The sequence below is a fragment of the Streptomyces sp. NPDC052236 genome, from assembly GCF_044548015.1.
In the GTDB taxonomy this organism is placed as follows: Bacteria; Actinomycetota; Actinomycetes; order Streptomycetales; family Streptomycetaceae; genus Streptomyces.
The window spans coordinates 1-111,121 of the sequence record NZ_JBIUBL010000032.1 but is presented as its reverse complement, the minus strand read 5'-3'; the positions used below and the strand labels follow the sequence as shown (position 1 = coordinate 111,121).

The 111,121-nt window shown below is 70.4% G+C and carries 85 protein-coding genes, 3 tRNA genes and 6 pseudogenes; 60 read left to right on the top strand and 34 right to left on the bottom strand.

What is annotated here, in order from left to right; translation table 11 throughout:
• The 3 genes from ACIHCQ_RS37585 to soxR form a co-directional block, all read right to left on the bottom strand.
• The coding region (locus ACIHCQ_RS37585) for an IS200/IS605 family accessory protein TnpB-related protein (protein ID WP_399672829.1) at window positions 1–1,309 on the bottom strand (1,309 nt) is incomplete at its 3' end.
• A 187-nt stretch (window positions 1,310–1,496) separates the two neighbouring features.
• Complete coding sequence (locus tag ACIHCQ_RS37580; protein WP_399672827.1) at window positions 1,497–1,730, bottom strand: hypothetical protein; 234 nt, start codon at window positions 1,728–1,730, stop codon at window positions 1,497–1,499.
• A gap of 84 nt (window positions 1,731–1,814) precedes the next feature.
• The gene (gene soxR / locus ACIHCQ_RS37575; protein WP_399672825.1) at window positions 1,815–2,270 is read right to left on the bottom strand and encodes a redox-sensitive transcriptional activator SoxR; all 456 of its coding nucleotides are present in this window, start codon (window positions 2,268–2,270) and stop codon (window positions 1,815–1,817) included.
• A gap of 53 nt (window positions 2,271–2,323) precedes the next feature.
• Between soxR and ACIHCQ_RS37570 the strand changes: the two genes are divergently transcribed.
• From ACIHCQ_RS37570 to ACIHCQ_RS37550, 5 genes and pseudogenes are all read left to right on the top strand, one after another.
• On the top strand, window positions 2,324–2,929 hold the full coding sequence (locus tag ACIHCQ_RS37570; protein WP_399672823.1) for an NADPH-dependent FMN reductase: 606 nt from the start codon (window positions 2,324–2,326) through the stop codon (window positions 2,927–2,929).
• Window positions 2,930–2,946: 17 nt separating this feature from the next.
• Entirely contained in the window at window positions 2,947–4,725 is a 1,779-nt protein-coding gene (locus tag ACIHCQ_RS37565) for an ABC transporter ATP-binding protein (protein WP_399672821.1), read from the top strand.
• Window positions 4,722–6,626, top strand: coding sequence for an ABC transporter ATP-binding protein (locus ACIHCQ_RS37560; protein WP_399672819.1), 1,905 nt, complete (start codon window positions 4,722–4,724; stop codon window positions 6,624–6,626). Before ACIHCQ_RS37565 ends, ACIHCQ_RS37560 begins: the two co-directional genes overlap by 4 nt.
• Before the next feature lie 25 nt (window positions 6,627–6,651).
• Window positions 6,652–7,074, top strand: a pseudogene (locus tag ACIHCQ_RS37555) (gamma-glutamylcyclotransferase family protein); the annotation flags it as partial.
• Window positions 7,075–7,220: 146 nt separating this feature from the next.
• Window positions 7,221–8,057, top strand: a complete 837-nt coding sequence (locus ACIHCQ_RS37550; RefSeq protein WP_399672817.1) for a triphosphoribosyl-dephospho-CoA synthase — start codon at window positions 7,221–7,223, stop codon at window positions 8,055–8,057.
• 38 nt (window positions 8,058–8,095) lie between these two features.
• Here the strand turns inward: ACIHCQ_RS37550 and ACIHCQ_RS37545 are convergent, their stop codons facing one another.
• The 10 genes from ACIHCQ_RS37545 to ACIHCQ_RS37500 form a co-directional block, all read right to left on the bottom strand.
• Window positions 8,096–8,329: a hypothetical protein gene (locus ACIHCQ_RS37545; RefSeq protein WP_399672815.1), complete on the bottom strand. Its 234-nt coding sequence runs from the start codon at window positions 8,327–8,329 to the stop codon at window positions 8,096–8,098.
• A 1-nt stretch (window position 8,330) separates the two neighbouring features.
• A complete protein-coding gene (locus tag ACIHCQ_RS37540; RefSeq protein ID WP_399672813.1) occupies window positions 8,331–8,726 on the bottom strand; it encodes a carboxymuconolactone decarboxylase family protein in 396 nt (131 codons plus the stop codon).
• A gap of 117 nt (window positions 8,727–8,843) precedes the next feature.
• Window positions 8,844–11,132, bottom strand: coding sequence for a molybdopterin oxidoreductase family protein (locus ACIHCQ_RS37535; protein ID WP_399672811.1), 2,289 nt, complete (start codon window positions 11,130–11,132; stop codon window positions 8,844–8,846).
• A gap of 108 nt (window positions 11,133–11,240) precedes the next feature.
• A complete protein-coding gene (locus tag ACIHCQ_RS37530; protein ID WP_399672809.1) occupies window positions 11,241–11,822 on the bottom strand; it encodes a TIGR03086 family metal-binding protein in 582 nt (193 codons plus the stop codon).
• A gap of 115 nt (window positions 11,823–11,937) precedes the next feature.
• Window positions 11,938–12,558: a vancomycin high temperature exclusion protein gene (locus tag ACIHCQ_RS37525; protein ID WP_399672844.1), complete on the bottom strand. Its 621-nt coding sequence runs from the start codon at window positions 12,556–12,558 to the stop codon at window positions 11,938–11,940.
• A gap of 161 nt (window positions 12,559–12,719) precedes the next feature.
• On the bottom strand, window positions 12,720–14,609 hold the full coding sequence (locus tag ACIHCQ_RS37520; RefSeq protein WP_399672807.1) for a hypothetical protein: 1,890 nt from the start codon (window positions 14,607–14,609) through the stop codon (window positions 12,720–12,722).
• On the bottom strand, window positions 14,606–18,751 hold the full coding sequence (locus ACIHCQ_RS37515; RefSeq protein ID WP_399672805.1) for a DUF5682 family protein: 4,146 nt from the start codon (window positions 18,749–18,751) through the stop codon (window positions 14,606–14,608). The genes ACIHCQ_RS37520 and ACIHCQ_RS37515 overlap by 4 nt, the downstream gene beginning before the upstream one ends.
• Window positions 18,738–19,967 carry an AAA family ATPase gene (locus tag ACIHCQ_RS37510; protein ID WP_399672842.1) on the bottom strand — a complete coding sequence of 410 codons (1,230 nt, stop codon included), beginning with the start codon at window positions 19,965–19,967 and terminating at the stop codon, window positions 18,738–18,740. Before ACIHCQ_RS37510 ends, ACIHCQ_RS37515 begins: the two co-directional genes overlap by 14 nt.
• A gap of 26 nt (window positions 19,968–19,993) precedes the next feature.
• Window positions 19,994–25,195: a hypothetical protein gene (locus ACIHCQ_RS37505; RefSeq protein ID WP_399672803.1), complete on the bottom strand. Its 5,202-nt coding sequence runs from the start codon at window positions 25,193–25,195 to the stop codon at window positions 19,994–19,996.
• Window positions 25,192–26,067: a DUF4132 domain-containing protein gene (locus tag ACIHCQ_RS37500; RefSeq protein WP_399672801.1), complete on the bottom strand. Its 876-nt coding sequence runs from the start codon at window positions 26,065–26,067 to the stop codon at window positions 25,192–25,194. Before ACIHCQ_RS37500 ends, ACIHCQ_RS37505 begins: the two co-directional genes overlap by 4 nt.
• A gap of 150 nt (window positions 26,068–26,217) precedes the next feature.
• On the opposite strand from ACIHCQ_RS37500, the gene ACIHCQ_RS37495 reads away from it, so the two are divergent.
• The 5 genes from ACIHCQ_RS37495 (at window position 26,218) to ACIHCQ_RS37475 (ending at window position 33,260) form a co-directional block, all read left to right on the top strand.
• Window positions 26,218–27,183 carry a sirohydrochlorin chelatase gene (locus ACIHCQ_RS37495; RefSeq protein WP_399672799.1) on the top strand — a complete coding sequence of 322 codons (966 nt, stop codon included), beginning with the start codon at window positions 26,218–26,220 and terminating at the stop codon, window positions 27,181–27,183.
• Between the two features lie 45 nt (window positions 27,184–27,228).
• Window positions 27,229–28,581, top strand: a complete 1,353-nt coding sequence (locus tag ACIHCQ_RS37490; protein WP_399672797.1) for a deoxyguanosinetriphosphate triphosphohydrolase — start codon at window positions 27,229–27,231, stop codon at window positions 28,579–28,581.
• A 135-nt stretch (window positions 28,582–28,716) separates the two neighbouring features.
• A complete protein-coding gene (locus ACIHCQ_RS37485; RefSeq protein ID WP_399672795.1) occupies window positions 28,717–29,988 on the top strand; it encodes an NAD(P)/FAD-dependent oxidoreductase in 1,272 nt (423 codons plus the stop codon).
• A gap of 44 nt (window positions 29,989–30,032) precedes the next feature.
• Entirely contained in the window at window positions 30,033–31,949 is a 1,917-nt protein-coding gene (gene dnaG / locus ACIHCQ_RS37480; RefSeq protein WP_399672793.1) for a DNA primase, read from the top strand.
• 327 nt (window positions 31,950–32,276) lie between these two features.
• Window positions 32,277–33,260 carry an RNA polymerase sigma factor gene (locus tag ACIHCQ_RS37475; RefSeq protein WP_399672840.1) on the top strand — a complete coding sequence of 328 codons (984 nt, stop codon included), beginning with the start codon at window positions 32,277–32,279 and terminating at the stop codon, window positions 33,258–33,260.
• 44 nt (window positions 33,261–33,304) lie between these two features.
• Here ACIHCQ_RS37475 and ACIHCQ_RS37470 read toward each other — a convergent pair whose 3' ends face one another.
• From ACIHCQ_RS37470 to ACIHCQ_RS37455, 4 genes are all read right to left on the bottom strand, one after another.
• Window positions 33,305–35,266: an ABC transporter ATP-binding protein gene (locus ACIHCQ_RS37470; RefSeq protein ID WP_399672791.1), complete on the bottom strand. Its 1,962-nt coding sequence runs from the start codon at window positions 35,264–35,266 to the stop codon at window positions 33,305–33,307.
• Window positions 35,263–36,996, bottom strand: coding sequence for an ABC transporter ATP-binding protein (locus ACIHCQ_RS37465; protein WP_399672837.1), 1,734 nt, complete (start codon window positions 36,994–36,996; stop codon window positions 35,263–35,265). Before ACIHCQ_RS37465 ends, ACIHCQ_RS37470 begins: the two co-directional genes overlap by 4 nt.
• Window positions 36,997–37,137: 141 nt before the next feature.
• A complete protein-coding gene (locus ACIHCQ_RS37460) occupies window positions 37,138–38,583 on the bottom strand; it encodes an FGGY family carbohydrate kinase (protein WP_399672789.1) in 1,446 nt (481 codons plus the stop codon).
• Between the two features lie 51 nt (window positions 38,584–38,634).
• The gene (locus tag ACIHCQ_RS37455) at window positions 38,635–38,934 is read right to left on the bottom strand and encodes a YtxH domain-containing protein (RefSeq protein ID WP_399672787.1); all 300 of its coding nucleotides are present in this window, start codon (window positions 38,932–38,934) and stop codon (window positions 38,635–38,637) included.
• A gap of 210 nt (window positions 38,935–39,144) precedes the next feature.
• On the opposite strand from ACIHCQ_RS37455, the gene ACIHCQ_RS37450 reads away from it, so the two are divergent.
• The 3 genes from ACIHCQ_RS37450 to ACIHCQ_RS37440 all read left to right on the top strand — a co-directional run bounded on the left by ACIHCQ_RS37450 (window position 39,145) and on the right by ACIHCQ_RS37440 (window position 39,585).
• Window positions 39,145–39,217, top strand: a tRNA-Asn gene (locus tag ACIHCQ_RS37450).
• Between the two features lie 5 nt (window positions 39,218–39,222).
• Window positions 39,223–39,295 (top strand) — tRNA-Asn (locus ACIHCQ_RS37445).
• Between the two features lie 213 nt (window positions 39,296–39,508).
• Window positions 39,509–39,585, top strand: a tRNA-Ile gene (locus tag ACIHCQ_RS37440).
• 896 nt (window positions 39,586–40,481) lie between these two features.
• Here the strand turns inward: ACIHCQ_RS37440 and ACIHCQ_RS37435 are convergent.
• The 4 genes from ACIHCQ_RS37435 to ACIHCQ_RS37420 form a co-directional block, all read right to left on the bottom strand.
• Window positions 40,482–44,561 (bottom strand): AAA family ATPase, encoded by a 4,080-nt coding sequence (locus tag ACIHCQ_RS37435; protein WP_399672785.1) that lies wholly within the window; start codon window positions 44,559–44,561, stop codon window positions 40,482–40,484.
• Window positions 44,558–44,884, bottom strand: a complete 327-nt coding sequence (locus ACIHCQ_RS37430) for a CU044_2847 family protein (RefSeq protein ID WP_399672783.1) — start codon at window positions 44,882–44,884, stop codon at window positions 44,558–44,560. Before ACIHCQ_RS37430 ends, ACIHCQ_RS37435 begins: the two co-directional genes overlap by 4 nt.
• A gap of 959 nt (window positions 44,885–45,843) precedes the next feature.
• Complete coding sequence (locus tag ACIHCQ_RS37425) at window positions 45,844–50,541, bottom strand: caspase family protein (protein ID WP_399672835.1); 4,698 nt, start codon at window positions 50,539–50,541, stop codon at window positions 45,844–45,846.
• Window positions 50,541–51,446, bottom strand: a complete 906-nt coding sequence (locus ACIHCQ_RS37420; protein ID WP_399672781.1) for a hypothetical protein — start codon at window positions 51,444–51,446, stop codon at window positions 50,541–50,543. Before ACIHCQ_RS37420 ends, ACIHCQ_RS37425 begins: the two co-directional genes overlap by 1 nt.
• Window positions 51,447–53,335: 1,889 nt before the next feature.
• On the opposite strand from ACIHCQ_RS37420, the gene ACIHCQ_RS37415 reads away from it, so the two are divergent.
• From ACIHCQ_RS37415 to ACIHCQ_RS37400, 4 genes are read left to right on the top strand one after another with little or no spacing between them, the layout of a single operon-like run.
• On the top strand, window positions 53,336–53,869 hold the full coding sequence (locus ACIHCQ_RS37415) for a hypothetical protein (RefSeq protein WP_399672779.1): 534 nt from the start codon (window positions 53,336–53,338) through the stop codon (window positions 53,867–53,869).
• A 49-nt stretch (window positions 53,870–53,918) separates the two neighbouring features.
• Complete coding sequence (locus tag ACIHCQ_RS37410) at window positions 53,919–54,932, top strand: hypothetical protein (protein WP_399672777.1); 1,014 nt, start codon at window positions 53,919–53,921, stop codon at window positions 54,930–54,932.
• A gap of 19 nt (window positions 54,933–54,951) precedes the next feature.
• Complete coding sequence (locus tag ACIHCQ_RS37405; RefSeq protein ID WP_399672775.1) at window positions 54,952–56,286, top strand: Dyp-type peroxidase; 1,335 nt, start codon at window positions 54,952–54,954, stop codon at window positions 56,284–56,286.
• Window positions 56,287–56,342: 56 nt separating this feature from the next.
• Window positions 56,343–57,227: a hypothetical protein gene (locus tag ACIHCQ_RS37400; protein ID WP_399672773.1), complete on the top strand. Its 885-nt coding sequence runs from the start codon at window positions 56,343–56,345 to the stop codon at window positions 57,225–57,227.
• A gap of 17 nt (window positions 57,228–57,244) precedes the next feature.
• Here ACIHCQ_RS37400 and ACIHCQ_RS37395 read toward each other — a convergent pair.
• A pseudogene (locus tag ACIHCQ_RS37395) lies at window positions 57,245–57,387 on the bottom strand (IS256 family transposase); the annotation flags it as partial.
• A 228-nt stretch (window positions 57,388–57,615) separates the two neighbouring features.
• Between ACIHCQ_RS37395 and ACIHCQ_RS37390 the strand changes: the two are divergent.
• Both ACIHCQ_RS37390 and ACIHCQ_RS37385 read left to right on the top strand, forming a co-directional pair.
• A pseudogene (locus ACIHCQ_RS37390) lies at window positions 57,616–57,789 on the top strand (IS6 family transposase); the annotation flags it as partial.
• Window positions 57,763–58,103, top strand: a pseudogene (locus ACIHCQ_RS37385) (Tn3 family transposase); the annotation flags it as partial. The pseudogenes ACIHCQ_RS37390 and ACIHCQ_RS37385, both read left to right, overlap by 27 nt.
• Window positions 58,104–58,156: 53 nt before the next feature.
• Here ACIHCQ_RS37385 and ACIHCQ_RS37380 read toward each other — a convergent pair.
• Entirely contained in the window at window positions 58,157–59,131 is a 975-nt protein-coding gene (locus tag ACIHCQ_RS37380; RefSeq protein WP_399672771.1) for a hypothetical protein, read from the bottom strand.
• Window positions 59,132–59,331: 200 nt separating this feature from the next.
• Complete coding sequence (locus ACIHCQ_RS37375; RefSeq protein WP_399672769.1) at window positions 59,332–59,490, bottom strand: hypothetical protein; 159 nt, start codon at window positions 59,488–59,490, stop codon at window positions 59,332–59,334.
• A gap of 230 nt (window positions 59,491–59,720) precedes the next feature.
• Between ACIHCQ_RS37375 and ACIHCQ_RS37370 the strand changes: the two genes are divergently transcribed.
• The 4 genes from ACIHCQ_RS37370 (at window position 59,721) to ACIHCQ_RS37355 (ending at window position 65,133) form a co-directional block, all read left to right on the top strand.
• A complete protein-coding gene (locus ACIHCQ_RS37370; RefSeq protein WP_399672767.1) occupies window positions 59,721–62,423 on the top strand; it encodes a LuxR C-terminal-related transcriptional regulator in 2,703 nt (900 codons plus the stop codon).
• Between the two features lie 194 nt (window positions 62,424–62,617).
• Window positions 62,618–64,246 (top strand): MFS transporter, encoded by a 1,629-nt coding sequence (locus ACIHCQ_RS37365; RefSeq protein WP_399672765.1) that lies wholly within the window; start codon window positions 62,618–62,620, stop codon window positions 64,244–64,246.
• An 18-nt stretch (window positions 64,247–64,264) separates the two neighbouring features.
• Window positions 64,265–64,798: a hypothetical protein gene (locus tag ACIHCQ_RS37360; RefSeq protein ID WP_399672763.1), complete on the top strand. Its 534-nt coding sequence runs from the start codon at window positions 64,265–64,267 to the stop codon at window positions 64,796–64,798.
• A 137-nt stretch (window positions 64,799–64,935) separates the two neighbouring features.
• Window positions 64,936–65,133 (top strand): hypothetical protein, encoded by a 198-nt coding sequence (locus tag ACIHCQ_RS37355; RefSeq protein WP_399672833.1) that lies wholly within the window; start codon window positions 64,936–64,938, stop codon window positions 65,131–65,133.
• 211 nt (window positions 65,134–65,344) lie between these two features.
• On the opposite strand, the pseudogene ACIHCQ_RS37350 reads toward ACIHCQ_RS37355, so the two are convergent.
• A pseudogene (locus ACIHCQ_RS37350) lies at window positions 65,345–66,534 on the bottom strand (DUF2252 family protein); the annotation flags it as partial.
• Complete coding sequence (locus ACIHCQ_RS37345) at window positions 66,531–67,172, bottom strand: potassium channel family protein (RefSeq protein ID WP_399672761.1); 642 nt, start codon at window positions 67,170–67,172, stop codon at window positions 66,531–66,533. The pseudogene ACIHCQ_RS37350 and the gene ACIHCQ_RS37345, both read right to left, overlap by 4 nt.
• Window positions 67,173–67,391: 219 nt before the next feature.
• Here ACIHCQ_RS37345 and ACIHCQ_RS37340 point away from each other — a divergent pair, with 219 nt between their 5' ends.
• From ACIHCQ_RS37340 to ACIHCQ_RS37290, 11 genes are all read left to right on the top strand, one after another.
• Window positions 67,392–68,051 carry an HdeD family acid-resistance protein gene (locus ACIHCQ_RS37340; protein ID WP_399672759.1) on the top strand — a complete coding sequence of 220 codons (660 nt, stop codon included), beginning with the start codon at window positions 67,392–67,394 and terminating at the stop codon, window positions 68,049–68,051.
• Between the two features lie 126 nt (window positions 68,052–68,177).
• Entirely contained in the window at window positions 68,178–69,524 is a 1,347-nt protein-coding gene (locus ACIHCQ_RS37335) for a hypothetical protein (RefSeq protein WP_399672757.1), read from the top strand.
• The gene (locus tag ACIHCQ_RS37330) at window positions 69,521–69,865 is read left to right on the top strand and encodes a hypothetical protein (protein ID WP_399672755.1); all 345 of its coding nucleotides are present in this window, start codon (window positions 69,521–69,523) and stop codon (window positions 69,863–69,865) included. The genes ACIHCQ_RS37335 and ACIHCQ_RS37330 overlap by 4 nt, the downstream gene beginning before the upstream one ends.
• A 180-nt stretch (window positions 69,866–70,045) precedes the next feature.
• Window positions 70,046–70,393, top strand: coding sequence for a hypothetical protein (locus ACIHCQ_RS37325; RefSeq protein ID WP_399672753.1), 348 nt, complete (start codon window positions 70,046–70,048; stop codon window positions 70,391–70,393).
• A gap of 142 nt (window positions 70,394–70,535) precedes the next feature.
• Window positions 70,536–71,000: an SHOCT domain-containing protein gene (locus ACIHCQ_RS37320; RefSeq protein WP_399672751.1), complete on the top strand. Its 465-nt coding sequence runs from the start codon at window positions 70,536–70,538 to the stop codon at window positions 70,998–71,000.
• A 30-nt stretch (window positions 71,001–71,030) separates the two neighbouring features.
• Window positions 71,031–71,480: a hypothetical protein gene (locus ACIHCQ_RS37315; protein ID WP_399672749.1), complete on the top strand. Its 450-nt coding sequence runs from the start codon at window positions 71,031–71,033 to the stop codon at window positions 71,478–71,480.
• Between the two features lie 191 nt (window positions 71,481–71,671).
• Window positions 71,672–72,949, top strand: coding sequence for a diacylglycerol/lipid kinase family protein (locus tag ACIHCQ_RS37310; RefSeq protein WP_399672747.1), 1,278 nt, complete (start codon window positions 71,672–71,674; stop codon window positions 72,947–72,949).
• A gap of 142 nt (window positions 72,950–73,091) precedes the next feature.
• Window positions 73,092–73,481 (top strand): hypothetical protein, encoded by a 390-nt coding sequence (locus tag ACIHCQ_RS37305; RefSeq protein WP_399672745.1) that lies wholly within the window; start codon window positions 73,092–73,094, stop codon window positions 73,479–73,481.
• Window positions 73,478–74,047 carry a winged helix-turn-helix domain-containing protein gene (locus ACIHCQ_RS37300; RefSeq protein WP_399672743.1) on the top strand — a complete coding sequence of 190 codons (570 nt, stop codon included), beginning with the start codon at window positions 73,478–73,480 and terminating at the stop codon, window positions 74,045–74,047. Before ACIHCQ_RS37305 ends, ACIHCQ_RS37300 begins: the two co-directional genes overlap by 4 nt.
• Before the next feature lie 946 nt (window positions 74,048–74,993).
• The gene (locus ACIHCQ_RS37295; RefSeq protein ID WP_030606313.1) at window positions 74,994–75,227 is read left to right on the top strand and encodes a type II toxin-antitoxin system VapB family antitoxin; all 234 of its coding nucleotides are present in this window, start codon (window positions 74,994–74,996) and stop codon (window positions 75,225–75,227) included.
• Window positions 75,224–75,631, top strand: coding sequence for a PIN domain nuclease (locus tag ACIHCQ_RS37290; RefSeq protein ID WP_399672741.1), 408 nt, complete (start codon window positions 75,224–75,226; stop codon window positions 75,629–75,631). Before ACIHCQ_RS37295 ends, ACIHCQ_RS37290 begins: the two co-directional genes overlap by 4 nt.
• 58 nt (window positions 75,632–75,689) lie before the next feature.
• Here the strand turns inward: ACIHCQ_RS37290 and ACIHCQ_RS37285 are convergent, their stop codons facing one another.
• Window positions 75,690–77,303 carry a helicase-related protein gene (locus ACIHCQ_RS37285; RefSeq protein ID WP_399672739.1) on the bottom strand — a complete coding sequence of 538 codons (1,614 nt, stop codon included), beginning with the start codon at window positions 77,301–77,303 and terminating at the stop codon, window positions 75,690–75,692.
• 354 nt (window positions 77,304–77,657) lie between these two features.
• Between ACIHCQ_RS37285 and ACIHCQ_RS37280 the strand changes: the two genes are divergently transcribed.
• The 6 genes from ACIHCQ_RS37280 to ACIHCQ_RS37255 all read left to right on the top strand — a co-directional run bounded on the left by ACIHCQ_RS37280 (window position 77,658) and on the right by ACIHCQ_RS37255 (window position 85,423).
• Entirely contained in the window at window positions 77,658–78,341 is a 684-nt protein-coding gene (locus ACIHCQ_RS37280) for a TetR/AcrR family transcriptional regulator (RefSeq protein ID WP_399672737.1), read from the top strand.
• A gap of 265 nt (window positions 78,342–78,606) precedes the next feature.
• Complete coding sequence (locus ACIHCQ_RS37275) at window positions 78,607–80,187, top strand: ABC transporter substrate-binding protein (RefSeq protein ID WP_399672735.1); 1,581 nt, start codon at window positions 78,607–78,609, stop codon at window positions 80,185–80,187.
• Window positions 80,188–80,312: 125 nt separating this feature from the next.
• Window positions 80,313–81,740 carry an amidase gene (locus ACIHCQ_RS37270; protein ID WP_399672733.1) on the top strand — a complete coding sequence of 476 codons (1,428 nt, stop codon included), beginning with the start codon at window positions 80,313–80,315 and terminating at the stop codon, window positions 81,738–81,740.
• Complete coding sequence (locus ACIHCQ_RS37265; protein WP_399672731.1) at window positions 81,737–82,768, top strand: ABC transporter permease; 1,032 nt, start codon at window positions 81,737–81,739, stop codon at window positions 82,766–82,768. The genes ACIHCQ_RS37270 and ACIHCQ_RS37265 overlap by 4 nt, the downstream gene beginning before the upstream one ends.
• Window positions 82,758–84,599 (top strand): dipeptide/oligopeptide/nickel ABC transporter permease/ATP-binding protein, encoded by a 1,842-nt coding sequence (locus tag ACIHCQ_RS37260; protein ID WP_399672729.1) that lies wholly within the window; start codon window positions 82,758–82,760, stop codon window positions 84,597–84,599. The genes ACIHCQ_RS37265 and ACIHCQ_RS37260 overlap by 11 nt, the downstream gene beginning before the upstream one ends.
• Window positions 84,599–85,423, top strand: a complete 825-nt coding sequence (locus ACIHCQ_RS37255) for an ABC transporter ATP-binding protein (RefSeq protein WP_399672727.1) — start codon at window positions 84,599–84,601, stop codon at window positions 85,421–85,423. The genes ACIHCQ_RS37260 and ACIHCQ_RS37255 overlap by 1 nt, the downstream gene beginning before the upstream one ends.
• A 63-nt stretch (window positions 85,424–85,486) precedes the next feature.
• On the opposite strand, the pseudogene ACIHCQ_RS37250 reads toward ACIHCQ_RS37255, so the two are convergent.
• Window positions 85,487–85,744: pseudogene (locus tag ACIHCQ_RS37250) on the bottom strand (transposase); the annotation flags it as partial.
• Window positions 85,745–85,891: 147 nt separating this feature from the next.
• Here ACIHCQ_RS37250 and ureA point away from each other — a divergent pair.
• The 9 genes from ureA to ACIHCQ_RS37205 all read left to right on the top strand — a co-directional run bounded on the left by ureA (window position 85,892) and on the right by ACIHCQ_RS37205 (window position 96,253).
• A complete protein-coding gene (gene ureA, locus ACIHCQ_RS37245; RefSeq protein WP_399672725.1) occupies window positions 85,892–86,596 on the top strand; it encodes an urease subunit gamma in 705 nt (234 codons plus the stop codon).
• Complete coding sequence (locus ACIHCQ_RS37240; protein WP_399672723.1) at window positions 86,593–88,302, top strand: urease subunit alpha; 1,710 nt, start codon at window positions 86,593–86,595, stop codon at window positions 88,300–88,302. The genes ureA and ACIHCQ_RS37240 overlap by 4 nt, the downstream gene beginning before the upstream one ends.
• A 25-nt stretch (window positions 88,303–88,327) precedes the next feature.
• A complete protein-coding gene (locus tag ACIHCQ_RS37235) occupies window positions 88,328–89,377 on the top strand; it encodes an agmatine/peptidylarginine deiminase (protein ID WP_399672721.1) in 1,050 nt (349 codons plus the stop codon).
• A gap of 9 nt (window positions 89,378–89,386) precedes the next feature.
• Window positions 89,387–89,656 (top strand): hypothetical protein, encoded by a 270-nt coding sequence (locus tag ACIHCQ_RS37230; RefSeq protein WP_399672719.1) that lies wholly within the window; start codon window positions 89,387–89,389, stop codon window positions 89,654–89,656.
• Window positions 89,653–90,264 (top strand): TetR/AcrR family transcriptional regulator, encoded by a 612-nt coding sequence (locus ACIHCQ_RS37225; protein ID WP_399672718.1) that lies wholly within the window; start codon window positions 89,653–89,655, stop codon window positions 90,262–90,264. Before ACIHCQ_RS37230 ends, ACIHCQ_RS37225 begins: the two co-directional genes overlap by 4 nt.
• 865 nt (window positions 90,265–91,129) lie before the next feature.
• A complete protein-coding gene (locus ACIHCQ_RS37220; RefSeq protein ID WP_399672715.1) occupies window positions 91,130–91,570 on the top strand; it encodes an Lrp/AsnC family transcriptional regulator in 441 nt (146 codons plus the stop codon).
• Between the two features lie 50 nt (window positions 91,571–91,620).
• Complete coding sequence (locus ACIHCQ_RS37215; protein WP_399672713.1) at window positions 91,621–94,590, top strand: aminotransferase; 2,970 nt, start codon at window positions 91,621–91,623, stop codon at window positions 94,588–94,590.
• A 1,025-nt stretch (window positions 94,591–95,615) separates the two neighbouring features.
• A complete protein-coding gene (locus ACIHCQ_RS37210; protein WP_399672711.1) occupies window positions 95,616–95,849 on the top strand; it encodes a type II toxin-antitoxin system VapB family antitoxin in 234 nt (77 codons plus the stop codon).
• Window positions 95,846–96,253: a PIN domain nuclease gene (locus ACIHCQ_RS37205; RefSeq protein ID WP_399672709.1), complete on the top strand. Its 408-nt coding sequence runs from the start codon at window positions 95,846–95,848 to the stop codon at window positions 96,251–96,253. The genes ACIHCQ_RS37210 and ACIHCQ_RS37205 overlap by 4 nt, the downstream gene beginning before the upstream one ends.
• A 58-nt stretch (window positions 96,254–96,311) precedes the next feature.
• Here ACIHCQ_RS37205 and ACIHCQ_RS37200 read toward each other — a convergent pair whose 3' ends face one another.
• Both ACIHCQ_RS37200 and ACIHCQ_RS37195 read right to left on the bottom strand, forming a co-directional pair.
• Window positions 96,312–96,644 (bottom strand): hypothetical protein, encoded by a 333-nt coding sequence (locus ACIHCQ_RS37200; protein WP_399672707.1) that lies wholly within the window; start codon window positions 96,642–96,644, stop codon window positions 96,312–96,314.
• A gap of 2 nt (window positions 96,645–96,646) precedes the next feature.
• The gene (locus ACIHCQ_RS37195; RefSeq protein ID WP_399672705.1) at window positions 96,647–97,546 is read right to left on the bottom strand and encodes a hypothetical protein; all 900 of its coding nucleotides are present in this window, start codon (window positions 97,544–97,546) and stop codon (window positions 96,647–96,649) included.
• A 567-nt stretch (window positions 97,547–98,113) separates the two neighbouring features.
• On the opposite strand from ACIHCQ_RS37195, the gene ACIHCQ_RS37190 reads away from it, so the two are divergent.
• From ACIHCQ_RS37190 to ACIHCQ_RS37165, 6 genes are all read left to right on the top strand, one after another.
• A complete protein-coding gene (locus ACIHCQ_RS37190) occupies window positions 98,114–98,437 on the top strand; it encodes a hypothetical protein (RefSeq protein ID WP_399672703.1) in 324 nt (107 codons plus the stop codon).
• 196 nt (window positions 98,438–98,633) lie between these two features.
• Window positions 98,634–98,825, top strand: coding sequence for a hypothetical protein (locus ACIHCQ_RS37185; RefSeq protein ID WP_399672701.1), 192 nt, complete (start codon window positions 98,634–98,636; stop codon window positions 98,823–98,825).
• A 340-nt stretch (window positions 98,826–99,165) separates the two neighbouring features.
• Window positions 99,166–99,576, top strand: a complete 411-nt coding sequence (locus tag ACIHCQ_RS37180) for a hypothetical protein (protein WP_399672700.1) — start codon at window positions 99,166–99,168, stop codon at window positions 99,574–99,576.
• Window positions 99,573–100,337, top strand: a complete 765-nt coding sequence (locus ACIHCQ_RS37175) for a transcriptional regulator (protein ID WP_399672698.1) — start codon at window positions 99,573–99,575, stop codon at window positions 100,335–100,337. The genes ACIHCQ_RS37180 and ACIHCQ_RS37175 overlap by 4 nt, the downstream gene beginning before the upstream one ends.
• Before the next feature lie 79 nt (window positions 100,338–100,416).
• Window positions 100,417–100,803 (top strand): roadblock/LC7 domain-containing protein, encoded by a 387-nt coding sequence (locus tag ACIHCQ_RS37170; RefSeq protein ID WP_399672696.1) that lies wholly within the window; start codon window positions 100,417–100,419, stop codon window positions 100,801–100,803.
• Between the two features lie 57 nt (window positions 100,804–100,860).
• The gene (locus ACIHCQ_RS37165) at window positions 100,861–101,235 is read left to right on the top strand and encodes a hypothetical protein (protein ID WP_399672694.1); all 375 of its coding nucleotides are present in this window, start codon (window positions 100,861–100,863) and stop codon (window positions 101,233–101,235) included.
• A 579-nt stretch (window positions 101,236–101,814) separates the two neighbouring features.
• Here the strand turns inward: ACIHCQ_RS37165 and ACIHCQ_RS37160 are convergent.
• A complete protein-coding gene (locus ACIHCQ_RS37160) occupies window positions 101,815–102,339 on the bottom strand; it encodes a MarR family winged helix-turn-helix transcriptional regulator (protein WP_399672692.1) in 525 nt (174 codons plus the stop codon).
• An 88-nt stretch (window positions 102,340–102,427) separates the two neighbouring features.
• Between ACIHCQ_RS37160 and ACIHCQ_RS37155 the strand changes: the two genes are divergently transcribed.
• The 3 genes from ACIHCQ_RS37155 to ACIHCQ_RS37145 are packed head-to-tail and all read left to right on the top strand — an operon-like array spanning window position 102,428 to window position 105,547.
• Window positions 102,428–103,540: an amidohydrolase family protein gene (locus tag ACIHCQ_RS37155; protein WP_399672690.1), complete on the top strand. Its 1,113-nt coding sequence runs from the start codon at window positions 102,428–102,430 to the stop codon at window positions 103,538–103,540.
• Between the two features lie 49 nt (window positions 103,541–103,589).
• A complete protein-coding gene (locus ACIHCQ_RS37150; RefSeq protein ID WP_399672688.1) occupies window positions 103,590–103,988 on the top strand; it encodes a hypothetical protein in 399 nt (132 codons plus the stop codon).
• Between the two features lie 44 nt (window positions 103,989–104,032).
• On the top strand, window positions 104,033–105,547 hold the full coding sequence (locus ACIHCQ_RS37145) for a multicopper oxidase family protein (protein ID WP_399672686.1): 1,515 nt from the start codon (window positions 104,033–104,035) through the stop codon (window positions 105,545–105,547).
• On the opposite strand, the gene ACIHCQ_RS37140 is transcribed toward ACIHCQ_RS37145, so the two are convergent.
• Entirely contained in the window at window positions 105,516–105,938 is a 423-nt protein-coding gene (locus tag ACIHCQ_RS37140; protein ID WP_399672684.1) for an ATP-binding protein, read from the bottom strand. The two genes, ACIHCQ_RS37145 and ACIHCQ_RS37140, sit on opposite strands and share 32 nt — an antisense overlap.
• Before the next feature lie 133 nt (window positions 105,939–106,071).
• Here ACIHCQ_RS37140 and ACIHCQ_RS37135 point away from each other — a divergent pair, with 133 nt between their 5' ends.
• Together ACIHCQ_RS37135 and glpK are read left to right on the top strand one after the other, a co-directional pair.
• Window positions 106,072–106,839, top strand: coding sequence for an IclR family transcriptional regulator (locus ACIHCQ_RS37135; protein ID WP_399672682.1), 768 nt, complete (start codon window positions 106,072–106,074; stop codon window positions 106,837–106,839).
• Window positions 106,840–106,875: 36 nt separating this feature from the next.
• On the top strand, window positions 106,876–108,390 hold the full coding sequence (glpK, locus tag ACIHCQ_RS37130; RefSeq protein ID WP_399672831.1) for a glycerol kinase GlpK: 1,515 nt from the start codon (window positions 106,876–106,878) through the stop codon (window positions 108,388–108,390).
• A 10-nt stretch (window positions 108,391–108,400) separates the two neighbouring features.
• On the opposite strand, the gene ACIHCQ_RS37125 is transcribed toward glpK, so the two are convergent.
• Both ACIHCQ_RS37125 and ACIHCQ_RS37120 read right to left on the bottom strand, forming a co-directional pair.
• A complete protein-coding gene (locus ACIHCQ_RS37125; protein ID WP_399672679.1) occupies window positions 108,401–109,669 on the bottom strand; it encodes an alpha-L-fucosidase in 1,269 nt (422 codons plus the stop codon).
• 3 nt (window positions 109,670–109,672) lie between these two features.
• On the bottom strand, window positions 109,673–111,121 hold a 1,449-nt coding region (locus tag ACIHCQ_RS37120; protein WP_399672677.1), incomplete at its 5' end, for an alpha-mannosidase.

Sequence of the window (111,121 nt, the reverse complement as noted above, 5' to 3'; positions counted from 1 at the left end):
TCTGCCAGTGCTGGGCACCCCACTTGCTGGTGTAGGCGGGGTCGACCGCGACGATGGCGATGTCCTGTTCGGCGGCCATCGACACCAGCCGGGCCTTGAGCTTGGCGGTGGGGAAGCGGGAGAGCAGGCGACGGAAGCGTTTTCTGCGGCCATGCTTCTCCCGGCCCTTCTCCGCCGCGAAGTCGAGGTCCTCGATGGCGATCGCAGCGGCCCCGCTACGGCGGGTGTAGTGCAGCAGCCGGCTCAGCGCGTGCCGCAGCTGCGCGTCCCGGTGGACCGTGCTGCCGGTCAGGTCGTAGAAGAAGCGCTGCGGCTCGCCGACCGGGTTGCCGTGCACGTCCAGGCGCCAGGCGGCAAGGTGGTCGTCGTTCATGTCCACCCCCACCACCCCCCGGGCCAGCGCCGCGTGCAACGGCAGGACGGGGGCGGCGGCACGCTGCCAGGACGCGGTCACATACCAGCGGCCGCGTGCTGTGTCGTGGTGGATGCGGTAGGCCACCGCCCGGTTCGCGGTGATCCGGTCGGCCCACTCCTGCCCACGGTGCTGGAACGCCACGGTCGCGTCCAGCACATACCGGCCATGCGGCGCGTTGGCCAAGTGGCTCAGCGTGGCCGGGAGCTTGACCGAAACCTGTCCGGTGTCGGTGATGCGGATGGTCTCGTTGCCGAAGCGCTTGCCTGACTCCCCGTCGGCGGCCAGGAACATCCGCTCCGCCTGCCACCGCTCCCGCCACGCCCGCTCGCTCAGCACGGCCGCCGCCAGGTGGTGGCGGGTGTTCGCGAGCCGTTTGCCGCCGCGCACCACGCATACCCGGCCCGACTTCCAGTCCGCCTCCAGCACCGCCAACCGGTCCTTCATGGTGTGCAGGCGGCGGGACTTGGCATGCCACTCGGCGCGCGAGGCATAGCCGCGCACCAGCCCCTCCCGCTTGTCCGCCCCAGCACCCAGCGGCCGGGCCAGCCGCGCCTCGATCTGCGTGATCTGCCCCCGCAGCCAGCCCAGATGTGCGCTCTGCCCGCGTCGCGCCAGCGCCCACTGGTCATGCGTGGCCTTGGTAATGCTGCCCGCCCAGCGCGCAGAGGACCGTCCGGTCAGCTCCCGCTTGCGCACCGCCCACCCGGCCGCATCGTGCCCCAGGCCCTGCCGGGGCCGCTCCGCGAGATCCCCCGCGGCCAGCGAACCCAAGAAGACACCGACCTCGGCCAGCACCGCCGCATCCGCCTCCGACACCCGCAGCCGGTCCCGGACCGCCACCCCAGCAGGACCGGGCACCACGAAAGATGCCGCCAATTCCCGCAGCCCGCCCACCGTTCACCCCACCCGGCCGAAGACCCCGTCACAGCAGTCAACGAGCACCATCCGCAAAGGTCACCTCTTCGACACAAGAACTCACGTTCCCCACCCGGAGAGAGGAGGGCCCAGAACGCACCCCATAACGGGAGACCCTCCCGGCGCACAGCGCACAACGGCATCCAGCCCCGGCACTCACTCACGCTCACCAAAAGTCACCGCCGCTCAGTACACCCGCAGCAGTTTCCAACCCTTCAGGCGCATGGGCTTTGAGCTGCTGACGGAGCGATCTGAGGGGGCGCGAGGAGCCAGCCACGGGCCACGGTGACACGACGATCTTCCCTCTGATGAGCTCGGCCTTGTAGCCGTCAGGTGTGTCCAGTTCCTCCACGATCCGGAGCAGACTCTCGAACTCTCCAGAAGGCGTCATGGTCGCCACCGCAGTCTCCGTACGTCTTCCGCGTTCTTGATCGCAGGCTGTACCCGTACGGTAGCGGCGCACCGCCCGACGCGACCGCCGCCCTCAGTCCTCGATCAGCCGCCGCGGCCCCGGCCCCCGCGCCGCCAGTTCGTCCCCCGGGTTCGACAGCGCGCACCGGTCCAGCGACAGGCAGCCGCAGCCGATGCAGTCGGTCAGGTTGTCGCGCAGCCGCTGCAGCGTCCGGATGCGTTTGTCGAGGTCCTCGCGCCAGCACTCCGAGATCCGCGCCCAGTCCTCCCGCGTCGGCGTACGGTCCTCCGGCAGCAGCGCCAGGACCTCGCGGATCGTCGCCAGTGGGATGCCCAGCCGCTGTGACGTGCGGATGAAGGCCACCCGGCGCAGCGTGTCCCGGTGGTAGCGGCGCTGGTTGCCCGTCGTGCGGCGGGAGGTGATCAGCCCCTCCCGTTCGTAGAAGCGCAGTGCCGAAGGGGCCACGCCGCTGCGTTCGGCCAGCTCGCCGACCGTGGCTTCCTTGGCGTTCCAGGCGAGATGCGTCATGTCGTCAAGCGTAGCTTGACCTCAACCATGGTTTAGGTACGAGGCTCCTCTCCATGGACATCACAACGCCCCACACGACTACGTCGCCCCTCAAGCTCGCCGTCATCCTCGCCAGCAACCGCGAAGGCCGCTTCGGCCCCGTCGTCGCCGACTGGTTCCTCTCCCGCGCCGCCCAGCGTGAGGACTTCATCCTTGAATCCATCGACCTCGGCGACGTGGAGCTGCCCACCGCCCTGTCCTACAACCCCCGCCCCGCCGTCCTGGCCGAGCTCGCCAAGGTCTCGCCCAGGCTGGCCGACGCCGATGCCTTTGTTGTCCTCACCCCCGAGTACAACCACTCCTTCCCCGCCAGCCTCAAGAGCCTCATCGACTGGCACTTCCACGAATGGCAGGCCAAGCCCATCGGCTTCATCTCCTACGGCGGCATCTCCGGCGGTCTGCGCGCCGTCGAGCAGCTGCGCCAGGTCTTCGCCGAGCTGCACGCCGTCACCGTCCGCGACACCGTTTCCTTCCACAACGCGGGCGGCCTCTTCGACGACAAGGGGCAGCACAAGGACCCCGCCGCCCCCGACGCCGCTGCCAAGGCGATGCTCGACCAGCTCGGCTGGTGGGGGAACGCCCTGCGCGCCGCCAAGTCCCGTACCCCGTACGCCGGCTGAGGGCAGCAGTCGAAACAATGCTGATCACACTTCTGCGCGAGAGGCTGCGGCCCTACGCCCGGACCATCGCGCTGATCGTCCTCCTCCAGCTGATCCAGACCCTGTCCACCCTCTACCTCCCCACCCTCAACGCCGACATCATCAACAACGGCGTACTCACCGGTGACAGCAGCCATGTCCTGTCCACCGGCGGCCTGATGCTCGCCGTCACCCTCCTCCAGATCCTCTGCGCCGCTGTCGCCGTCTACTTCAGCGCCCGCGTCGCGATGGGCGTCGGCCGTGATCTGCGGTCCGCCGTCTTCACCCACGTTCAGGACTTCTCCCTACGCGACATGAGCCGCTTCGGCACCGCCTCGCTGATCACGCGCACCACCAACGACGTACAGCAGGTGCAGGCACTCGCCGTACTCGGCCTGACCATGCTCGTCGCCGCCCCGCTGACCTGCGTCGGCGGCATCGTGATGGCCGTCAACCAGGACGTGCCCCTCTCCCTGCTGCTCCTGATCTTCGTGCCGCTGCTCGGCGGCGCCGTCGGGCTGATCATGGGGCGGATGGCGCCCCTCTTCCGCTCCATGCAGAAGCGCGTCGACAACGTCAACCGGATGATGCGGGAACAGATCACCGGTATCCGCGTCGTACGGGCCTTCGTCCGCGACGAGCACGAGCAGCAGCGCTACGCCGTCGCCAACGAGGACCTGATGCAGGTCTCCGTCCGCGCCGGACGGCTCATGGCGCTGCTGTACCCGGCCATCCTGGTCATCTGGGAGCTCGCCATCGTCACGATCGTCTGGTTCGGCAGCCACCGCATCAACTCCGGCGACCTTCAGGCCGGTTCGCTGATCGCCTTCCTCAGCTACCTGATGCAGATCCTGATGGCCGTCGGCATGACGGCGTTCCTGCTGATGCAGGTCCCGCGCGCCGCGGTCAGCGCCGAGCGCATCCAGGAGGTCCTCGACACCGAACCGTCCGTCGCCCCGCCCGCCTCCGGCGGCGTACGCGAACTGCGCGGCCCCGGCCTGTTGGAGATCCGCGACGCCTACTTCAGCTACCCGGGCGCCGAGGAGCCCGTGCTGCGCGGTGTAGGTCTGACGGCCCGCCCTGGCCGTACGACCGCGATCATCGGCTCCACCGGCAGCGGCAAGACGACCCTGCTCAACCTGGTGCCGCGGCTCTTCGACCCGACCGGCGGCAGCGGTGTGCGCGGCAGCGGCGAGGCGCGGGTGGGCAGTGTGCGGGTGGGCGGCGTGGACGTACGGGACATGGAGCCGGCGCTGCTGGCCCGCACCGTCGGACTCGTACCGCAGAAGCCGTACCTCTTCTCCGGCACCGTCGCCTCCAACCTCCGCTACGGAAATCCCGACGCGAGCGACGAGGAGCTGTGGCGGGCCCTGGAGACCGCACAGGCCGCCGACTTCGTACGGGCGCTGGAACTCGGCCTCGCCGCGCCGGTCGCGCAGGGCGGTTCGAACCTCTCCGGCGGCCAGCGCCAGCGCCTCGCCATCGCCCGGGTGCTGGTCACCCGCCCCGCTGTCTATCTGTTCGACGACTCCTTCTCCGCCCTCGACTACCAGACCGATGCCCGGCTGCGAGCGGCGCTGGAGCGGGAGACGGCGGGCTCGGAGGCGACGGTCGTCATCGTCGCGCAGCGGGTCTCCACCATCCGGGGCGCCGACCGGATCGTCGTCCTGGACGAGGGCCGGGTCGTCGGCACGGGCACCCACGAGGAACTCATGCGGGGCAACCCCACCTACCGGGAGATCGTTCTCTCCCAGCTCACCGAGGAGGAAGCCGCATGACCGCCGTTCCCGAGCGCAGAGGTCCCGAGCGCAGAAGCCCCGAGCGCAGAGGCCCCGCGCCGCAGCGGAGCCCAGGGCCGGGAAGCCCCGCCGCCCCCGCCCTCGAACGTTCCCTGGACTTCCGCGGCTCCAGCCTGCGGCTGCTGCGGATGATGGCCCCCGAGCGGGCCCGGCTGGCCGCCGTGCTGGCGGCCGGCACGGCCGGGGTCTTCCTCACCGTACTCAGCCCGAAGATCCTCGGGCACGCCACCGACCTGGTCGTCTCCGGCGCGAAGAGCTCGGCCGGCGTCGACTTCGGGGAGGTGGGCGTGGTGCTGGGGTTCGTCCTCGGCATGGTCGTCGTGTCCGCCGGGCTCACCTGGGGGCAGCAGCGGCTGGCGATGGTGATGGTGCAGCGCGTCGGCTACCGGCTGCGCGAGCAGTCCGAGACCAAGCTGGCGCGGCTGCCGCTGTCGTACTTCGACAAGCAGCCGCGCGGCGAGATCCTCTCCCGCACCACCAACGACATCGACAACCTCACCCAGACCATGCAGCAGGCCTTCAGCCAGATGGTGCGGGCGCTGCTCACCATCGTCGGCGTGCTGGCGATGATGTTCTGGATCTCACCGCTGCTGGCGCTGGTGGTCGTGGCGACCGTGCCGCTGTCGGTGATACTCGCGGTGAAGATCGGCAAGCGCGCGCAGCCGCAGTTCGTACGGCAGTGGTCGGTCACCGGCAAACTCAACGGCCATGTCGAGGAGATGTACACCGGCCACGCCGAGGTCCTCGTCTTCGGCCGGAAGAAGCAGGCCGTGCGGACCTTCGACGAGCTGGGCGACCGGCTGTACGAGGCGAGCTTCCGGGCGCAGTTCATCTCGGGCGTCATCCAGCCCGCGATGTCGTTCGTCGGCAACCTCAACTATGTGCTGGTCGCGGTGATCGGCGGGTTGCGGGTCGCGTCCGGGGCGCTGACGATCGGCGATGTGCAGGCCTTCATCCAGTACTCGTACGAGTTCAACGGGCCGATCACGCAGGTCGCCGCGATGGCGAATCTCCTCCAGTCGGGGGTGGCATCGGCGGAGCGCGTGTTCGACCTGCTGGACGCGGAGGAGGAGTCCCCGGCGCCCGCCGACGCGCAGCGCCCGGAGCGCGTCACCGGCAGGGTCTCGTTCGAGAAGGTCGCCTTCCGGTACGAGCCGGGTGTGCCGCTGATCGAGGATCTGTCGCTGAGCGTCGAGCCGGGCCAGACGGTCGCGATCGTCGGGCCGACCGGCGCCGGGAAGACGACGCTGGTCAATCTGCTGATGCGGTTCTACGAGATGACAGGCGGCCGGATCAGGGTGGACGGGGTGGACATCGCGAAGATGTCCCGCGGAGAGCTGCGGTCGGGGATCGGGATGGTGCTCCAGGACACCTGGCTGTTCGGCGGGACGATCGCGGACAACATCGCGTACGGGGTGGACGGGGTGGACGGGGTGGACGGTGTGGACGGTGTGACGCGCGAGCGCGTCGTGGAGGCGGCCATGGCCACGCACGCCGACCGGTTCATCCGTACGCTCCCCGACGGCTACGACACCGTCGTGGACGAGGAGGGCGCGGGCCTGAGTGCGGGCGAGAAGCAACTCCTCACCATCGCGCGGGCGTTTCTGACCGAGCCCTCGATCCTGGTACTGGACGAGGCGACAAGCTCGGTGGACACCCGTACCGAGGTGCTCATCCAGCGCGCGATGTCCTCGCTGCGCCAGGGCCGTACCAGCTTCGTCATCGCGCACCGGCTCTCCACGATCCGGGACGCGGACGTGATCCTGGTGATGGAGGCGGGCAGCATCGTGGAGCAGGGCACGCACGACAAACTGCTGGCGGCGGGCGGGGCGTACGCGAGGCTGTACGAGGCGCAGTTCGCGGCGGCGGTGACGCCGTAGACACAGAAGGAGGAGGAGGTTGCCAGTGGCCGTCGTACTGCCGTTCTTCGTCTACGGGACGTTGCGGCCGGGCGAGCGCAACCACGACCTGTTCCTGCACGGCCGCACGGCCACGGAGGAACCCGCACGGCTGGCGGGCGCGGTGCTCTACGAGGGGCCTGGTTATCCGTACGCGGTCGAGGACTCGGGCGGCGACGGCACGGTCGAGGGCGAGGTGGTGACGGCGGCGCCGGGGGAGTACGGGGAGCTGCTCGCCGTACTGGACCACCTGGAGGAGTACGTCGGGCCCGCCCACCCGCGCAACCTGTACGAGCGGGTGGCCCGCGACGTCGTCAAGCCGGACGGCACGGTGGTACGGGCCTGGGTCTACTTCGCCGCGGCGGGGGTGGCGAGGGACCTGCGCGCGTACGGCAGGACGGTCCCGGGTGGCAACTGGCGGCGGGCCCGGCCAGGACCCGGGCCAGGACCAGGACCAGGACCAGGACCAGGACCAGGACCAGGGCTAGGGCTAGGGCCAGGGCCAGGGCCAGGTTCACAGGCCGCGCACAGAAGGAACCAAGGCGGCACAGAGCCGGGCTTCATACCGTCATGACCATGGCGACCATGGCAGGCAATCAGAGCGATACGGACGAGGCGCTGGCGCGGGCGGCCGTGGCGGCGCTGCTCTCCGAGACGGACCTGACCCCCAAACCAGGTCTCGCCGACGCCCGCCAACTGGAGGCCCTGGTCACCGGGCTGGACCTCTCGGTGCTCCGCTGGTCGGCCAAGTCACTGGCGCCGGGCCTCGCGGCCATGGCGTCGGCGGCCCGCCGCAATGGTGAACCGAGTCAGTCTCTCCGTGAGGAGCTGGGCTCGATCGGTCGCTCGACGGAGTGGCCCATGCTCCGGGCGGCCGGTGGCCTCGGTACCCACCACGGCGCGATCTGGGTGCTGGGCCTGCTGGTGGCGGCTGCCGCGCTGGAACCCGCCGCCCGCGGCGAGGAGCTGACGGCGGCGGCCAAGCGCATCGCCGCTTTCCCGGACCGCCGCGCCCCGCGCCGCCCCTCGCCCGGCTCCACGGTCTCGGCGCGCTACGGCGCGGCGGGGGCCCGCGGGGAGGCCCGTGCGGGATTCCCGCATGTACGAAGGGGGCTGAAGGCGTTGCGTACGGCCCGGTCGGCCGGCACCGACGAGGACCGGGCCAGGCTCGACGCCCTGCTCACGGTGATGAGCACCCTCCAGGACACCGCGCTGCTCCACCGGGCGGGTCCCCACGAGCTCCGCCTGACCCAGGCGGGTGCGCGGACAGTCCTCGACGCGGGCGGCACGGCGACGCCCGAAGGCGCCGAGGCGCTTCGGGTGTTCGACGCCGACCTGCGCGCGCGGAAGCTGCGGCCCCGGGGCAGTTCGCGTCTGCTGGCGGGAGCGCTGTTCGTGGACGGACTCCGGTAGAGGTCCGGTTGAGGGAGGTCCGGTTGAGGACACCCTGACTAATCCGCTGTTGGTGGTTGTGGTGCCGGGGCGTGCGGCGCCGACAGGTTCGACAGGTTACGGACCTGCCGGTCGTAGTCATCCAGCAGCCGGCGCAGCTGTTCGAGCGATTCGGCGGGCACCTCCGGGGGCGCGGCCTGCGTGACGTAGCGGGCCGCTGCGACCAGGGCCGCCAGTTCGTACACGTGGAACGTGCCCCGGAGGACCGTCGAGCGCACTCGCTCCAGTTCCATCTCAGGCCTGGGACCGTACGTAGTCGACGACCTGCGCCAGCTCGGCGGCGAACTGGTCGTAGTCCTCCTGCATGCCGTTGATGTACGCGCTCCAGCCCAGGCTGGCCTTGGCGTAGTGGACGGCCTCCTGGATTTCTTCGTCTGTCGCACCGAAGAGCTTGGCGGCCTCGGCGTGGAACAGACTGCAGTAGCGGCACTTCGTCTCGGCGTGCAGGCCGACACCGATGAGTTCCTTGTACTTGTTCGGAATCAGCGTTTCACCGAGTTCGATCCTCTTGAAGATCTCCCACTCGGGTGCGAGCAGCTCGGTCGGGATGGTCTGGAAGAAATGCGGGACGAGGCCCAGAGTCTGCTTGATGTCGGCCTCGACCTCGCCGCGACTCACGGTGGCAGCCATGATCAGCTTCCTCCTCGCAGAGGCACCGCGCGCCCGGCCCGGGCCCGTTCGAGCTGGTCACGAACTGGGAAGGCACCAGGAGTCACGATGGCACTCGCGGGCCTCACCTCAACTCAATCACCGCAAGGCCATGCTGTCACCCGGGGTCGTCCCACCCGCGCGCTCCAGACGTACCGCGCACGCCTTGAACTCGGGCATGCGCGAGGTCGGGTCCAGGGCCGGATTGGTCAGCGAATTGGCGCGGCCCTCGCCCGGCCAGTGGAACGGCATGAAGACCGTGTCGGGCCGGATCGTCACGGTGATCCGCGCGGGCGCGACGGCCCGCCCGCGGCGGGAGACCACCGCGAGCGGCTCCCCCTCCGCCACCCCCAAACGGTTCGCGAGCTGCGGATGAAGCTCCACGAACGGCCCCGGCGCGGCGGCGTTGAGCTCGTCGATCCGCCGGGTCTGCGCGCCGGACTGGTACTGGGAGACCACCCGGCCGGTCGTCAGCAGCACCGGGTACTCGGCGTCGGGTTCCTCGGCGGCCGGGCGGTGGGCGACGGGGATGAAGCGGGCCCGGCCGTCGGCCGTCGCGAACCGGTCGAGGAAGAGGCGCGGGGTGCCGGGATGGACGGTTGCAGGACGCCGTGCCAGGTCGGCGTTGGCGTTGGCGTTGGCGTCGAGGTCGGCGTCGGCGTCGGCGTCGGGGGCGGCGTCGGCGTCGTTCGTCGGGTCGTCCGGGAGTACGTCGAGGGCCTCGTCCTCGCCGCCGGTCGGGACGACTGCCGTGTCCGGGCAGGGCCAGAACACCCCGTCCTCTTCCGCGATCCGCCGGTACGTGATGCCCGAGTAGTCCGCAGGACCCCCCGCCGACGCCCTGCGCAGCTCCTCGAAGACCTCCTCCGGATCCGCCGGGAAGCCCTTCTCGTGGCCCATCAGTTCCGCCAGCCCGCCGAGCACCTCAAGGTCACTCCGTACCTCCGGCGGCGCCTGCACCGCCTTGCGCCGCAGCAGGACCCGGCCCTCCAGGTTCGTCGTCGTGCCCGTTTCCTCGGCCCACTGCGTGACCGGCAGCACCACGTCCGCGAGCGCCGCCGTCTCCGAGAGCACCACGTCCGCCACCGCCAGGAAGTCCAGCGAACGCAGCCGCTTCTCAATGTGCGAGGCGTGCGGCGCGGACACCACCGGGTTCGAGCCCATCAGCAGCAGCGACTTCACGTCCCCGCCGAGCGCGTCCAGCAGCTCGTACGCGCTGCGCCCCGGCCCCGGCAGCGAGTCGGGGTCCACGCCCCACACCCCGGCGACATGAGCCCGCGCAGCCGGGTCGTCCAGCTTGCGGTAACCCGGCAGCTGGTCCGCCTTCTGGCCGTGCTCGCGACCGCCCTGGCCGTTGCCCTGGCCGGTCAGGCAGCCGTAGCCGGACAGCGGGCGGCCCGCCCGGCCCGTCGCCAGGCAGAGGTTGATCCAGGCGCTGACGGTGTCCGTGCCCTTGGCGTGCTGCTCGGGTCCGCGCGCGGTGAGCACCATGCCCGACTCGGCGTCGCAGAACATCCGTACCGCTTCGCGCAGCTCGGGCACGCCGACGCCGGTGATCCGTTCGACCAGCTCGGGCCAGTGCGCCATCGCCGCGGCCCTGGCCTCGCCCCAGCCGTTCGTACGCTCCTGGATGAAGGCCTCGTCCGTACGCCCCTCCGCCACCACCACATGCAGTAGCCCGAGCGCGAGCGCCAGGTCCGTACCCGGCCGGGGGGCCAGATGCAGATCGGCGTGCTCGGCGGTCCGCGTACGGCGCGGATCGATGACGATCAGCTTGCCGCCGTTCTCACGCAGCTCGGTAAGGTAGCGCAGGGCGGGCGGCATCGTCTCGGCGAGGTTCGAGCCGACGAGGATGACGCAGCCGGTGCGCGGAATGTCCTCCAGCGGGAACGGCAGCCCGCGGTCGAGACCGAACGCCTTGTTGTGCGCGGCTGCCGCGGAGGACATGCAGAAGCGTCCGTTGTAGTCGATCTGCGAGGTGCCGAGCACGACCCTGGCGAATTTGCCGAGCGTGTACGCCTTCTCGTTGGTGAGGCCACCGCCGCCGAAGACGCCGACCGCGTCGGGGCCGTACGCCGTCCTCGTGCGCTGCAGTCCCGTGACGATCGTCTGCAGGGCCTCCTCCCAGGTGGCCGGTTCGAGCTGGCCTGTGGCAGGGCGTCGGACCAGGGGCTCGGTCAGGCGCACCCGGGAGGAGAGCAGCGCGGGCGCGGTGCGGCCCTTGCCGCACAGCGCGCCCCGGTTCACGGGAAAGTCCGGCCGCTCCACGACCTCCACGACGGATTCGGTACTGGGGCGCAGGTTCATGCCGCACTGGAGGGCGCAGTACGGACAGTGCGTCGCGGTCGCGGTCGCGGTGGCGGTGGTCGAGGCAGTGGCGTCGGGCATAGCGTCAGCGTGCGTCGCCCGTGTTACGTGGGCGGGCCCGCCGGATTACGGGAGCGGTACCTTGCGCTCCGCCCGCGCCCATCCGGCCGGTGAGGTTCGAGGGTGGCTTCAGGCCCGGCGGCCCAGCAGGGCGAGCAGCCTGGTCTGGTGGCCGTCGCCCGGCGGCGGCTCGATGGGCGGCCCGAACAGACCGGACTTCGACAGCTCAGCGGCGTACGGAGTGACCTCGTCGAGCGCGAAGCTCACCAGCGCGTCCGGCAGCCGCTCCTGCGCGCCGATCGCTCGGGACAAGTCCCAGGCGTGCACAACGGCGTCCGTGATCATCTGTGCGCAGTACGCCACGGCCGGGGTCTCGCCGTAGGACAGTTCCACGGTCTGCTCCAGCGCGCCCGGGGCCGCGAAGGCCTTGCGCGCGGCGCGCGCGGCGGCGTCCCAGGTCGTCTTCGGCCGCTTGCCGAGGACGTCGCCGTCGTAGGCGTCGCCGACGTCATCGATGCTCGCGCCGTCGGTCACCAGGTGGGGTACCCACAGCTGTTCCGTGGTGACGTGGTTGACGAGATCGTGTACGGACCAATCGGTGCAGGGCGTCGGATCGTCCCACTGCCCGGCGCGTACGGCGTGCACGCGATCGGTGAAGAGGGCGAGCGCTTCTGAGTGCCGGGCGAGGAGGGTGGCCACATCGTTTCCCATACGGCCAACTGTTGCGCGGAGCGAGTGCTGACGCGAGTGCTGACGCGAGTGCTGACGCGAGTGCTGGCGTGAGTGCGTGAGTGCTGGCGTGCTGGCGTGCACGAGTGCGCCGGCGCTAGCGGGCGGCTGCTGTTGCGGCGAGTGCCTGCCGTACGCCCGGTTCCTCCGCGCCCAGGAACCGCGGGTCCGGCGTGAGCGCGGCGTCCAGCGCGGCCTTCCCGGCGGCGAACAGCTCCCGCGTCCCGCCGTAGTACCAGGTCGCGTCATGGGGTTCGGCGATCCCGACCCCGTACGACTCGACCCCCGCCGCCCGGCAGAGCGCGACGGCCCGCCGGATGTGGAAGCCCTGGGTGACCAGAACGGCCCGGTCCACCCCGAAGATCTTCTTGGCGCGTACGCACGAGTCCCAGGTGTCGAACCCTGCGTAGTCGCTGACAATCCGCGCGTCCGGGACCCCGCGCGCGGTGAGATACGTCCGCATGGCGTCCGGCTCGTCGTACTCCACGCGGCTGTTGTCCCCGGTGACCAGGACGACCTTGACCTTGCCCGTCCGGTACAGCTCGGCGGCGGCGTCCAGCCGGTGCGCGAGGTAGGGCGTGGGTCTGCCCTTCCAGAGCCCGGCGCCGAAGACGACGGCGACCTCGCGTGAGGGCACATCGGCGACGGTGCGGACGCGGCTGTCGGCGACGGCGTACATCCAGGTCGCGGGCGCGAGCGCGAACACGCAGGCGAGCATGACTGCCTGCACGACCCGCCGCTGGGCGCGACGGGTGCGCGGCAGCCTGAGGAGACGGCGCCTCAGCCCGGATGCGCCGGATGCGCCGGATGCGCCGGATGCGGCCGATGTGTCCGATGCGTCCGATGTGCTCGATGGTGCCTTCGATGCCTTCGATGCCTTCACGGCAGGTCAGACGCGGACTGAGCCCGGATGGTTCGTCCCTCCTCCGGGCCGGGCGCCGACCAGGCAGCCAGCAGCAGTGATCTGGCCGCCGCCGAGGAGTAGACCGCGGCTGCCAGCCAGGCCGACGCGAAGGCGTCCGGGTCCGCTGGGAACAGACGGCCGAGGGCGTCGTGGCGGCGGTCCGCGGCTGCCTCGGACAGGGAGCGGGCGCAGTCCGCGCCCGTCGTGAGGCCCACCGAGCGCAGTCGGCGCGGGAGCTCCCCGTCGGCCGCCGCGGCGGTGACGGCGCGGCCACCCGCGACCGTACGGTCCACCGCGCGGCGCAGCAGATCCAGCTCCACGGGGAGGGCGAACCCCGTCATGGGCGGTTCCTGCGCCGCGGAGGCGGTGAGCGCCGGCGTGGGTATGTGGGTGCGGTTCAGCCGCCGCAGACCCAGGTCCGCGCGTACTCTCTCGCCGTCGTGTCCCGCCCAGGCCGCGGCGAGGGCATGGACGCCGCCCGGCCGGTCGGGAACGGCGCGGGCGATCAGCCGCAGTGCGAGTCCGGGGCGCGAGGCGAGCAGGCGCAGATTCTCCGCGTACGGCAGCTCCGGCCGCTCGTCCGGCGCGAGCAGCCGCAGCGCCGGTCCGCCGGTGACCCGGAAGCCGCCGCCGGACATCGTCCCGGTGAGGAAGAGCAGGTCGCCGCCTGCGGGGCGGGCGTCAGCGGGCTGGGCCAGCCAGTCGAGCGCGGCGGCGAGTTGAGTCGCGGGCGGTCGCTGCCAGAGCGCGTCGAGCGGCGGCTCGTGCCACTGGACGCCCGCCGCCCGTACGGAACGCAGCCGGGCGCCGCCGCCGATCCGGCCGTCCGGTGAGACGGTCGGGCTGGTCAGGATCACCCCGCCGCCGTCGCCCCACTCGCGCAGTGCCAGCGCGCAACCGCCCGGCACGGGCGAACCCGCCGCCTGAACCGCCCGCTCCGGGCCGCCCGGGGCCACGTCCGAGACCGTACGGAGGGTGCCGTCGGGCGCGATGGCGTACGTGGTCGCGCCCGCGTAGCCGGAGGCAGTGACGACCGGCTCCGTGAACAGGCCGTACAGCCGCAGGGGTTTGGCCGGTTGATACGCGCGGTGCGCGGGGGTGACCGCGTCCGCCGGTCTCCGTACGAGGTCGAGCAGCTCCGCGAGCTCGGCGGAGAGCTCGGGCAGCCGGAACGCCGGGTCCTCCGAGCGCGCCTCGCCCAGTCGCCGCGCGATCCGCACAGCGGCGGCGGAGGGCAGATGCAGCCCGGCCAGGCGTGCGGAGTGCGCGGCGTGCAGCAGCTCGGCGCGGTGGACGGCGCCGGCGGCGGTGACACCTGCGACCAGGACGGCGGTCGCGGCGGTACGGAGGGTGCGCAGGGCGGTCGCCTGGGTGGCGCTGAGGCCGGTGTGCGGGGGCAGTGATGTGGTGGGCGTGGGTGTGGCGGGTCCGGTTTCTTCGGGCGGGCTGTCCGGCTCCTCTGTTGCGTCCGCCGTGTCCGCGGGGTCTGCCGTGTCCGCGGGTTCCTCAGCGAGTGGCGCGTGCGACAGGACAGCCGCGCGGTGCAGGCAGGCCGGTGCCAGCAGGCAGCCGCACACCGCGTCGTCCGCGTGCGCCACGATTCCGGCGGTGATCTTCAGGGTCACCGACGTGTCCTCGTCCACCCGGACGCGGACCCCGTCAGGTGTGGACTCCACCGGCCAGCCGGGGACCTTCGCGAGCGCGCCGTCCACGCGCTTGCGCAGCCGGGCCGGAAGCAGGTCGAGGGCCCCGGCCGCCACTTCGGCGGTCACCGGAGGCAGTACCGCGACCTGTCCCGGTGCCTGTCCCGGTGCCTGTCCCGGTGCCGGTCCTGGAGCCGTCTCCAGGGAAGATGTGGTCGTCACCTGTGCGTACCTCCTACGCGCTCGCCGACCCAACGGGCCAGCTCCAGAGGGCTGAGTGCCGCGACAGGCATCCCCGCCGCCACCAAACGCCCCGCCACGCCCGCCGAGTAGCGCGGCCTGCCCTCGTCGTCCAGCGAGGCGCAGCCCAGGACATGACAGCCCGCGTCGACCAGTGTCCGTACCTCCGTCAGCAGCGGACCGATCGGGCCGCCCTCCTCGAAGTCGCTGATCAGGACGACCAGGGTCCGGGACGGCACGGTCACAAGCTCGCGGGCGTGGCGCAGCCCCCGCGCGATGCTTGTGCCGCCGCCGACACGGACCTCCAGCAGCAGGCTCAGCGGATCGTCCACATGGTCCGTGAGGTCGAGGACCTCGGTGGAGAAGGCGACGAAGTGCGTGCTGAGGGTGGGGACTCCGGCCAGTACGGACGCGGTGAGCGCGGACCAGATCGTCGAGGCCTCCATCGAACCCGAGACGTCGACAACGAGGATCAGCCGCCAGTCCGCCGAGCGGCGGGCCCGGGTGCGGAAGACCGGCCGCTCCGGGAGGACCGTCACCGTGCCGGTGTCCGGGTCCCGGCGGGCGGTCGCCAGGTTCGCGCGCAGGGTGCGAGCGAGGTCCAGCGGGCCGCCGGGGCGACGGGTGGGGCGCGGGTGGGCGAGGCCGGTGAGCGCGGGGCGCAGCCGGTTGGCGAGGGCGTCGGTCAACTCCCGTACCAGCCGGGCCACCAGGGGTCTCAAGCGGGCGAGCTGCTGTTCGGGCAGGCCGCCCGCGTAGGAGAGGACGGTGCGCAGCAGCTCCACGGAGGGGCGGGCGGAGGCGGGGTCCAGCTCAAGCGCGGCGTCGAGCCGCCCGGCGTCGGCGGCAGCGGCCAGCACCTCTTCGCGCACGCCGGGCCCGAAGAGCGCGGCCAGCTCCTGCGACCAGGCCCGTACATCCGGGTACGAGGCTTCGCTGCCGCCCCCGGCACCGAGGCCATCGCGGTCCTCGCCCCGGGAGCCTTCGCCCCGCCCGTGCCCGTACAACTCGTCCAGCGCGGCGGCGACCCGAGCGGCGCCGCCGGTCAGCTCCCGCCCGCGCCCAAGAAGCAACCGCCACCGCTCCCCACCGGTGAGTACGAGCCCGGGGTCCGGGTTCGCGCCATCCGCGGGGGTCGAGGGGGCCGAGGGGACCCATGGGGCCCATGGGGTCGATCCTCGGCTGCCCTGCGTGGCGGGGCTGCTGCCGCCGAGCGCCGGGACCACGCCCGCGGCGGTCGCGCTGACGAAGCCGCCCGGGTCCGGGCCGGGTGCCTGAGCCGTCGGCGGCCAGTCAGCCGATCCCGGCTTCCCCTGCGTGGCCGGGCCGCTGCCGCCGTCCGTGCGCGCTCGGCCCAGGCCCGCCGATACGTCCGCGGTGCTCACCTCTACGACGCCGCGCCGGTCTGGGTCGGGTGCCGGACATACCGGTCCCGAGGCGCTCGGGCGCTGGTCGGGTGGCGGAGCCACGGGGTCCGAGTTGCTCAGGTCCTGGCTGGGTGCCGGAAGCCCCGGGCCGGAGTCGCCCGGGTCCTCGCCAGGCACCGGAGCCGCTGGATCCGCCGGGCCCGGAGCGCTCACGCCCTTGCCGGATGCCGGCGCCACCAGATCCGAGCCGCCCCCGCCCGAGGGCGACGGGAGCCGGAACGCCCGACCGTTCGGCCCGGCCCGGGACGGGGTGTTCCCGGAGCGCCCTCCATCGGCCTCCGCCCGTACCGCCAGCGCCTCCCTCCCCGCCAGGTCCGCCGAAGCCAGCAGGGCCAGCGTCGCGGGGTCGGTCACCGGCCCCAGCAGCGTGCCCGCCGACGTGCCCGTGCGGTCATCCACCACCGCCAGCAGACGCGAACGCGCCGCGGGCGCGAGAGTGTCGAAGCCCGCCCGCAGCGCGGGCAGCCGGTCCAGGAACGCCCGGTCCGGCAGCGACTCCACCCGCTCCAGCAGCGGGTCCAGCGCCCTGCCCGTCTCCAGCAGCGGACCCGCGGCCACCAGCGCGCCGCGCAGGAACTCCGTCAGGTTCGCCCGCAGTTCCGGCGAGGTCGCGCCGTCCGCGCGGGAGGCCAGGCGCTCTCCGAACTCGCCCGGCTCCCGCTGCCCCAGCAGCACCCGCGCCGCGCCCGCCGCGCCCCGCATCAGCGGTGTCGCCCCCGCGTCCAGCCGGGCCAGGGCGTCGGCGAGGCGCAGGCCCCCGCCCACCTCGGCGGCCCGGCCCGCGAGCGCGACGAGGGCGCGGGCGTCGTCCGGCGCGGTGGAGCCCGCGAGGCCGTCGAGGGCACGCACCCCCGCGGCGGCCAGCTCCTCGTGCGCCGCGCCCACCGCGGCCCGCTCCCACTCCGCGTCGACCCCCGGCACATGACCGGACCTGATCCGGTCCAGCAGGGCCATTCCGGCGAGCAGTTCGGGCAGGGTTCCGGTGGCGGGGAGCAGCTCCGCGGTCTCCGTAAGCCGCTCCTCCGCGAGGCCGGGCAGGCCGCACCGCGTGGCGTCCGCCAGCCCGTCGAGGACCTCGGCGGCGGTCGGGCCGCCCTGCGCCTGCTCGTGGGAGCGCCGCTGCCGCAGCACTCCGGCGGCGGCCTGTTCGAGGGTCACCCCGTGCAGACCCGCCACATCCAGCATCGCCGCCGTCGACGGGGACCAGGCCACGGCCCACCGTGTGGTCAGCGCGGCGGCGTCGCCAACACCCGCGACCGCGGACTCCTCCCCGTACGGAACGCGGCAGACCGCGAGCCGCCGCAGACAGATCTCGCGGCGGCGGTCGAGGTCGGCCCTGAGCGTGTCCAGGCGCAGTTCGCGGCGGTCGGGCGCGTCCGGCACGGGCAGCTTCAACTCGCCCAGCAGCGCCTCGACGGCGGGCCCGAGCCCGGAACGCGGCGTCCCCGGCGCCAGCCGCCCCTGCCGCCGGCCCACCAGTACCCGTTCCATCGCGGCGGCCACGACGCGGCCCCGCCCCAGCAGCCGCCCCTGCGTGAGCACGGTCTGCGCGGCCTCCGCCAGCTCGCCCCGCCCGGCGGCGGGCAGCCCGCGCAGCGTCGCCAAGTCGCGGGCGACCCGGACCACTTCGCGGGCATCGACGGGACCGCTGGGGTGCCCGGCGTCACGTACGGCCGCACAGATCCGTACGGCCGTGGAGATCAGCAGCTCGTCCAGCCGCCCGGGATCGCCCGCCGCGTGGAACACACCCCGCTGCCACTCCGGGTCCCGGATGCCCGCGGGATAGCCGGAACGTTCGTCGAGCAGCGGGTACGAGTACGGCACCAGGGAGGTAATCACCCCGTCCCCCTTCCCGTACATCCGCGGCAGCGGGGTGTCCGTCATGTCCGCGCGATCGGACATCAGCGCGGGCGCGTGGAACGCCCCGACCACCGCCGCCGCGCGTTGCCCCGCGCACTCCGCGAGACGGCGTCGCATATTCGCCTCGCGTCGCAGGTCGTACGGGTCCACCGCGCCGCCCGCGTCCCGCCGCAGCGCCCAGCCGACCAGCAACGCGGCACGGCGCACCGCCTCGGGCCCCGAGCCGGGGGCGGTCGCCTCGACCAGCCGGTCCCACAGGTCGTCGCCGGGACGACCGCCCGCCCTGGCGCGGAGCGCGGCGGCGAGAGAGCCCGGAGTGTCGCCGGGGCCCGCGCCCAGGCGGGGTTCGGGTGCCGGGCCCCGAACGGGGCCCGAGGCCGCGTTCGCACCCGCGTCCGGGGTCGCGCCGCGATCGAGGCCAGGTTCCGTGCCCAGTGCCGCGCCCGAGGCCGGGTCCAGAAGGTCGTCCGAAGCCCGCGCCGCCAGCGGCAGATCGAACGGGACCACCTCCACGCCCGCCTCCCTCGCCCAGCGGATCGCCGCCAGCTCCGGCGAGAACTCCGCGAACGGCAGAAACACCAGCCCGCCGCCCCCGCCCCTGCTGCCCGCCAGCGCGACCGGCGGCACCGTCGCCGGATCCCCCAGGTGGTCCAGCCACGGCGCGAACTCCTCCGGCAGCTCCACGAACAGCACCTCCGGCGCCGCCTCCGCCAGCAGCGCGGGCACTGCCGCGGCGAGCGCGGGGGAGTGGTGCCGCACCCCGATCAGATACGGCTTGCTCCACCCCGCCAGCGAGGCCAGTGCCCTCCCGACGTCCGGCTGGTCAGGCGAGTTCATCGCGCAGCTCCCACAGCGTCCGCCACAGCGGGGCGCCGCCCTCGGCCCGCCGCCGCACCGGCCCGTCCCAGTACCCCAACAGCCGTGCGTGGTCGGCCGGATCGTCCTTGCGTACCGTGCCGAGCAGATGGCCCGGCAGCGTACGTACGACATCCCGGCCACGGCTCAGATACGCCGCGCCCAGCCCCATCGCCGTGGCGACATGGACCGCCTCGGCCGTCGACATGACTGTCGAGGGACGCTCGATCTCCCAGCCCTCGGCGCTGCGGCCGGTCCGCAGATCCCGGAACGCCGTCACCAGCGCCTCCAGTACCGCTTCGTCCACACCGAACGGCGTGCCGGTACGTGCCAGAGCCGCCGTGGCCTGCCCGCGCACCAGCTCCGTCTCGGCGTCGAGGTCGCCGATCGGGCCGACCTCCTCGAAGTTGAAGCGGCGCTTGAGGGCGGCGGACATCTCGGAGACGCCCTTGTCACGGAGATTGGCCGTGGCGATGAGGGTGAAGCCGGGCACGGCGTGCACCGTGCCGTCCGCGCCCTCCGCACCCGCCGCGCCCTCCGCCCCCGCCGTGCCGTCCGCCGCGCCGCCGCCCACGACACCCGCCAGCTCCGGCACGGACATCCGGCGCTCGGAGAGCAGCGAGACCAGAGCGTCCTGCACTTCGGGCAGACAGCGGGTGACCTCCTCGATCCGGGCCACCGCGCCCCGCGTCATCGCCGTCAGCACCGGCGAGGGCACCAGGGCCGCCCGGCTCGGGCCCTTGGCGAGGAGCATCGCGTAGTTCCAGCCGTACCGCAGCTGGTCCTCGGTCGTGCCTGCCGTGCCCTGCACGGTGAGGGTGCTGCTGCCGCACACGGCGGCGGCCAGCAGCTCGGACAGCATCGACTTGGCCGTGCCGGGCTCGCCGACGAGCAGCAGGCCCCGCTCGCCCGCCAGCGTCACCACACACCGCTCGACCAGAGCCCTGTCGCCCACGAACTTCCGGCAGACGACCAACTGCTCCCCGTCCGCCGTACGCAGTGGCTCTCCGTCGGAGCCGCAGACGAACAGCACGGCGGCGCGCGGTGTCATCCGCCATCCCGGGGGCCTCGGCCCGCCGTCGTACGCGGCGAGGAACGCCAGCTCCTCGCGGTACCGGTCCTCCGGCAGCTCCACCTGCCGCGCCCCGCTCCCGGGAACCGCGTGCCCCGCGGCCCTCCCCCCGGCAACCCCGTTCATTCCGGCCCCGTTCTTTCCGGCCCCGCTCATCGCGAGCCTCCCCTGCCACTACGGCCCTTGAACTCCTCGAACCCCGGCGCGTCGCCCTCCACGACCCGCCGCCACGCCGCCGCGTACAGCACCGCCACCGGACTGTCCGGCACCACGAAGCCGGACAGCCCCCACGGCACCATCGACGCCTTCCAGCTCTCCGCGGGCAGCCGCGGCGACTTCTGCTCCAGCCAGCCGCCGGGCAGGAAGAGCGAACGCCCCGCACGCGCCCGCTTGGCCTCCACCACCAGTTCGGTCGCGGCCAGTTCAGCTCGCGCCTTCTTCAGCCGGGCGGGCTTCCAGCCGGTCCACTCCGCCTGGTTGCGGTCGGTCGGATCGGGCAGGGCCAGCAGCATCAGATAGAGCGCCGCCGCGTCCTCGGACAGCCCGAACCGCTCCGCCGCCTCCGTCACCAGCTCCGGCACGCTGTGCGGCGGATACTGTGCCGCCCCCGCCGGTCCGTCGGCCTCTATCAGCGCCGTGAACTCCTCGCTCACCACCGTACGCAGCGCCTCCAGCGCCGGAGCCTCGCGCGCGATCCCCGCCAGCAGCTTCAGCGCCGGGTGATCGGGACCACCACCTTCCGCACCGCTGCTGTCGGCCCCCGGCAGCACCGCACCCGGCAGCACCGCCGCGGGCCGCACCCACACCGAGTCCGACTCCCTTCCGTACGGCATCGGCGTGAGCACCAACGCGTCCGTCAGCTCGACCAGGCCGCTCTTCTGGCCGCCCCTCCCGCCGTCGCGCTTCAGCGGCAGTCCGTACGCCTCGCGCAGCCGCACCGCCGTCGCGGCGCCCTCGGTGTCCCAGTCCACGCCGAGATCGAGCAGCAGCCCGGGGTCGGCCAGCCGCTCCCGCACCATCCGCAGCGTGACGGGCAGGACCTCGCGCAGCGGATCGCCGTACGGCAGCCGGTACGCGAGCCAGCGCAGCACCGTGACATACGCGGTCAGCGTGGACGCCACGAGCAGCTGCTCCGGCTGCTCCGGACGCAACACGCCGTTGCTGCCGTGGCCGCCGTTGTGGCCCCCGGCACCCCCGGCCCCCTCGTCGCCGTATCGCTGTTCGGTACGGCCGGTGAGGTGGCTCTGCGCCTCGGGATTGAGCGCCCAGTCGAGGATCGGACCGGGCCCGAACTCGGCCACCGCGCGGGTGACCAGCCACGCGGGCGCGACGCGCCGCTTGCCGCGCGCCGCCAGCCAGGAGTGGGTCAGCGGCTCCAGATCGAAGCCCTTCGTCCACAGCTCCGCCACCCGCTCCGGCTCGGTCGGCACCAGCAGCGCGGCGTACTTCTGCCGCTGCGCCGCCGAGAGCGCGCCCAGCATGCTGCGTCCGGCCTGCGCCTCGGCGCTCTTGGCCCCGAGGGGCGCGAGATACTCCGCGGTCAGCAGCTCGTCCCTGCCGTACCCGGTGACGCCCGGCAGCCCGAGCTGCAACAGCGCGCCCGCCACCGCGCCGACCCCGACCTGTTCCGCGAAGTCCTGTGCCTGCTCCGGCCGGTACGGCAGCGGCCCGCGCTCCCGCGTCAGCTCCACCATCCGCCGCACCGCGGCCGCCCGCGGCGGATCGTCCGCCGCGCCGGCGACCTGGGAGTCGGTGAGCGTGAACCCGTCCCAGGCGCCGAACGCCCCGGCGGGGTCGTACTCGATGCCGTCCCAGTACGCGTGGTCGCCGTAGTAGCGCCCACAGGCGACGATCAGCAGTCGGCGCGCACCCGAGTGGTGAACCTCGCCGAGCCGTTGCCGAGCCTGCGGGACCTGCTCCGCGCGCAGCTGCACGGTCCGCAGCCGTCCGCGCGGATCGACCAGCACCGCATCGCCGTCCGCCGCCCGCACAGCCAGCATCGCGTCGAGGAACTCCAGCAGCGCCGCGCGGTGTGTTTCGTCGGTGACCGGAGACGCGGCCCGCAGCGCGAGCGCCGCCGCACCGGGCCCGGTGAGCGTCTGCCAGGCCACGCCCGTACCGGCCGACTCCTCCTCCCCCTTCTCGGTGTTCGCCTCCGAGGCCGGCACGTCTTCTGCCAGCCCCCCTTGCAGCAGGCGGAGTTGGGTGAGCGCAGCGGTGGTGTCCGAACCGGAGCGGAAATAGCCGTACGAACCTCCGCCGGCCAGTCCCTTCACGGCCTCGATCACCACCCCGTCGTAGGCGTGCCGCACCACCGGCTCGGCCCGCTCGCCGGTAGTCTCCCGCTGCCTCTTCGCCGCATGCTTGGCCAGCACGCCGATGCGCTTGCCGTGCCGCGCGGCCTCCTCGACCAGTCCGGCCACGCCCGCCACCAGCCCGGGGTGAGTGACCTCGGGCAGCAACTGCCGTACGGCCGCGTCCGGCTCGGCTCCTTCCGCCACGGCCGCCAGCAGCGCCACGGCGTCCGCGTCCGTCACCGCCCGCAGCGCCGTCGAACCGCGCTCGTCGCGTGGCCGCAGCGCATGCCAGTAGCCGAGGGGCGGGACCAAGGGGGTGCCCGCGGCGTGCGCCCCGCCCCGGTCGCCCTCCTGGAACCTGGCCAGGCAGATGCCTTCGGTGTCGTACAGCGCGAGCTCTCCAGCGAAGCCGCGGGACTCGCGCGGATGGAGCACTGCCCCGCCCGGCAGCCGCAGCGGCGGCAGCGGAATGCCCTGCCTCAGGTGCTCGATCCGGCTGCCGCGCGGCAACTCCACCGCGGGGCTGCGGCTGCCGTCCACCGAGCAGGCGGTGAGCGTCCGTGCCTGCGCGTCGTACCGCACCCACCAGCCAAGCAGCCCGTCCTTGCTGCCGAACGGAGAGGACTCCAGACCCGGTTGTACGGGCAGCAGGCGGCAGGACCGCTCCATCAGTCTGCCCACGCCCACGCCCACGCCCACGCCTGCGCCCGCAGACCTGCCCACGCCCGCGCCCGCAGACCCGCCCGCGTCCTCTGCCAGTGCCGAGTCGAAGAAGGCGGGCGGCGAGGCCCGTCCCCTGCGGGCCGACTCCGGGTCGTACTCCCACCAGTGGCCCTCGTGCAGCACCCACACCGAGATGCCGTCCGACGCGACCGGCCGCTGCTCCGCCGCGAACGAGGTGTCACCCGCGTGGACCGGCCGTCCGCCGAAGGTGCGGCTGCCGTCCGGCAGCGCCAGCGTCGGCGTCTGGAACGAGGACCAGTTGTCGTCGATGTCGTCGCCGTCCGGCTTGAACACCTCCGCGGGCCGCCCCGACCAGCGCGCCCGCCGGTCCGCGCCATGGCCATGGGCGATCAGCCACTGGCCGCCCACATAACGGACCGTCGGCACCGCCCAGGAGGACGACGACCGCACCGGCAGCGTCAGCGTCTGCCGGTCCAGCACGCCGTCCGGGCCCACCGCCACGACCCGCATGCCGACTCGCACCACCAGCGCGGGCCAGGCGTCCGCCAGGCGGTACCACTCGTCGGCCAGATAGCCGTGCCGTTGCCCGGCGGCCTTGGCATTGACCTTGCCCAGCTCCGGCAGGGCCTCCTCCAGCGCGGGCCAGCCCAGCTCGTCCAGGATGCCCGCGCGCAGCGTGCGCGCCAGCGCCCCGGCCGGGGAGACGGCGGTGATACGGGCCACGGCCTCGGGCGCCGCCGCCAGCACGGACGGCACGGCGAACTTCGCCAGCCGCCCGAGCAGTTCGTCCAGCCTCGGCAGCCCGAGGGGTCGCGACAGGTCATCGGCCCGGTCGGCCAGCCACCCGGCGAGCACCGTGCGCAGCGCCGGATGGTCAGCGATCCGGCGCAGCTGGGCCGACGCCTCATGGGTGCCCGCCGCCCGCTCGACGCCGCCGCGCAGCAGCCGCGCGAACCGGGGATCGGCGGCCACGGCCGCCAGATCCCTGCGCCCCTCCCGGCCGTCCCCCAGCCACGGCTCAAGCTCCAGGGTCTCCATCTCGTCCGAGGGGGACACGACCGGCACCCCCAGTGCCAGGCAGGCGTCGAGGAGATCCAGGTCCACGGTGGTGCGCCAGCCGCTGCCGCGCAGCAGCCGCACCGGCGCACCGTCCGCGATCAGCCGGTCCGCGAGCCGCTCCACCAGGGACAGTTCGGCCGCGAGCCGCTTCATGCCCCGCCAGCCGCGCTGCCGGTGTTTACTCCAGGACGACAGCCACTCCGCCGCCGAGACCGCCCCCTCAGCCTCGCTGGTCCTGTCCGCCGCATCCGTCAGCAGCGCGAGCGCGCCGCACTTGTCCAGCAGCGCCAGCCAGGCCTCGTCGAACTCCTCCGGGCTGTCGCCGCCCGTCACCGGCAGCAGCGCGAGCAGCCGCTGCCGTACGGCCATGTCCTGGGCGGCCAGGTGCGCCAGCGCGGGCAGGGCCGACTTCCAGAAGCCGCCCGCCGCACGGTTCATCGCTCCCGTATGGATGATCTCGGCGATCAGCGAGCGCTCCTCGGCGGCGGCGTCCAGACCCGCGCCCTTCGCGAGCCGCCGCAGATCCTCCAGCATGCCCGCGTACGGGGTGAGCCCGGCCGCGCACCGCTCCAGGGAAACCGCCCTGAACTGCGCGTACGCCGTGGGCGGCGACAGCCTGGCCGCCAACCCCTTCGCGTACTCCCGCAGTGCCTTGCCGCTCAGCGCGCCCGCCCCCGCGAACTCAAGGAAGATCTCCCGCAGCCGCTCCTCGTCCACCTCCAGCGCATGCCGCTGTTCCGCCGCCCGCGCCTTGCCGAAGAACACCGAGGCGTGCTGCTGCGACTCGGCGGCCAGGAACAGCCGCGCCGCCTGCTCGTAGAAGGTCGGCAGGAAATGCGGTACGGAACGGTCCAGCCGTTCACCGATCTCGTCGAAGCCTTCCTTGGCGAGCCCCGGCTTGGTCGCGACGAGCCGCGTGAGCCGCTCCATCTCCTTGACGACGGCCAGCGCGTGATGACCGTTCGCCGGGTCGTGGACCAGCGCCCAGGCGGGGAAGCCGAGCGACTGCCGCCGCACGCGGCCCACCGGCGCCGAGCCGGAACCGGTGAAGCCCAGATACTCCAGGGCCAGATCCTCGGCGGGGGCGATCGCCTCCGGCACCAGCCGCACCACCGTGCGGCCGTCCAGCACCGGATGCTCGTACGCCCGCGCCGACAGTTGGTCGCCCTGCCCCCGCGCCGTACTCCGCTTCCTGCTCCGCCCCTTATGGCTCCCGAGCGGCAGCACCGCCCCGGCCTCCAGCAACCCGTCCACCGTTCCCCCTGTCGTACCTCGTACCGCCGCGCCGTCCCCTGCCGCTACCGCCGTGCTCACAGCAGCCCCTCCTGGTCGTCCGCGACCACCCGGCCCGCGTACACCAGCGCGGCCATCCGCTCGCCCTCGGACCAGGCGACCGGCCCCACCTCGGCGAGCGGCAGCCGCCGCCCCGCTTTGTCCCGCCACTCCAGCGACCCGGTCACGGACTCCGCATCCGGGTAGTCGTCCCCCAGCCAGTACGCCGCCTCCAGCGCCCGGCCGTCCTCCACCAGCGGGCACACGGCCTGGCCGCCGCGCACCCGGTAGCCGAGCGAGACAGCCCGCGCGGTCGCATGGCGCAGCTGCTCGAACTTTCCGTTGGCGTACGCCTGCCAGTCCTGGCCGGGCGCGTCCCCGGGCCGCCGCCACACCTCGCGGAACAGCTGCTCGACCCCCTGCGCGACCTCCAGCTCCACCGCGAACTCCCGCAGCTCGTCGAGGTCTTCGAGGAGCACGGGATGCGGGATCAGGACGGTCTCGCACTCCAGGCGCACCGAGTCGCCGTCCAGGTCCACGATCCCCGCGCCCTTGTCCGGATCCGCGTCCCGCAGCAGCCCGGCGCGCTCCATGTCGGCCGTCCCGTCCGCCGCCACCGGGGCCACCACCAGGTCGCGCAGCGCCGCCTGCCAGGCCGAGTCCGGCCACACCCGCCCCAGCAGCGCCACCGGAACCGGCAGCGAGCGCACCAGCCAGGCGTCCACCTGCTCCCGGCACTCCCGCTCATGCCGCTCCAGCCACTGGGCCAGCTGCCTCAGCCGTACGACCTCGGCGTCGTCCCGCAGCTTGCCCGGGACCTGCTTCAGCGCACGCCCCGCCGCATTCCTGCAGAGCACTTTTGTGCCGTCCAGCGTGACGGCGTAGCCGCCGCTTTCCGTCTCGATCCAGCCCATGACAGGACCGCCTCCCCGACGTTCCGGTTCCAATGCCGATGACAGTAGGTGACGGGTCTGACAACGCCGACCGGCGGCCGGTGAGGCTGTGGAAAACACCCGTGACCCTTACGCAACGGCCCGGCAACCTGCGCCCGGCACCATCGGTTCATGACGGAGACGGAGACGGAGACGGAGACGGCACACCTTCGTGAGTCCTTGCCCCTCGACAGCACAGCGCAGCTGCTCTCGCACATCTCCACGCAGCTCGGCACTCAGCTGAGACACGTCACACTGAACGGAACCCGCAGGCGTATGCCCCACACCGACCGGCACATCGAACGGCACACGGACCGGTCCACGGACCGGCCCACCCTCGTCGCCGTCGCCCACGGCAGCCGCGATCCGCGCGCCCTGTCCACCGTCACCGCGCTCCTCGACCGGGTCCGCGAACTGCGCCCCGGTCTCGATGTCCGCCTCGGCCACATCGAACTGAACGCGCCACTCCTGCCCGAAACGCTCGGCGCTCTCGGACACAAGAGCGGGGCCGTTCTCGTACCCCTGATGCTGAGCCGCGGCTACCACGTCAAACAGGACCTGCCGCAGGCCGCCGCCGCCTTCCCCGGCGCGCACATCCGCATCGCCGCCCCGCTCGGCCCGCACCCCCTCCTCGTGGAGGCCCTCCGCTCCCGGCTCGTCGAGGCGGGCTGGCGCCCCGAGGACGGCGCAAGCCGCCGCACCGGCGTCGTCCTGGCCGCCGCCGGCTCGCGCGACCCCGAATCGGCCGCCGACACCCGCCACACCGCCGACCTGCTGAGCGAGCGCCTCGGCGGGGTGCCCGTCGTCCCCGCGTACGCCTCCGCCGCCGCGCCCACCGTCCCCGAGGCCGTCCGCGCCCTCACCGCCCGGGGCCGCGACCGGATCGCCGTCGCCTCCTACTTCGCGTTCCCCGGCCTCTTCGCGACCGGCAGCGCCGACCTCGCGCCCTGGATCGCCGCGGCGCCGATCGGCGCGCATCCGGCGCTGGCGCGACTGCTGCTTCTGCGCTACGACAACGCCGTAACGGCACAGCACGCCCCGACCACTGCCGCTGCCGCTGCCACTGCCACTGAACGGCGGGAACTCGCCGCGGCGTAGGAGGCCGACCTCCCGGCTGTCACTGTCGCCGGTTACCTTCTGTACATGGAAGGCACCACCGGCACACCCGAACACGTCTCTGACACCGTCTCTGGCACAGTCCCTGACACCTACGACGAGGCGGCCACCGCGCGCTGGGCGGCCGAGCCCGACAAACGTCCAGGCCGTACCGCCTTCCAGCGCGACCGCGCGCGCGTGCTGCACTCCTCCGCGCTGCGCCGCCTCGCGGGCAAGACCCAAGTGGTCACCCCCGGGACCCGTAACGAAGCCTGGGACGCCAGCCCGCGCACCCGCCTCACCCACTCCCTGGAATGCGCCCAGGTCGGCCGGGAGCTGGGCGCGGCCCTCGGCTGCGACCCCGATCTGGTCGAGACCGCGTGCCTCGCCCATGACCTGGGCCACCCGCCCTTCGGGCACAACGGCGAGCAGGCGCTCAACGACTTCGCCAAGGACTGCGGCGGCTTCGAGGGCAACGCCCAGTCGCTGAGGCTACTGACCCGTATCGAGCCCAAGCGGTTCGTCCACGACGACACGCGAAGCGCCCCGGGTGAGCAGAACGGCGAGCTGGTCAGCGTCGGCCTCAACCTCACCCGCGCGGCCCTGGACGCCGCCACCAAGTACCCCTGGCCGCGCGGCGCGCACCCCACCGACCCCGACTCGGTGAAATTCGGCGTGTACGAGGACGACCTGCCCGTCTTCGAATGGGCCCGCCAGGGCGCACCGCCGTACCGCACCTGCTTCGAGGCCCAGGTCATGGACTGGTCCGACGACGTGGCGTACTCCGTGCACGACTTCGAGGACAGCCTGCACGCCGGTCACCTCGACCCCGCCCTTCTCCTCTCCGAGCCCGAGCGGAACGACATCTGGGCGGTCGCCATCGGCCGGTACGTACCGAAGGACACCGATCCGCAGGAGCTGGCCGACGCCCTCGACCGCCTCCTCGGCCAGGAGTGGTGGCCGCACCACTACGACGGCTCGGCCGTCGCCCAGGGCAGGCTGAAGGACGCGACGAGCCAGCTCATCGGCCGGTTCTGCCTCGCCGCCGAGGGAGCGACGCGCCAGGCGTACGGCTCCGGGCGGCTCAGCAGGTACGGCGCCGAGCTCGTCGTCCCGCGCGCCGCCCGCAACGAATGCGCAGTCCTCAAGGCCGTCGCCGACCGTTACGTCATGCAGCGCGCCGAGCAGGAGGCCCTCCGCGCCGACCAGCGCATCGTCCTGACCGAACTGGCCGAGGCGCTCACGGCCCGCGCCCCTGAAGGCCTCGATCCACAGTTCCGCGCCCTGTTCGACACCGCGCCGGACGACCGGGCGCGCAAGCGGGTGATCGTGGACCATCTGGCCTCCCTCACGGACGCCTCCGCGCGCACCCTGCACACCCACCTCACCGCCCCGCGATGACACACCTGCGCTCACTCCCTCTTCCGCCACCACGCTCCTTGCGGGACGCTCGCTGCAGACCGGCGGGCAGCGTAGAAGCGATGAGCAGCGCAGCGGCAGCGTAGAAGCAGCGCAGAAGCAAAGAGGAGGCATCAAGTGGTCGACGCACATCGGACATTCGTCATCGTCGGCGGTGGACTGGCCGGAGCCAAAGCGGCGGAGACCCTCCGCGCCGAGGGATTCACCGGGCGAGTGATCCTCATCGGTGACGAACGCGACCACCCTTATGAACGCCCGCCGCTGTCCAAGGGCTACCTGTCGGGCAAGGAGGAGCGCGACAGCGTCTTCGTCCACGAACCGGCCTGGTACGCCAGGGCCGACGTCGAACTGCACCTCGGCCAGACCGTCGTCGCCATCGACCGCGAGGCCAGGACCGTACGGCTCGGCGAGGGCGGCACCGTACTGCACTACGACAAGCTGCTCCTGGCCACCGGCGCCGAACCGCGCCGCCTCGATATCCCCGGCACCAGCCTCGCCGGCGTCCACCACCTGCGCCGCCTCGCCCACGCCGACCGGCTGCGCCGCGTACTCACCACCCTCGGCCGCGACAACGGCCACCTGGTCATCGCGGGCGCGGGCTGGATCGGCCTGGAGGTCGCGGCTGCGGCCCGCGGCTACGGCGCCGAGGTCACCGTCGTCGAACCGGAGTCCACCCCCCTCTACCAGGTCATCGGCCCCGAGCTGGGCCAGGTTTTCACCGAACTGCACCGCGCGCACGGCGTCCGGTTCCACTTCGGCGCCCGCCTCACCGAGATCACCGGCCAGGACGGCGTGGTGCTCGCGGCCCGTACGGACGACGGCGAGGAGCACCCGGCGCACGACGTGCTCGCCGCGATCGGCGCGGCCCCGCGCACCGCGCTGGCCGAGGCCGCCGGGCTCGACCTCGCCGACCGGGCGCACGGCGGCGGCATCGCCGTCGACGCGGGCCTGCGCACCTCCGACCCCGACATCTACGCGGCGGGCGACGTCGCCTCCGCCCACCACCCGCTGCTCGGCTCCCGGCTGCGCGTGGAGCACTGGGCGAACGCCCTCAACGGCGGCCCGGCCGCCGCGCGCGCGATGCTCGGCCTGGAGGTCAGCTACGACCGGGTCCCGTACTTCTTCTCCGACCAGTACGACCTGGGCCTGGAGTACTCGGGCTGGGCGCCGCCCGGCTCGTACGACCAGGTTGTGCTGCGCGGCGATGTCGGCAAGCGCGAATTCATCGCCTTCTGGCTGAAGGACGGCAAGGTGCTCGCCGGGATGAATGTGAATGTGTGGGACGTCACGGAGCACATCCAGCAGCTGATCCGCGCCGATTCACCGGTGGACGTCGACGCGCTGGGCGACCCGTCCGTACCGCTTGCCTCGCTCCACGTCACCGGATGAGCAAGAGCGACGGGAGTGTCACCGCGCCACCGTAGACTTCACGCGTGGCAGGCAGGATCAACGACGACGACGTGAAGGCGGTACGGGACGCGGTCCCGATCGACGCCGTTGTTTCGGAGTACCTCCAGCTGCGCAGCGCAGGCGGCGGAAACCTCAAAGGCCTCTGCCCCTTCCACGACGAGAAGTCCCCCTCCTTCCAGGTCAGCCCCAGCAAGGGTCTCTTCCACTGCTTCGGCTGCCAGGAGGGCGGCGACACGATCGCCTTCGTGATGAAGATCGACCACCTCACCTTCTCGGAGACGGTCGAGCGCCTCGCCGCGACGGCGGGCATCACCCTGCGCTACGAGGAGGGCGGGTACAACCCCACCCACCAGCGCGGCGAACGCATCCGCCTGGTCGAGGCGCACAAAATCGCCGCGCAGTTCTACATCGAGCAGCTGGAGACCGGCCCCGAGGCCGAAACCGGCCGCAAATTCCTCGCCGAGCGCGGCTTCGACCACGCCGCCGCCCAGCATTTCAGCGTCGGCTACAGCCCGCAGGGCTGGGACCATCTCACCCGCTATCTGCGCGGCAAGGGCTTCAGCGACAAGGAACTGATCCTCTCCGGCCTCTCCCAGGACGGCCGCCGCGGCCCCATCGACCGCTTCCGCGGGCGCCTGATGTGGCCGATCCGCGACATCTCGGGCGATGTCGTCGGCTTCGGAGCGCGCAAGCTGTACGAGAGCGACAACGGCCCGAAGTACCTCAACACCCCCGAAACCGGCATCTACAAGAAGTCGCAGATGCTGTACGGCATCGATCTCGCCAAGAAGGAGATCGCCAAGACCAGCACGGCCGTGGTGGTCGAGGGCTACACCGACGTGATGGCCTGCCACCTCGCGGGCGTCACCACCGCCATCGCCACCTGCGGCACCTCCTTCGGCGGCGACCACATCAAGATCCTGCGCCGGCTGCTGATGGACAACGCCACCGCCGAGGTGATCTTCACCTTCGACGGTGACGCGGCCGGCCAGAAGGCCGCGCTGCGCGCCTTCGAGGACGACCAGAAGTTCGCCGCCGAAACGTCGATCGCGATCACCCCGGGCGGCATGGACCCGTGTGAGTTGCGCCTCGCGGAGGGCGACAAAGGTGTGCGCAAGCTGGTCGACACGCGTACGCCGCTGTTCGAGTTCGCGATCCGCCATGTGGTGTCCCGGCACAACCTGGAGACCCCCGCGGGGCGGGCCACCGCGCTGGACGAGGCCGCACCGATCGTCGCGGGCATCAAGAACATCGCCATCCAGCACGAATCGGCCGTGCAGCTCGCGGGCATCCTCGGCATCCTCGACACGCAGTTCGTGGTCAAGCGGGTCGCCCAGCTCGCCCGCTGGGCCCGCGACCGCGGCGGACGCGGCCCGGCCACCGCGCCCGGTCGTGGCGCTGCCGCCGCCCCCCAGCAGGCCCCGGCGCAGGCGTACGGGGGACCGTCCGGCCCAGCCCTCAATCTGCGCAGCCCCGCCCACCGCACCGAGCGCGAGCTGCTCAAGCTCGCCCTCCAGTACCCGGGCCTGGTCTCCCCGGCCTTCGACGCGTACGGCGTCGACGAGTTCACCGCCCCGCCGTACGCCGCGGTGCGCCAGACCATCGCGGAGGCGGGCGGCGCCGAACAGGGCATCCAGGACAGCCCCGAATACCTGGCCCAGGTCCGCGACACCGCACCGAACGACACCGTGCGCGCCATGGTGACCGAGCTCGCCGTCGAAGCCATCCTTGCGAGGACGGTCGACGAGTCCTACGCGGCCAACCAACTGGTCCAGGTCCGCCGGCGCGCGGTCGACCGCCGCATCCGCGAACTCCAGGGCACGCACGCCCGCCTCGGCCCGAACGACGATCCGGAGCACATCGCGGCCGTGACGAATGAACTGTGGGTGCTCCAGCAGTACGCCCGGGCCCTGGACAATCAGGGCGCGGACGCCCTCTAACCCGCCCTAGAGGTACCAGATCGCGCTTCGGTAACCGCCCGGTCACGCACGGGACGCAAAAAGTCCCCGCACGCCCCTCGTGGCAGCGATGTGTCGTACCCCACACTGGGGTGCGGTGCCTGAGTCCCCGGAGCGCGGCCGGTCCACCCACAGTGGACCTCTCACCCGCGGATCCGTTCATCGTGTACGGGACGGAAAGCGGCCCGGCCGCCCACGTCCCGCTGCCGCACACCCCGAACCGGCAGCGATCACCTGGAGGTCGCCCCCGTGCAGACCCAGACCCTCACCGAGACCGACGGTGTCGCCGTCGCGACCGTTCCCGCGCAGGTGGTTGTCGAGGATCCAGTAGAAGTGCCAGAGCCTCCCGAACCGCGTACCGGCCGTGTGGACCACGGCGGGCCCTCGTCCGACCTCTTCCGCCAGTATCTGCGGGAGATCGGCAGAATCCCGCTGCTCACGGCCGCCGAGGAGGTGGAGCTGGCGCGCCGCGTCGAAGCAGGCCTGTTCGCCGAGGAGCGGCTCGGCAACACCCCCGACCTCGATGACTCCCGACTCGCCGTCGACCTCGACAAACTGGTCGTCATGGGCCGGATGGCCAAGCGCCGCCTGATCGAGGCCAACCTCCGGCTCGTCGTGTCCGTCGCCAAACGCTACGTCGGCCGCGGACTGACCATGCTCGACCTCGTCCAGGAAGGAAACCTGGGCCTGATCAGGGCAGTCGAGAAATTCGACTACGCCCGCGGCTACAAGTTCTCGACGTACGCGACCTGGTGGATCCGCCAGGCCATGTCCCGGGCGCTGGCGGACCAGGCGCGCACCATACGGGTGCCGGTCCATGTGGTCGAGCTCATCAACCGGGTCGTACGGGTGCAGCGCCGGATGCTCCAGGAGCGCGGCTACGAACCCACTCCCGACGAGGTCGCCGTCCAGCTGGACCTGACCTCCGAGCGGGTCAGCGAGGTGCTCCGCCTCGCCCAGGAACCGGTGTCGCTGCACGCGCCCGTGGGCGAGGAGGACGACGTCGCCCTCGGGGACCTCATCGAGGACGGCGACGCCACCTCGCCCGTCGAGTCCGCGGCCTTCCTCCTGCTGCGCGAGCATCTGGAGGCGGTGCTCTCGACCCTCGGCGAACGCGAACGCAAGGTTGTCCAGTTGCGGTACGGACTGGACGACGGCCGGCCGCGCACGCTCGAAGAGATAGGCCGGATCTTCGGCGTGACGCGCGAACGCATCCGCCAGATCGAATCCAAGACCCTCAACAAGCTGCGCGACCACGCGTTCGCCGACCAGCTCCGCGGCTATCTGGACTAACCGGCTATCTGGACTGACCGACTTACCGACTGTCCGGCTGACCGTCACTCAACTTCCACGGCCGCCTCGGCGAACTGGGCCCGGTACAGCCGGGCGTACGCACCATCCGCCTCCAGCAGGGCTTCGTGCGTGCCCTGTTCGACAATCGACCCGCTCTCCATCACCAGAATCACATCGGCGTCCCGGATCGTGGACAGCCGGTGCGCGATGACGAAGCTCGTACGCCCATGGGCCAGGCGGGCCATCGCCTTCTGGATGAGCACCTCGGTACGGGTGTCCACCGAGCTGGTCGCCTCGTCCAGTACCAGGATCACCGGGTCGGAGAGGAACGCCCGCGCGATGGTGATCAGCTGCTTCTCGCCCGCGCTCACGCCCGAGCCCTCATCGTCGATCACCGTGTCGTAGCCGTCCGGCAGCGTCCGTACGAACCGGTCGGCGTGAGCGGCTCGTGCCGCCTCCTCGATCTCCTCGCGCGTGACCTCGCGTGAGGCGCCGTACGCGATGTTGTCCGCGATCGTGCCGCCGAACAGCCAGGTGTCCTGGAGGACCATCCCTATCCGGGACCGCAGCTCCTCGCGGGAGATCTTCGCGATGTCCACGCCGTCCAGGGTGATTCGGCCGCCCGTCACCTCGTAGAACCGCATCAGCAGATTGACAAGCGTGGTCTTCCCCGCGCCGGTCGGGCCGACGATCGCGACCGTATGACCGGGCTCGACGCTCAGCGAGAGGTTCTCGATGAGCGGCTTCTCCGGGTCGTACCGGAAGGCGACCTTCTCCATCGAGACCTGCCCCAGCGGCCGGCCGTTCTGCTGCCCGGCGGAAAGCCCAACCTGCTCCTGCTCCTGCCCCGGCTCCTGCTCGGCGTCCGGCTCCTGCTCTTCCGCGTCCAGCAGCTCGAAGATCCGCTCCGCCGACGCGACACCCGACTGCACCAGATTCGCCATCGAAGCGACCTGCGTCAGCGGCATGGAGAACTGCCGCGAGTACTGGATGAACGCCTGCACATCACCGATGGACAGCGTCCCGGACGCGACCCGCAGCCCGCCGACGACCGCCACCAGCACATAGTTGAGGTTGGAGACGAAGAACATCAGCGGCTGCATCACCCCGCTGTTGAACTGCGCCCGGAAACCGGCCTCGTACAGCGCCTCGTTCTGCTCGGCGAACGCCTGCGCCGACTCGTCCTGCCGCCCGAAGACCTTCACCAGCGCGTGCCCGGTGTACATCTCCTCGATATGGGCGTTCAGCTTGCCCGTGGACTTCCACTGCTGCACGAACTGCGGCTGCGAACGCTTGCCGACCTTCGTCGCGACGTAGACCGACACCGGCACCGTCACCAGCGCGACCAGCGCCAGCAGCGGCGAGATCCAGAACATCATCGCCAGCACGCCCACGATGGTCAGCAGCGAGTTGATCAGCTGCCCCATGGACTGCTGCATGGTCTGCGAGACGTTGTCGATGTCGTTGGTCGCCCGGCTGAGCACCTCGCCGCGCTTGGACCGGTCGAAGTACGACAGCGGCAGCCGTGACAGCTTCGCCTGGACGTCCTCGCGCATCCGGTACACGGTCCGGTTGATCACCCGGGTCGACAGCCGCGTACCCACCAGCATCAGCAGCCCGGCGGCCAGGTACACCACGAGCGCCACCAGCAGCACATCGCGCACCGCGTCGAAGTCGATGCCCTGGCCGGGGGTGAAGTCCACCCCGGAGAGCATGTCGGCCAGCCCGCCGTCGCCCTTGTCCCGCAGGCTGTCGATGGCCTCGGCCTTGCTGGTCCCGTCCTCCATCCCGCGGCCGACGACGCCCGCGAAGACCACGTCCGTGGCCTGCCCCAGGATCAGCGGCCCGACCACCGAGAACGCCACGCTCAGCACACCCGCGGCGAGCATCAGCCACAGCGTCGCTCGCTCCGGAGCGAGCCGCCGCAGCAGCCGCCTGCCCGAGCCCTTGAAGTCCATGGACCGCTCGACAGGGCCCATCATCATGCGTCCGCCCGGCCCGCTCATGCGGCCTCAGCCTCCGTCAGCTGCGAGAGCACGATCTCGCGGTAGGTCTCATTGCTCTCCATCAGGTCGTGATGGCTTCCCGTCCCCACGACCTGCCCCTCGTCCAGTACCACGATCCGGTCGGCGTCCCGGATGGTGGACACCCGCTGGGCGACGATCACCACCGTCGCCTCCGCGGTCTCGCGCGCCAGCGCCCGGCGCAGCGCCGCGTCCGTGGCGTAGTCCAGCGCCGAGAAGGAGTCGTCGAAGAGATAGATCTCGGGCCGTTGCACCAGCGTCCTGGCGATCGCGAGACGCTGCCGCTGCCCGCCCGAGACATTGGTCCCGCCCTGTGCGACGGGCGCGTCGAGCCCGCCCTCCAGCTCTCGTACGAAGTCGGCCGCCTGCGCCACTTCCAGCGCCTGCCACAGCTCCTCGTCGCTCGCGCCCGGCTTGCCGTACCGCAGATTGGTGGCGACGGTCCCGGAGAAGAGATACGGCTTCTGCGGTACGAGCCCCACCGTTCTGGCCATCAGGGCGGGATCGAGCTCGCGCACATCCACACCGTTGACGAGCACTTCGCCGCCCGTCACATCGAAGAGCCGCGGCACGAGCCCGACCAGCGTCGACTTGCCGCTGCCCGTCGACCCGATGATCGCGGTGGTCTCGCCGGGCCGCGCCACCAGACCGACGCTCCGCAGCACCGGCTCCTCGGCTCCCGGGTAGCGGAACTCCACGTTCCGTACCTCCAGATGGCCGTGGCGGAGCAGCTTGTGTACGGGTTCGGCGGGCGGGACCACGCTCGAGTCCGTACCGAGAACCTCCTCTATCCGCTCCGCGCACACCTCTGCGCGCGGCACCTGCATAAACATGAACGTGGCCATCATCACGGCCATCACGATCTGCATCAGATAGGCGAGGAACGCGGTCAGCGCGCCGATCTGTATGGCCCCGCTGTCGATGCGGTGAGCACCGAACCAGACGACGGCGATGGACGACACGTTCACCACTGTCATCACGGTGGGGAACATCAGCGCCATCAGCCGGCCGGTGGACATCGACACATCCGTGAGCTCGGTGTTGGCCCCACGGAACCGGTCCCTTTCGTACTCGTCCCGTACGAACGCGCGGATGACGCGGTTACCGGTGATCTGCTCGCGCAGCACGCGGTTCACGGTGTCCAGACGCTCCTGCATGGTGCGGAACAGGGGCCGCATCCGCCTGACGATCAGCGATACGGCGATGCCCAGAACGGGCACGACAGCCAGCAGCACCGCCGACAGCGGCACGTCCTGGCCGAGCGCCATGATGATGCCGCCGACGCACATGATCGGCGCGGAGACCATCAGGGTGAAGGCCATCAGGACCAGCATCTGGACCTGCTGGACGTCGTTCGTCGTACGGGTGATCAGCGACGGCGCCCCGAAGTGCCCGACCTCGCGTGCGGAGAAACTCTGGACCCGGTCGAAGACGGCCGCCCGGACGTCCCGCCCGAGCGCCGACGCGGTGCGCGCGCCGTAGAAGATGGCCCAGATGTTGCCGACGACCTGGACGAGGCTGACGGCGATCATGATGCCGCCGAGCTGCAGGATGTAGCCCGAGTCCCCCTTCACGACACCGTTGTCAATGATGTCGGCGTTGAGGGTCGGGAGGTAGAGCGAGGCGCTGGTCTGGAGCAGTTGGAGCGCGACGAGCAGGACGATGGCTTTTTTGTACGGACGGAGATACGTCCGCAGCAGTTGGATCAGCACACGCAGGCTTTCCGGGTCGGCAAGATCGGGGGCCACCCCATCTTCCGACACTCGACCCCGGTACCCCCAAGGGTTTTCCCCAAGGCGGAGTCAAAAAGATGGCAATCGGACAAGGTGGATTTACGGCGGTCTACGGCGGATCTACGACTGGGGGCCGAACGCTCCCGGGTGGATATGGTCCCGCGTCGCGCCGTACTGCTGGCGCACCGCCTGCCCCACCGCCGTGTCCTCGCCGGGCTCGAAGACCTGCGCCGCCGCGCCCTGCCACGCGGGCGGGGCGGCGGGGGAGAGGGTCCCCTGCCTGGCACCCAGCGCCCACGCGGCCTGCCTGGCCGCGCCCAGCGCCGCGTAATCGGCGGGCTCCGGTACGACGACCTGCGCCCCGAAGATCCCTGGCGCCGCTGCCTGCACGGCGGGCAGCTCGGCCGTCGCACCCAGCAGAAAGACCCTGCGTACCTCGACGCCGCGCCCGCGCAGCACGTCCATCGCGTCCGCGAGCGAGCAGAGCATGCCCTCGAAGGCCGCCCGCGCCAGATGCTCGGCCTTCATGGACTCGCGCCGCAGCCCGCTCAGCGTTCCCGCGGTGTGGGGGAGCTGCGGGGTCCGCTCGCCCTCCAGATACGGCAGGAGCACCAGGCCGGAGGCCCCGGGGGTCGACTTCATCGCCAGCGCGGAGAGCGCGCCGAGGTCCTCCAGACCCAGCAGCTCGGCGGTGCCGCGCAGCGCCCGTACGGCGTTGAGGGTGTGCACGACCGGCAGATGCATGCCGGTGGCGTCGGCGAACGACGTAATCATCCCGGTCGGATCGGCCAGCACCTCATGGTGCACGGTCATCACCGAGCCGGAGGCCCCCAGCGACACGACGGCGTCGCCGACGCCGACGCCGAGCCCGAACGCCGCGGCCATGGTCTCGCCGGTCCCGGCGGAGATCAGCAGCCCCTCGGGCGTCGTCCCCGCCGCCTCGGACGGGCCGAGCACCTCGGGCAGCGCGCACTGGTGCCCCAGCGCCAGCTCCACCAGATCGGGCCGGTAAGAGCCGCTGCCCGCCGACCAGTAGCCGGTGCCGGAGGCGCCGCCGCGGTCGGTGGTCCGGCGGGCGGGGCGGCCGAGCAGCTGCCACACCAGCCAGTCGTGCGGCTGCATCAGCAGGGCGACGCGCTGCGCGAGCTCGGGCTCGGCCCGTGCCATCCAGCGGAGCTTCGCCACCGGCTGGGCTGACTGCGGCACCGACCCGACGGCCTCGGCCCAGGCCTGCCGCCCGCCGAGCCCGTCGATCAGATCGGCGGCGGCGGCCTGCGCCCGCTTGTCATTGCCGAGCAGAGCGGGCCGTACGAGATTGCCCTGCCCGTCCATCGCCACGAGCCCGTGCTGCTGCGCGGACACCCCGATGGCCTGTACGCCTTCGAGCAGCCCTCCGGTCGCGGCCTCACCGAGCGAGAGCAGCCAGGCCTGCGGGTCGATCTCGGTGGCTTTCGGGTCGACGGGGTGCGGCGCGTACCCCTGGCGCAGCACAGCGCCCGTATCCGCGTCACAGACCACGATGCGTGTGAACGCGGACGAACTGTCCAAGCCGGCCACTATCCCCATGCCTGTATCCCCATGCCTGAAGATTCTGCCGCACCCGCGGGACCGCTGCGGTCACGTGTTGCTCGTGCCCCAGTCGTCCTCGCCGCCGGAGCTGCGCTCCCGCAGGGACCGCACCCGCTCGGCGACGGAGTCGGGCATCCGGTCCCCGACCTTGTCGCTGACGGCATGGAAGGCCTTGCCCGCGACTTCCCGCCCGCTCTGGGCGGCGGACTCGGCGGCGTTGCGGACGGCGGGATTCTGGGAGATCTGGCGCGCGGACTTCCTGAGCTGTTCGTAGCGCTCACGGCCGGCGCGTGTGCCGATCACGTAGCCGATGGCCAGTCCGACGATGAACGTCAGCTTGTACCGCATGGCTGCCACCCTTCTCCCTTACGTCCCTTACGTCGGTGTTCCTGCGCCGTGCCGCTGCCCGTGTGAGCCGCCTACCCGGAGCGGGCCGAGATCACCCCGGCCATACCGATTGGCCGAGCACCCCCCTGCTTGCGCTAATGTATGTGTCGCAGCGGGCGCACGCCCCCCGGGACGCCCCCGGGTCAGGCAGGTCCGGTGCACACGCAGCAATCCCCTGTAGCTCAATTGGCAGAGCAGCCGGCTGTTAACCGGCAGGTTACTGGTTCGAGTCCAGTCGGGGGAGCGCGGTCCCCTGTAGCTCAATTGGCAGAGCATTCGGCTGTTAACCGGAGGGTTACTGGTTCGAGTCCAGTCGGGGGAGCAGAAGCCGGAGAAGGACCCTTAGGGGTCCTTTTTCGTATGCCCTGGGCGGTGCCCTGGACGGTGTCCTGGGCGAGTTCTGGATCACATCCGGGATCTGGGCAGGGGGCAGTACGGCCTTGAGGCTGTGCCTTGCGGACAGCCGAGGCAGGAGATCGTATGAGCGGCTATGCTGCGGCAGACGGCGCGCACATATGTGCGCGACGCGCCGTTAGGGGCGGTAGCTCAGCCGGTTAGAGCAGCGGACTCATAATCCGTCGGCCGTGGGTTCGAGTCCCACCCGCCCCACCAGAAACATGCCCTGACCTGCGGAAACGTTTCTCTGGAGTTGCTGGAGCCGCAACTTCGGCTCAGCGGAGTGAATCCGCTGCTCGTGGGTTCAGCAGCGTTGCCGTCGGCAACAGTTCGAGCTGGCCTGACCTGCAGAGATGCGTTGGCGTCACGGTCCGGGAAGTCACCGAATATGACCAGTGTGAGGGGCTGGACGTCGAATTCGGGACGCTCGCAGGACGCAGGGAAACGGAAGCAGTTGCTCCGCTGCCATGTCGTCGACGCCGGCCAGGGGCAGGGGGGAATCGGAGCGGTGGGGTGGCAGGAGGCTGGCCCTGGGCTCCCCTGATCACGGAGCCGCTGCTGAGGTAGGTCGGAGCGACGGTTTAACGGCCCGTACTGAAAACGGCCCGGAGGCTTCTCAATGAGTTGCGTCACGGGGCTTCGGACCCGCAGGCCGTCTCCTGGGAGGCCCTGAGCGAGGAGTTCGCCTTCACCGAGAAGGACCGGATCATGCAGGGCGCACAGGTGATGATCACCACCTCTCGGGTGCACCGACTGGCTGAGCCGCGTAAGCGGCAGCACACCACCCAGGTGGTCGCCAAAGCCATGGGGTCGCTCAAGCTCGGGTTTCGCGGATCGAGAGGGGGCGGTTGGAACGCAGCGAGGTCGACACCCTTGGTGCCTACGTGAAGGCCCTCGGTGGCAAATTGAAGATCGTTGCTGCCTTTGGTGATGAGACCTACGTTTGAGTAGCTGGAGCGGCGATTCCCGAGAGCCAGGGCCCTGCCGCTCTGGCGGTGCGCTGTCAAAGTCAGGGATCGGCGCTTTGGTACGTGTCCTGTCCCTTGATCCTCCGGGCCGCGACCTTTTGGTTTCCAGAAGACTCAGCCGAGTGATCGGGAACCCCGCCCGGGTCAAGACGGCAGTTTGAAGCTGAGGGCCTGCAGCCCTCGGTCGAGTCCTACGGCAAGTAGTCCCTCGAACCAGGCCACCGCCAGGGCCACGTGGCGGACGGGGGTCTCCATGATCCGCGTTGCGGTAGCCGGGTCCCACAGGCACACCGTCCTGTCGCTGCTCGCAGTGACCAGGAGCGTACGACCAGCGTGTTCGACGGCACAGAGGGCGTTGATCGCGCTGGTATGGCGCAGGCCGGGCTCCTCAGGGTCGTGGACACACTGCCCAGTGGCGGCATCCCAGAGCCATGTCTCGCCGTCAATTGTCGCGGCGGCGATGACCGATTGCTTGCCGATGCGCAAGGAGCACATGGCGAGAACCGCCGTCGAGGCGCGCCACTGGTGTCCGATGCGTTCGCCAGTTGTGGGATCCCACAGGTAAACCCGGCCGTCCGGCCCACCGCTGGCAGAAGCCAGCAGTTGCACTCCGTCGACATCGACGGCGCACACCGCGTACACGCCGTAGGGATGCCACAGGGTGTGGACGGTCTCTGCCGTTTCGGGATCCCACACGCGCACGGTGCAGTCGGCGCTGGCGCTGGCTAGGAGCGTGCGTCCGTCTACCGTCAGAGAGCAGATGGCGTGAACAGCAGCCGCGTGTCCCCGGTACTCTCCGAACACATCCGCTGATCCCAGGTCCCACAGAACGACGGAGTGGTCATCGTCGGCAGCGGCCACGAGGACGCGGCCGTCGACGACCAGTGGACACAAGGCGCGCACGCAGTCGCTAGGGCCCACCAGAGACCGCTCGGTTTGGCCTGTGGCAATGTCTCGCACTTGCACTCCGTCATCGCCACCAGTCACCAGGACCGTGTGTCCGTCCACGGAGACCGCGCACACCGCGTGAACGGCATGGGCTTCCTTGACCTGCACCCTTGCCGGGTCCCAGAGACGCACGGTGTGGTCGAGGCCACCGCTCGCGAGGAACGTACGTTCGTGAACGGGGAGCGTGCACAGCGCCCCGATATCGTCGCTGTGCCCACGCAGGGTGACGACGGTGTCGTCAGAAGCGGCATCCCACAGCTGTATGGCATCGCCTGTCGTCCATGCGAGCAGTGACTGGCCTTCCACCTCCAGCGGGCACAGCCTGAGCACCGGCTCCGCACGGCGACTGAGGGTCCGCACGGCTTCCCCTGTCACGGGGTCCCATAGCCGTACGGTTGCATCCGAGCCGCCGGTGGCCAGCAGCACGTGACCGCCGACCTCGATCGCGCACATGGCGTTGATCGCGTCTTTGTGCCCGGTCAGCACACGCAGCGGCGTCTCACTCGAGAGCGGATTCCAGAGGTACACGGTTGCGTCGAGGCCTGCCGAGGCGAGTAGGTCACCGTGGGGCGACGGGATGCTGCACACGGCGTTGACCCAGTCGGTGTGTCCCGTGATCACCCGCACGCAATCTCCAGTGGTGGGATCCCAGAGACGTACGGTCTTGTCTGCACTGGCGGTGGCCAGATAATCCCTGCCCCCGGCCTGAAGTTGGCAGAGGTCGTACACAGTGCTGCCATGTCCCTTCAGAGCAAGGAGTTGCCCGGTACTGGTCTCTGTCGCCGGATCCCATAAGCGCACTACGTCTCCGGTGCCGAGGGCCAGGTGCGGGTGATCGTCGATCGTGCAGTTCCACAGCGCCCTGATCCGGCCGAATCGGGGCTGCAGGACTCGTGTCACCCGGGCCAGAAGCGGATCCCACAGACGAAGAGTGCCGTCCTCGGCTGCGCTGGCGAGCACGGAACGTCCCTTGACGACGAGGCCGCACACGGCACGGACCTCTTCCGTGTGCCCCTCGAGGACCGCTTCCTCGGCCTGCCGAGTGACCAGCGCCCACGCGGCCCGGTAGGGGCTGTCGGCCGCGTACTCCCGGTAGGTACGGCCGATCCCTTCCTGGGCTTCGGTGACGCTGAACAGCGCCGCACGCTCCGCAGGCCCCGCGTCGATCGCCAGGGGCGTCTGACGCAGAATCAGCGCATGCTCTCGCGCCTCGGGTGTTCGCGCCGGCCCCACGACGGGGATCAGCCGGCGCAGGTCGGCGTGGAGGGGGTACGTCATGTCGGCGAGCAGGTCGTCCACGGCCCGGCCACCTGGCGCGTGCCGCGGCAGCGAACGCAGGAGGTACGCAGGTGCGTTGTCCCAGCCGCAGGTCTGTCCGTGGGCGATGAAGGCGCGAGTGAGGGCCCGCTCGTCGTCCTCCGTGGCTCCGTCTTCGACGCGGGACTGCTGGAGGGCGTCGTCGAGTGCCTGGTGGAAGAGGCGGAAGACCCCGGCGTTCTGGTCGTTGACACCAGTCTCGATCAGGAAGTTGGCCGCCGCGGAACGCGCGAACGCGCGCAGATGGTTCTCCGTCGGGCAGGTGCCGTGCAGCGCCGTGATGGCAACGCCCCAGAGGGAGAGCGGTAGTCCCGGGGCTTCGGCGTAGGCGAGCGCAGTGAGCACCGTTTCCGCAGCAATGCCGTCGATCGAGGGCAGCCGTGCCAGGTATTCGTGCAGCGCCGCGGCGACCGTGGGGTTGAACGAGATGTCCGCCGGGGCCACCGCGACCGTGTCACGCAATCCGCGGGTACGTGAGGTCAGTCCTGCCACCAGGAAGTTGCCATCGGCCAACCGGGCGATACGGGCGGCGACGGGGCGGGCCACGCGGTCGTCGGTGTAGGGGTTGCCTGTTCTCTCATCGCCAAGCAGTTGCAGTGTTGCCTGCGCGTAGGCCGCGAGATCGGCTTCCTCGAAGTACGCGGGGTTGTCCAGGTCGATCACGCGTGCGGCATCACCGAAGGCGGCGAGCAGGTCTCCTTCATCGTCTCGGCGCCTGCTGCCGACCATGACGCGTACGTGCAGGTCCGCGCATGTTTCGGCGAGGGGAACGGCGATCTGGCGGGCGATAATCCGAGCCTGCTTGGCGCTGGTGGCCTCGTCGAGCGCGTCGATGACGATGGTGAAGGGTGCCCCTGAGGCATCGGTGAGCGCCGCACGCAGGCTGGGAGCGAGATCGCTCACAGCTTGCGGAATCGCCGCAGATGCGGCGCGGGCAATCTCATGGGCGACTTCGAGCGCGATCTTGCCCTTGGCATGGACGGCGCAGGACACCGAGCCGAGAGGGGCGCGTACGGCGTCGTCCGCCTGGGGCAGAGTCGCAGCGATGGCGGTGTCGGCGGACGTCACGACCCGCCCGAGCACGGCCGACTTTCCCACCCCGGGGGATCCTGTGACAACCAGTACATGCCTGGGCGCCTCATCGACGGTGATCCACTCGACGATCTTGGTCAGGGCCGCGGTGCGACCGCGAAACCGGAAACCCCGCTCCGCGTCAGTGCTGACGCCCCGCGCCCGCGGCTTCCAGTGCCGCCCGGCCTCGGGGTCGTCCTTCAGAGTCCAGCCCCAGGCGGCGAGTGCGCTTTCACCTGCGTCTTGAGCCGACCACTCCGCCAGAGTGGACAACTTCTCGTCAGGAAGGCACTTGTCGGCCCGGAACAGCGTCAGCGCAAGGGCGTCGCCGCGGCTGTTCGCCTGGCCCACCATTCCGACCACCGCCTGATAGGTGGGCGACCACAGGGCGGCGCCGCTGTAGCCGGGGCGCACCAAATACCGCGAGGCGGTGTCCAGCCGGATCCAGCCGTGAGCCAGCTTCTCTCCCACCTCCCCGTCGGAGGAACTGCCGAAGACGTCGTCGGGGAAACCGAAGGACCACCAGGGCTCGCCCACGAGGTCTCCAGCGGTGGGACGGCGCAAAGGTGCCGCCGACTCGCCGGGAACGCTGTCTGCGAGCACCAGGATCGCGACGTCCTGTGTGTGCCGCCTGCTTTCCGGGCTCGGGGCGATCACCTCGCTTACCGGCAGCCGCCGGTCCATGAGTTGGTCGGACTTGGGAAAGGCCACCCACAGAGCGGTGCCCTTGTCCCATGAGGGACAGGCGACATGGGCACAGGTCATTACGCGTCGGCTGTCGATGAGGAACCCGGATCCCAAGGGACGGTTGTCATACTCGTCGGCGTGCACCGCCGCGACCCAAGGGTCGTTGCCCGGGCGCGGACCGATGACCAGGGACGCGTTCACGGGCTGCCGGGGGCCGCGTTCGAAGTCTCGCCCGGTCGCCAGACCAGGGTGATCTCGAAGTTAGCCTCGGTGGCGGCTTTGGCCACCAACCACTGCGCTGTTCCGGTCGCCTTCACACCGAACTTGACCTCCACCTCGGCGGGGCGCATCTCCCGCACTTGGTCCAGGACAGCGCGTGCGGCCTCCACTGCAGGCCGCACGGCTTCGCGGACCCTGCCCACCACCTCCTCCGCCCCCACCGGTCGGAAGGTGTCCGTTTCCTCGATCTCGAATCGCACAACGGTCTCATCGTCAAGTGCGTACGAGACCTGCCGCGTTGACATGCTGACTCCCCCTGTTTGCCGCTTGGTTGACTGACATTGTGCCCTTCGGGCTGACGCTGGGCGAATCGTGGGAGGCGGTCAGCCCGCCGTCGAGCTTGGGCTCCTGATCAGGCGCACTTCAACGTTGAGGAGGAAACGGCCCCAACAGAAAACGGCCCTCAGGGGGTATCCCTGTCGTACGCCGCCGTGCTCTGCGACGTCGCCGGCGTATTGGCGGCACTGGCCCGCTGGCCACGAGATCGAGCGCGCCCACGGACTGTCCGCCGGTGCGCTGGCAGCCGCGGCCTTCGCGCTGGCTCGCGTTCACCCCGCCTTCACCGGGGAGATCACCGACGAACAGTGGCGGTCCGCAGTGGCGGCCGACCTCGCCGATGCCTGCGGGTTGGAGCAGCGGGGCCGCGCCGCCATGGCCGCATTCATTCCTGGCCGAACAGCGGACCTGCCCAAAAGCCGCTGCCGGGAGGCTTTGTTAGGTGGATGGTCAGAGCCCTGTCCCGCGGCCCTTCGGGCGACAGCGGCCCCTATGAAGGGCTGCATGGTTGATGCGCGTCGTCTTGGATGGTCGAACCCGTTCAGGCTCGACGTAGTGCGACGACGTTGCCGGGGAGTGATGACGGAGCGGTCCTGGCGTGCTCCTGGACGACCGCTGGGGCTTCCCGCTGGCCGGAGACGATCTATAAGACCGTGCCTGGCCCTTCATCGTCACCCATCCCTGCCCTTCTGCGTCAACTGCCTCCCCGCTGCGGGCCCCTGTCCGAGCGGGAAGCTGGTGAACTGCGCTGTTGCCTGGATCAAGTGTCTGATCCGCGCGGCGTACGAGGACGGCGGTATTCGGCCCTCGCGGGAAGGTGTCTTCGAGAGCTCTGGCGGTGTCAGGCCTTACCGAGCTGGCGATGCCAGGGGACGTCAGGAAACGGCCCGAACCTGAAGACTGCTCCTGCGGGATCTCGACGCCCCGGTCAGCCGACTCCGAGGCGTTCGCGCCAGACAGTGGACAACTGGGGGCGCAGGAACACGACTCCCTGCTGGGTGCCGACCGCGAGGTCGAGGTATGGGCTCTCGGGAAGGGCGGTGATTGAGGTGACAAGGGCGGGTAACGGAGTGGACCATACCTTCTCGCAGCTGGGCAGATGACACAAGGCCACGCCGTGCTCGTCGCTCACCGCCACTAGCGCCTCACCGCTGGGCGCAGATCCCGTCCACAGGATGTGGGAGGCCAGCAAGGGCAGACGGCGTGGGCTGTCCGGGGCCGTGGCGTCCCAGACGGCAACGGGAGCGAGATGTGAAGCGTCGTACGTGTCGGGGGCGAGGCAGAGCAGGACGGGCGTACCGTCCCGCAGCTTGGCCCACCGGGGGACATAGGCACGCCCTGCGACGAGGGAGTCGTAGGTCCCACCGCGTCGGTTCATGGAACGACACGCGGGGCTGACCGCGTACTGGCGGTATGTCAAGAGGTCGATCGCTGAGGTCGCGCCGTCGCGTCCTCGCTGCGCCACCCAATGGGTTCCGGTGTCGCCGTGGTGGGGGACCAGAAGCCAGAGGTCGTGGGCGAGCTCTAATCCGTCGCTCGGATGTGGGGCTCCCGTGGAGACGTCCCACACTCGGCCGATCGTTGCGGCTTCGTCGCGGGGTGTCGGCATGTCCCATGAGGGAGAAGTGCGCCCGCCGACGCTGCTTTCCCATCCTCGGATCGGTCTGGCACCCGTCATCAGCACCGTGTCTCCGGAGAGAGTGGTGAAAGCCGTTGCGCAGACGAAGTCATCGCTGGGGTCAACGGTCCAGGGAAGGTCCACCCAGTCGCCGGTGTCCTCGGGAGAGTTCAGCAGCCTGACGCGGCCGCACACCGCATCGAATCCGGCGAAACGGGTCCAGGGGTGCGAGCGGGTCGGTGGCAGGAGCTGCCCGCGCATCCGGTCGCTGTCACCGTGGAGCCAGGTGAGGGAGGAGTTCTCGTGGCTGACGTCCGGTCGCAGGCGGTGCCAGATGCAGAAGGACACCGGTACGGAAGACGGCCATCTCGCGCGGTCCGAGAGGACTTTGGGTTCAACATGTCCCGTGTACTCCCAGGAAAGCACGTTGAGCGTACCGTCGAGATCCTCGACCAAGTGCTCTTCTTCGTCTTCCATGGGGGAGCCCCCGAGGAGCACCCCGTGGACGAGGCAGTTGCCCATGCCGTTCGCCGCGGTGTCGGAGAGATCCGGTTCCACACGTCGGATGAGGCCACCGGACACGGCCATGACCGCAGCCGGATCCCGGGACCACGGGATCAACAGCTCGATTTCCGGTGCGGAAAACTCAAGGTCGCTGCCGGAGTGCCGAATGCCTGCCAGTTGCTCTTCGTGGACGCCCCACGGCCAGAGTCTGGCGGTTCCGTCGTTGCCGATGGCCATGATGTCTGGACCGTCGGCTCCCGCCGCGGAGAGCGCATGCACGGCGCATACGGCGCCTTCATGCCCGAGGAGCGGTGAGCCGACAGCGTCCCCGGTGGTGCAGTCCACTACCGCCAGATCCATACCGAAGCCGACAGCAACCGCGTAGAGCTGCTCACCGTGCAGTAACGGCACCATCAGGTCGGCATATCCGATCTTCTTGCCATTGGCGGTGATACGCCGTGGCGGGGCGTCGAAGCGTACGACGAGCAGGTCGTCCTTGTCCTGAGCCACGAGCACGGGATCTGCGGCGCTGCCGTGCGCGAAGCCCCTTCTCTGCCAGGAAAATCCGTTGAACGGCACGGCCACGGTCTTCATCGAACCCGTATCGAGCAGGGTCATCCTGGTGCGCGGCTCGCAGATCGCGGCGAGGGTTCCGCGCGCTCCACGGATGTGGTCCGCCAGTGCGGGTTTGGTCAGGCCGTCCAGCACAACGACCACACCGTCCTGCCCTTCGAGGGGGTGCAGCGTGACTCGCCCCCGCACGCCGTCACAGACGAGCAGGTGGACGTGTCCGGCCTCGTCATGGCTAAGACAGGAGGAGGCTCCTGCGTCGTCGCTCCAGCGGTGCTCCCGGAGCGTAGGGCAGTCCACCTCGACCAGTGGCTCCAGAGTGAGTAGCGACAAGGCAGCCACGCGCTCTGAGTTGCCGCACACGAGCACGGGAGTTCCGTCGGAGAGGAGACCGGCGCCGAAGAGAAAAGTGTAACCGGTGCCGGGGACGGTCCGGGAGAGTGTCTGGTCCGCCACGTCCCACATCCGCAGCGTACCCTCGGCGTCGAGGGTGATGGCCTCCGTGCGGCCCGTCCGGTCGGCCATCAGTGCGAGTCCCACGACGTCTGCCGGGTGCGGCAGGAGGGTGGACTGGGACGGGTTGTCGAGCAGCCAGACATGCACATGGGATGTCCAGGGTGGGGCCGCCAGCACGGCTCGGCTGCCGTCAGGGAGGCGTACGTCTTCGATCAGCCAGTTCGGATTCCTCGATCTGACCGCGTACGCGTCGCCGTCGTGCCGTCCGACCACCCGGTGCGGGGTGATCCCACGCGTCTCCACGCATATCCGCTCCAGGGAACTCGACATCCGCTCGGCTCGGCGGGCGAATCCGTGCTCCCCGTACGTCTCCGCCACGAAGGCCAACAGGGCGGCCCGGTCGACAGCAGCGGGATCCAGGTCCAGGAGGAGGTAGGTGTAGCGTTCGACGGCCATGGACAGCGGGGGGTGGCGCAGTGCATGCCGCACCGCCGGGAGCAGCGTCGAAGGCTCGGCGCTGATGATGAACGAAGCATCCTCGATGAGATCGTCCAGGGCGCCTGATCCAGCTGCGTGGGTCGCCAGGTGGATTCGTACGTAGGGATGGGCACGAGACCAATCTTGATCCGGGACAAGGCCCAGCAACGTGTCGACGAAACACTCCTGGACGTCTGAGAGATCCCGGTATTTGAGCACCCGGTTCTTGATGTGGTCCGTCAGTTCCTGGTGGTAAAGACGGAAGTACTTCGTCCCGTCCACCGAGGCTTGGGACAGGTAGGAACCATCCTCCTTCAGCAGCACATCGATGTGCGCTTCCGTAAGGGCGATACCGGACAGGCGGGTGGCAGCCTGGATCCAGATCTTGCGCGGGAGACCGTTGCCTTCTCCAAAGGCGAGGGCAGTGAGCAGGGCCGTCGTCGAGGCGTACCGCTCAGGCGACAGTCGCTGGAGATACGCCTCAAAGGCTCCGCCGACGTCGGAGGGAAGCTGCTCCGTCCAGCCCGGCACGCTCGTGTCGATGGCTGGGCCGCGCAGCAGTGCGCTCGCGGTCATCCGGGCGACCAGGAAGCAACGTCTAGCCCGGCGGGCGACCTCAGCCGCGACCCGATGGGCGATGTCGGAGCTGTGCTCGTACGGAGCACCCGTATCGGAGATGATCTTCACGACGTACTCGGCCGTGTCCGTGTCGTCGGCGTACGCGCTGTCGTCGAGGTCGATGACCGGAACACGGTCTCCGGTATGGGGCAGCAGCTCCCGACGTGAACCGACCACGAGCCGAACACACATCACCCCGGCGAGTGGCCTCAGCAGTTCCCAGGCGATGCGCCGGGCCTCCGCCTTGTCACCGCCCGCGCCCGCCTCGTCGAGCGAGTCAACGACGACACGGAACGGCCGCTGACGGTCGGCCAGCGCCGAGAAGAGTGCCCCCGGAGCGGCAGCCCGCACGTCCGCCGCAGCCGCGAGCCGCCCGACCAGCGCCTCCAGTGTCTGATGGCGTGCGTTGACGGAGGCGTCGGCGCAACCCTCCAGGACCAGCCGCCCCAACACGGCGGACTTCCCCGAGCCCGGGTCGGCGGTCACGACAAGGATGCCCCCGTTGCCTTCCTTGGCGAGATGGGCGCGAGCCTCAAGAAGGGCGCGCTCCCGGCCGGTGAAGTACGAACCGGGGTCATGCACGTGTTCGACGCCGCGCCCTCGTGGTTCGAAGTGCGAGGACAGGTCCGAGGCGTCGGCACAGATGCGTCCGTCCACCGCGATCTCGGCGTGCGGATCGAACGAGGGGTTCATGAAGAAGGGCGGAGGTTCGGACTGGTCGATGAAGGAACAGGCCGCCCGCTGTCTGAGCCCAGACGCTACGAAGGACCGGTTGACGCGGTCGGCAACCGTGCTGGGTGCAAGGTATCGCTGTGACGGACCGTCACCTTTCTGGCACGCCCTCGCCAATTCGGTGACAAAGGCCCCGTCGACCGCCGTGTCGCGATGGCGGGCGGAGGCCAGCAACCCGGTACCGGCACCGAACGCGTCGCTGCGTCCCCGGCTCGCCACGATGGTGTCGGTCACCGTGCTGATCTCGGTGCCGGCGGCAGCCGCATGGCAGGAATCGACTATGAAAAGCACATTGCGCACGGAGGAAGTGGCGAGGACCTCGGCGAGGTTGGGCAGGGACAGCCACGAGCGGGGCCGAGAGGACCTGGTGTCCGCGCAGGCGAGCCGGTACTGACTTGACGGCGACCGACTCCCGTGACCGGCGTAGTACACGACGACCACATCGTCGGCGGCGAGCTCGGGAGACCGGCACCAGTCGGACAGGGCATTCTCAAAGTCGGCGCATTCGGGGTCGTGGGAAACAGAGGCTAGGACCCTCTCATAGCCCATGGACTCGAACAGTGCCACCACCCCCTTGACGTCGTCGTGCACCCGGGGAAGTTCCGGATCCTCAAGGTAATAGCGTGTGCCCGCCGCGATGAGATAGCGCATCACCGGGCCTCGGTTTCGCGTGCCAGCCCCGCCGCGATGGCTCGGCCCGTCTCTACGGCCGTCAGATAGCGTGTGGCGTCGTGCATGTGGCTACCGTTGTGCACGGCTATGTCCGTCACTCCTTCTCCGTAGAAGGGGCGCAGTTCGCGGGCGACGGAGACGATGTCGGTGTCATCGGCGATGTTGGTCCAGGCCCGCAGGCGTTTCGGCCACACCGCCCGCCGCCCCTCGGGCTTGGGATCGAGGCGGTCTAGAACGAGTGCGCGCATGCCCAGGGGAGAGCCGAGGGTAACCAGCATACGGATGTCCCAACTGCCGTGATGCATATCGTCGCAGAGCGTTTCGTAAGCGACCACCGAACCGAGCGAGTGCGCCACGACGACCCTCGTTTGAGGAGTGATGCGTGCAGCGAGCCTGGCCCGCGCTTCGCGCCGGACGCCGTCGTCCGAGAAGTAGCCGGTCATCTGCTTAAGGTTTCCGATCAGCGCGCGGTCGAGAACTCCCCGCAGGAACGCTGCGCCGGTGAGGGCGTCGAGAGCCGCCCGCACTGCGTTCAACCGCAGGGCCTGCGAGGCCATCCAGCCTCCCGCCCCACGGGTGCCGGTCTCCGCCGGGTCCGGGACGGCCGAATCCGTCCGGGCCGCTTCGGCCCACCAGGCCATGAGGAGCCGGAACTCGTCCTCGGTCTCGACATCGCTCGCGTCGTACGGCGGCTCATGGCCGTGGCGCGTGCCGCGAGGACGGAAGAGGTCGCCGTAGAAGGCAACGCCGACGTCGTCGAGAGCTGGGACCAGGCCGCCGGCCAGGCGCACGCCGCCCAGCAGTTCCGGCACGACGTCCCGGGCCAGTGAGTCCTCGCTCAGATACTGCTTGCCCACTCCATGCACGAAGACGACCTCGCTCAAATCCCCTCCCAAGTGTGGAGGACAAGCCTACGTGCGTGTCTTCTCCAGGGTGCTGTGAACGTTCTCCTGGAGTCTTGCCGCAGACAGACCACTTCGTATCACTGGAGGCCGCAACGCCACGGAGACCGTGACTGTTAGCGCACGACTGACAGCTAGGGCTGTTCGCGAGTGCCGCTTGCGCCTTGGACCTCACCGTCCTCTGCGGTGACGACCAGGCCGAAGAGGAGAGCGGCCAGCCGGCCAGAACGTCCGTGAACTCGTCCGCGTCGCGATCCGATCCCGGTCGGTAGGTGCCGAAGCCGAGTTCGGCGTGGACGCGCAGTCCACTGGTTGGTGGTCGCGGCGATGGTCTGCACGATGACCTTGCGGCTGGTCAGCGGCGCTCGCGTCGTTCGGGCAAGCTGTTCTGGCAATTTCCCCCCGATCGTGGTCTGCAAACGATGATTGTCAGTGGTGCGGCGTACCGTGGCATCGACCTGCGGCCGTGAGGGGCGTGGTGAGTCCACAGGGACCTGCACATACGGCTATGGCCGACAGATTTCCGGGGTGGGGTAGACGCGATGATCCTCCCGCACGGCCGTCGACGCCTGACAGCGGAAAAGCGTCGAGCCTGCAACTGCTCCCTGCACCCGTGGGGATGGTCCTTGCATCGAGCAAGGCCACGCACCTCGTCCTGGTGTAGTAGGTCACCGTTCCGGAGCCTTTTCGCAAGCGTCCGACCTGCGACAACGGCCGCAGAGGCTCCGCCCCGAGTACCGGGGTCGGAGCCTCTGCGGGTTGGAAGGGGAATCCGCTGCGGGTGGGTTCGAGACCCTTTCCTGAGCTGGCGCGATCGGCCCAGCGCCCCCTGGGGCCGTCCATTCTGGGCGCGTTCGGGACGCAGTCGGGACACAAGGATAGGAACAGACTGACAAGGGCCGAGAAGCACCGACACGGCTTACCCCATCTGACCTGCTAAAACGTCATGGATGGGCATTGATCGGCAAGGGCAGCCAAGATCCTCAAAGGACTCATAATCCGTCGGCCGTGGGTTCGAGTCCCACCCGCCCCACCACGGCAGGTCAGGAGAAACGTTCTGACCTGCGGAAATGTTCCTCGTGAGGTGCTGGAGCGTCAGCTTTCGCTCAACGGACTGAATCCGCTGCTCGCAAGTCCGTGGTCGGGGCTGCACGCATGTGTTGATGAGCGTCTGACCTGCGATGATGCGTCGGGGGCATACGTGGTGCAAGCCGTGGCAGGTCGATACTGCCCTGGTGTGGGGACAACGTGAGGACATTGGTATTCGGAAGGCGTGGGTGAGGGACTGCGTGCCGGTCTTTTGTCTGCCTGCCGATTGAGGAATCCGATGCGACGGGCATCCAGGGTCGTGCCCGCAGGCCGCGGGATAAGACGCGAGCGGATGACTTCCCGCGGTGCCAAGAAGAATGGCCCCAAGAGAAAACGGCCCAGCCGATGTGCTCGTCCCTGGTGCAGGGAACCGGGCGGTGAGGTCAGCACCGCATCGGCCGATTCTCCGCGCGAGTGGAGGTGAACCGAAGACCCGGCGCCGACGGTGGCGGAGCAGGTGCGGGGAGAGGCCGGTGGCGTGCCGTGGGCCCGTCCGGCCCTGCGGTCCGAGCGGTCGACCTCCACGACCGTGATCCCGCTGGCGGTCAGGAACCGGGCGAGTTCGGTGCCATAGGCCCCAGTCCCCTCTATCCCGACCGCGATGACGTCCCCCTTGGGCGCGCAGCCCGGCCAGCAGCTGCTCGTAGCCGGCCGGCGTCGTCTCGAACGACTGCGTGTCCAGGTGGCGGCCCACCGAATCGATCACTGCGGCTTTCGGATGGATGTGCTGCGTGGGACAATGAGGCAGTGTTCCCGGCCAGTAAGTGGCGGGAGGAGCGGACATGGAGATAAAGCCGCAGGCAGCCGTCATCCCCAAGGACACCGACCATTTCGAGCAGGGGAAGTACGGCCCCGTTTTTCCAAAGACACCAGCGTGTTATGGGTTCACCATCGTCGCGAAGGTCAAGCCTGGCCGCGCCGACGCGATGCGCGAGTACGGCTACACGCTGGCCAAGGCATTGGAGGAAGACCCCCATGTTCTCGCGCCACTGAAGTTGCACTACCTGCGCTGGGTGCTCTTCGACGATGACACGCGCTTCATGTATCAGGGGATCTTCGACACCGATTTCGACAAGTACACCGAGGACGCCATCGCGCTTTTCGGCAAGGCGGGTGTCAACACGGCCTTCGAGAACCTCGAAGGGTTCCCCGAGGACTGGCGGACCAACCCCGAGGCGTTCGTCAGGTTCGTGCGCGAACACCACTGCCCGAGCTTCATCGAGTACGGGGAGTACCCGTACGTCTCCGCCGATGAGATCAAGAAGGCTCTGCGGATCAAGGGTGCCCTGTCGGAGATGCTCGACCAGCTGCAGTGAGAGCGGGCTGTGGCGCGCTTGTCCCACTGCGGATCGGAGACGAGATGAGATGAGCGAGGTCAGGACCGCGCGCACCTACAACCAGAACCACATCCCGCGCCAGTACACCCCCGGTCGGCGCCGGGTGAGCATCTACGTTTCGTGGAGCTATCCGGCCGAGGCGGGCAGGAATCCGGCTGAGCTGGACAACCGGTTCTCCACGATGACGGAGGTCAGGCGGGTGGCCTGGCCCGCCTACGAGGACCCGAAGTGGTCCGACCCGTTGCGGTTCCAGCAGGGCATCGCCGGATCGCTGGAATTGTTCTTCTGGGCCTGGGTGCCGTTCCAGCAGTTCGTCGAGGAGGTCACCGGGCACCCCGTCCCGGTGTATCAGCGCATCGACCAGGCCGGTTTCCCAACCCCGCTCGACGAACGCGTACTGGCCGACACCGACACCCTCTTCGTGTTCGGCCTCGACCACATGGTCACCGGGCAGGAGGCCCGGCCCGAGGAGGTCGAGGCACTGCGGGCCTTTCTCGGCCGGGAGGACGCCTGTGCGGTCCTGGGGCCTCACCATGACGTCGGGGCATCGGACGATCTGGCCGTGCGGGACGTGGAGTACCGCCATCACGGCGATCCCCTGGTCCCCCGCCGGCAGCGGTTCGCCACGCACGTCCGGGGCCTTATGCACGGCCTCGGGGTGCCGGTCGAGAACCGCTACGGACTGCGGCCCGCAACGCGGGAGAAGAACCAGATCGCCCCGTTGTCCATGGTCAGGGACCTGGACGCGAAAGGGTGGCTGGAAGGGGTGACGAACTTCAACTTCCACCAGCATCTTCCGCACTACGCCGTGACCACCGACGAGCCGGATGTCATCCATGTGCTGGCCAGGCAGCCGATCGACACCTCCAGGCCGCATCCGTTCACCGAGGCCGGCAACACCGAGTTCAACATGTTCCTGTGGATGCCGCCGAGCGGTGAGCGGGCCGGCGATGTGCTGCTGGCGGACTCCACGATCTTCAGTTCGCTGTTCGGCGGCGACGAGAGCCTCAGGACCTTCTGGCGGAACCTCGTCTCGAAGTAGCACCCCAGGGAGGAGAGCCGTGGGCAGCCCTACACACGTGGCGTTGGAACTCCACGACATTCAACGCGGGGTTCTCAGTCCACGGCCGACTCCCTACGCGGCGACGTACGTGGTGTTCCGCATCGATGACCGGACAGACGGGCGGGAACTGATGCGACGCGCGAGCGCCGCGGTGACCTCGGCCGCCGACTCGGTCAGCCCCCTGGGGGACACCTGGGTCAGTGTCGCGCTCACCTGTCACGGTCTAAAGGCGCTGGGCGTGCCGCGCGTCTCGCTGGAGTCGTTCGCCTGGGAGTTCCGCCAGGGGATGGCTGCCCGGGCCACAGCGCTGAGCGATGTCGGCGAGAGCAGCCCGGAGAACTGGGAAGCGCCGCTGGGCACGTCGGACGTCCATGTGGTGATCACGGCGGTCGCGCCTGACACCGCGCGGTTGGAGGCGGCCCTCGATCGGGCCCGCCCCGCGTACGACCGCCTCTCCGGTGTGACCGCGATCTGGCGGCAGGACTGTCACGCGCTGCCCACCGAGACCGAGCATTTCGGCTACCGCGACGGTGTCAGCCATCCGGCCGTCGAAGGGAGCGGCATCGCCGGGTCGAACCAACTGGAGGTGCCATTGAAGGCCGGGGAGTTCGTGCTCGGCTATCGGGACGAGATCGGCGGCATCCAGACCCCGCAGCCGGAGGTCCTGGGACGCAATGGCAGCTACGCGGTCTTCCGTAAACTCCACCAGCACGTCGCCGCGTTCCGACGCTATCTGCGGGACAACGCCACCGGCCCCGAAGACGAGGAATTGCTCGCGGCCAAGATCATGGGACGCTGGCGCAGCGGAGCTCCCCTGGCGCTCTGCCCGCAACACGACGATCCCGCTCTCGGCGCGGACCCGCACCGCCGCAACACCTTCCTGTACGAGCGGGACGATCCAGCGGGATTCATCACGCCCGGCGGCTGCCACATCCGCCGGGCCAACCCCCGCGACGCCTCAGTGGCGGGAGCGGTGCGACTGCACCGCATGATCAGACGCGGCGCCGTCTACGGTCCCCCGCTGCCCGAGGGACTTTTGGAGGACGACGGGGCCGGCCGCGGCCTGATGTTCGCGTTCATCGGAGCCCACCTCGGGCGGCAGTTCGAGTTCGTCCAGTCGCAATGGATGAACGACGGCGTCTTCTTCGGCGCGGGCAACACCAAAGACCCCGTCACCGGCTCCCACGACGGCGTCACCGGCTTCACCATTCCCCGGCGGCCACTGCGACGGCGCCTTGCCCCCCTGCCGCGCTTCGTCGCCACCCGCGGCGGCGAGTACTGCTTCCTGCCGGGCCTGAGCGCCCTGCGCTGGCTCGGCGACCTCCAGGACTGACAGGGCGGCGACGCGCCTGGCACCGCAGATGCTCCGCCGCCTGAGGGGAATGCCTCATGGACACCCTGCACATGCTGTTCAACGCCGTCACCGTGATCTTCATCGCAGCCACCATGTTCGCCGCCGGCCTCGGGGCCACCATCGCGGCGCTGCGCTCCATCTTCACCAACGTCCCGCTGCTGTTGCTGGCGCTGCTCACCAACATGGTGCTCATCCCCCTGCTGGGCTGGGGCATGGGTGCGCTGTTCAGCCTCCCCTCGGCAGCGTTCATCGCGCTCGTCCTGGTCGCCTCGTCCCCGGGCGGCCCCTTCGGGGCGAAGCTGGCGATGGTGCAAAACGGCGACGTCGTCGCGGGCGCGGCCATGCAGGTGCTGCTCGCCACCGTCGGCAGCCTCACCTTCGCCCCGACCGTCAACGCCATCCTCAGCGCCGCCGACCTCGGCAAGGGAATCTCCCTCGATGTCGCGACGCTGGTGGGGACTGTGGCCCTCCTGCAGCTCGTACCGTTCGCCATGGGCCTGCTGCTGCGCCGCTACTCCGAGCCCACCGCCCGGTCGTGGCACCCCACGGCGGCCGCGGTGTCGAACGTGACCTTCTTGATCGTGCTGGCGGGCATGCTGGTCGGCAACTGGCGTGACGTCGTCGCACTCCTCGGCTCACTTGCCCTCCTCGCGGGCTTCGTGCTCGCAGCCGCGGCCTTTGCCGTCGGGACACTGCTGGCGACAGGTCCGCCGGTGCGCCGCACCACCATGGGCGGCGTCGCCGCGGTACGCAACGCGGGGCCCGCCCTGGCCGCAATCGGCATCGCCTTCGGCAACCAGCCCGCCGTCCTGGGCGCGCTCGCCGCAGTCCTGCTCAGCGGCCTGGCAGCGGCCCTCCCGATCGCCACGATGCTCAGCGGTCGGCGAAGCGGCCCCGCAGCACCTGATAACACGCGCTGACTAGGGGCGTTAGCTGTTCAGATCTCGAAGGCGTTCAGGGCGGCCTCCCATCGCTGTGACCAGCGTTTGCGGCCCTGCCTGGTGGGGTCGAAGCTCGTGTGGCCATGTAGACACACTTCAGAGCCGCCTGCTCGTTCGGGAAATGTCCGCGGGACCGGACGAGTCACCTCCAGTGCCGCCCGACGGCAGAACCCGACCACGAGCCGCTCATGCATTCCTCCCTTCCGATTTACTCGCGACACCGCGAACACGGCGATCTCAGATGCCACCACTGTCTGCGTGCGAGTGTCGGCAAACGACCGCCTGCCGACACTCGCCCCGTGATCACGAACCCGCAGGTGGGCGCTGTCACGTTGGCTGATGGCGTGGGATGATCTTCTGGTTGATCATGCCGGAGGGGCCATCCGTGGAGAGCAATTCGCCGTCGTACAGGGGGCACCGGTACCCGGTCGAGGTCATCTCCCACTGCGTGTGGCTGTACCACCGCTTCCCGCTGTCGTTCCGCGAGGTGGAGGAGCTGATGCTGGAGCGCGGTGTGACCGTCTCGTACGAGACGGACCGGCACCGTCGGCCTGCCCACCACAACCTGAGCACAGCCGCAACCCGGCCACACCACGCCCTGACACTGCTTCACCCGACGATTTATCTCGATAAGTTGACAGCGCAGGTCGGCCGTTTTGTCTGCACCGTGCAGCTGCTGCGCTACCTCACGGATGCGCCGCTGCGGCGGCGGGTGACCGAGGCGCCAAACAAGGTTGAGTCGTTCAACCGGTTCAGTGGATCAACTTCGGCAACCAGGGCGTCGTCGCCGAGAACAACCCCGTTGAGCAGGAGAAGGCGATGAAGTGCAACGCCCTTCTCACCAGCGCGGTGATCTTCCACATCGACCTGGATATCGCGGAGGTCGTCCGTCAACTGCTGAAGGACGGTCAAAGGCGCCGGTGGCGGCGCCAGTACCAGAGCGCGCCGACCGCGGCGGACGCCGTGGCCAAGGTGATGCCGAGGACCGGCCAGCGGCTGTCGGCCATACGCAGGCCGGTCAGGAAGGTCACGGCGGTCAGGACGAGCGGCACGAGGAGCGAGAGGAGCGCGCGGAGTGCGGCCGCCACTACTTCTGGTTCGGGGCGGGAGATCCGGTGGCGCGGGGCGGGTGCGGTGTCGGCGAAGTAGTAGGCGAGGACACGGTCCGCCAGGCGGGCGTCGGCGCGCTGGTAGGTCACCGCCATGTACGGGAGCCAGACGAGGGGGGCGACCAGTCCGACCAGGAAGACCACGCCGAGGAGCAGCCACCGCCAGGCCTGGGCGGCGACCTGGCGTACGCGTCGGCCCGCGGCCTGACTCTCATCGGGTGGCGTGAGCACGCCGAGGAGGTGGGCCATGCGCAGGGTGACGTCCCACAGGGCCACCCATCGCTTCCAGCGGGCGGGGGCGCCGCCGGCACGACCGGTGCGGGCGAGCGCATGCTGCGCCTGCCAGGTGTCCTTGTACACGCCTTGGAGGACGAGGAGTTCGCCGGCGCGGGCGCTCGCCGTGGGGTCGCGGCCGTCGAGGGCGGCCAGCTCCAGGACCGTACGTGCCTGGTGGAGCAGCGCCGCGCAGAACGCCACGGGAATGAGGACGAGGAACGGGCCGCCCACGAGGGAACCTTCCGATACAACGGTCCGTCGGCCGCGAGCGACCACCTGGGCCCGGAGCTCCGCCTCGGTGGCGTTGGGGTGGTTCCGCCGAAGTGAGGCGATTGCTTCGGGCACGGCCGGACCGATGCGGCGGACGGCGAAGTCGGCGAGGAGTTCGGGGAGGTGCCCGGGATCGGTGACGATCGACGCCAGCAGCGAACGTTCAGGGGAGGGCTCCTTGCGGGAACCCGCAGTTTTCAGATTCTCCCGGTGCGACACAGATCCCATCTATCACGAATCGCCCTAATCGGGAAGGATGGTCAGTTCTCTCCTCTTTCGTCCCGCCCTCTCAAGCTCTCGGCTCCGATCGAGTGGGGGACCTCCAGCGCCCTGGGACTCCCCCAATCCCCGTGTCGCGCTTCGTACCCGTCTTCATGTGACCGACGAGTCGAGAGCGTCGACCAGGTGCACCACCTCGCTCACGGTCGTCATCTGCGCGTCCCGGGACGGCGAATTTGAGCGACGAACCGCAGGTGGAACGACTCCTTGGTGGCGGCCCTGATCCGTTCCGGGGAGTGCCGCGCCGCCCGCGGCTTCTCCGGCACACCCGCGGCCCAGTGGGCGGCGTTGCCGAACGCGGGTGCCACGTGCACAGGGGGACGTGAAGCGTGAGCAGCGGCCCCTCGGGGGTGCCGACCTCCGCCACGGTCAGCAGGGCGCGGGCGTGGGCGTAGAGCCAGCCGGGCAAGGGCAGGCGATGCCCTGGTGAACGGGGCATTGGCCCCTGTGCGCCGTGCGCAGGGGCAGGAGGACTGGGATGCTGGGTGAAGAGGCGCAGCCCATGACCTGACCTGGACGGACAGTGGTGGTGAGCCCTGTGGCAGAGACCGGCGAGAACGCTCCAGGGCCGACCGGTCCCACCGTTCCGTCCACCGATCCCCTGGGGGACCCGTTTCTGCGCACCCGGATCGCGCTGCCGACGAGACCCGCCACGTACCTGCGGCGGCAGCGACTCGTCGACCACCTCGACCAGGCTCTCCGGACACCGATGACCCTGCTCAACGGTGCCGCTGGCGCGGGCAAGACCCTGCTGGCCGCCGACTGGGCCGCCGGCCTGCGGCAGCCCGTAGCCTGGCTCACCGTTGAAGTGGGGGACCGGCGTCCCGGGGTGTTCTGGGCGTACGTCATTCAGGCCCTGCGCGCCTGCGGTGCGCCCGCATCCGACGCGGTCGCGGCCCCCGCGGATGCGACCGGGGTGGACCAAAGGCTGCTGGCAGCGCTCGCCGCCGAGCTGAATGATCGCGACCGGACCGTGGTCCTCGTGCTCGACGAGTACGACCGCGTGACCGCTCCGGAGGTCGCGGAGCAACTGGAATTCGTCCTGCACCACGCCGGGCGGGGCCTGCACCTCGTCCTCGTCACCCGCACTGAACCGCTCCTTCCGCTGCACCGCTATCGGGCGGCCGGCGAGCTGACGGAGATCCGCGCCGCCGAGCTGGCCTTCACCCCCGAGGAGGCCGTCGCACTCCTTGAGCTGCACGGTCTGAGCCTTCCGGTCCACGCCGCGCGCGCCCTGGTGGACCGCACCCGGGGCTGGGCCGCCGGCTTGCGCCTGTCTGCCCTGGCCGCTCGGGAGAGCGACCACCCGGAGCTCTACCTGAAGGAGTTCGAGGCGGACCGCAGTACGATCGCGGACTTTTTGCTGGCCGAGGTTCTCAAGGGTCAGCCGGAGGAGACACAGGACCTCCTGCTGCGCGTCAGCGTCCTGGAGCGTTTCTGTCCCGATCTGGCCAACACGCTGACCCTCCGGACCGATGCCGAGCCCATTCTCGCCGGGCTGCACCGCAAGAACGCATTCGTCGAGCACCTCGGGCGCTCGTGGTACCGGCTCCACCCGCTGTTCGGGGAGATACTCCGGGCCCATCTGCGCGTGCGCCTGCCCGGCCTGGAGCCGGAACTCCACCGGCGGGCCGCGCGGTGGCTGCGTCGTTCCGGATTCCTGCGGGAGACACTCGCCCACGGTGCCGCCGCGGGCGACTGGGATTTCGCCGCCGGTGCCCTCGTCGACGATCTGGCGATCGGCCAGGTTTTCACCGGCCTGCGCTCAGGCGACCTGGCCCGGTTGTTCTCCCGCATGAGGCCCGGGGCGAGGAGCCCCGCGACGGACCTCGTGCGTGCGGCCCGCGACCTTGCCCAGTGCGACGTCGACCGTGGTCTGGCTCGCCTGCGCCACGCCGAGGAACGTCTGGCCGCCGGCGCGTCCGAACCGGTGCCTGACGTGGTGCCCGACCGGGCAGCCGCCCAGCTGAGCTGTGCGCTGCTCGAGGCACTGGCCGCCCGGCTGACCGGATGTCCCCCACAGGCCGAAAAGGCCGCCGAAGCGGCCGATGAACTGCGGCAGCAAGTCCCGGCACACCTCCTGGACAAGCATCCCGAACTCACCGCCCTCCTGCTGACCCATCTGGGATCGGCCCGCCTGTGGGCCGGGCGCTTCGAGGACGCGCGCGCCGCCCTAACCACGGCGGCCGGCGCTCCCGGCGGAGCCTCCACCGTGCTGCCCCGGGAGGACTCGATGGAACACCTGGCCCTGCTCGACTATCTGAGCGGCTGGCCCGGCCGGGCGGAGCGCAAGGCCTTGGTGGCGGTGTCCGAGGCGGAACGGGGCGGCCTTCCCCAGCCGTCCGGCTCCGGCATCGGGCAGCTGGTCCTGGCCGCCGTGGCCGTCGACCGCCATGAGCTGGGCCGTGCCCAAGCCCTCCTCGACGAGACGGCCCGGTTCCCATCGGGACAGCGTGATCCGGTGATGGCGGCTGGACGAGCCCTCGCTACAGCTCGCCTCCTGCTGGTCAGGGGCAAGGCGCGAGCCGCCGTCGAGGCGGCGGCCCCGGCCGTCGCCGCCGCCGTGGCCTCACCCTGGGCGACAGGCCATGAAGCGCTCGTCGCCTCCGCCGCCCACCTGGCCGAAGGACGGCCGGACCAAGCCGCCGAAGTGCTCCAGGGCGTGTCCGGCGACCAGCCGACGTGTGCCGTGGAGGCCGCGGCGATCCAGGTCGCCGCAGGCCGTACCAGGGCGGCCATCGACCTGCTCGACAGCATCCGCACCGCGGGCCGGGCCGGGCCGGCGGTGACCGTGAGGGCAGCGCTGGTGAGGGCTCAGGCCGCGGAGAGGGCGGGAGACACCGCCACCGCCCGCAGGCTTGTGGCACAGGCGCTCCTCGACGCCCGGCGGGAGCGGCTGCGGCGCCCGTTCCTCGATGCCGGAGCGTGGATCCGGCCTCTCCTGGCCACGGCTCCGCTGCACGAGCTGGCAGCGGGCTGGCTCACGCCCGGCCCGCCGCGACGCGGTGAGCAACCCCGGCCGAAGGCGCTGCCCCCGCCGCTCGTCGCGGTGGAACTGAGCGGACGCGAGCGCGACGTCCTGGAGCGGCTGGCCCGGATGATGTCGACGGAGGAGATCGCCGCCGACCTGTACGTGTCGGTGAACACGGTGAAAACCCACCTCAAGAGCGTCTACCGGAAGCTGGCGGTGAACCGGCGAGGCGACGCGGTGCGCCGCGCGCACGACCTGAGACTGCTGTGAACGCGCGTCGGTGAGAGCGTCCGGCGCCCGCCTTCCCCACCGGCAGGACATCACAGGGGTGATGCCCTTCCCCCGTGGCGGGTGAGGCAAGAGACGCGTACTTCGGTTGCGATGGGCAGGAGCGGCGGGGCGTGTGCCGGCCACTGCCCGGCCGACTCCGCCGGCGTACCGGCCGACTTGGCGAGGTGGACAGCGTGAAGCATTGGCGGGCTCTGATCGTCCTCGGTACGGCCCAGTTCCTCATGGTTCTGGACACCTCCGTCATGAACGTGTCCATCAGTCAGCTGGTCGAGGACTTCGACACGGAGGTCACCGCCATCCAGGCCGTCATCACTCTGTACGCGCTGGTCATGGCGGCGTTCATGATCATCGGCGGCAGGTTCGGGGACATCCTGGGGCGTCGCCGCATGTTCCTTCTGGGGCTGGTCGTCTACGGCGTGGGGTCGGCCCTGACCGCCGTGGCACCCAGTCTGTGGGTCCTCACGCTGGGCTGGTCCGTCATCGAGGGACTCGGAGCCGCCATGGTGCTGCCGGCCATGGCCGCCCTCGTCGCGGAGTCGTACCGCGGGCGGGACCGGGCCATCGCCTACGCGATCATCGGCGGGCTCGCCGGCGCCGGGATCGCGGTCGGCCCGCTGCTGGGCGGCTGGGTGACGACGTACCTCACCTGGCGGCTGGTCTTCGCCGGCGAGGTCGTGGTCGTCCTGGCCGTCCTGCTGTGCCGCCGGGTGATCGCGGAGCCCGCCCCGACCGGCCCGCGCCCCCGGCTGGACGGTGTCGGTGCGGTGCTCTCCGCGGCCGGACTGGGGCTGGGCGTGCTCGGGGTGCTGCAGAGCAGCACCTGGGGATGGGTGCAGCCCCGCAACCCTCCCTTCACCGTCCTCGGCTTCGCCCCGACGCTCTTCGTCATCGGCGCCGGAGCAGCCGTACTGGCCGTCTTCCGGCACTGGGAGCGGCGGCGCGACGACCAGGGCGCCGACCCCCTCGTGCACCTGTCCCTGCTGGGCAGGCCCGTCCTGCGGTCCGGCCTGATGACGCTGCTGAGCCAGAACCTCATCCTGCTGGGGCTGTTCTTCACCATCCCGCTGTACTTGCAGGTGGTTCAGGGATTCGACGCCTTCGAGACGGGGCTGCGCCTGCTCCCGGTGTCCGTCACCATGCTCGTGACCTCCCTGTGCGGGTCCTCGCTGGGGCGGGTGATGGGGCCGCGCCGGGTGGTCCGGCTGGCCCTGGTGACCCTGGCGGCGGCCATCGTGTGGCTGCTGGCCACCATCGACCCGGTCATCGACGACGCGCAGTTCGCCGGAGCCATGGCCCTGCTGGGCGTGGGCGTCGGCCTGCTCGCCTCGCAGCTGGGCAACGTCGTCCAGTCCAGCGTCGGCGAGGAGGAACGCAGTGAGGCCGGAGGGCTCCAGTTCACGGCGCAGAATCTGGGCTCCGCGCTGGGCACCGCGCTCATCGGGTCGATTCTCATCGGTGCACTGGCCCACGCCTTCACTACGCAGGTGGCGGACAACCCGCGGCTGTCCGAAGAGACCCGTGAGCAGGTCGGCGTCGCTCTCCAGGCCGGGATCACCTTCGTCTCCACCGATCAGGTGCGCTCGGCGGCCGAGCGTGCCGGGTTGCCACCGTCCGAGGTCGACACCGTCGCGGACTCCTACGCCTCCGCCCAGCTCGACGGTCTGAAGGCGGCGATCCTGGCCACCGGCGGCATCGCTCTCGCCAGTTTCCTGGTCACACCGCACCTGCCGACCGCCCGGGAAAGCCGTCCGCGGCAGCCGGACGCCGGTGCTCCGGCCGGAGCGACCGGAGCGACGCACTGAGTCCGAAGGGAGTCACCGGTGTCCAGGGCGAGGACCAGGACCGGCCCGACCACGGCCCGCAGAGCGCGCCGTGCCGAGCGCCGGGCCCACGCGAACTACACGGGCGGCGTCTACGGATCCATGCTCGCGGCCTCCGTGGTGATCGGCGCCGGCTCCCTGGGCTCGTTCCCCCGCACCGAGCTGGTGCTGCTGCTGTTGCTCACCGGCGTGGTGTTCTGGATCGCGCACGTGCATGCCCAGCTGTTCGGGGCGCGCCTGGCGCAACAGGCCCTGGATCGCCAGGTCGTACTGCACGTGTGCCGTGACGAGTGGCCGATCGTCAAGGCCGCCGTCCCGCCGGCCGCCGTGGTGGCCGTCAGCCCGCTCCTGGGCCTGGACGTGCGAGGCGCCCTCTGGCTGGCTCTCTCCGTCGCCGTGGCAGGCCAGGTGGGCTGGTCCGTGGCCGCGGCACGCCGCGCCGGTGCTTCGCCGCGGCTCATGGCCGCCACCGCATCGGTCAACCTGCTGATCGGCCTGCTGATCATCTCCTTCAAGATCGTTCTTACCCACTGAGAAAGCGTCGATCCGTGGCGTCCGTCACCGGGCCACGGGTCACCTGTACCGGGTGAGGTCCGAAGGAGCACGGAGGCGGACGATCGCAGGGAAGGGCGCCGTCCGCCTGTCCAAGGCAGTCCATGGGAGGACAGCTCGTGCGCTACGAGATCCGAGTCGAGGGACACCTGTCGGAAACGCTGGCCGAAGCCTTCCCGGAGTTGGGCCACGTGGTGATGTCCGGCCAGACCGTCCTGTTCGGACCTGTTGTGGACGAAGCGCACTTGTACGGGCTGCTGGCACGCTGTCAGTCACTGGGACTGCGTGTCGTGGAGATGCGGCAGTTGCCGGATTGATGGGACCGGGCGGTGTGCGACACCGGAGCACTCGAAGGGCCATGAGCGACGACCGGCCGGCCCGCTCGGCTATGTTCACGACTTTCCTCATGGACGAAGCCACCCGCTGGACGGCAAACCGTGCACATGTCCCGATGACAGTGTCCGTACCCGGAATACCCCTGGAACCGCGGTGCTGCTGCCCAGCCGCCGTGGGGCACACGCTTCCCCTGGCCTGGGCGAACTCGGTGAGCGCGCGGTCGAAGCGGTCGCTGCCGCCCAGGTGGGCGGAGAGGAATCGCCCGAGCGGGCGTGGGCCCGTGCCAGGGACGCCCCGCGCAGTCGGCCGAAGAGGGAGAGCAGGCCCGGCCCCATGGTCTCCGGCCGTGCGATGCCCTTCCAGTCCCACAGCTGGCGCACGTAGAAATCCCGGCCCTGCCCGTCGACGCCCACGACGTGCGTCCAGCCCGGGAAGATGTCGCCGGCCGTCTGCATCAGGCGCTGTCCGGCCACCACCCGGCGGCCCTGGTGTCGTAGCGTTCGCCGCCCGTGCGGGCGGCCAGCACCGACTCCTGGCCCTCCTTGGCCTGCAGCAGCGGGTCGTCGTCGTCCCTGCCGAGCAGGAGCAGCACCCAGCAGCGCGTACCGACACTGCGCAGGCACCTGTTGCGCCATTACCGCCTGGTGGTGTGGACATGGCCCGAAAGGTGGTGGGCGTCGGCCGGTGCGATGCGCCGGCCCCCGGCCGTGACGCGGGTGAGCTTCGCGAAGGCCCGGAGATGACGCGTGCGGGCCCGGGCCGTGGCTCTGGCGGTACGGCGCTCGGCCTCCCTGTCCATCGACGAGGCCGGCAGTTCCCGCATCCGGTCGGCGTCGTTCCTGGGCGTAGAAAATGTCCAGGGTGCGCACGCCGGCGAACTCGCGCATCCGCTCCCGGTACGCCCTCACGCAGGCCTGCACGGTGCTGTTCTGCCCTTCGAGCGAGAAGCCGTTCGCCCGGCCCGCCGTCACGAAACCGGCTGCCAGCCGCTTGACGTCCTATTCGAACGGCCGGGCAAGGTCTCGTCGAAGTCGTTGATGTCGAAGACCAGACGGCGCTCCGGCGAGGCGAGCAGCCGGAAGTTCAGCGGATGGGCGTCCCCGCAGAGCTGCACCTGCAGACCGGTGTTGGAGAGGGGCCACAGGTCGCTGTCGTGATCACGGCCGCGCTGCGGTAGGAGCGGAACCGCGACTCCAACATGCGGCCGTAGCGGATCGGGTACATATTCGGCCGACTGACGCTCTATCACCTCAATCGGGTCGCCGCCGCGCCGTCTCGTACCAGCCGTGGCACGAACGCGACGCCCGCCTGCGCGCGTTCCTGCCGTACGCCGCTCGCTCGGCCGGTGACAGTGAGGCGGTGAAAGCACTGGGTACGGTCATGACCCGGCCTCCCGGTCCGGCGTCCCGGCGTCGGTGCCGGAACGCTGCTGAGCCGACGGCCCGCGGCGCTGCTGGCGCAGCCCCGTCCGGACCGCGCTCGCCAGCACCCGTGCGGCGATGCCCACGAACAGCAGCCCGCCCGCCATCTGCAGCATCGTCAGAACGCGCCCGGTCTGGGAACGCGCCGTGATGTCCCCATAGCCGACGGTGCTGAATGTGGTCAAAGTGAAGTACAAGGCGTCCGTCCTCGTCAGCGGCTCGCTGAAGGAGTCCGGGGCGGAGCGGTCCAGCAGGTAGTAGGCGCCGGCGAAGAGAACCAGGTACAGCACCAGCGTGGCGGCCAAGGCCTCGACGGCCTTCAGGCGCGGGTGGGGTGAGCGCACGATGACCCGCACCTCCCAGCAGAACACCAGCAGGACCGCCACCAGGCCGCACACGAGCAGCGCCGACGCACCAGCGGTGCCGCGCTCCTCCAGAGGCAGCAGGTAGTAGGCAGTGACGAGTCCGACGGCGATGAGTACGGCGCGGGCGACGGCGACGACCGCCGCCCACCGGCCGGGGCGAAGCCGCCGGCGCCACCGGCGCGCGTCCGGCCCGGACCTGGCGCGGTCCGTCCGGGCAGTGCTCGGATCGCTCATCTCGTGTCTCTTCGTTCCGTCCGGCCGGAAGGCCGATGGGCCGGGCACCGGGAGATTCCCACCTCACCGCCACGGCGGCGTCGCCGGATCACCCGTGGTGGGTGACCCCGGCACCCGGCGACAGGCGTGACCCTGGAGCGGTCAGGCTCGCACACCGCCCATCGCACACCGCTCTGTCGGCGGTCCGGAGGCGACCACTCGATCACGCCAGGAGGAGTCATGACCATGCCGCACGGTCCGGCGTCGCGTACCGAACAGGAACACGAGCCCGACGGGGCGGCCCCCGGTCCGATGGGCGACTCCGCATACGTACTCGCGCGGCTCGGCCGTTCATGGACCTGGCTCCTGGGCTCGGCCGTCGCGACGCTGGTGCCGGGCGTCCTGGTACTGGTCTGGCCGGAGGCGACCCTGCACGTCCTGGCAGTCCTCATCGGCCTGTACCTGCTGGCGACCGGAGCGTTCCGGTTCGTGGACGTCTTCGCGAGGGAGGGGCCCGAACGGCTCCCGGGGCTGCTCCTGGCCGTGCTGTACGTCCTGGCCGGGGTGCTGTGCCTGCGGAACCCGCTGCAGACGATCACCGCGCTCTCGCTGATCGTCGGGGTCGTCTGGCTGGGGTCCGGCATCCTCACCCTCTACACGGCCATCGCCGCCGAGAACCTGCCGCACCGTGGCGTCGTCCTGGGCGCCGCGGTGCTCGGCATCGTCGCGGGGATCGTGGTCCTCGCCCTGCCGGCCGAGTCGGCCCGCGCCCTGACCCGGCTGCTCGGCCTGTGGCTCGTCCTGCTCGGCCTGGCCGAGACGGTGGTCGCCCTCGCGTGGCGGGCCGCGCTCCGAAAGAAGCACACCACGGGACCGCACGCCCCCGCCGCGACGGCCTGACACCGCACCCGCCGCTCCGGCAGGCGGAGCGGACACACCGGACCCGCGACGGTCGCCTCCGCCTCCGTCGCCCCGAACGGCGACCGTCGCGGCCGGGGCGGCACACACACACCGAATGGAGCACCCATGAACCCGGCCGCGACCCCGGATTCGCCGGACTCCGGCGGAGCTGCGAACACGACACACGTCATGACCGCCGAGGAACGAACGGAATACGAGCGACTGCGCCGTCACGCGGCGGTGCGCCACCGGCGGGTACGCCAGGCCGGCGCCTCAGTCCTCCTCCTGCTGGCGTTGCTGCTCGCGCCCCTGGCCGTCGTCGCGGCCTGGGTCCAGGACACGGTCTCCGACACCGACAGGTACGTGGAGACCGTGGCGCCGCTGGCGTCCGAGCCGCCGGTGCAGGACGTCGTGATCAACCGGCTCACGGACCGCGTGGTGGACAACGTGGACGTCAAGGCGGTGACGGACTCGCTCACCAAGGCCCTCCAGGACGCCGGGGCACCACCCCGCGTCGTGGAGGGGGCGAACTCCCTCACGGCTCCGCTGCACAACGCGGTCAGGACCGTCGTGGACCGCACCGTCAGCCGCGTGATCACCAGCGACGCCTTCCAGCAGGCGTGGGAAGGCGCCAACCGGCGGGCGCACGCCGCGGTGGTGAGCATGCTCACCCGTGACAGCGACGGTGTCGTGCGCGCCGAGGGCGACACCGTCCAACTGGACGTGGGAGAGGTCGTCGACCGAGTACGCGAGCGTCTCGTCGACGCGGGCTTCGACAAGGCCGCCGCCATCCCGGACACCGACCGGACGATCACGCTGTTCCAGACGGAGGAACTGGGCAAGGCCAAGGACACGATGCGGGTGTTGGACATCGTCGGCGTCTGGCTGCCCGTCGTGACCGTCGTGCTCGCCGCGCTCGCCGTGTGGACCGCTCCGGCACACCGGGTGATGCTGATGATCACCGCGACGGGTGTCGGCGTGATGATGGTGGTACTGCTCGTCGCGCTGGCCGTCGCCAGACGGGTCTACCTGGACTCGGTGCCGCCCGCGACGCTGCCGCCCGACGCGGCCGCGGCCATCTACGACACGTTCGTCCGGTTCCTGCGCGCCAGCACGCGCACCCTGTTGGTCGTCTCGGTGATCACGGCGCTGGCCGCGTACCTGTACGGTCCCGGACCTCCCGCCCGCGCCGTCCGCACGACGGCGGAACGGGGCACGGCGGCCGCCGGCCGGGGGCTGCGCCGCGCCGGAGTGCGCACCGGGTCCACAGGACGCTGGCTGACGGACCACCGGGCATGGACCACTGGTGGCGTCATCACGGCCGGAGCCCTGGTGCTGGTGCTCTGGAACCACCCCACGGCCGGAGCGGTGGCGCTCGTCCTCGGCGTCGCCCTGGCCGTCCTGATCGTCCTGGCGATCCTCGCGGCCGCCGCCGGACCGGCGGACCGCGCGGCAGACCGGGCGGCCCCGTGAGTCATGGTCGAAAGTCCGGCTCCGGGCGCGCGTCCCGCAGACACACGGCAGGGCGGGTCGCGGCGGGCCTGCGGTCGGGGGCGACGGCCCGGCTGCTGTCCCGTCTGTCGGCGCTCAACGTCGTTGAGGGCTCCGTACAGCTCGCCGCGCAGGCGTTCCTCACCGCGCTCCCGCTGCTGATGACCATCGCGGCGTTCCCCCCGTCTGGATGCAGGACCTGCTGGCCGACTCCCTCCATGCGGTTCTGGGCGTGCGCGGCGACACCCTCGATGAGATGCGCCAGGTCTTCTCCGCGACCGGCACGCCCCGGGACGCCGCCGGAGCCGTGGGCGTGGTGGTGATGATCGTGTCGGCCACGGCGTTCAGCCGGGCGCTTCAGGCGGTCTGCGAGCGGTGTCGGCACCTGCCGCGCGCACCGGTGCGTGTCCGCGGTCTGGCGCCGGCTGCTCTGACTGGGGTCGTCCGGATGGCCTTCCTCCTGCTCCAGGCACCGCTGCGCAGCGGGTTCGGCGGGGGGCGCGGTGACCGGGCTGGCGCTGTCCTTGCTCTCGGCGACGCTGCTGTGGTGGTGGTCCCAGCATCTGCGCCGGGGCGGGCGGATCGGCTGGCGGAGTCTGCTTCCGGGAGCGCTGCCGGCAGGCACGGGCACGGTCCTGCTGAGCCGGGCCGCCCGCGTACTGGTGCCCATGGCCATGGAGCGCAGCCTGGACGAGCTCGGCACCCTGGGCCCCGTCTTCACGTTCCTTTCCTGGCTGATCGCCGTCTTACCGGTGGCCGTCTCGGGCCTGGCCCTCGGCGAGTACATCGCCTCCATCTCCTGGTACCGGACGGCCGCCGCACCCCACAGCCGCGCCGAGTCCGACCCCTGACCCGACGACAGGACGGCCGCGGGCGGCCTCACCCGGCGCGCGCACTCACCCGCGCCGGGTGAGGCCGCCCGGTGCTTGCCGTGGGCACGCTGAAGACGGCACAGAACCGCTACCGGGTGAACGCCCGGGACGGAGGACGGACATGACCGCGCAGACCTACCTGGCATACGACTATCCGCTGATGGGCGCCTTCTGGACCATGCTCTGGTTCTTCCTGTGGATCATGTGGTTCATCCTGCTCTTCCGGATCATCGTCGACATCGTCCGTGACGACGAACTGAGCGGCTGGGCGAAGACCGGCTGGCTGGTGTTCTGCATCGTCCTGCCCTTCCTGGGCGTGTTCGTCTACGTGATCGCCCGCGGCAAGAACATGGGCCGCCGGGAGTTGACGCAGGCGCGCGTGCAGCAGGAGGAGCTCGACACCTACATCAGGAAGACCGCGGCCGACGGCAGGCCCAGCAGCGCCGACGAGCTCTCCAAGCTCTCCGAGATCCGCGCCCGCGGCGATATCACGGACGAGGAGTTCCGCAGGGCGAAGGAACTGGTCCTGACCGGCCACGGCCCGGCCGAACGCTCGGGCTCCACCACGCACACCTCCGGTCGCTGAGCAGCCGGACAACACGAAACGAGGCACAAGATGACCGCGACACCCACCCGGCCGGCACCCACGGCGAAGCAGGACACTGCATCCGGCCTGACGGCCTTCGCGTCAGTGATGCTCTTCATCGTCGGCGTGCTCGACATCTTCCGGGGCATCATGGCCATCGCCGAGGACGACATCTTCGTCACGACGCGCAACTACGTGTTCGAGTTCGACCTGACCAGCTGGGGCTGGATCCACCTCGCTCTGGGCGTGATCGCCGTGATCGTCAGCATCGGGCTGCTCCAGACCGCGATGTGGGCGCGCGTCGCCGGTGTGGTCATTGCCGGACTCGTTATCATCGCCAACTTCCTCTCCCTGCCGTACTACCCGGTGTGGTCGGTCGTGATGATCGCGCTCTCGGGCGCCATCATCTGGGCCCTGTGCGTGGTCCGGCGCGGCGACCTCTTCGACCTGTCCGAGGAGCGCCCACCGCGCAACCTGTGAGGCAGCCCCAGCACGGAGCGGACGGCGCGGAAGGGTAAGGCCGCCGCGTGCCCGGGAAAGCGAAGAGCAGGGAAGAGAAGGGCCGACAGGTGGGACTACACGGCGGGAACACAAGGGGACCGGGAGAGGCAGGGGTCGCAACCGTACGCGAGGGCAGGGCCGGACGGGCTCGCCTCGCCGTGCTCGCCCTGATGGGAAGCATCCTGGTGCCGCTCGTCGCCGCCGGTCTGCGGAGCGTGCTGTGGGTGCTGGCCGGCATCGCCGGACTGGCGCTCGCCGCCGTCGGCGTGTGGTGGGCCCTGGCGCACACCGGTGTGCTCCGTGCCTTCGGGGCGGCCCTGTCGGTGGCCGCGCCGGTCGCTGTCCTTGCCCTGTATGCCACGTTCGGCATGCTGGGGCCGGCCTTGCTGTCCCTGGCCCTGTGGGTGCTGGCCGTCACGGCGGCACGTACGGCCCTGACACCCGGGCACACCGCCTCCGAGCAGTCCGAACAGGCTGTCGCCGAGGCACCCCACACCCCCTGGATCCTGATGAATCCGCGCTCCGGCGCCGGCAAGGTGGGCCGTTTCCATCTGGTGGAGAAGGCCCGGGCGGCGGGCTGCCGGGTGTCCCTGCTCGACGCGGGCCAGGATGTTGCCGAGCTGGCCCGGCAGGCCGTCACCGAGGGAGCCGACCTGCTGGCGGTGGCGGGCGGCGACGGCACCCAGGCGCTGGTGGCCGAGGTCGCAGCGCGCCACGACCTGCCGTTCGTGGTGATTCCCGCCGGTACCCGCAACCACTTCGCCCTCGATCTCGGCCTCGACCGCGACGACCCGGCAGCGGCCCTGGACGCCCTGACCCACGGCGTCGAACTCCGCATCGACCTCGGGTACGCCGCGGACCGGGTCTTCGTCAACAACGCCTCGTTCGGAACGTACGCGTCCGTCGTCACCGACCCCGCGTACAGGGATGCCAAGGCCCGCACGACCCTGCGAACCCTCCCCGGCCTCCTCACCGGCGAGGACGCGCCCAAGCTGCGGACGCGGGCCGACCGGACGCACGTCGATGGACTTCAGGCGCTGCTCGTCAGCAACAATCCCTACGGACGCGCCGTTGACGCGGCCCATCCGGGGCGCAGGGAACGACTGGACTCGGGACTCCTCGGCGTGGTGTGCGTGCGGGTCGGCAACACCGCTCAGGCGGCCCGCATGGTGCGCGGTCCGCGCTCCGCGGGACTCATCCGGCTGAGCGCCGGGGAGGTCGTCGTCGAAGCCGACACGGCCACCCTCCCGGTCGGCATCGACGGAGAACACGTCGTTCTGCCGTCCCCCGTCGTGTGCCGCAGCGCGCCTTGGGCACTCCGGGTCCGCGTGCCACGCCGCCGCCCCGGTACACCACGGGCGGGCGGGGCGGCGGCCGACTGGCCGCGCGTGGCACGGCTGGCGCTGGGCCGCCTGTTCCCGGGCCGAGGGCAGGACATTGCAGCCTGAGAACCCCACCCAGGTCCACGGCCTGCTCCAGCCATCAAGCTGCGTCTTCGGCCGGAGGGAGACGGACGAGCTTTCGGGGCCCGCTCATGACACAGCACCGATGGGGCCGGGCGCCGAGTGGTATAGCACGGCGCGCTGCGCAGTGCAGGAGCAGGGCCTGGAGCGTGCCCTCCGTATCACGCTCCTGCCGCTGTATCCAAGGGCCGCGTACTTCCCGGACTTCCTCACGCCACTGCAGGCAGCGGGCAGTCTGGACAGCGGACTTGAGGCCATCCTGGCCACTCCACCCCGTCGCGTTGTGGAGGAGATGGCTCTGTTCCACCGTGCCGCCGGAGCCCCGTCGTGGGCCCCGCAGCTCGCCGAATTGCGGGAGCGGAAGGTGCTGGTGCGGGTGCTGCGTGCGTACTACGAGACGGTCGTCGCCCCGTACGGGAACAGATTGAGGCGCGGATCCAAGCCGAGCGGACGGCACGCTGTCGTGCCCTTCTGGACGGCGGCGTCGAGGGGATGCTGGCAAGCCTCGGGCCCATGATGCGTTGGCAGCGACCCGTCCTGTATGTCAAATATCCTGCGGAGGACCGGGACCTCCATCTGAATGGGCGAGGCCTGACACTTGTCCCGTCGTACTTCTGCCGGCATACCCCGGTCAGCCTCGCCGATCCCGCCCTGCCGCCGGTTCTGTCCTATCCGGTGCTCCATGAGCCACCCGTCCCGGCCGGGGAAACGTTGGACGGCCCTTCCGGGACCGACCTGCTGGGGCGAGCCAGTGCCGCCACCCTGTGCGCCGCAGCCGGAGGTGCCACGACCGGTGAGATCGCTCGTGCCGCCGGCGTCTCCTCGTCCTTCGCCAGCAGACACGCCACTGCACTGCGCAACGCCGGGCTGATCACCAGCACCTGGCACGGCCCTACCGTGCTGCCCACCCTCACACCGGTGGGCGCGTCCATGCTGCGCGCCGCCACCCGCGCGCCGGCAGCGGGTGCCAAGAAAGCGCAGGAGCGACCGTGCCGCGAAGGGGAGTCACCGTGCTGCTCGCCGTGCACCGCCGCCGCGCGCTGCCGGAAGCTGGCAAGTCGCAGTAAGCACGCACCGGGCTGACCGTTGCGACGCGCTCGACTACAGATCACCAACGTCTTGCCCGGGGTTGGGGATTGCGTGCCGAAGACGGCCGCGAGGCTCTGCCCCGGTCGCCAGGGGCGGAGCTTCTGTCGTTGGAAGGGGAATCCGCTGCGGGCGGGTTGGAAACTTTTCCCGAGCTGGCAGTTTCATGTCTCCCGCCTTCGTAAGCGCCCTGCGGGGACTCGTTGAGGACGCGCTGGGGACACAAGGACAGGAACAGACTGACAAAGGCTGTGGAGCATCAGCAACAGTCGCCTGCTCTGACCTCGGTAAACGCCATGAATGAGCGCAGAAGAGCAAGGGCCGCCAAGATCCTCAAAGGACTCATAATCCGTCGGCCGTGGGTTCGAGTCCCACCCGCCCCACCACGCGCTACGCGTGCAGAAACGATCTGACCAGCAACTTTGCTGGTCAGAGGCGTGGCGTCCAAGATCTTGGCCGCCCTGCCCGATCATGGTTTCATGGCGTTGAGGCCGAAATTTAGGCCGCCGAATTCCCCAAATCGGATATGTCGAGCCATTGCTGGATTGATCTCGGACGTCACGTGTGCGCGGTGCATCAGCTTCGCGACCGCGGTACGAGGTCTGGCGTCTGGCGAATGTGATCCGCGCCAGTGCTTTGGTGGCGGTCCTCAGATCTCTGCGGCCCACCTCCGTCAGGGGCTGGTCGAGCCGGGCGAGGAAGGTCGCCTTTTCCTTCCCCTGCATGGGCGTCACATCAGGCAGGGTGAATCCGCCGGACAGTTTCACCGCCCGCGTACGCTGTATCGATAGCGGATCCGCCGCCACCTTGGGTCGGAAACGGCCCGTAGAGGGAACTGCCCAGACCTCGCCCCGCCACCTCCGGCAGGGGTCCTGAGCGGTGGCGCGCTCCGATGTTGGCGATGTATCTTGATGGCATACATTGCGGATGCTGGAGGTGCTCGATGTCCGTCACACAGATTGATCTCGATGACGAGGCACTCGCCGAGGCCATGCGGTTGATGGGTGTCACGACGAAGAAGGAGACGGTCAACGCGGCCCTGCGGGACTACGTGGCACGGATCAAGCGGCTCGATGCCGCCGAGAAGCTGGCCGCGCGCGGTGCGCGCGGCGAGTTCGAACAGGCCGCGGCGGCGCATGACGCAGGAAAGCGTGCCCGACGCGAGGCCTTCGAGTGATCACATATCTGCTCGACACCTCCGCCCTGTGGCACCTGTTCCGCACCCCCGGGGCATTGCCGCCGTGGGAGGGGCACATCGCCGCCGGGGTGTTCCACCTTTGCGAGCCGACACGCGCCGAATTTCTCTACTCGGCAACCAGCCCGTCCCACCGGGACGAGCTCGCGGAGGAGTTGGACGCACTCTGCCTGCTCTCTCCCGTTCCGAAGAATGCCTGGCGTTGGGTCGACACCGCCCAATACAAACTGACCCAGCGTGGCCAGCATCGATCGGCAGGAGCGATCGACTTGCTGGTGTGTGCGACCGCGGTCCACCACGGGCACACCGTCCTCCACGTGGATAACGACTTCGTGACGGTGGCGGGAGTGCTCAAGGAAGTTCAGCAGCGAGACGTACGAGCCTGATCTCCTGGGGCCGGTCCACGTTGTCGGCCTGTGGGCCTCTCGTTGATCGATACCCAAGTCACTGTCCCAGAACTGCGAACCTGGTCGGTCCCCTGAGCGCAGCCGTCGCACCGTCCAGATCCGCGAGCCGTGCGGCAAGGGTGGCCTCCGCGAGCCGGGTTGGCAGTGCGGCGCTGAACTTGAGGCCGTTCAGCGCACGCGCATCCACTGCGGGAAGGCACAGTTGATCGGCGGCCTCCGAGATGACCTTCCTCCATTCCGCGGGCGTCACGTCCTCGCGAAGTCGGATGCAGGTGTCTGTTGGCCTCTGGAGGGGATCGGCGATCGTGGTGAGTGTGGCGGCCAGGGTGGCGTTGGCCCGGTAGCCGGCCCAGGTCCACCAGCGCACGTTGGTGTCGCGCCCACCCCGTACGACCACTGTCCCGTCGGGGTGGACCAGTTCCGAACTGCCCTCGCGTGCCTGGGCGAGCGCGGTCTTGGCACGCAGGGTGAGGGCGACCGGCGGGTCGGTGCCGAGGAGCACTTCCCGTGCCGCGCGAGTCAGTTCGTACGAGGCGGCCCGGCCGGAACCTGCTCCTCCCCAGCGCGCCTTGCCGCCGCCGTCGACCGGTTCGACGAAGCATCGCCGCCGGGACCAGTCGATGTACGTCACCTGCCAGCTCTGTCCGGCGAGGAGCAGGCGCCGAGGACCCGCCACCTCTTCGGTCAGCAGCGCGGGATTGGTCGTGCCGATCTCGGTATGGCCCGAGAGCACCGTGAATTCCGGAGCTGCGGTGAACACCGCGGTGAGGTCCATGAAGTGTCGGTAGCCGAAGCGGCGTTCCGCCTCGGGACCGATGAACAGCATCCCTCCGTCCCGGTCAAGGAACCCCTCCTCGATCAGGTGGCGCACGATGGGCTCGGCCGAAGTTCCGAATGGGCCGAGCCCTCCCCACCATTCCTGCCACAGTCGGTCCCCGACCCGATGCTCCTGCAGGCAGAGGGCCAGTACTTGTTGGGCGACGATGTGCCGGGGCTCTGGTGGGGCCACCACTGGATCCACCCAGCCGCGCGACCACAGAAGCAGCAGGGCTGCCGTGCCGATCAGTCCGTCCTCGTCGACGGTGAGGAACAGGCAGTTGCGGGTGGAACCCGGCCGCCGGCCGGTACGGCCAAGACGCTGGAGGAAGGAAGCCACGGTGGCGGGCGCATCGATCTGGATGACGTGGTCCAAGTCGCCTACGTCAATGCCGAGTTCCAGGGTGCTGGTCGAGACGATCACGCAGTCGCGTGCTTCGGCGAAGGCTTCCTCTGCCCGCCGCCGTTCATCCACTGACAGGGACGCGTGGGACAGGAAAGTGGTCACGCCCTTGGCCCGCAGGCTCTCTCCGAGCTTCTCGACCCGGCGGGGCGATTCGCAGAACACCAGCCTCTTCTCGCCGCGGTGCAGGGCAGCGATCACAGTGGCTGCGTTCTCCAGGGAGCCCACGTAGTCGACCTGGACGTCGCCGGGCGGTGGCAGCGCAGGGGATTTCTTGTGCAGGTGCGGAGCGATGACCCGCGCCGGGCGGTGCCCGATCCCTGAGCCCTGCAGCCGGTTGAGCAGCTGATCCGGGTTGCCTACCGTCGCGGAAAGCCCGGACCCGGAGGCGCGGGCAGCCGAGCGGGGCGCGCGGGCCACGTCGGCGGCCATTGAGTTGTTGCTGATCGGTCCGGAGTGCGTGCTTCCTGGGCGGATGGTCCGAAATCGACGGGCGGGCGGTTTTCGCCGACCGCGCTGTGGCGCCGTTCGGTGTGGCGGAAGTCCGTGATCCATGTGGCGGTTTCCGGACGGGCCCGCGCCCGCGTGGGGAAGACGGCGCTGAGCTTCCCCTTCTCCTGTGGAGACCGTGACCTGTGGGGGGATATGGGGGTTATTGCCACCCCGGTGACCGGGCCCAGGATGATCCGCTCAACACCAGTCGCTTAGGCTGGTTTCCTTGTCGTCGGCAAGGAGGCGCAGGCTGCGGCAGCGTGTGCTCGCCGTCCGTCCGAGGGAGGCGTTCGCGTGGCAGTTGCCGGAGGCCGGTCGACGAAGCGGCTCCAGCGGGGGACCCTTTCCCAGGGGCTCATCGTGGGGACCACGCTGCGGATCCTCGACGAGGCCGGGCCGGACGCGCTGACCTTCCAGCGACTCGGCAAGGAGCTGTCCTCCTCCGCGACCGCGGTCTACCGGTACTTCGCGAACCGCGACCACATCATGATCGCCGTCGCGGACGAGCTCGACAGGATCTCCCTGGAGGGGTACGAGCCGCACGAGTCGTGGGCCGAGTCGCTGCGGGACCTGGCGACCCGTGCCTGGAACACCGCGCTGGATCACCCGGCGGCCGCCGCGCTCTGCATGGGGAGGGTCACCCGGGGCGTTCACGAGTTGCGTGCCGTCGACGCCGTCCTGGAAGCGTTCCACCGCGGCGGCTGGCGCGGCCGGGAGGCCGTCCTGCACTACCAGGCGTTCTCGAACTTCATTCTCGCCATGGCGAGCAACAACGCCTGGCGGCTCGTCAACCAGCGGTTCGGCGCAGAGGTCAACTGGGTGCAGGAGTACCAGCCGGCGGATCCTGACGCGTTCCCCTACGCCGAGGCGGCGAAGGAGTACCTGCGCAGCCTCGACATGACCGACGTCTTCCACCGCCAGATTGACATCCTCCTCGCGGCCCTTGAGGCAGAGGCGGCGACGCTCCCGCGCGACTGACACGCGTCAGTTTTCGCGGCCACCGCCCAGCAGCGTTTCTGCGGCCGGAATCAGTGGCAAGCGTCGCGCGCGGAAAGATAGTTAACGCTATTGACTACGCCGTTCACTTAGCGGCATCCTCTCCACACCGAGTGCTCCACGGCTCGCTCCCGAGCGGCGTCCACCGAGCGCCGCGCGCACCGCCTCCACCTCGAACTGCTTGCGCTCGTCCCGCCCGATTCCGTGCGACCTGCGCCGAGCGCGACATCCCTCTCCAGGAGCACCCATGCGCCAGACCCGTACCCGCGCGGTCCCTGTGACCGCAGCCGTCGCCATGACGGCCGTACTCGCCGGCTGTACCACCACGGGAGCGACGTCCGGAGACCCGAGCGGCGGCGATGCCGCCACGGCGACGAAGATCCGGACGACGATCGACGTGCCGGCCGGCTTCGACCCGGCCAAGGCCCTGTCCCTGCCGGACTACCAGCTCGCCCGGAACAGCTACGACACCCTGGTGCGCAAGGACGACGGCGGGCTCGTCGGCGGGCTCGCCACCAAATGGAAGAACACCCCGACCTCGGCCACCTTCACCCTGCGCGCCGACGCGACCTGTGCCGACGGGACGCCGATCACGCCGACGGTCGTCAAGGGCTCCCTCGACCGCTACATCGACCCGAAGACGGCGGCGCCCGATCTCCCCACGGTCTTCGGCCCCGGCAACACGGTGAAAGTGACCGCCGACGACACGGCGCGGACGGTGAAGGTCACGCTCACCAGGCCGTGGGGCGACATGGTCACCGGCCTGTCGGTCGCGAGCACGGGCATCGTCTGCCCGGCGGGACTCAAGGACCTCAAGGCCCTTGCCACCGGTAAGGCCAAGGGCTCCCAGTCCGGCCCGTACCTTCTTGAGAAGTCCCAGTCCGGTGTCTCGTACTCCTACACGCTTCGCCCGGAGTACAAGGCGTGGCCGGCCTGGCGTACGAGGATCTCCGGCAAGGTCGCCGCGACGCTGGAGTACCTGGTCTCGCCCGACCCGACGGCGACCGGCAACCTCGTGACGAGCGGCCAGCTCGACATCGGCAAGATCGACGCCTCCGGCATCCCGCGCTTCGACGGCGTGGCCGGCCACAGCGTGAGCGTCAGCCGGTTCTCCGACTTCTACCTGCTCTTCAACGAACGACCCGGCACGGTCTTCGCGGACGTCGCCACCCGCCGGGCGGTCGCCCAGGCCGTCGACCGCGCCGCCTTCACCAAGGTCGTCTCGAAGGACACGGGTGAGCCGTCGACAATGTTCGTGCAGAAGGGCGTCCCCTGCAACGACCCCGGCTCCTCCTTCCTCGTACCGACGGACAAGGCCGCGGCGGCGGGCGTGCTCAAGGGCAAGAAGATCCGCCTCGTCGGCCCCCAGGTCGTCGGGCCGGCGGGCGCCGGAAACCAGTACATCCAGGAGGCGCTGCGGGCCGCGGGCGCGGACGTCACCCTCGCCAACGTCGACGTCGGGACCTGGTTCGGGACCGTGCTCGGCAAGCCTGACGCCTGGGACCTCACGGTTTTCGCCGACCTCAACTTCCTCGGCAGCCTCGCCAACCCGCTCGCCCACTTCGTGGGCCCGACTGTCCCCGAAGGCGGCGGCAACCTCGGCGCGGTGAAGAACCCCGTGGTGAACAAGGCCTTCGCCCAGGGCGCCGAGGCGACGACCGAAGAGGCCCGCTGCGCCGCCTACCAGAAGGCCGCCAAGGCCCTGATCTCGCAGGTGGACGCGGTGCCGCTGGTCAACGACCCGTTCATCTACGCGCTGCGCAAGGGATTCAGCGCACAGATGCTCGGCGGCTCGCTCGACGACCCCATCCTGCGCGTCACCGGCTGACGGACGGGCCGCCCGCACGCGGCGGAGACCCACGCGTGCCGGACCGGCCGTCCGGCACGCGGAATCCCCGCGCTGATCCGGCGCCCCGCACCGAGCCTTTCGCACTTTCCGACAGGAGCCTTTAGGTGATCGACCCATTCAGTACCGCCCAGCAGATCGCCGACCTCGTGCGCACGAAAGAGGTCAGTCCGGTGGAGGTGGCCGAGACCTACCTCGACCGCATCGAGCGGATCAACCCCGCCGTCAACGCCGTCGTCTGGCTCGACACCGACGCCGTGCGCGCGGCGGCCGTAAAGGCCGAGCGCGCGGTGCTGAGCGGCGAACCGCTCGGCCCGCTGCACGGCGTCCCCATCCCCATCAAGGACCTCAGCTCCCTCGCGGGGCAACCCAACACGATGTCCTCACTGGCGATCCGGGACACCCCGCGGACCGTCACGGACCCCGACGTCCAGCTCCTCCTCGATGCCGGCGCGATCCCCCTCGGCCGGACGAACTCGCCGGAGTTCGGCGCTCTGACCGTCTCCGAGAACGCCCGGCACGGCAAGACGCGCAACCCGTGGAACCTGGCGCACACCTCCGGCGGGTCGAGCGGCGGCGCGTCGGCGGCCGTCGCGGCCGGGCTCGCCCCGGTGGCGCACGCCGGCGACGGCGGCGGATCGATCCGGGTCCCGGCGTCCGTCACCGGCCTCGTGGGCCTCAAGCCGAGCCGGGGACGCGTGCCCGCGTTCGTCCGGGGCTGGGAACACTCGACGACCGAAGGCGCGATCACCCGCACCGTGCGCGACGCGGCCCTCATGCTCGACGTCATGGGCCGTGCCGACCGGCTCGCCTGGTACAGCGCGCCCGATCCGGCTCGCCCGTACATCGAGGAGGTGGGCGCCGATCCCGGGCGGCTGCGGATCGGCCTGCTCCTCGACGCGCCGACCGGGCTGCCGGTCGACGAGGAGTGCCGAACGGCGGCGCTGACGGCCGCACAGGCACTGCGCGACCTGGGACACAACGTCGTCGAGGCCCGCCCGAAGATGTTCTCGTACGAGGCGATCATGGGCTTCACCTGGACGATCATCAGTGCCTCCACCTACGCCATCGAGGTCGACGATCCCGACGCGGTGGACCCCTACATCCGGCGCCGCCGGGAGACCGCCCTTGAGGTCAGCGCGGGCGACTACGCCCGGACGGCGGCGCTCCTGCAGGCCGAGTCACGCGACGTGGTCGCCCAGTGGGGCAGGGACTTCGACGTTCTCCTCACCCCGACCACGGCGGTCGTGGCGCCACCGGTCGGCCCCGTGTACGACGAGGCGAACTCCGACCCGGACGGCCCGCGGGCCACAGAGACCCGGATGGTCTCGTTCACCGCGTTCGTCAACATCGCCGGACTGCCCGCCATCTCGCTGCCCGTCCACACGACCGCGGACGGGCTGCCGGTCGGCGCGCAGCTCATCGGCGCGCCCTACGACGAGGCGACGCTGCTGCGCCTGTCGGCCCAGCTCGAACCGCGGTTCCGCTGGCACGAGCGGCACCCGGACGACGCGGCACTCGCGGTGGCGCTGTGAGCGCCGGAACCGCGGTCCCGACCGGACCGCTGCCGACCGCACCCGTCCGGCGCGTTCCCCGGCTGCGGCTGGGCGGTGGCTGGGCCGGGTTCGCCGTCCGCCGGGCGGGCGGCCTGCTGATGTCCATGCTGCTGCTCGTCCTCGTGACGTTCCTCATCGTGCCTCTGCTGCCCGGGGACCCGGCCCGGGCGATCGCCGGCACCAACTCGTCCCCGGCCACGCTCGCGGCGATACGCGAACGGCTGGGCCTCGACGAGCCGATGGCGACGCGGTTCGTCCACTACCTCGGCGACCTCGCGTCCGGACGGCTCGGCACCTCGTTCCGGTTCGACACCCCGGTCGCGGACATCGTCGGGACCCGGTTGCCGTACACCGTCCAGCTCGTCATCCCGGCCGTCCTGCTCTCCCTGGTCATCGCCGTCCCGCTGGGCATGACCGTCGGTGTCCTCACCCGCGACGGACGCCGCCGCCGGCTCGGCGTCGGATTCGGCACGGTCGCCGGGCTCCTCGCGTCGGCGCCGGTCTACGTCCTCGCGACCCTGCTCATCGTCCTGTTCTCGATCAGCCTCGGGCTGCTGCCGGCCGGCGGCGCCACGACACCGAGCGCGCTCGTCCTGCCGATCGCCGCGCTCTGCACAGGCCCGGCCTTCGCCATCGCCCGGGTCGTCCGGCAGGAGACGGCCTCGGTGCTCGCCCAGGACTACATGAGGACCGCTCGCGGCCACCGCCTGGGATCCGTGCGTCTCCACCTCCGCCACGCGCTGCCCAACCTCGTGACGAGTGTCCTCACCCTGAGCGGTCTCGTCCTCACGTCCCTGCTCGGCGGGACGATCATCCTGGAGAACGTCTTCACCTACCCAGGGCTCGGCACCGAGATCGTCCAGGCGATCATCTACAAGGACTATCCGGTGATCCAGGGCATCATCCTCGTCGTCGGCATGCTCGCCCTGCTCGTCAACCTCCTCGTCGACGTCGTTCTCGGGATCGTCGACCCCCGCACCCTTGAGGGAGGTCGTCGTGGCCACTGACAAGACCGTGCGCCCATGGCGCCGCAACCCGTCGCTGCTGGCCGGCGCCGTGATCCTCGGACTGCTCCTCCTCGTCGCCCTCGTGGCCCCGCCGCTGCTGAGCGGTTCCGCCGAGACCCTCACCGACGACACCCGGCTGGGGCCCGGTGCCGAGCATCTCCTCGGCACCGACGCCTTCGGCCGTGACGTCCTCGCCCGGGCGCTCGTCGCGACCCGGCTCACCCTGCTCATGGCCGCCGCTGCCACCGCCGTCTCGTTCGTCTTCGGCGTCGCGATCGGCGCGCTGGTCCACCTGGCACCCGGGTGGCTGCGCGAGACCTGTCTGCGGCTCATCGACTCGGCGGTGGCCTTCCCCTCGCTCGTGCTCGCCCTCGTCATCGCGGCGGTGCTCGGACCGGGCATGGGGTCCGCGATCGTCGCGATCGCCGTCGCCGGCGTCCCCGGGTTCGCACGGTTGACGGCGAATCTCGCCGCGACCGTCGCGGACAAGGACTACGTCCTCACCGCGCGCCTGCTCGGCGTCCCCGGCCTGCGCATCCTGGGCCGGCACGTCCTGCCGAACATCAGCGGGCCGCTGCTGGTGCTCCTCAGTTCGAGCTTCACCCTGTCCCTGCTCGACATCAGCAGTCTGTCGTTCGTCGGCCTCGGTGTGCAGACCCCGCAGTACGACTGGGGCCGGCTGCTCAACGAGGCGCTGCCGTCGATCTTCGCCCAGCCGTCGCTCGTCCTCGCTCCGTCGATCATGCTCATCGTCACCGGTGTGGGCGCCATGCTCCTCGGAGACGGCGTGGCCTCACTCGTCGACCCGCGAACCCGCGGCACAGCGCCCGCACCGGCCAAGACGGCGGACGCGGCGGGACCGGCCGCTCCGGCACAGGCGCCTGCGGCGTTTCAGGCGTGGGGCGGTTCGGGGTCAGCGGCCGGCACGGAGCCGGACTGCCTGCTGACCGTCGCTGGGCTGACCGTGCGGGCCGGCGACCGGACACTCGTCGACGATGTGTCGTTCACCATCGGGGCCGGGCAGATCGTCGGCCTCGTCGGGGAGTCGGGCTCGGGCAAGTCCACCATCGCCATGGCGGTCGCGGGCCTGCTCCCCGAGGGTGTGCGGGCGAGCGCGTCGCGCCTTGCCCTCGGCGACCTCGACCTGCTCGGAACACCGCCGGAGCGACGCCTCGCGACCGAGATCGGCATCGTCTACCAGGACCCGATCGGCACGTTCAACCCCGCGCTGAGGCTCGGCACCCAGCTAACCGAGGTGGCCAGGGTGCATCTGGGGACGCCCCGGCGTCAGGCCGCGCAGGACATGGTCCGCGCCCTGGCCGACATCCACGTCACCGAGCCGGACCGGCGGCTGCGCCAGCACCCGCACGAGCTGAGCGGCGGCATGCTCCAGCGCGCCTCGATCGCCTCCGCGATGACGACGAACCCGCGGCTGCTCATCGCCGACGAACCGACGACGGCCCTCGACGTCACCGTCCAGGCGGAGGTGCTGCGGCAGTTCCGGCGCATCAACCGCGAGCACGGCACGGCGATGCTGTTCATCTCGCACGACATCGGCGTGGTCGGCGTGCTCTGTGACACCGTCCTGGTGCTCCACGGCGGCCGGGTCGTCGACCGGACGACGGGCGGCGACCTCCGCCGGGGGACGGTCACCCACCCGTACACCCGCGCGTTGCTCGCGGCGACGCCCGCCGCGGTCGAGGCCGGTAAAACCCTCAGCGCCGTCCGGTGGACGGCCGACGCGTATGCGGCGCAGCCGAGCGGGGCGCCGTCGGACGACCTTTCCGACAAAGCCGCGGACCGCCCCCCGGCCGCGGAAGGGAGCCGCTGATGTCCGCCACCGCCACCACACCGGACCCGCGGGCGGCCACCCCGCTGCTGCGCGTCGAGAATCTCACCGTCGAGCTCGGCCACGGCGCCGCGGCCCGCAGGGTGCTCAAGGGAGTCTCGTTCGACATCCCCCGGGGCAGCACCCTCGCACTCGTCGGAGAGTCCGGGTCGGGCAAGACGACGCTCGCGCGGACACTCGTCGGCGTCCACAGGCCGTCGAGCGGCCGGATCCTCGTGGACGACGCCCCGCTGCGCACCTCGCGCGGACGGGCGGGAGCCGCGATGGTCCAGATGATTCCGCAGGACCCGTACTCCTCGTTCGACCCGCGGCGCACCGTCGCACAGTCGCTCGCCGAGGCACTCGATCCGGTCCGGGCCAGGGTCAAACCGGCCCGGGCCCGGATCGCCGAGCTGCTCAGCCAGGTGAGCCTCGACCCGGACGACATGGACCGCTACCCGCACGAGTTCTCCGGCGGCCAACGGCAGCGGCTGGCGATCGCACGGGCCCTCGCACCGCGTCCCCGGTTCGTCATCGCCGACGAGATCACCTCGGCCCTCGACCTGACGACCCAGGCCGAGATCCTCAACCTGCTCGCCGATCTGCGCCGCCGGCTCTCGCTGACGATGCTGTTCATCTCGCACGACCTGGCCGTCGTCCGGCACGTGAGCGACACGGTCGCGGTCCTGCTGCACGGGGACCTCGTCGAGCTCGGCCCGACCGGAGCCACCTTCGCCGCGCCGAACCACCCGTACACCGCTCAACTCCTCGCGTCCGTACCGGGCGACCCGAGGTTCCGCCTCGACGACGAGCCCGCCACGGAGTGAATCGACCGGACGCGGTGCGGCTTCCAGCCCGCCGACCGGCCCATGCCGGTCGGCGGGTCGTGCGGCGCTGTGGGCCTGGACCTCGCCGGTCGTCAGCCCCTGCGCCGCAAGGGAAATGACCATCTCGTCCACGCCGGACAGCCGCCTCTGCCGCTTCTTGACGATCTTCGGCTCGAACGAGCCGTCCCGATGGCGGGGCACGGCTGTCTCCACTGGGCCAACGTCGGTGAGCGCGGTCTTGGTGCAGGTGCCGTTGCGGAAGTTGCCGCCGTTCTTTCCGGCCGCATCGTCCTTGTCATAGCCGAGATGGCCGGTGATCTCACCCCTTGATCGGCCGCCTGAGGCGTATCGAAGATTAGAGCGACGTGCAAAGTGGGGGATCGGATTGGCTGAGTCAACACTTCACTCCAGGCATTCCATGTTTAGAGTGATGCTCTAATATGAGCGAAGCGAGGAGGTGCTTGCGGCATGAGACTGACTCCCACGGAGCGTGACCGGCTGCTGCTCTTCGGAGCCGCCGAGCTGGCCCGCGCCCGCCGCGCCCGCGGTCTGCGGCTCAACGTGCCGGAGGCGACCGCGCTGATCGCGGACACCGTCTGCGAGGCCGCCCGCGACGGTGCCCGGCTCGCGGAGGCCGTCGAGCGCGCCAGATCCGTGCTCGGCCCGGACGACGTGCTGCCGGGTGTGGCGGACGTCGTCACCGAGGTGCATGTCGAGGCGGTCTTCGACGACGGTTCGCGGCTCGCGGTCGTGAGCGACCCGATCGGCGGGAGTCTCGGTGAGCGGGCTCCGGGCGCGCTGCTGCCGGGACCCGAGCACGCCGAGCCCGAGGCGGCCGTCCGGCTGACGGTCACCAACACCGCCACGGTGCCGGTCTCCGTCACCTCCCACTTCCACTTCTTCGAGGCCAACCCGCGGCTCGCCTTCGCACGGGAGAGGGCCTACGGGATGCGGCTCGCCGTACCCGCCGGATCGTCCGTGCGGTTCGGGCCGGGGGAGAGCCTCGAGGTCGGGCTGGTGCCCATCGGGGGCGACCGGATCGCCATCGGGTTCGCCGGTCTGGTCGACGGGGCACTGGACGCGCCCGGCGCCCGCGAGGAGGCACTGCGCCGCGCCGCCGCCTGCGGCTACCTCGGCATACCGCAAACACCTGATCAGGAGGTCGAGCGATGAGCCGCCCAGGAGGCCACCCCGCAGAGGCCCGCAGCCTCAGCCCGTACGAGTACGCCGCCACCCACGGCCCGCGCGCGGGCGACCGGATCCGGCTGGGCGACTCCGGCCTGACGATCCGCGTCGAGTCCGACTCCCAGCGCTACGGCGACGAGTTCCTCGCCGGGTTCGGCAAGACCGCCCGGGACGGACTGCACCTCAAGGCGGCCGCCGTCCGGGAGACCTGTGACGTGGTCCTCAGCAACGTCGTCGTGATCGACGCGGTGCTGGGGATCCGCAAGGTCTCCATCGGGATCAGAGAAGGCCGGATCTGCTCGGTCGGGCGGGCCGGGAACCCCGACACCCTCGACGGGGTCGACGTCGTCGTGGGCACCGGGACCTCGATCGTGTCCGGCGAGGGGCTCATCGCGACCGCCGGAGCCGTCGACACCCACGTCCACCTGCTGTCGCCGCGGGTCATGGAAGCCGCGCTCGCCTCCGGCGTCACCACGATCATCGGGCAGGAGTTCGGGCCCGTGTGGGGCGTCGGGGTCAACTCGCCGTGGGCGCTGCGGCACGCGTTCAACGCCTTCGACGCCTGGCCGGTCAACATCGGCTTCCTCGGGCGCGGTTCGTCGTCCTCCTCGGCGCCCTTGGTGGAGGCCCTCGCCGAGGGCGGCGCGTCCGGCCTCAAGGTGCACGAGGACATGGGCGCCCACACGCGCGCCCTGGACACCGCCTTGCGTGTCGCCGAGGAACACGACGTCCAAGTGGCCCTGCACAGCGACGGGTTGAACGAATGCCTGTCGGTCGAGGACACCCTGCGCGTGCTGGAGGGCCGGACCATCCACGCCTTCCACATCGAGGGCTGCGGCGGCGGACACGTCCCGAACGTGCTGAAGATGGCCGGCGTCCCGAACGTCATCGGCTCCTCCACCAACCCCACCCTCCCCTTCGGCCGGGACGCCGTCGCCGAGCACTACGGCATGATCGTCTCCGTCCACGACCTCAAGACCGACCTGCCCGGCGACGCCGCCATGGCCCGCGACCGCATCCGCGCCGGGACCATGGGCGCCGAGGACGTGCTGCACGACCTGGGCGCGATCGGCATCACGTCGTCGGACGCGCAGGGGATGGGGCGGGCCGGCGAGACCGTCCGCCGTACGTTTGCGATGGCCGGGAAGATGAAGGCCGAGTTCGGCGCACCCGACGACCACGACAACGAGCGCGTCCTGCGCTACATGGCCAAGCTGACGATCAACCCGGCCATCGCGCACGGCCTCGCCCACGAGGTGGGGTCGATCGAGGTCGGCAAGCTCGCCGACATCGTGCTGTGGCGGCCGGAGTACTTCGGCGCCAAGCCGCAGCTGGTGCTCAAGGCGGGCTTCCCGGCGTACGGCGTGGTCGGTGACCCGGGCGCCGCCACCGACGCCTGCGAACCCCTTGTCCTCGGCCCGCAGTTCGGGGCCCACGGCGCCACGCCCGCCGACATCTCGGTCGCCTTCGTCGCCCAGGCGGCCGTCGACCAGGGAGGCGACACGATGCCGAGCCGGCGCCGCAGGGTCGCCGTACGGGGCACGCGCGGCATCGGGCCGGCCGACCTGCGCCTCAACTCCCGTACCGGAACGGTCGATGTGGACCCGCGCACGGGGCTGGTCACGCTCGACGGAGAGCCGCTGCGCTCCGAGCCCGCCGAGTCCGTCTCCCTCAACCGCCTGTATTTCTTTTAAATGTCACAGCCTGTAAGGAACACTCATGTCTGCTGCCGCCGACGGCTTCCGCATGCCCGCCGAGTGGGCCCCGCACGAGCGCACCTGGATGGCGTGGCCGGGCCCGAACCCGACCTTCGACGACCCCGAGGACCTCGCCGCCGCGCGCATCGCCTGGGCCTCGGTCGCCCGTACGGTGCGCCGCTTCGAGCCGGTGACGGTGGTGTGCGGCCCCGGACAGTCGGCCGAGGCGCGCGCTCTGCTCGGGCACGGCATCGATACGGTCGAGCGGGACCTCGACGACGCCTGGATGCGCGACATCGGGCCCACGTTCCTCACCAACGACGCCGGTGAACTCGCTGCCGTGGACTGGACGTTCAATGGCTGGGGTGCTCAGGACTGGGCGCGCTGGGAGCACGACGCGAAGATCGCCGTGTACGTCTCAGACCTCGCGGGCTCGGCGAAGACGTACACCTCGGAACTCGTCAACGAAGGCGGTGCCATCCACGTCGACGGCGAGGGCACGGTCATGCTGACGGAGACGGTCCAGCTCGGGCCGGAACGCAACCCGCACTGGACCCGCGAGCAGGTGGAGGCCGAGATCCACGCCCACCTCGGCACCCGCAAGGCGATCTGGCTGCCGCGCGGCCTCACCGGCGACTACCCCCCGTACGGCTTCGGCACCCTCGGCCATGTGGACATCGTCGCCGCGTTCGCCCGTCCCGGTGTGGTCGTGGCCCATGTGCAGCCGGACCCGGCCCACCCCGACCATGAGGTGACGCAGGAGGTCGTCGGCCTGCTGAAGGCGCAGACCGACGCCCGCGGCCGCCGCCTGGAGGTCGTCGAGGTGCCCGCCCCGACCGTCCTGGAGGCCGACGGCCACTGGGCCGACTACTCCTACATCAACCACTATCTCTGCAACGGCGGCGTCGTCCTGTGCGGCTTCGACGACCCCCGGGACGAGATCGCGGCCGGCATCTTCCGCCGGCTGTTCCCGCAGCGGACGGTGACACTGGTGGACGCGCGGGCGATCTTCGCGGGCGGCGGCGGCATCCACTGCGTCACGCAGCAGCAGCCGAGGGCTGTGGTCAGGTAGAACTTACGGGTGGATGTGCTGACCTGTGTCACCCGCGGAACACGGCTGCCCCGGCCGCTGCGGCTGCGGCTCCTGCCCGAGGTGCCGACCCGCCCGGAGCACGACGGCCGCAAGAACCCCAATGGCTCCATGGGGGACCCCGACGGGCCGGGGTTCATGATGACCGCCGGGCCGCGCGACACCTTCGTGGTCCACGCCGAGGAAACCCGCGGCCGTCTCTGCGCCGACCCCGCCTCGCAGGAGATCGGCTGCTGCGGTGCGCCGGGGAGTGCGGCATGACCGCCCGGGGAGCCCGCCGCCGCACCCCCGCTCCGCCCCGCGAGGACGTGCTCGCCGCCGCCATGGACATGATCGCCGAGCGCGGCCTGGAGAAGCTCACCATGGCGGCGCTCGGCCGTGAGGTCGGTATGAGCAGCGGCCATCTCCTCTACTACTTCCGCTCCAAGGACGAACTTCTGCTCCAGGCCCTGGAGTGGAGCGAGGGCCGGCTCGGCGCCGAGCGCGGCCGACTGCTGACCCGCACCACGTCCGCGCGTGAGCGGCTTGACGCGTACGTCGACCTGTACGTGCCCGACGGCCACCGGGACCCGCACTGGACGCTGTGGCTGGAGGTCTGGAACCGCTCGCAGAACGCCGACGACGCGGCCCGCGACCGCCAGGCCGCGATCGAGGGCGCCTGGCACCGCGACCTGGTGGCACTGCTGGCGGAGGGGGTGTCGAGGGGCGACTTCCGGCCGGTCGACCCGGACCGTTTCGCCGCCCGGCTGCGGGCACTGCTCGACGGGTTCTCCATCCATGTGGCGATCGGGCTGCGGGGCACGGACCGGGCGCAAGTCATGCGCCACGTACGGGAGTTCCTGGACGACGGCCTCCTAGCGGACTCCTGAGTCCACGTCCAGGTTGTACGCAGCACTGCGGTTGACCCTGTAGCGCGTGGTGCGTTTGCCTCGTAGGAGCCCCCGGCGCCGAACTGGGGGGAGCCGGTGGAGCCGGGGGAGGAGCGTCCACGGGACGCCGGGACACGGGAAACGCGGGGACACGGGGAAGACAGAGGGGAACATGCTGAGAGTCGCACGTGTGTCAGGCGTCTCCTTGGGGGCGGCGCTGCTGCTCGCGCTCACCGGAACGGCCGCGGCCGCCGCGCCGCATCCCTGCGCTGCAAGGCCGCAGCCCACCGACTCCCACCGGCACCCCCGGCCGCCCACACCTGCCCGGTCTGTCAGGGCTTCTTCACCGCCAACCCCTGCCTGCGGCAGGTCTGTTGCTCGCCCGACTGTCGACGCGACGCCGAGAAGCAGCGCCATCAGGAACGCGATGAACAACGGGCCGTCCGCCTCGGCGAACTCAGGCACGAACGGCTCCGGCAGCCACGGGTGTTTCTGCACGACCGGTGGAAGCCCTGACCCCCACAGCCGTCCGGAACTGCCCGCACTGCGATCAGCCCGTCATCATCGTCGCCCTGCTGGCAACCCCCGAAGCGGCCCGGCCCTCCATCACCAACCGGGTTCCCGACATCACCCCTCTCCGTCGGACTCGGTGATGGACTCCGTCTGACCGTCACCGATCAACAGGACCCGGAGACCTTCGGTCGCCGGGTCCTCACACAACGTCAGGACTCTCGAGGGTGCACGGGAACCCGCCCACACGATTCGCTCGATTCCATCGTCTTCACACTTGAATCGAGCGCATGGATCGGGCATTGTGCTTGAAACAAGCGCAATGCGTGCCGTTCGCTCAGGAGAGAGGTGCTGGATGGACGACATCGACCGGGCCATCCTGCGGGAGCTGCAGGTCGACGGCCGGATCCCTTACGCCGATCTGGGTCCGAAGGTGGGGTTGTCACCCTCGGCCGCGAGGCTCCGGCTGCAGCGGCTGATCGACACCAAGGCGGTCCAGGTCGTCGGAGTGACCGACCCGATGACGATGGGTCAGCAGACGATGGCACTCCTGGGCTTGCGCATCGACGGCGATCCCCGGGCGGTCGCCGATGAACTGTCCCGGCACGACGAAGTCGTGTACACGGTCCTGACGGCCGGCGGCTTCGACCTGTTCGCGGAGGTGGTGTGCCCTCAGCCTCGGGATCTTCTGGACTTCATCAACGACGTCGTGCGGCCCGTCGAGGGTGTCGCATCCGTGGAGAACTTCCCCTACTTCGCGATTCACACTCACCGCTTCTTGTGGCACGTCGACTGAGGCATCCGAGCGTCCGAGCCCTGTTCGCCCGCACCAGCCGAGGAACCTGCATGCTGCCCGACGAGTGCCGCACGATCGACTTCTTCACCAAGGACGCCCTTCCCGCACCCCGCATGGCGCCGGCCGAGGCTGAGCTCATCGCTGCCGAACACCTCGGCATCACTGCTCGCGCGCAGGCGCTGGGCAGCCAGCAGGACGCCAACTTCCTGCTGAACGCCGACGACGGGACGCCCGCGGCGATTCTGAAGATCGCCAACCCCGCCTTCGGCACGGTGGAGATCGAAGCCCAGGACGCGGCAGCCGACCTGATCGCCTCGGCCCGCCCGGAACTGCGCATCGCCACGGTCCTGCGCCGCCCTGACGGCACCCCGCGGCGCACGACGGTGGACACCGAGAACGGTCCGGCCGTCGCGCGCCTGCTGCGCCACCTGCCCGGCGGCACGCTCTCGGGACCACGGCACCTGTCCCCCGGCACCGTGGCGGGCATGGGCACGATCGTCGCAAAGGTCAGCACCGCCCTGCGCGACTTCCGGCACCCGGGCCTCGACCGCGTGCTCCAGTGGGACCCGCAGCACGCCGATCGCGTCGTCGCCAAGCTCGCCGGGCACATCGACGAACCCGACCGGCGCACCGCCGTCCAGACCGCGACCGCCGAGGCCTGGGCCCATGTCCGGAAGCTCGCCGCCACGCTGCCGTCGCAGGCCGTGCACCTGGACCTCACCGACGACAATCTGATCCGCTGTCCCGACAGCCGCCCGCCCATGCCGGACGGGGTCATCGACTTCGGTGACGTGACCACAAGCTGGGCGGTCGGCGAACTCGCCGTGTCACTGTCCTCGATGCTCCACCACGACGGTATCGAGCCTCACCACGTGCTGCCGGCCGTCCGCGCCTTCCACGCCGTTCGGCCGCTCTCCCCCGAGGAAGCTGAGGCGGTGTGGCCGATCGTGGTCCTGCGCGCCGCCGTCCTGGTGGCCAGCGGGCGGCACCAGGCCGCCGTCGACGAGGACAACGTCTACGCCAAGGCCGCACTCGACCGCGAATGGCGCATATTCGAACAGGCCACCTGGCTGCCCCTGCCGGTGATGATCCGCCTCATCAGGGACGCGACCGGCATGGCCGACGTGCCTGCCCGGACCACGCAGGCCGATGCGCCGGTGCGCCCTCTCCTGCGGGACCTCGTCGCCGACGACATCACCCTCCTCGACCTGTCCACCGACGCCGATTCCATGGACCACGGAGCCTGGACGGACGCCGGCACCGAGGCCCGGCTGGTGACCTCCGCGCTCGCGGACGGAGCGGCCGCCGTCGCCACCCGGTACGCCCATGCGCGACTCACTCGGACACCGGCGCTGTCGACGGTGTCCACCGCCACGGTGTCCACCGGAATCGACCTCTGGCTCGGCCGGGATGCCGTGGTGCAGGTGCCCGCCGCGGGCAAGGTCCTCGCTGCGGCGCCGGGCCACGTGGAACTCACCTACGGCGCGCAGGCGCTGTCGCTGTCCTTCCCCCGCGCGGTCCAGCCCGTGGTCACCACCGGTGCGACGGTGCAGGCGGGCGAGGACATCATCCACCTCAGCTCCGGTGCCTCGGTCCACGTTGCGCTGCGCGACGCCGACGGCCCCGTCGCCCCGCGCCTGGTCCGTCCCGAGTACGCCGCCGGCTGGCTCGCGCTCACCGCCGACCCCGCCCCGCTCCTCGGCCTCCCGGCCGACTCCGACCGTACGCGCGAGAGGGACCTGCTCGACCGGCGTGACGCCGCGTTCGCCACCGTGCAGGAGCACTACTACGCCAACCCTCCGCGTATCGAACGTGGTTGGCGCCACCATCTGCTGTCCACCGACGGCCGGTCGTACCTCGACATCGTCAACAACGTCACTCCATTGGGCCACGCCCACCCCCGCGTCGAGCAGGCGGTCTCCCGGCAGTTGCGGCGGCTCAACACCAACTCGCGCTTCCACTACGCCTCCGTGGTGGAGTTCAGCGAGCGCCTCGCCGCCCTCCTCCCCGACCCTCTGGACACGGTGTTCCTCGTCAACTCCGGTTCGGAAGCGGTGGATCTGGGCCTTCGCCTGGCCATCGCGGCCTCCGGCCGGCACGACGTCGTCGCGCTGCGCGAGGCGTACCACGGCTGGACGTACGCCTCCGACGCGGTCTCCACCTCGCTCCAGGACAACCCGAACGCCCTGGCCACCCGCCCGAGCTGGGTGCACACCGTGGACTCGCCCAACTCCTACCGCGGCCGCCACCGCGGGTCGGATGCCGTGCGCTACGCACCCGAGGCCGTCGCGGTGATCGACGAACTGGCCGCTGCCGGCCGCCCGGCGGGAGCATTCATCGGCGAGACCTTCTACGGCAACGCCGGAGGAGTCGCCCTTCCCGACGGCTATCTCGCCCAGGTGTACGCGGCGGTACGGCGTCACGGCGGCCTGGCCGTCGCCGACGAGGTCCAGGTCGGATACGGCCGTCTGGGACACTGGTTCTGGGGCTTCGAGCAGCAGCAGGTCGTCCCTGACATCGTCTGTGTCGCCAAGGCCATGGGCAACGGACACCCCCTCGGCGCCGTCATCACATCGAAGGCGGTCGCGGACCGGTACCGTGACCAGGGCTACTTCTTCTCCTCCACCGGCGGCAGCCCTGTCTCCAGCATCGTGGGCCTCACCGTCCTGGACACCCTGCGCGACGAAGACCTCCAGGGCAACGCGGCGCGCGTCGGCGGCCATCTGAAAAGCCGGCTCGAGGCACTGGCCGACCGCTACGGCATCATCGGCGCCGTCCACGGCTCGGGCCTCTACCTCGGCCTCGAACTCGTCCGGGACCGCGCCGGCCTGGAACCCGCCACAGAAGAGACCGCCGAACTCTGCGACCGCATGCTCGACCTCGGCGTGATCCTCCAGCCAACCGGGGACCACCTCAACATCCTCAAGATCAAGCCACCGCTGTGCATCGACACCACCGCAGCCGACTTCTTCGCCGACATGCTTGACCTGGCCCTCACCCAACTCGGCCACTCCCGCTGACGCCGCACATCCGCAGGCCCGGGGCCCGGCGGCGTGTACGGCATCCATCCGAGCCGCTGGACGCCCAGGCCCCGGCTCCCGCCGATGACCGGAATCGCATACATGCGTGAGCGGCAACTCCCCGGCGCAAACCACCTCAGGGTCTGGTGTTGCGACCACCTCTGGAACCCAAGCTGACAAGCGGGGCTGGCTCACGCTGTCGAAGCCAGTCCCTCCAGGACGCGTTCGGGACGCGTTCGGGACACAAGGACAGGAACAGACCGACAAGGACTGAGCAGCTCCGGCCTGGCTCACCCGGTCTGGCCTGCAAAAACGCCAAAGACGAGCGTTGATCGGCAAGGACCGCCAAGATCCTCAAAGGACTCATAATCCGTCGGCCGTGGGTTCGAGTCCCACCCGCCCCACCGCGTGTTACCTGTGCAGAAACGATCTGACCAGCGGGTTGGCTGGTCGGAGGCGCAGCGGCAAGATCTTGGCGGCCCTACTCGATCATGGTTTTATGACGTTGAGGCCGAAATTGAGGCCGCCGAGTTCCCCAAATCGGACATGTCTGGCCATTGGTGGATTGATCTCAGACGTCGCGGGTGCGCCGTGCGCCAGCTTCGCGACCGCAGTGCGAGGTCTGGCGTCTGCGAACGTGATCCGCGCCAGTGCTTTGGTGGCGGTCCTCAGATTCTCTGCGCCCTACAAAACAACGATCGAGTTGCAGGTTGGTCCAGCGGCCGCGGTCGGCATGAGCGTTCGGACCTCCGTCAGGGGCCGGTCGAGCCGTGCGAGGAAGCTCGCCTTTTCCTTCCCCGGCACGGACGTCACATCAGGCAGGGTGAATCCGCCGACGAGTTTCGCCGCCCGCGGACGCTGTATCGAGAGCGGATCCGCCGCCATATCCTTGGGCCGGAAACGGCCCGTACAGGGAACTGCCCAGACCTCGCCCCGCCACCTCCGGCGGGTAGTCCTGAGCGGTGGCGCGGCCGATGTTGGCGATGTACCTTGATGGCATACATTATGGATGCTGGAGGTGCTCGATGTCCGTCACACAGATTGATCTCGATGACGAGGCACTCGCCGAGGCCATGCGGTTGATGGGTGTCACGACGAAGAAGGAGACGGTCAACGCGGCCCTGCGGGACTACGTGTCACGGATCAAGCGGCTTGATGCCGCCGAGAAGCTGGCCGCGCGCGGTGCGCGCGGCGAGTTCGAGCAGGCCGCGGCGGCGCATGACGCAGGAAAGCGTGCCCGACGCGAGGCCTTCGAGTGATCACATATCTGCTCGACACCTCCGCCCTGTGGCACCTGTTCCGCACCCCCGGGGCATTGCCGCCGTGGGAGGGGCACATCGCCGCCGGGGTGTTCCGTCTTTGCGAGCCGACGCGCGCCGAATTTCTCTACTCGGCAACCAGCCCGTCTCACCGGGACGAGCTGGCGGAGGAGTTGGACGCGCTCTGCCTGCTCTCTCCCGTTCCGAAGAATGCCTGGCGTTGGGTCGACACGGCCCAATACAAACTGACCCAGCGTGGCCAACATCGTGCGGCAGGAGCGATCGACCTGCTGGTGTGTGCGACCGCGGTCCACCACGGGCACACTGTCCTCCATGTGGACAACGACTTCGTGACGGTGGCGGGAGTGCTCAAGGAAGTTCAGCAGCGAGACGTACGAGCCTGATCTCGTGAGGCCGGTCCACGTTGTCGGCCTGTGGGCCTCTCGTTGATCGATACCCAAGTCACTGTCCCAGAACTGCGAACCTGGTCGGTCCCCTGAGCACAGAACGCAGCCGGGCCAGCAGCCCATCCAGGCTGATGCCGACCTCGCGGCGCACACCCGCCGCGGCCTGCGAGATCTGCAGGGCCCGCCACAGCTCCAGTGTCTTGGGGTACATCTCAAGACGCGGTGAGGCGGCCGCCCCCGCCGAGGCTGCGGCAACGAGTGTGACCAGCCGGGCGTCGGGCAGCGGGTCCATGCCCTCGGGTGTGCCCACGGCACGTAGGTCGCGCAGCGCCGCACTCCGGTCGGGAAGGGGATCGGTGGCAGCGATCCTCTCGGCCGCGTCACCCAACGCTATGGCGTACGCGGCGAGTTCATCCGATGTCGGGTCGTCGGAGCCGTCCAGCGACTCCAGGCCACGATCAGCCGCCCCCGGCGCCGAAACTGTGCGAGTCGGGGCTCGTGCTCCTCGTCGCGGCCGGTGAGCAGCGTCTCGGCCGTGACCGCCGCCCGTGCGACGGCGAGCGCGGCGGCCTCCGTGCCCTCGATGGTCTCGCTCTCCGAGCCGTGACCGGCGGCGAGCACCCGGGCCAGTTCGCGGGCGGTCATCACGCGGCCGGCGTCACGAACGGCGTCGACCAGTTCACCGCACAGGATGTCCATCCAGCCTGCCTCGGCCCAGTCGCCGATGGCTGAGCCGAGGTGCTTGGAAACCGTGTGCTCAGAGGCTTTGACCGCCTCCGCGACCTGCCGGTTGGTCGGCCAGGTACCGACTTCCGAGTTGCCGTCGAGCCCGAGCCAAGCCGCGACCACTTGCGGCCGCTTATTGTCCTTGCGGCCTGTCGGCACCGGGTTGAGGAGGGCCGCGAGCCGCTCCACGTTCTGCCGGGTCTCGTGCTGTGCGCTGAGCTTGTCATCCGTGGCCGGCCAGACAGCATCAACCGGCCTTACCGGCACGGCAGTCGGGGCCTTGGACTTCCTCGGACGGAGCGCCGCTGTCCACTGCCGGTGCCGCCGGTTGAGCTCCTTCTTCACGACCGCGCCGATCCCGCGCTTGTTGCGGAAGCGAGGCAGCGGTACGTCGAGTAGTTCGCCGACCGTCACCGCGCCGAGTTCCTCGGCCACCGCCGCCGCCCGCTCGGTCAGCCCCGCGTCCCTGAGCGTGGTGGAGAGCTTCGCCTTGTCCGCGTACAAGTCTCGGATGTCGTCCTCGGACAACCCCTCGGGCAGCCCGCCGACCCCCAGGAGCGACACGGTGTCCGTGGTCGGAGGCGGCTGGGTCGCACCGCTTGCACGGATCGGCACGAGGCTACCGAGGGCTGTCGGCTGACCGAACGCCTTGTCCGTGACCGGCAAGGCGTCGTCGGTTGCCTCGTGTCCCGGAGCCAGACCGCCCAAGGCCCGCCCCGGAATCACGGTCTGCGGGGCGCTGGGGGAGCGGGGTGAGCAGCAGGGTCCTGCTCACGCGCCCTCTCGCCGTGTGGCCGGCCACGCTCGGGGCGGCTGACACGCGGCGAGCGAGGCTTCATCGCGTGGATGGCCCCGCGTGGCATCGTGGCCGCGGCCAACGCCTCGACCTTCTCCTCCGGCCTGGTCACCGCGGCCCGGCGACATCACCGGCATGCTCGGCCCGGCACCAGATCGCCCCACCGACAGTCATCGGCCTTCCGGATCCGCCTCCCGGTGAGGCGAGAGCGAGCGGCGGACGCGGCGGCCCACCGCTTGGGAATGCGCCGTCCTCACGCCCTGGATAGGGTTGACAAGAAGGGAAAAACACGCCAGAACGCACCGCCGACGGGTTCGTGGTCGACGATGGAACGGATGGCAACCATGACCGCATCAATTGTCACCCCGCAGGATGCCCGGACCATCCAGCCCGGTGCCTCGGGCGCGGATGCGAAGACGGCCGGCGCGGCGGCTGAACGCGCTCTTGCACACAACGCCGTGACTCTTGACGTGTTCGGCGCGCGCCTTGAACTGCCCCCTCCCCAACAGCTCGCCTTTCTCGCCGGAGTTGGCGTACTGACCGCCCTGGATATCCTCGATTGGCCGGTGGCGCTGGTCCTGACGGTCGGACACCAGCTCGCCCACAGCCATCACAGCCAGGTACTGCGCGAGTTCGGCGAAGCCCTGGAAGAAGCCTGAGGCCGCCTTTCCCACCTACGTGGCCGCCGCCGACGCGGACAGCGCCGTCGGGGTATCCCCGGCGGTGTCGCGCGGCAGCCGATGAGGGCCGCCAGTTACCCGATGGCCCCGCACCAACTGTCACTTCCGCACCCCATCGGAGTCTTGGTCTGTGGGGCGGAACGTCCTGCTGTGTGACCGTGACCGTGATCTCGAGATGCCGCTGGATCCACGGGAGTGGCTGCCGCCCGAGCACGTGTGCTGGAAGGTGCTCGGCGTGGTCGGAGAGCACGGTCTTTCGGCGTTCGAAGGCAGCTATCGGGCCGACGGCCAGGAAAGGGCGCTCTGTCCTCCGACGAATCTGGTCGCGCTGATCCTGGCGAGTCCGCTCGCCGACCGGGACGCGTAGGTGTGCATCCGCGCGGGCGTGCTGATCGCGATCGGCATCGGACTGTGGCAGTCAACAAGGCGGTGCTCAAGGCCCGCGGCGAGGACCAGGCCTGAGCCGAACCGCCCGCCCGAGTTGCCCCGGCGTCCGCTGCCACCGTCCCCGCCGGTATGCGGGCACACCGGACAGCCCGGCCTTGATCCGTCAGGAGCAGGCGGGCAGGCGCGAATTGTACCGGGATCAGGGCAAGTTCCGACGGAATATGTCCCAACTCACCTCACTCACACACCACCGTTACGTAACTTCTCCGTCACTGCCGCACAACAGTGCGCCACACGCTCAGGCGGAGAGGAAAGTCCGCGTGCCCGGAATCGACGAGTGTCTGCTGGAAGCCATGTTGGTGCCGGGCGCGCGCGGAGCGGCCGTCGTGGACTGGATCAGCGGGTTGGCGCTCGGCTCGGCAGGTGAGCCGTCAGGCGGCGACCACGAGGCGACCGCCGCGGAGACGGCAGAACTGGCCAGGATGGCCACGGAGTACAGGGCGTTCGCCCCCGACGAGCCGACCGGGGACTCCAACGGCGGCGAAGCCAAGGGGCCGCCGGTCGAGGACCTCATCGTCACTACCCGCACGGGTTATCACGTCGTGCGGTTCGTGGAGACCACCTTCGACAGCAGCGTGTTCCTGCATCTGTGGCTCGACCGGGAGCTGGGCAATCTCGCACTGGCCCGACTGCGTCTCACGGATCTCGCCGAGCGGCTGGTGCTCGGATGAGGGCGGCCGTCTCCCCGATGCTCGTACGGCTCGCGGACGAGCGGGCCACCGGCGTGCTGGTACGCGAGCACGGCCTCCTCTATCTGGTCGACGGCCAGATCGTCCATGCCGAGAGCCCGGCGGCGCCCGGCCTCGACGTTCTGCTGACCGTGAGCGGCCGGCTGCGGCCCGAGCAGTGGGAGGACGCGGTCGCGCAGGCGGGCGCGCAATGCGAGGTCGCACGCTTTCTCGTCGACAGCGGCCAAGTGGCCGACGGCGAGCTGGAGATCTGCCACGTGGGCGCGCTGTTCGACGCGGCCTTCTTCGCACTGGCACCGGGCAGCGGTCCGACCCGCTTCCGCTACGGGGTCGCCCACTGGATCGGGACGGTACGGCCGGTGCCCACCCAGGTCGTCGAATGTGAGGTCCGGCGGCGCAGTCGGCTGCTGGACTCCGTGTGGCCCCACCCCGAGGTCGACACCGCTCCGGTGGAGCGCAGCCCGCACACCACAGGGCTGTCCGTCAGCCCGCGTCAACAGTCCCTCCTGAACCTCGCCGACGGCATACGCGCCCCGGCCGCTATCGCCTGGAAGCTCGGCCGTCCCACCTTCAACACGCTGATCGAGGTGCGGAGGCTGGCCGCAGCGGGGCTCATCGAGACGCCCGCCGCTCCGGCCGTGCCCACCGAACCCACCGTATTTCCCGAGATCGCGGAGCCCGTCGCCATGTTGGACTCCGCCCTGCTACGCCGACTCCGCGACGCACTGGAGGCAAGCCTGTGACGCACCGCTCCATCCATCGGGTCTTCCGCACACCGTCATGAGACGCGCACTGAGGCTGCGCGCCGAGAGGAGACAGCTCATGACGGCCGAGTCCGATGTGCTCCGTGAACTGAGACGGCTCCGCGTGCGGGTGCCGCAGCTGACCGGGGTACTGGCCGCCAGCGCGGACGGTCTGGTGCTGGCGGCGGACGCTCCTGAGGCGGAGAGCGTCGCCGCGCTGACCGCAGCAGCCCTCGGCGTCGCGCTGCGGCTGACCGAGGCCACCGGCCAGGGCGAATTCCGTGAGCTGCTGGTCCGGGGCGACCTGGGATATGTCGCGACCTACGCGGCGGGCTCCTCGGCCGTCCTCACCCTCCTGGCCGAGCCACGCATCAACGTGGGTCGGCTCCACCTCGAGGCCCGCCATTCCAGCGCCCGCATCGGCGAGCTGGTCGACTGCGCCCTCGAACGACCGGAGAACACCTGACCCATGACCGCAACACCATCACGCACCCCCAACAGACGGAAAGGAAGTGCGCCTCTCATGGCCAACACCGAAACCGCCCTCAAGGAAGCCATCACTGTCATCGATGGTGCCCTGGGCGCCGCACTCGTCGACTACACCAGCGGAATGGCCCTCGGCACCGTCGGCGGCGGAAAGGATCTGGACCTGACGGTGGCCGCCGCGGGCAACACCGATGTCGTACGCGCCAAGGTGCGCACCATGGAGCAGCTCGGGCTCAAGGACAACATCGAGGACATCCTGATCACCCTCGGCACGCAGTACCACCTGATCCGGCTGCTCAAGGGTCGTGGGACCAATGGCCTCTTCCTCTACATCGCGCTGGACAAGGACCGGGCGAACCTCGCCATGGCCCGGCATCAGCTGAAGAAGATCGAGGCCGAGCTGGACGTCTGACGCGCTGTCGGCCCCTCCGCCAGTAGTGCTGGGGTAGTGAAGCGCCAGGGTTGCGGCAGGCGGTCGTCGCACGGATCGGCAGGCCCCTCGGAGACACCGGGACTCCTGCCACACGCCGACGCCCTGGCCGCGGTATTCCGGCAGCAGCCGCTGTTCAACGAATCGATCAAGTGGAGCTGCTGAACGCTCGTGCGTGAGAGCACCCGGGCCACTGCTCCTGCGCCCGCGGGGGTGGTCCCCGCATCGAGCAGGGCCACGCAGCTTGCCCTGGTCGTTAGCCCATTCGTAGGAATGGCCACTGAGGCTCCGCCCCCGAGCACCGGGGCGGAGCCTCTGCGGGGGAAGGGCAATCCGCTGCGGGCGGGTTCGAAACCCTTTCCCGAGCCGGCGGGGACCGATCAAGATCATGTTCGAGGGGCTGCCGGCCGGAGGACCCGTACTGGCACTGGTACCGGTACGCAATGGTCGGCTGTCGTGAGTGCCGGGCCGGAAACCGGCCCGTACAACTGCGAACCTGATCGGTCCCCCGAGCGCAGCCGTCGTACCGTCCGGGGTGGAGCTCACCCTCAGCGGGCGGGTTCAGGCGTCGGGGGTGTGCGCCGTGGGTTCACCGGCGCGCAGCAAAGCGTTCAGCCCGCGGTCGAGGCCGTCGAGTTCCTCGTCGGTGAGGCCGGCGATCAGGCTCGTGAGGGTGGCCGCGAGCTCGGTGAGTGCGGCGTCGGCGACCCGGCGGCCATCGTCGGTGAGGGTGATCCGGAAGCTGCGGCGGTCGTCCGCGTCGAGGGTGCGCTCCACCAGCCCGGCCTTCTCGAGGCGGTCGAGCCGCTTGGTCATGCCTGCTCGCGACATCATCAACGCGGCGGACAACGCCGACGGGCTCAGGGTGTACGGGGCTCCAGTGCGCCGCAGTGTCGCGAGCACGTCGAAGTCGCCCTTCCCGACGCCGTGACGTTCGACAGCTCGCCGGCCGGCCGGACCGATGACGGTCTCGGCGACGAACGACAGTCGACCGACGATCGCCAGCGCGGACATGTCCAGGTCCGGCCGTTCGCGTAGCCAGCCCTCGACGATTTGGCCCATCAGGTTCGCGCCGCTCTCGCTCATGGCGAGCATTCTATTCGCTCGAAGATAGTTAACTGGAGTACTGTCTCCTGGCGAACTGTATTCGAGCGAAGTAGTTCCGGAGGCTGCCATGCGAACTCTCATCCGTGACGTCCGTGTCTTCGACGGCGAACAGGCCGTCGCGCGCGCTGATGTTCTTGTCGTAGACGACCGAATAGCCGAGCCGGATGGCCGCCGAGCGGACGTCGAGCTCGACGGCACGGGCAGAACGTTGCTTCCGGGGCTGATCGACGCACACACTCACACCTTCGACGGCAGCCTCGCGCAGGCGCTGACGTACGGGGTGACCACCGAACTGGACATGTTCTGCCTGCCGCCGAACCTGGCGCGGCAGCGCCTTCTGGCCGCCGACCGCGACGACGTCGCCGATCTGCGCAGCGCCGGAGTCCTCGCCACCGCCCCGGGCGGCCACCCGTCGGGAGTCATGGCGGCGGTCGCGCCCCATCTGGGGCGCCCCGAGGACGCGAACGGGCCGTTCGAGACGATCACGCGGCCCGCCCAGGCCGCTGCGTTCGTCGCGGCCCGGGTTGCCGAGGGCAGTGACTACCTGAAAGTCGTGATCGACGACGGCGCGACGGGCTGGGCCCCGGTCCTCACCCTCGGCCCCGACACCGTCAAAGCCCTGGTCGATGCGGCGCGCGCCGCCGGGCTGCGCACCATCGCGCACGCGGTCACCTGCAAGGAGACCGCGATCGCGCTGGACGCGGGCGTGGACGGCCTGGCCCATGTCTGGGCCGACACCGCCCCGGGCGATCCGGCCGCCGACGAGCTGGCCGAACGGGCCGCCGCCCAGGGCGTGTTCGTGGTCAGCGCGATCGTCAACTACGAGGTGAGCGGCGGCAGCCCGGACCGGGTCGCCAACGCCGGCCATGTGGCCGGCGCACTGCGCCGGGCGGGGGTGCCGCTGCTGGCCGGAACCGATGCCAACCCGTTCGCCCCTCTCCACGGCGACGGCCTGCACCGCGAGTTGGAACTGCTGACCCGGGCCGGCCTCTCCCCGCGCGAGGCGCTGGCCGCGAGCACCAGCGTCCCCGCCCGCCACTTCGGGCTGGCCGACCGTGGCCGCATCGCCCCAGGCCTCCGCGCCGACCTGGTGCTGGTCGAGGGCGACCCCACCCGGGACATCGCCGCCACCCGCGCCATCACCGACGTCTGGCGACGCGGCGTCCGGCAGTCCCGCTGACGAGGCCGACGACATGCCCTGCCCGCCCGGACTTCCCAGGAGCACCTTCATGCCCTCACCACCCCGCCCCACCCAGCGACTCATGCGGATCACGCTCCCACTGCAGTCGGCGGTGATCCTGGCGCAGGCGGTCACGGCGGGCCTCCTGCTGGCCTCCGTGCCCGTCGGACGGAACCTGCACGGCACGATGGCCGGTGCCGTCGTGCTCGCCGTGCTGCTCAACCTGCTCGCCGCGGTCCTGGCCTGGCGGCCGGGCGGCGCCTCGCCACGGCTGATCCTTCAGAGCACGCCCATGCTGCTGTTCACCTTGGCGCAGTTGTCGCTCGGCTACGCCCACGTCCGCGAGCTGCACGTGCCTGTCGGCGTGCTGATGTTCGGCGCCAGCATCATGCTGCTGATGCGGTCATGGGACGACTGCACGCCGGTGCGGGGCGGTCAGGCGTCATGACCCTCACCAGACGGCAGACGCTCAGACTCCTGGGGGGATCGGCCGTGGCACTGCCGGCCCTCGGTCTGGGAGTGCCTGCCCTGATGGCGACCGTCATCGGTGAGAGGACCGACACGGTGGGCAAGGTCTCCTTCACCAACCCGGTACACGCGCCGCCACTCGCCGAGTCCCGGATCGACAACGATGGGCGGCGGGTCTTCGACCTGACCATCCGGCAGGGACGGCGGGAGTTCATCGCCGGTCGGCGCTCGCCCGCCTGGGGGGTCAACGGCGACTACCTCGGCCCTACGCTGCGCGCCGGGCGCGGCGAGAAGGTGCTGGTCAACGTCTCCAACGACACCGGGGAGTACACCTCCCTGCACTGGCACGGCATGCACCTGCCGGCAGCGATGGACGGCGGCCCTCATCAACTGATCGAACCGGGCGCGACCTGGTCGCCCACCTGGGAGATCGACCAGCCCGCAGCCTCGCTCTGGTACCACCCGCACCTGCACGGAAGCACCGCCCAGCATGTCTACCGCGGTGTGGCCGGCATGTTCCTCATCGACGACGAGGCCATGGCCGGGCAGCTTCCCGGTCAGTACGGAGTCGACGACGTTCCCCTCATCGTGCAGGACCGGCGGTTCACCGACGGGGTGCTGGACCTCGACGAACCGATGGCCGGCACCACCGGCTTCTTGGGCGACGAGCTGCTGGTCAACGGGGTACGCGGACCCTACCTTGCCGTCACCACTGAGCGGATACGGCTGCGCCTGCTGAACGGCTCCAACGCGCGGGTGTACAACTTCCGCTTCGCGGACGGCCGCTCGTTCCACCAGATCGCCTCGGACGGCGGGCTACTGTCTGCCCCGCATACCACCGGACAGATGCAACTCGCCCCGGGCGAGCGCGCCGAGATCGTGGTCGGGATCGAACCCGGCGAGCGCGTGGTGCTGCGCAGCGAGGACCCGGCCACCGGCGCCGGATTCGTCCAGCACGACGGTGGTCCAGACCGCTTCGACGTACTGGAACTCCGGGCGGCGCCCGAACTCACCGAATCTCCCCCGATCCCGGCCCGGCTGGCCGACGTGCCCCGGACAGCGGAGGCGTCGGCCACCAGGACTCGCACCTTCGAGCTCGCCGAACACATGATCAACGGCAGGCTCATGGACATGGGCCGCATCGACGCCGAAGCGCGCAAGGGCACCACCGAGATCTGGAACGTGCGCAGTGGCGACGGCACGCTGCACAGCTTCCACGTGCACGATGTCCAATTCCAGGTCCTCTCACTCAACGGTGAGCAGCCGCCCCCCGAGCTCTCCGGCTGGAAGGACACCGTCCTCTTGCCTCCCGGCACGGCAGCACGGCTCATCATGCGCTTCGCGGACTACTCGGACCCGGACATCCCGTACATGTTCCACTGCCACATGCTCTACCACGAAGATCAGGGAATGATGGGCCAATTCGTCGTTCTCGGCCCGGGCGAGCGCGCCGGCCGCGGAAGCGGACCCCACCGCACTGCGGTGGGCCATCAGGCCGCGGCGGAACTCACGCCGCGGCGAGGTCGGCCCACCGGGTGATCCCGTCGGAGTCGACGCGTACGCCGTGCCGGACCGACAGTGCGGCAACGATGCCGAGGCCCCGGCCGTGCTCGTCCGCGTCGGCTTCGGTGGCCGGCTCTCTCGGGCCGCCCACGGATCCGGTGTCGGTGACGTCGACGCGCAGGGTCCGGCGGCCGTCGACCCGGAACCGGGAAAGGCGCAGGGTCGCCGGGGGCAGGGCGTGCAAGAGGGCGTTGGTGACCAGCTCGCTGGTCACCAGGAGCACGTCCTCTGCGATGTCCAGGAGCCCCCACTCCTCCAGGACCTGGCGTACCCCTCGGCGTACGACCGCGACGGCTTCGGGCGCCTGTGGCAACGCGCAGACGTGTTCGACTGCCTCCTTCAGCACCGTGTCCAGTTGTAGCGCCATGGGGCCCTCCTCTCCGTGAGCGGTCCAGTCCGATTTGGCCGACTGTGTACGGTAAAGACGGATGCCTCCTGGAGTCAATGAATCCCGTTCGGCATTACCGAACGAGGCGCCCCGCACCGGATAGAATCGCCTCATGGCCGGCCCGGTCCAGTCGATCGAACGGGCAGCGGCGATTCTGCGCCTGCTCGCCAGTGGCCCGCGCAGACTCGCCCTCGGCGAGGTGTCGGCGTCCCTCGGACTGGCGAAGGGCACCACGCACGGCATCCTGCGGACGTTGCAGCACGTGGACTTCGTCGAGCAGGACCCGGCCACCGGGAAGTACCAGCTGGGCGCCGCGCTGCTGCATCTGGGTACCAGCTACCTCGACGTCAACGAGCTCCGCTCCCGCTCCATCAACTGGGCCGACGCCCTGGCCGCCCGCAGTGGCGAGGCGGTGCGGCTCGGGACCCCGCTCGAGGGCGAGGTGCTCATCGTCCACCACGTCTTCCGCCCGGACGACACCCTGCAGACCATGGACGTCGGCGCCCTGCTGCCGCTGCACGCCTCCTCTCTGGGCAAGGTTCTGCTCGCGTACGGGACCTCCCCCATCGGGCCGGTGCCGCAGGACGGGCTGGAGGCCTACACCCGGCACACCCTCATCACCGCGGAGACCCTCACCCCCGCACTCACTCAGATCCGCGAGCTCGGATGGGCTCCCGAGGTCGAAGAGATGACCATGGGCGAGGCCGGGATCGCCGCGCCGATCCGCGGGCTCGGCGGCCTCGTGGTGGGTGCCATCGGCATTTCCGGACCGGTCGAGCGGATCTGCGACCCCCAGGGCCACCCCCAGCCGCATCTGATCACCCAGGTCCGCAACGCCGCACGGGCGATCTCCCGAGATCTGGGGGCGGCCCGCTGGTGAGCTCGCCACTCTCCTTCTCATAAGGGAGGCATGATCATGGTTCAGCGGTATGTGATGTCAGTCGACCAGGGCACCACCTCCACCCGATGCATGCTGTTCGACCACGGCGGGCGGCTGATGTCTCTCGCACAGCGCGAGCACCGGCAGCATTTCCCCAGGCCGGGCTGGGTCGAGCACGACGCCGTCGAGATCTGGCAGACCCTGCGGCGCGTGATGCCGCAGGCGCTTTTGGACGCCGGCGTGGGCGTCGACGAGGTCATCGCCGTCGGCATCGCCAACCAGCGTGAAACCACCGTGCTCTGGGACCGCCGCACGGGGACACCGCTGAGCAGGGCGATCGTCTGGCAGGACACCCGTACCGCTCCCCTCATCGAGCACCTGAAGGGCACCACGGGGGACAACTTCTTCCTCCAACGCTGCGGCCTGCCCCTGACGAGCTACTTCTCGGCGCCGCGGATCCGCTGGCTGTTCGACCACGTCGACGGGCTCCAGCGGCGCGCCGAGAACGGCGAGGTGCTCTTCGGCACGATGGAGAGCTGGCTGATCTGGAATCTCACCGGCGGCCCGGACGGCGGGCTGCACGTCACGGACGTCACCAACGCCAGCCGCACCATGCTGATGAACATCGACACCCTCGCCTGGGACGAGGAACTGCTGGAGTTCTTCGGGGTCCCCGAAGCGATGCTGCCCGAGATCCGCTCCTCGGCCGAGGCCTACGGAGCCGCCCGTTCACTCCTGCCGGGCGTACGGATCACCGCCGCCCTGGGTGATCAGCAGGCGGCCCTGTTCGGGCAGACCTGCTTCGCACCGGGCGAGGCGAAGTGCACGTACGGAACCGGCAGCTTTCTGCTCCTCAACACGGGCGCCGGCCCCGTGCGGTCCCGGCACGGAATGCTCACCACGGTCGCCTACAAGATCGGTGACCAGCCCGCGGTCTATGCCCTGGAGGGTCCCATCGCCGTCACCGGCGCACTCGTCCAGTGGTTCCGTGACCGCCTGGGACTGATCACAACCGCCCCCGAGATCGAGACTCTCGCACGCACCGTCGAGGACAACGGCGGCTGCTACATCGTCCCGGCCTTCTCCGGCCTGTACGCGCCCCACTGGCGCAGCGACGCACGCGGCGTCATCGTCGGTCTCACCTCCTACATCACCAAAGGCCACCTGGCCCGGGCCGTTCTGGAGGCCACCGGCTGGCAGACCAGGGAAGTCGTCGACGCCATGAACGCCGATTCCCCGTCCCCCCTGAAGGAGCTCAGAGTGGACGGCGGAATGACCTCCGACAACCTGCTCATGCAGTTCCTGGCCGATGTGCTCGACGTACCCGTGGTACGGCCCATGGCCGCGGAAACCGTGTCATTGGGCGCCGCCTACGCCGCGGGCCTGGCCGCCGGGTACTGGCCGGACCTGGAGGTGCTGCGCCGCAACTGGCACCGGGCCGCCCAGTGGCTGCCGCAGATGGATCCGCGGCGGCGCGAATCGGAGTACGACAACTGGCAGCGGGCCGTCGAGCGGTCACTGGGGTGGATCAAGCCTCGGGAAGCCCACTGACCTGTCCTCCTCAGAAGCGACCGCCCCCGCGGTACAGGTCCAGTTCGCCGTCGAGTTCCACGGCGAGCACCGTCGCGTGGTCGTCGAGGTCGGCAGCCGCCGGTGGATCGATCCACAGCACCCCCGGGGCCTCGTGGAGGCCCCCGATGACCTGGTGGCCGAGTTCCGTTCCGGCGCCGAGGGCACGCACGCGGCGTACGGGCGTACGCAGTCCCCGTACGCCGACGGGGCCGCGCGGGATGTCGAAGACCGTCAGGTAGAGCGTGTGGCGGTCGGCCGAGAGAGTGCTGGGGCCGTAGTGGTGCCCGGCGGGCAGACCCGCGACCGTGCCGTACACCGCCTCGGAGTGCCGGGCGATCCACGCGCCCATGCCTTCAAGGCGTTCGACCTGCTCGACGGGGATGGTGCCGTCCTCCTTCGGGCCGACGGACAGCAGCAGATTGCCGCCCGCGCCGATGGTCTCGGTGAAGTAGCGGATCAGCTGACCGGTCGACTTGTAGTTGTGGTCGTGGTGGCGGTAGCCCCAGGAGTCGTTGAAGGTCAGGCACAGCTCCCAGGGACCTTCGGGGGCCACGATTGGCACGCCCTGCTCGGGTGTCGCGTAGTCGCCCTCGCTGAGCATCCGTGCGTTCAGTACGCAGTCCGGGACCTCGGAGCGGATCAGCTCGGCCAGTTCACGGATGCGCCACTGCTCCTCGGTGCGCTCCCACTCGCCGTCGAACCAGAGGAGGTCGGGGCGGTAACGCGTGCACAGTTCCCGGACCTGGCCGTCGCGGTAGGCCAGATAGCGCTCCCACGCCTTCAGGTCCTCCTGCTCCTTGGGGACCTCGGCGTACGGGTTGTTCTCCTGATCGGGTGGCCGGCCCTCGTAGCGTGTGGAGGCGTAGTCGGGGTGGTTCCAGTCGTTGTGGGAGTAGTAGAGGCCGACCTTCAGGCCCCGCTCCCGCAGGGCGTCGGCGTACGGGCCCACCAGGTCGCGGCCGGCGGGTGTGCGGCTCACGACGTTCAGGTCACTCAGCGCCGTGTCCCACAGGGAGACGCCGTCGTGGTGGCGGCTCGTCAGCACGGCGTAGCGGGCGCCGACGCGGGCGAAGAGAGCGGCCCACTCGCGGGGGTGGTAGGCCGAGGCCGTGAACCCGTCGAGCTGCCCCATGTACTGGTCGTGGGGGACATCGCCCTCGAAGAACGACCACGACTCCTGTACGCCGTCGACGGCGTAGATGCCCCAGTGGATGAAGATCCCGAACTTCGCCTCACGGAACCACGGTTGCATGGTCATGCCTCAGCCCCTGCTCAGGCGGAGGGTGAGGATCTGGAAGGGCCGCAGGTCGACGGTGACGCCGCCGTCGTCGGTCACCGTCACCGGCTGCGCGTCGGCCGACGGGCGTTCCAGGAGGTCGGTGACCGTGGCCCCGGTGTGCGCGAAGCCGGGGCGCACCGTCGTGCGGGTGCGGCCGCCGAGGGATTCGTAGAGGCGGACGATCACGTCGCCGGAGCGGTCGTCGGCGAGCTTGACCGCTTCGACCACGGCGGCTGGGCCGTCCGTGGTGACCAGGGGTTCCATGGCTGTCCCCGTCGTGGCGACCCGCAGCGGCAGGTTCAGCGCGTACCCCTCGGCGATCGCGTCCCGCACGGTCGCGCCGGGCAGCAGCGCGTACGTGAACCGGTGTCTGCCCTGGTCGGCCTCGGGGTCGGGGACGCGCGGGGCGCGCACCAGGCTGAGGCCGACTCTCGTGGTCGTACCGCCGTCGGCGCGGGTGGTGCGGCCGACGTCGTGCCCGTACGTCGCGTCGTTGATGACCGCGACGCCGTATCCGGGCTCGCCGACATGCACCCAGCGGTGGCCGGAGACCTCGAACCGGGCCGCTTCCCAGCTGGTGTTGGTGTGCGTGGGCCGCTTGACGTGGCCGAACTGGATCTCCGCGCTGGAGTGGTCGGCCCGCAGGTCCACCGGGAAGCCGGCCTTGAGGATCTTCTCCGCCTCGTGCCAGTCGATTTCCGTCTCGATGTCGATGCGCCGGCTGCCCGCCCGTACGGTCACGGTCTGGGCGATGCGGGATCCCTTCCCGAACGCCCGCTCCACGCGCAGTGCGGCCCGCAGGGGGCCGTCTTCGACGACGGTGACCGACTCCGCGCCGAGCAGGTCCGTGTACCGGTTGCGGTAGTGCTTGTCGATGTCCCAGGCGTCCCAGGAGTTGGGGAGGTCCGTGTGGAGGCGGAGGAGGTTGCCCTTCTCGCCGGGGGCCAGGACCTCGCGGTCGGCGGTGAGGTCGCGTACGGAGGCGAGGGTGCCGTCCTCTCCCACCTCGACCCGGACCAGGCCGTTGTCGAGGATTCGGCCGGCCGTGACGGTGACCTCCTGCGGGGGCGCCGCGTTGCCGAGGGGGGCGGTGCCGTTCGCGGGGACTGCGGTGTAGGCGAGGGTTCCGGCTGGTGTGCCGATGACCTCTGTACGGTCGAAGGGGCTCGTGTTGTACGCCCAGTTGCCGTGGCCGTGGCCGTGGTCCTGCTGCTGTGCCACAGCGGCGACGGCGTCGCCCGTCAGCTGCTCCAGTTCCTTCGCCACCCTCGCGTACTCCGCCTCCGCCTCCTGATGCACCCAGGCGATGGACGACCCCGGCAGGATGTCGTGGAACTGGTGCAGCAGCACCGTCTTCCACAGCTCGTCCAGCTTCTTGTAGGGGTACGCGTAGTCCGGTGCGTGGAGCGCCGCGGTCGTCGCCCACAACTC

Bases quoted from the DNA above. Each gene is read 5' to 3' on its own strand.
- ACIHCQ_RS37150 (WP_399672688.1), top strand. From the start codon at position 103,590: ATGCCCTCACCACCCCGCCCCACCCAGCGACTCATGCGGATCACGCTC.
- ACIHCQ_RS37315 (WP_399672749.1), top strand. From the start codon at position 71,031: ATGACCGCGACACCCACCCGGCCGGCACCCACGGCGAAGCAGGACACT.
- ACIHCQ_RS37255 (WP_399672727.1), top strand. From the start codon at position 84,599: ATGTCCGCCACCGCCACCACACCGGACCCGCGGGCGGCCACCCCGCTG.
- ACIHCQ_RS37415 (WP_399672779.1), top strand. From the start codon at position 53,336: ATGGAGATAAAGCCGCAGGCAGCCGTCATCCCCAAGGACACCGACCAT.
- ACIHCQ_RS37125 (WP_399672679.1), bottom strand. From the start codon at position 109,669: ATGACCATGCAACCGTGGTTCCGTGAGGCGAAGTTCGGGATCTTCATC.
- ACIHCQ_RS37310 (WP_399672747.1), top strand. From the start codon at position 71,672: ATGGGAAGCATCCTGGTGCCGCTCGTCGCCGCCGGTCTGCGGAGCGTG.
- ACIHCQ_RS37550 (WP_399672817.1), top strand. From the start codon at position 7,221: ATGGCGACCATGGCAGGCAATCAGAGCGATACGGACGAGGCGCTGGCG.
- ACIHCQ_RS37490 (WP_399672797.1), top strand. From the start codon at position 27,229: ATGGAAGGCACCACCGGCACACCCGAACACGTCTCTGACACCGTCTCT.
- ACIHCQ_RS37185 (WP_399672701.1), top strand. From the start codon at position 98,634: ATGCCGCTGGATCCACGGGAGTGGCTGCCGCCCGAGCACGTGTGCTGG.
- ACIHCQ_RS37495 (WP_399672799.1), top strand. From the start codon at position 26,218: ATGACGGAGACGGAGACGGAGACGGAGACGGCACACCTTCGTGAGTCC.
- ACIHCQ_RS37515 (WP_399672805.1), bottom strand. From the start codon at position 18,751: ATGAACTCGCCTGACCAGCCGGACGTCGGGAGGGCACTGGCCTCGCTG.
- ACIHCQ_RS37525 (WP_399672844.1), bottom strand. From the start codon at position 12,558: ATGCTCGCCTGCGTGTTCGCGCTCGCGCCCGCGACCTGGATGTACGCC.
- ACIHCQ_RS37410 (WP_399672777.1), top strand. From the start codon at position 53,919: ATGAGCGAGGTCAGGACCGCGCGCACCTACAACCAGAACCACATCCCG.
- ACIHCQ_RS37285 (WP_399672739.1), bottom strand. From the start codon at position 77,303: ATGGCCGCCGACGTGGCCCGCGCGCCCCGCTCGGCTGCCCGCGCCTCC.
- ACIHCQ_RS37295 (WP_030606313.1), top strand. From the start codon at position 74,994: ATGTCCGTCACACAGATTGATCTCGATGACGAGGCACTCGCCGAGGCC.
- ACIHCQ_RS37530 (WP_399672809.1), bottom strand. From the start codon at position 11,822: ATGGGAAACGATGTGGCCACCCTCCTCGCCCGGCACTCAGAAGCGCTC.
- ACIHCQ_RS37500 (WP_399672801.1), bottom strand. From the start codon at position 26,067: ATGGGCTGGATCGAGACGGAAAGCGGCGGCTACGCCGTCACGCTGGAC.
- ACIHCQ_RS37225 (WP_399672718.1), top strand. From the start codon at position 89,653: ATGACCGCCCGGGGAGCCCGCCGCCGCACCCCCGCTCCGCCCCGCGAG.
- ACIHCQ_RS37215 (WP_399672713.1), top strand. From the start codon at position 91,621: ATGCTGCCCGACGAGTGCCGCACGATCGACTTCTTCACCAAGGACGCC.
- ACIHCQ_RS37455 (WP_399672787.1), bottom strand. From the start codon at position 38,934: ATGCGGTACAAGCTGACGTTCATCGTCGGACTGGCCATCGGCTACGTG.
- ureA (WP_399672725.1), top strand. From the start codon at position 85,892: ATGAGACTGACTCCCACGGAGCGTGACCGGCTGCTGCTCTTCGGAGCC.
- ACIHCQ_RS37165 (WP_399672694.1), top strand. From the start codon at position 100,861: ATGGCCAACACCGAAACCGCCCTCAAGGAAGCCATCACTGTCATCGAT.
- ACIHCQ_RS37240 (WP_399672723.1), top strand. From the start codon at position 86,593: ATGAGCCGCCCAGGAGGCCACCCCGCAGAGGCCCGCAGCCTCAGCCCG.
- ACIHCQ_RS37190 (WP_399672703.1), top strand. From the start codon at position 98,114: ATGGCAACCATGACCGCATCAATTGTCACCCCGCAGGATGCCCGGACC.
- ACIHCQ_RS37340 (WP_399672759.1), top strand. From the start codon at position 67,392: ATGACCATGCCGCACGGTCCGGCGTCGCGTACCGAACAGGAACACGAG.
- ACIHCQ_RS37460 (WP_399672789.1), bottom strand. From the start codon at position 38,583: ATGGGGATAGTGGCCGGCTTGGACAGTTCGTCCGCGTTCACACGCATC.
- ACIHCQ_RS37565 (WP_399672821.1), top strand. From the start codon at position 2,947: ATGCTGATCACACTTCTGCGCGAGAGGCTGCGGCCCTACGCCCGGACC.
- ACIHCQ_RS37320 (WP_399672751.1), top strand. From the start codon at position 70,536: ATGACCGCGCAGACCTACCTGGCATACGACTATCCGCTGATGGGCGCC.
- ACIHCQ_RS37210 (WP_399672711.1), top strand. From the start codon at position 95,616: ATGTCCGTCACACAGATTGATCTCGATGACGAGGCACTCGCCGAGGCC.
- ACIHCQ_RS37175 (WP_399672698.1), top strand. From the start codon at position 99,573: ATGAGGGCGGCCGTCTCCCCGATGCTCGTACGGCTCGCGGACGAGCGG.
- ACIHCQ_RS37570 (WP_399672823.1), top strand. From the start codon at position 2,324: ATGGACATCACAACGCCCCACACGACTACGTCGCCCCTCAAGCTCGCC.
- soxR (WP_399672825.1), bottom strand. From the start codon at position 2,270: ATGACGCATCTCGCCTGGAACGCCAAGGAAGCCACGGTCGGCGAGCTG.
- ACIHCQ_RS37300 (WP_399672743.1), top strand. From the start codon at position 73,478: ATGATGCGTTGGCAGCGACCCGTCCTGTATGTCAAATATCCTGCGGAG.
- ACIHCQ_RS37345 (WP_399672761.1), bottom strand. From the start codon at position 67,172: ATGAGCGATCCGAGCACTGCCCGGACGGACCGCGCCAGGTCCGGGCCG.
- ACIHCQ_RS37510 (WP_399672842.1), bottom strand. From the start codon at position 19,967: ATGAACGGGGTTGCCGGGGGGAGGGCCGCGGGGCACGCGGTTCCCGGG.
- ACIHCQ_RS37135 (WP_399672682.1), top strand. From the start codon at position 106,072: ATGGCCGGCCCGGTCCAGTCGATCGAACGGGCAGCGGCGATTCTGCGC.
- ACIHCQ_RS37220 (WP_399672715.1), top strand. From the start codon at position 91,130: ATGGACGACATCGACCGGGCCATCCTGCGGGAGCTGCAGGTCGACGGC.
- ACIHCQ_RS37275 (WP_399672735.1), top strand. From the start codon at position 78,607: ATGCGCCAGACCCGTACCCGCGCGGTCCCTGTGACCGCAGCCGTCGCC.
- ACIHCQ_RS37425 (WP_399672835.1), bottom strand. From the start codon at position 50,541: ATGCGCTATCTCATCGCGGCGGGCACACGCTATTACCTTGAGGATCCG.
- ACIHCQ_RS37470 (WP_399672791.1), bottom strand. From the start codon at position 35,266: ATGAGCGGGCCGGGCGGACGCATGATGATGGGCCCTGTCGAGCGGTCC.
- ACIHCQ_RS37160 (WP_399672692.1), bottom strand. From the start codon at position 102,339: ATGAGCGAGAGCGGCGCGAACCTGATGGGCCAAATCGTCGAGGGCTGG.
- ACIHCQ_RS37400 (WP_399672773.1), top strand. From the start codon at position 56,343: ATGGACACCCTGCACATGCTGTTCAACGCCGTCACCGTGATCTTCATC.
- ACIHCQ_RS37380 (WP_399672771.1), bottom strand. From the start codon at position 59,131: ATGGGATCTGTGTCGCACCGGGAGAATCTGAAAACTGCGGGTTCCCGC.
- ACIHCQ_RS37560 (WP_399672819.1), top strand. From the start codon at position 4,722: ATGACCGCCGTTCCCGAGCGCAGAGGTCCCGAGCGCAGAAGCCCCGAG.
- ACIHCQ_RS37540 (WP_399672813.1), bottom strand. From the start codon at position 8,726: ATGGCTGCCACCGTGAGTCGCGGCGAGGTCGAGGCCGACATCAAGCAG.
- ACIHCQ_RS37535 (WP_399672811.1), bottom strand. From the start codon at position 11,132: ATGCCCGACGCCACTGCCTCGACCACCGCCACCGCGACCGCGACCGCG.
- ACIHCQ_RS37430 (WP_399672783.1), bottom strand. From the start codon at position 44,884: ATGTCAACGCGGCAGGTCTCGTACGCACTTGACGATGAGACCGTTGTG.
- ACIHCQ_RS37140 (WP_399672684.1), bottom strand. From the start codon at position 105,938: ATGGCGCTACAACTGGACACGGTGCTGAAGGAGGCAGTCGAACACGTC.
- ACIHCQ_RS37335 (WP_399672757.1), top strand. From the start codon at position 68,178: ATGAACCCGGCCGCGACCCCGGATTCGCCGGACTCCGGCGGAGCTGCG.
- ACIHCQ_RS37545 (WP_399672815.1), bottom strand. From the start codon at position 8,329: ATGGAACTGGAGCGAGTGCGCTCGACGGTCCTCCGGGGCACGTTCCAC.
- ACIHCQ_RS37155 (WP_399672690.1), top strand. From the start codon at position 102,428: ATGCGAACTCTCATCCGTGACGTCCGTGTCTTCGACGGCGAACAGGCC.
- ACIHCQ_RS37235 (WP_399672721.1), top strand. From the start codon at position 88,328: ATGTCTGCTGCCGCCGACGGCTTCCGCATGCCCGCCGAGTGGGCCCCG.
- glpK (WP_399672831.1), top strand. From the start codon at position 106,876: ATGGTTCAGCGGTATGTGATGTCAGTCGACCAGGGCACCACCTCCACC.
- ACIHCQ_RS37170 (WP_399672696.1), top strand. From the start codon at position 100,417: ATGACGGCCGAGTCCGATGTGCTCCGTGAACTGAGACGGCTCCGCGTG.